This is a genomic window from Pseudoxanthomonas fibrivorans (assembly GCF_041464125.1).
In the GTDB taxonomy this organism is placed as follows: Bacteria; Pseudomonadota; Gammaproteobacteria; order Xanthomonadales; family Xanthomonadaceae; genus Pseudoxanthomonas.
The window spans coordinates 1,179,447-1,292,635 of the sequence record NZ_JBGNUG010000001.1; the positions used below are offsets into that span (position 1 = coordinate 1,179,447).

The 113,189-nt window shown below is 69.9% G+C and carries 101 protein-coding genes and 2 tRNA genes (2 of these 103 cut by a window edge); 41 read left to right on the forward strand and 62 right to left on the reverse strand.

Annotated elements, in window-relative coordinates:
- On the forward strand, positions 1–679 hold the 3' portion of the coding sequence (locus ACA089_RS05585; protein ID WP_372014280.1) for a YggN family protein. The gene continues 38 nt to the left of window position 1, outside the view; the window shows 679 of its 717 coding nt (coding positions 39–717); its start codon lies off the left edge, out of view; the stop codon is at positions 677–679.
- A gap of 151 nt (positions 680–830) precedes the next feature.
- Here the strand turns inward: ACA089_RS05585 and ACA089_RS05590 are convergent, their stop codons facing one another.
- Positions 831–2,213, reverse strand: coding sequence for a class II fumarate hydratase (locus ACA089_RS05590; protein WP_372014282.1), 1,383 nt, complete (start codon positions 2,211–2,213; stop codon positions 831–833).
- Between the two features lie 299 nt (positions 2,214–2,512).
- Between ACA089_RS05590 and purB the strand changes: the two genes are divergently transcribed.
- The 10 genes from purB to ACA089_RS05640 all read left to right on the forward strand — a co-directional run bounded on the left by purB (position 2,513) and on the right by ACA089_RS05640 (position 14,488).
- On the forward strand, positions 2,513–3,898 hold the full coding sequence (purB, locus tag ACA089_RS05595; RefSeq protein ID WP_372014284.1) for an adenylosuccinate lyase: 1,386 nt from the start codon (positions 2,513–2,515) through the stop codon (positions 3,896–3,898).
- A gap of 52 nt (positions 3,899–3,950) precedes the next feature.
- Positions 3,951–4,856, forward strand: coding sequence for a subclass B3 metallo-beta-lactamase (bla, locus tag ACA089_RS05600; RefSeq protein WP_372014287.1), 906 nt, complete (start codon positions 3,951–3,953; stop codon positions 4,854–4,856).
- A gap of 24 nt (positions 4,857–4,880) precedes the next feature.
- Positions 4,881–5,279, forward strand: coding sequence for a VOC family protein (locus ACA089_RS05605; RefSeq protein WP_372014290.1), 399 nt, complete (start codon positions 4,881–4,883; stop codon positions 5,277–5,279).
- On the forward strand, positions 5,276–6,559 hold the full coding sequence (locus ACA089_RS05610) for a JmjC domain-containing protein (RefSeq protein WP_372014294.1): 1,284 nt from the start codon (positions 5,276–5,278) through the stop codon (positions 6,557–6,559). Before ACA089_RS05605 ends, ACA089_RS05610 begins: the two co-directional genes overlap by 4 nt.
- Complete coding sequence (locus tag ACA089_RS05615; protein ID WP_372014297.1) at positions 6,556–7,455, forward strand: GNAT family N-acetyltransferase; 900 nt, start codon at positions 6,556–6,558, stop codon at positions 7,453–7,455. Before ACA089_RS05610 ends, ACA089_RS05615 begins: the two co-directional genes overlap by 4 nt.
- A gap of 239 nt (positions 7,456–7,694) precedes the next feature.
- Positions 7,695–10,526 carry a 2-oxoglutarate dehydrogenase E1 component gene (locus ACA089_RS05620; RefSeq protein ID WP_372014300.1) on the forward strand — a complete coding sequence of 944 codons (2,832 nt, stop codon included), beginning with the start codon at positions 7,695–7,697 and terminating at the stop codon, positions 10,524–10,526.
- Positions 10,527–10,581: 55 nt separating this feature from the next.
- Complete coding sequence (sucB, locus tag ACA089_RS05625; protein WP_372014303.1) at positions 10,582–11,805, forward strand: dihydrolipoyllysine-residue succinyltransferase; 1,224 nt, start codon at positions 10,582–10,584, stop codon at positions 11,803–11,805.
- 144 nt (positions 11,806–11,949) lie between these two features.
- A complete protein-coding gene (lpdA, locus tag ACA089_RS05630; RefSeq protein ID WP_372014305.1) occupies positions 11,950–13,389 on the forward strand; it encodes a dihydrolipoyl dehydrogenase in 1,440 nt (479 codons plus the stop codon).
- Positions 13,390–13,713: 324 nt separating this feature from the next.
- Positions 13,714–13,872 (forward strand): MFS transporter, encoded by a 159-nt coding sequence (locus tag ACA089_RS05635; protein WP_372014308.1) that lies wholly within the window; start codon positions 13,714–13,716, stop codon positions 13,870–13,872.
- 22 nt (positions 13,873–13,894) lie between these two features.
- Complete coding sequence (locus tag ACA089_RS05640; protein ID WP_372014310.1) at positions 13,895–14,488, forward strand: LOG family protein; 594 nt, start codon at positions 13,895–13,897, stop codon at positions 14,486–14,488.
- Positions 14,489–14,594: 106 nt separating this feature from the next.
- On the opposite strand, the gene ACA089_RS05645 is transcribed toward ACA089_RS05640, so the two are convergent.
- The 9 genes from ACA089_RS05645 to ACA089_RS05685 all read right to left on the reverse strand — a co-directional run bounded on the left by ACA089_RS05645 (position 14,595) and on the right by ACA089_RS05685 (position 21,321).
- The gene (locus ACA089_RS05645; protein WP_372014312.1) at positions 14,595–15,164 is read right to left on the reverse strand and encodes a hypothetical protein; all 570 of its coding nucleotides are present in this window, start codon (positions 15,162–15,164) and stop codon (positions 14,595–14,597) included.
- Between the two features lie 109 nt (positions 15,165–15,273).
- Positions 15,274–15,942 carry a hypothetical protein gene (locus ACA089_RS05650; RefSeq protein ID WP_372014315.1) on the reverse strand — a complete coding sequence of 223 codons (669 nt, stop codon included), beginning with the start codon at positions 15,940–15,942 and terminating at the stop codon, positions 15,274–15,276.
- Positions 15,929–16,348, reverse strand: coding sequence for a hypothetical protein (locus tag ACA089_RS05655; RefSeq protein ID WP_372014318.1), 420 nt, complete (start codon positions 16,346–16,348; stop codon positions 15,929–15,931). The genes ACA089_RS05650 and ACA089_RS05655 overlap by 14 nt, the downstream gene beginning before the upstream one ends.
- Positions 16,349–16,413: 65 nt before the next feature.
- Entirely contained in the window at positions 16,414–17,394 is a 981-nt protein-coding gene (locus tag ACA089_RS05660; RefSeq protein WP_372014320.1) for a DUF3644 domain-containing protein, read from the reverse strand.
- Positions 17,395–17,455: 61 nt separating this feature from the next.
- Positions 17,456–17,977, reverse strand: coding sequence for a hypothetical protein (locus ACA089_RS05665; RefSeq protein ID WP_372014323.1), 522 nt, complete (start codon positions 17,975–17,977; stop codon positions 17,456–17,458).
- Positions 17,978–18,046: 69 nt separating this feature from the next.
- On the reverse strand, positions 18,047–18,724 hold the full coding sequence (locus ACA089_RS05670) for a hypothetical protein (protein ID WP_372014326.1): 678 nt from the start codon (positions 18,722–18,724) through the stop codon (positions 18,047–18,049).
- A 1,380-nt stretch (positions 18,725–20,104) separates the two neighbouring features.
- Positions 20,105–20,293 carry a hypothetical protein gene (locus ACA089_RS05675; RefSeq protein ID WP_372014329.1) on the reverse strand — a complete coding sequence of 63 codons (189 nt, stop codon included), beginning with the start codon at positions 20,291–20,293 and terminating at the stop codon, positions 20,105–20,107.
- Between the two features lie 435 nt (positions 20,294–20,728).
- Complete coding sequence (locus ACA089_RS05680; RefSeq protein WP_372014332.1) at positions 20,729–21,040, reverse strand: DUF5076 domain-containing protein; 312 nt, start codon at positions 21,038–21,040, stop codon at positions 20,729–20,731.
- 59 nt (positions 21,041–21,099) lie between these two features.
- A complete protein-coding gene (locus ACA089_RS05685) occupies positions 21,100–21,321 on the reverse strand; it encodes a hypothetical protein (RefSeq protein WP_372014335.1) in 222 nt (73 codons plus the stop codon).
- 720 nt (positions 21,322–22,041) lie between these two features.
- Here ACA089_RS05685 and ACA089_RS05690 point away from each other — a divergent pair.
- From ACA089_RS05690 to ACA089_RS05730, 9 genes are all read left to right on the forward strand, one after another.
- Positions 22,042–23,043, forward strand: a complete 1,002-nt coding sequence (locus ACA089_RS05690; RefSeq protein ID WP_372014338.1) for a YhdH/YhfP family quinone oxidoreductase — start codon at positions 22,042–22,044, stop codon at positions 23,041–23,043.
- A gap of 772 nt (positions 23,044–23,815) precedes the next feature.
- Positions 23,816–24,145 carry an ArsR/SmtB family transcription factor gene (locus ACA089_RS05695; RefSeq protein WP_372014340.1) on the forward strand — a complete coding sequence of 110 codons (330 nt, stop codon included), beginning with the start codon at positions 23,816–23,818 and terminating at the stop codon, positions 24,143–24,145.
- A gap of 5 nt (positions 24,146–24,150) precedes the next feature.
- Positions 24,151–24,663 (forward strand): ArsI/CadI family heavy metal resistance metalloenzyme, encoded by a 513-nt coding sequence (locus ACA089_RS05700; RefSeq protein WP_372014343.1) that lies wholly within the window; start codon positions 24,151–24,153, stop codon positions 24,661–24,663.
- 9 nt (positions 24,664–24,672) lie between these two features.
- Positions 24,673–25,218, forward strand: coding sequence for an arsenate reductase ArsC (locus tag ACA089_RS05705; RefSeq protein ID WP_372014345.1), 546 nt, complete (start codon positions 24,673–24,675; stop codon positions 25,216–25,218).
- Between the two features lie 22 nt (positions 25,219–25,240).
- Positions 25,241–26,287, forward strand: a complete 1,047-nt coding sequence (gene arsB / locus ACA089_RS05710; protein WP_372017677.1) for an ACR3 family arsenite efflux transporter — start codon at positions 25,241–25,243, stop codon at positions 26,285–26,287.
- Between the two features lie 73 nt (positions 26,288–26,360).
- Complete coding sequence (locus ACA089_RS05715; RefSeq protein ID WP_372014348.1) at positions 26,361–26,759, forward strand: hypothetical protein; 399 nt, start codon at positions 26,361–26,363, stop codon at positions 26,757–26,759.
- Positions 26,760–26,813: 54 nt separating this feature from the next.
- Positions 26,814–28,112 (forward strand): TolC family protein, encoded by a 1,299-nt coding sequence (locus tag ACA089_RS05720; RefSeq protein WP_372014350.1) that lies wholly within the window; start codon positions 26,814–26,816, stop codon positions 28,110–28,112.
- Positions 28,109–29,161 carry an efflux RND transporter periplasmic adaptor subunit gene (locus ACA089_RS05725; protein WP_372014353.1) on the forward strand — a complete coding sequence of 351 codons (1,053 nt, stop codon included), beginning with the start codon at positions 28,109–28,111 and terminating at the stop codon, positions 29,159–29,161. The genes ACA089_RS05720 and ACA089_RS05725 overlap by 4 nt, the downstream gene beginning before the upstream one ends.
- On the forward strand, positions 29,151–32,384 hold the full coding sequence (locus ACA089_RS05730) for an efflux RND transporter permease subunit (protein ID WP_372014354.1): 3,234 nt from the start codon (positions 29,151–29,153) through the stop codon (positions 32,382–32,384). The genes ACA089_RS05725 and ACA089_RS05730 overlap by 11 nt, the downstream gene beginning before the upstream one ends.
- A 69-nt stretch (positions 32,385–32,453) precedes the next feature.
- Here the strand turns inward: ACA089_RS05730 and ACA089_RS05735 are convergent, their stop codons facing one another.
- Positions 32,454–33,257, reverse strand: coding sequence for a glycoside hydrolase family 16 protein (locus tag ACA089_RS05735; RefSeq protein WP_372014357.1), 804 nt, complete (start codon positions 33,255–33,257; stop codon positions 32,454–32,456).
- A 171-nt stretch (positions 33,258–33,428) separates the two neighbouring features.
- Here ACA089_RS05735 and ACA089_RS05740 point away from each other — a divergent pair, with 171 nt between their 5' ends.
- A complete protein-coding gene (locus ACA089_RS05740; protein WP_372014360.1) occupies positions 33,429–34,250 on the forward strand; it encodes a ThuA domain-containing protein in 822 nt (273 codons plus the stop codon).
- Positions 34,251–34,372: 122 nt separating this feature from the next.
- The gene (pilH, locus tag ACA089_RS05745) at positions 34,373–34,762 is read left to right on the forward strand and encodes a twitching motility response regulator PilH (protein ID WP_372014362.1); all 390 of its coding nucleotides are present in this window, start codon (positions 34,373–34,375) and stop codon (positions 34,760–34,762) included.
- A gap of 6 nt (positions 34,763–34,768) precedes the next feature.
- Here the strand turns inward: pilH and ACA089_RS05750 are convergent, their stop codons facing one another.
- Both ACA089_RS05750 and ACA089_RS05755 read right to left on the reverse strand, forming a co-directional pair.
- Entirely contained in the window at positions 34,769–35,659 is an 891-nt protein-coding gene (locus ACA089_RS05750) for a DnaJ C-terminal domain-containing protein (RefSeq protein ID WP_372017679.1), read from the reverse strand.
- A 162-nt stretch (positions 35,660–35,821) separates the two neighbouring features.
- Complete coding sequence (locus ACA089_RS05755) at positions 35,822–36,259, reverse strand: Hsp20/alpha crystallin family protein (RefSeq protein ID WP_372014365.1); 438 nt, start codon at positions 36,257–36,259, stop codon at positions 35,822–35,824.
- Between the two features lie 169 nt (positions 36,260–36,428).
- Here ACA089_RS05755 and ACA089_RS05760 point away from each other — a divergent pair, with 169 nt between their 5' ends.
- On the forward strand, positions 36,429–36,908 hold the full coding sequence (locus ACA089_RS05760) for a peroxiredoxin (RefSeq protein ID WP_372014368.1): 480 nt from the start codon (positions 36,429–36,431) through the stop codon (positions 36,906–36,908).
- Between the two features lie 839 nt (positions 36,909–37,747).
- On the opposite strand, the gene ACA089_RS05765 is transcribed toward ACA089_RS05760, so the two are convergent.
- The 3 genes from ACA089_RS05765 to ACA089_RS05775 all read right to left on the reverse strand — a co-directional run bounded on the left by ACA089_RS05765 (position 37,748) and on the right by ACA089_RS05775 (position 43,058).
- Positions 37,748–38,776 carry a cysteine synthase A gene (locus tag ACA089_RS05765; RefSeq protein ID WP_372014370.1) on the reverse strand — a complete coding sequence of 343 codons (1,029 nt, stop codon included), beginning with the start codon at positions 38,774–38,776 and terminating at the stop codon, positions 37,748–37,750.
- 88 nt (positions 38,777–38,864) lie between these two features.
- Complete coding sequence (gene pbpC, locus ACA089_RS05770) at positions 38,865–41,300, reverse strand: penicillin-binding protein 1C (protein ID WP_372014373.1); 2,436 nt, start codon at positions 41,298–41,300, stop codon at positions 38,865–38,867.
- Positions 41,301–41,909: 609 nt separating this feature from the next.
- Positions 41,910–43,058: an acyl-CoA dehydrogenase family protein gene (locus ACA089_RS05775; RefSeq protein WP_372014376.1), complete on the reverse strand. Its 1,149-nt coding sequence runs from the start codon at positions 43,056–43,058 to the stop codon at positions 41,910–41,912.
- A gap of 135 nt (positions 43,059–43,193) precedes the next feature.
- On the opposite strand from ACA089_RS05775, the gene ACA089_RS05780 reads away from it, so the two are divergent.
- The 5 genes from ACA089_RS05780 (at position 43,194) to yeiP (ending at position 49,472) form a co-directional block, all read left to right on the forward strand.
- Positions 43,194–44,123 carry an ArsR/SmtB family transcription factor gene (locus ACA089_RS05780; protein WP_372014378.1) on the forward strand — a complete coding sequence of 310 codons (930 nt, stop codon included), beginning with the start codon at positions 43,194–43,196 and terminating at the stop codon, positions 44,121–44,123.
- 7 nt (positions 44,124–44,130) lie between these two features.
- Positions 44,131–45,243: a homocysteine S-methyltransferase family protein gene (locus ACA089_RS05785; RefSeq protein WP_372014381.1), complete on the forward strand. Its 1,113-nt coding sequence runs from the start codon at positions 44,131–44,133 to the stop codon at positions 45,241–45,243.
- A complete protein-coding gene (metH, locus tag ACA089_RS05790; protein ID WP_459077390.1) occupies positions 45,240–47,930 on the forward strand; it encodes a methionine synthase in 2,691 nt (896 codons plus the stop codon). Before ACA089_RS05785 ends, metH begins: the two co-directional genes overlap by 4 nt.
- A 143-nt stretch (positions 47,931–48,073) precedes the next feature.
- A complete protein-coding gene (locus ACA089_RS05795; protein ID WP_372014384.1) occupies positions 48,074–48,844 on the forward strand; it encodes an SDR family oxidoreductase in 771 nt (256 codons plus the stop codon).
- 61 nt (positions 48,845–48,905) lie between these two features.
- The gene (gene yeiP / locus ACA089_RS05800) at positions 48,906–49,472 is read left to right on the forward strand and encodes an elongation factor P-like protein YeiP (protein ID WP_372014387.1); all 567 of its coding nucleotides are present in this window, start codon (positions 48,906–48,908) and stop codon (positions 49,470–49,472) included.
- Positions 49,473–49,560: 88 nt separating this feature from the next.
- Here the strand turns inward: yeiP and ACA089_RS05805 are convergent, their stop codons facing one another.
- The 3 genes from ACA089_RS05805 to ACA089_RS05815 form a co-directional block, all read right to left on the reverse strand.
- Positions 49,561–51,384: a DUF7844 domain-containing protein gene (locus tag ACA089_RS05805; protein WP_372014389.1), complete on the reverse strand. Its 1,824-nt coding sequence runs from the start codon at positions 51,382–51,384 to the stop codon at positions 49,561–49,563.
- A gap of 36 nt (positions 51,385–51,420) precedes the next feature.
- Positions 51,421–51,732: a DUF2388 domain-containing protein gene (locus ACA089_RS05810; RefSeq protein WP_372017682.1), complete on the reverse strand. Its 312-nt coding sequence runs from the start codon at positions 51,730–51,732 to the stop codon at positions 51,421–51,423.
- A 102-nt stretch (positions 51,733–51,834) separates the two neighbouring features.
- Positions 51,835–53,223, reverse strand: a complete 1,389-nt coding sequence (locus ACA089_RS05815) for an FAD-binding oxidoreductase (protein WP_372014392.1) — start codon at positions 53,221–53,223, stop codon at positions 51,835–51,837.
- A gap of 257 nt (positions 53,224–53,480) precedes the next feature.
- On the opposite strand from ACA089_RS05815, the gene serA reads away from it, so the two are divergent.
- Complete coding sequence (gene serA, locus ACA089_RS05820) at positions 53,481–54,722, forward strand: phosphoglycerate dehydrogenase (protein ID WP_372014394.1); 1,242 nt, start codon at positions 53,481–53,483, stop codon at positions 54,720–54,722.
- Between the two features lie 100 nt (positions 54,723–54,822).
- Here serA and ACA089_RS05825 read toward each other — a convergent pair whose 3' ends face one another.
- Positions 54,823–55,365 (reverse strand): NUDIX hydrolase, encoded by a 543-nt coding sequence (locus ACA089_RS05825; RefSeq protein ID WP_372014397.1) that lies wholly within the window; start codon positions 55,363–55,365, stop codon positions 54,823–54,825.
- Positions 55,366–55,557: 192 nt separating this feature from the next.
- On the opposite strand from ACA089_RS05825, the gene ACA089_RS05830 reads away from it, so the two are divergent.
- The 6 genes from ACA089_RS05830 (at position 55,558) to yddG (ending at position 61,374) form a co-directional block, all read left to right on the forward strand.
- Complete coding sequence (locus tag ACA089_RS05830; protein WP_372014400.1) at positions 55,558–57,030, forward strand: amino acid permease; 1,473 nt, start codon at positions 55,558–55,560, stop codon at positions 57,028–57,030.
- Positions 57,031–57,104: 74 nt separating this feature from the next.
- Positions 57,105–58,406, forward strand: a complete 1,302-nt coding sequence (locus ACA089_RS05835; RefSeq protein ID WP_372014403.1) for an amino acid permease — start codon at positions 57,105–57,107, stop codon at positions 58,404–58,406.
- A gap of 9 nt (positions 58,407–58,415) precedes the next feature.
- A complete protein-coding gene (locus ACA089_RS05840; RefSeq protein WP_372014406.1) occupies positions 58,416–59,060 on the forward strand; it encodes a methylthioribulose 1-phosphate dehydratase in 645 nt (214 codons plus the stop codon).
- A 113-nt stretch (positions 59,061–59,173) separates the two neighbouring features.
- On the forward strand, positions 59,174–59,728 hold the full coding sequence (locus ACA089_RS05845; protein ID WP_372014409.1) for a 1,2-dihydroxy-3-keto-5-methylthiopentene dioxygenase: 555 nt from the start codon (positions 59,174–59,176) through the stop codon (positions 59,726–59,728).
- A gap of 60 nt (positions 59,729–59,788) precedes the next feature.
- Complete coding sequence (mtnC, locus tag ACA089_RS05850) at positions 59,789–60,487, forward strand: acireductone synthase (protein ID WP_372014412.1); 699 nt, start codon at positions 59,789–59,791, stop codon at positions 60,485–60,487.
- A 5-nt stretch (positions 60,488–60,492) separates the two neighbouring features.
- A complete protein-coding gene (yddG, locus tag ACA089_RS05855) occupies positions 60,493–61,374 on the forward strand; it encodes an aromatic amino acid exporter YddG (protein ID WP_372014415.1) in 882 nt (293 codons plus the stop codon).
- Between the two features lie 156 nt (positions 61,375–61,530).
- Here the strand turns inward: yddG and ACA089_RS05860 are convergent, their stop codons facing one another.
- The 10 genes from ACA089_RS05860 to ACA089_RS05905 all read right to left on the reverse strand — a co-directional run bounded on the left by ACA089_RS05860 (position 61,531) and on the right by ACA089_RS05905 (position 70,710).
- Positions 61,531–63,102, reverse strand: coding sequence for a calcineurin-like phosphoesterase C-terminal domain-containing protein (locus ACA089_RS05860; RefSeq protein ID WP_372014418.1), 1,572 nt, complete (start codon positions 63,100–63,102; stop codon positions 61,531–61,533).
- Positions 63,103–63,174: 72 nt separating this feature from the next.
- Positions 63,175–63,858: a bifunctional phosphoribosyl-AMP cyclohydrolase/phosphoribosyl-ATP diphosphatase HisIE gene (gene hisIE, locus ACA089_RS05865; RefSeq protein WP_372014421.1), complete on the reverse strand. Its 684-nt coding sequence runs from the start codon at positions 63,856–63,858 to the stop codon at positions 63,175–63,177.
- Complete coding sequence (gene hisF / locus ACA089_RS05870) at positions 63,851–64,624, reverse strand: imidazole glycerol phosphate synthase subunit HisF (RefSeq protein WP_372014423.1); 774 nt, start codon at positions 64,622–64,624, stop codon at positions 63,851–63,853. Before hisF ends, hisIE begins: the two co-directional genes overlap by 8 nt.
- Positions 64,618–65,367, reverse strand: coding sequence for a 1-(5-phosphoribosyl)-5-[(5-phosphoribosylamino)methylideneamino]imidazole-4-carboxamide isomerase (gene hisA / locus ACA089_RS05875; RefSeq protein WP_372014425.1), 750 nt, complete (start codon positions 65,365–65,367; stop codon positions 64,618–64,620). The genes hisF and hisA overlap by 7 nt, the downstream gene beginning before the upstream one ends.
- Positions 65,367–65,966 (reverse strand): imidazole glycerol phosphate synthase subunit HisH, encoded by a 600-nt coding sequence (gene hisH / locus ACA089_RS05880; RefSeq protein ID WP_372014427.1) that lies wholly within the window; start codon positions 65,964–65,966, stop codon positions 65,367–65,369. The genes hisA and hisH overlap by 1 nt, the downstream gene beginning before the upstream one ends.
- Complete coding sequence (gene hisB / locus ACA089_RS05885) at positions 65,963–67,036, reverse strand: bifunctional histidinol-phosphatase/imidazoleglycerol-phosphate dehydratase HisB (RefSeq protein WP_372014429.1); 1,074 nt, start codon at positions 67,034–67,036, stop codon at positions 65,963–65,965. The genes hisH and hisB overlap by 4 nt, the downstream gene beginning before the upstream one ends.
- The gene (gene hisC / locus ACA089_RS05890; protein ID WP_372014431.1) at positions 67,033–68,133 is read right to left on the reverse strand and encodes a histidinol-phosphate transaminase; all 1,101 of its coding nucleotides are present in this window, start codon (positions 68,131–68,133) and stop codon (positions 67,033–67,035) included. The genes hisB and hisC overlap by 4 nt, the downstream gene beginning before the upstream one ends.
- Entirely contained in the window at positions 68,130–69,464 is a 1,335-nt protein-coding gene (gene hisD, locus ACA089_RS05895; RefSeq protein ID WP_372014432.1) for a histidinol dehydrogenase, read from the reverse strand. The genes hisC and hisD overlap by 4 nt, the downstream gene beginning before the upstream one ends.
- Positions 69,461–70,387, reverse strand: coding sequence for an ATP phosphoribosyltransferase (gene hisG, locus ACA089_RS05900; protein ID WP_372014434.1), 927 nt, complete (start codon positions 70,385–70,387; stop codon positions 69,461–69,463). Before hisG ends, hisD begins: the two co-directional genes overlap by 4 nt.
- Positions 70,384–70,710, reverse strand: coding sequence for a YerC/YecD family TrpR-related protein (locus ACA089_RS05905; protein ID WP_372014436.1), 327 nt, complete (start codon positions 70,708–70,710; stop codon positions 70,384–70,386). The genes hisG and ACA089_RS05905 overlap by 4 nt, the downstream gene beginning before the upstream one ends.
- Before the next feature lie 122 nt (positions 70,711–70,832).
- Between ACA089_RS05905 and ACA089_RS05910 the strand changes: the two genes are divergently transcribed.
- Positions 70,833–72,680: a sensor domain-containing diguanylate cyclase gene (locus ACA089_RS05910; protein ID WP_372014439.1), complete on the forward strand. Its 1,848-nt coding sequence runs from the start codon at positions 70,833–70,835 to the stop codon at positions 72,678–72,680.
- Positions 72,681–72,697: 17 nt separating this feature from the next.
- Here ACA089_RS05910 and ACA089_RS05915 read toward each other — a convergent pair whose 3' ends face one another.
- From ACA089_RS05915 to hisS, 3 genes are all read right to left on the reverse strand, one after another.
- A complete protein-coding gene (locus ACA089_RS05915) occupies positions 72,698–73,780 on the reverse strand; it encodes a methyl-accepting chemotaxis protein (protein WP_372014441.1) in 1,083 nt (360 codons plus the stop codon).
- A gap of 196 nt (positions 73,781–73,976) precedes the next feature.
- Positions 73,977–75,869 carry an HAL/PAL/TAL family ammonia-lyase gene (locus ACA089_RS05920; RefSeq protein ID WP_372014445.1) on the reverse strand — a complete coding sequence of 631 codons (1,893 nt, stop codon included), beginning with the start codon at positions 75,867–75,869 and terminating at the stop codon, positions 73,977–73,979.
- Between the two features lie 34 nt (positions 75,870–75,903).
- Entirely contained in the window at positions 75,904–77,328 is a 1,425-nt protein-coding gene (gene hisS, locus ACA089_RS05925) for a histidine--tRNA ligase (RefSeq protein ID WP_372014448.1), read from the reverse strand.
- Between the two features lie 113 nt (positions 77,329–77,441).
- Here hisS and ACA089_RS05930 point away from each other — a divergent pair, with 113 nt between their 5' ends.
- The gene (locus ACA089_RS05930; protein ID WP_372014449.1) at positions 77,442–78,185 is read left to right on the forward strand and encodes a Crp/Fnr family transcriptional regulator; all 744 of its coding nucleotides are present in this window, start codon (positions 77,442–77,444) and stop codon (positions 78,183–78,185) included.
- A gap of 175 nt (positions 78,186–78,360) precedes the next feature.
- On the opposite strand, the gene pnp is transcribed toward ACA089_RS05930, so the two are convergent.
- The 28 genes from pnp to accD all read right to left on the reverse strand — a co-directional run bounded on the left by pnp (position 78,361) and on the right by accD (position 108,241).
- Positions 78,361–80,466, reverse strand: coding sequence for a polyribonucleotide nucleotidyltransferase (gene pnp, locus ACA089_RS05935; protein WP_372014452.1), 2,106 nt, complete (start codon positions 80,464–80,466; stop codon positions 78,361–78,363).
- 183 nt (positions 80,467–80,649) lie between these two features.
- Positions 80,650–80,910 (reverse strand): 30S ribosomal protein S15, encoded by a 261-nt coding sequence (gene rpsO, locus ACA089_RS05940; RefSeq protein WP_162405599.1) that lies wholly within the window; start codon positions 80,908–80,910, stop codon positions 80,650–80,652.
- Positions 80,911–81,094: 184 nt separating this feature from the next.
- Positions 81,095–82,024 carry a tRNA pseudouridine(55) synthase TruB gene (gene truB, locus ACA089_RS05945; RefSeq protein WP_372014455.1) on the reverse strand — a complete coding sequence of 310 codons (930 nt, stop codon included), beginning with the start codon at positions 82,022–82,024 and terminating at the stop codon, positions 81,095–81,097.
- A 69-nt stretch (positions 82,025–82,093) separates the two neighbouring features.
- A complete protein-coding gene (gene rbfA / locus ACA089_RS05950) occupies positions 82,094–82,459 on the reverse strand; it encodes a 30S ribosome-binding factor RbfA (protein ID WP_372014458.1) in 366 nt (121 codons plus the stop codon).
- A 147-nt stretch (positions 82,460–82,606) separates the two neighbouring features.
- Entirely contained in the window at positions 82,607–85,243 is a 2,637-nt protein-coding gene (gene infB / locus ACA089_RS05955; RefSeq protein ID WP_372014460.1) for a translation initiation factor IF-2, read from the reverse strand.
- A gap of 174 nt (positions 85,244–85,417) precedes the next feature.
- Complete coding sequence (gene nusA, locus ACA089_RS05960; protein WP_372014463.1) at positions 85,418–86,929, reverse strand: transcription termination factor NusA; 1,512 nt, start codon at positions 86,927–86,929, stop codon at positions 85,418–85,420.
- A gap of 6 nt (positions 86,930–86,935) precedes the next feature.
- Positions 86,936–87,538, reverse strand: a complete 603-nt coding sequence (locus ACA089_RS05965; protein WP_372014465.1) for a ribosome maturation factor RimP — start codon at positions 87,536–87,538, stop codon at positions 86,936–86,938.
- 220 nt (positions 87,539–87,758) lie between these two features.
- Positions 87,759–87,835, reverse strand: a tRNA-Met gene (locus ACA089_RS05970).
- Positions 87,836–88,095: 260 nt separating this feature from the next.
- Positions 88,096–89,544, reverse strand: a complete 1,449-nt coding sequence (nuoN, locus tag ACA089_RS05975; RefSeq protein WP_372014468.1) for an NADH-quinone oxidoreductase subunit NuoN — start codon at positions 89,542–89,544, stop codon at positions 88,096–88,098.
- A 13-nt stretch (positions 89,545–89,557) separates the two neighbouring features.
- Positions 89,558–91,069: an NADH-quinone oxidoreductase subunit M gene (locus ACA089_RS05980; protein WP_372014470.1), complete on the reverse strand. Its 1,512-nt coding sequence runs from the start codon at positions 91,067–91,069 to the stop codon at positions 89,558–89,560.
- Positions 91,070–91,088: 19 nt separating this feature from the next.
- A complete protein-coding gene (gene nuoL / locus ACA089_RS05985; RefSeq protein WP_372014473.1) occupies positions 91,089–93,221 on the reverse strand; it encodes an NADH-quinone oxidoreductase subunit L in 2,133 nt (710 codons plus the stop codon).
- Between the two features lie 253 nt (positions 93,222–93,474).
- Positions 93,475–93,792 (reverse strand): NADH-quinone oxidoreductase subunit NuoK, encoded by a 318-nt coding sequence (nuoK, locus tag ACA089_RS05990; protein ID WP_372014476.1) that lies wholly within the window; start codon positions 93,790–93,792, stop codon positions 93,475–93,477.
- The gene (locus ACA089_RS05995) at positions 93,789–94,433 is read right to left on the reverse strand and encodes an NADH-quinone oxidoreductase subunit J (RefSeq protein ID WP_372014478.1); all 645 of its coding nucleotides are present in this window, start codon (positions 94,431–94,433) and stop codon (positions 93,789–93,791) included. The genes nuoK and ACA089_RS05995 overlap by 4 nt, the downstream gene beginning before the upstream one ends.
- A gap of 7 nt (positions 94,434–94,440) precedes the next feature.
- A complete protein-coding gene (nuoI, locus tag ACA089_RS06000; RefSeq protein ID WP_372014480.1) occupies positions 94,441–94,929 on the reverse strand; it encodes an NADH-quinone oxidoreductase subunit NuoI in 489 nt (162 codons plus the stop codon).
- A 3-nt stretch (positions 94,930–94,932) separates the two neighbouring features.
- Positions 94,933–96,024 carry an NADH-quinone oxidoreductase subunit NuoH gene (gene nuoH, locus ACA089_RS06005; protein ID WP_372014482.1) on the reverse strand — a complete coding sequence of 364 codons (1,092 nt, stop codon included), beginning with the start codon at positions 96,022–96,024 and terminating at the stop codon, positions 94,933–94,935.
- Positions 96,021–98,270: an NADH-quinone oxidoreductase subunit NuoG gene (nuoG, locus tag ACA089_RS06010; RefSeq protein ID WP_372014484.1), complete on the reverse strand. Its 2,250-nt coding sequence runs from the start codon at positions 98,268–98,270 to the stop codon at positions 96,021–96,023. Before nuoG ends, nuoH begins: the two co-directional genes overlap by 4 nt.
- Positions 98,267–99,637 (reverse strand): NADH-quinone oxidoreductase subunit NuoF, encoded by a 1,371-nt coding sequence (gene nuoF / locus ACA089_RS06015; protein WP_372014487.1) that lies wholly within the window; start codon positions 99,635–99,637, stop codon positions 98,267–98,269. Before nuoF ends, nuoG begins: the two co-directional genes overlap by 4 nt.
- 11 nt (positions 99,638–99,648) lie before the next feature.
- Positions 99,649–100,176 (reverse strand): NADH-quinone oxidoreductase subunit NuoE, encoded by a 528-nt coding sequence (nuoE, locus tag ACA089_RS06020; RefSeq protein ID WP_372014490.1) that lies wholly within the window; start codon positions 100,174–100,176, stop codon positions 99,649–99,651.
- Positions 100,173–101,483, reverse strand: a complete 1,311-nt coding sequence (locus ACA089_RS06025; protein WP_372017684.1) for an NADH-quinone oxidoreductase subunit D — start codon at positions 101,481–101,483, stop codon at positions 100,173–100,175. The genes nuoE and ACA089_RS06025 overlap by 4 nt, the downstream gene beginning before the upstream one ends.
- Before the next feature lie 8 nt (positions 101,484–101,491).
- Complete coding sequence (locus tag ACA089_RS06030) at positions 101,492–102,244, reverse strand: NADH-quinone oxidoreductase subunit C (RefSeq protein ID WP_372014493.1); 753 nt, start codon at positions 102,242–102,244, stop codon at positions 101,492–101,494.
- Between the two features lie 32 nt (positions 102,245–102,276).
- Entirely contained in the window at positions 102,277–102,849 is a 573-nt protein-coding gene (locus ACA089_RS06035; protein ID WP_372014496.1) for a NuoB/complex I 20 kDa subunit family protein, read from the reverse strand.
- The gene (locus ACA089_RS06040; protein ID WP_372014499.1) at positions 102,840–103,196 is read right to left on the reverse strand and encodes an NADH-quinone oxidoreductase subunit A; all 357 of its coding nucleotides are present in this window, start codon (positions 103,194–103,196) and stop codon (positions 102,840–102,842) included. Before ACA089_RS06040 ends, ACA089_RS06035 begins: the two co-directional genes overlap by 10 nt.
- 303 nt (positions 103,197–103,499) lie before the next feature.
- A tRNA-Leu gene (locus ACA089_RS06045) sits at positions 103,500–103,584 on the reverse strand.
- Between the two features lie 42 nt (positions 103,585–103,626).
- Positions 103,627–104,079, reverse strand: a complete 453-nt coding sequence (gene secG / locus ACA089_RS06050; RefSeq protein ID WP_372014501.1) for a preprotein translocase subunit SecG — start codon at positions 104,077–104,079, stop codon at positions 103,627–103,629.
- Positions 104,080–104,116: 37 nt separating this feature from the next.
- The gene (tpiA, locus tag ACA089_RS06055) at positions 104,117–104,875 is read right to left on the reverse strand and encodes a triose-phosphate isomerase (protein WP_372014503.1); all 759 of its coding nucleotides are present in this window, start codon (positions 104,873–104,875) and stop codon (positions 104,117–104,119) included.
- A 103-nt stretch (positions 104,876–104,978) separates the two neighbouring features.
- Positions 104,979–105,932, reverse strand: a complete 954-nt coding sequence (locus ACA089_RS06060; protein ID WP_372014506.1) for an isopenicillin N synthase family dioxygenase — start codon at positions 105,930–105,932, stop codon at positions 104,979–104,981.
- Positions 105,933–105,992: 60 nt separating this feature from the next.
- Positions 105,993–107,351 (reverse strand): phosphoglucosamine mutase, encoded by a 1,359-nt coding sequence (glmM, locus tag ACA089_RS06065; RefSeq protein WP_372014509.1) that lies wholly within the window; start codon positions 107,349–107,351, stop codon positions 105,993–105,995.
- The gene (accD, locus tag ACA089_RS06070) at positions 107,348–108,241 is read right to left on the reverse strand and encodes an acetyl-CoA carboxylase, carboxyltransferase subunit beta (protein ID WP_372014512.1); all 894 of its coding nucleotides are present in this window, start codon (positions 108,239–108,241) and stop codon (positions 107,348–107,350) included. The genes glmM and accD overlap by 4 nt, the downstream gene beginning before the upstream one ends.
- 147 nt (positions 108,242–108,388) lie before the next feature.
- Between accD and ACA089_RS06075 the strand changes: the two genes are divergently transcribed.
- Positions 108,389–108,868 (forward strand): DUF4442 domain-containing protein, encoded by a 480-nt coding sequence (locus tag ACA089_RS06075; protein WP_372014515.1) that lies wholly within the window; start codon positions 108,389–108,391, stop codon positions 108,866–108,868.
- Here the strand turns inward: ACA089_RS06075 and ACA089_RS06080 are convergent.
- Positions 108,844–110,226 (reverse strand): hypothetical protein, encoded by a 1,383-nt coding sequence (locus ACA089_RS06080; RefSeq protein ID WP_372014518.1) that lies wholly within the window; start codon positions 110,224–110,226, stop codon positions 108,844–108,846. The two genes, ACA089_RS06075 and ACA089_RS06080, sit on opposite strands and share 25 nt — an antisense overlap.
- A gap of 69 nt (positions 110,227–110,295) precedes the next feature.
- Between ACA089_RS06080 and ACA089_RS06085 the strand changes: the two genes are divergently transcribed.
- The 3 genes from ACA089_RS06085 to ACA089_RS06095 form a co-directional block, all read left to right on the forward strand.
- Positions 110,296–110,973 carry a DUF502 domain-containing protein gene (locus ACA089_RS06085; protein WP_372014520.1) on the forward strand — a complete coding sequence of 226 codons (678 nt, stop codon included), beginning with the start codon at positions 110,296–110,298 and terminating at the stop codon, positions 110,971–110,973.
- Positions 110,970–111,749: a queuosine precursor transporter gene (locus ACA089_RS06090; RefSeq protein ID WP_372014523.1), complete on the forward strand. Its 780-nt coding sequence runs from the start codon at positions 110,970–110,972 to the stop codon at positions 111,747–111,749. Before ACA089_RS06085 ends, ACA089_RS06090 begins: the two co-directional genes overlap by 4 nt.
- A gap of 72 nt (positions 111,750–111,821) precedes the next feature.
- Positions 111,822–113,189, forward strand: the 5' portion of a protein-coding gene (locus ACA089_RS06095) for a DUF885 domain-containing protein (protein ID WP_372014526.1). Its footprint extends 507 nt past the window's final position; only the first 1,368 of its 1,875 coding nucleotides appear in the window; its start codon is at positions 111,822–111,824; its stop codon lies beyond the right edge, outside the window.

A 113,189-nucleotide genomic window follows, 5' to 3' on the forward strand; every position in this document is an offset into this window, starting at 1 on the left:
GCCCCTGGCCGCCTGCGGCAACAACGACCCCGCGCCCTCCGGCGGCGATGCCGCCACCGCGCCGCCGGCCAACACCGCCCTCGGCCGCAAGATCCAGTCGGCGATGGCCGAGGCCAGCCGCAAGCTGGCCACGGAGAACATCCGGGTCGGCGACGAGTCGGCCAATCCCAGGGCCGAGATCAGCCCCGCGGGCGACCTGCTGGTGGACGGCAGGCCGGTGGCGATCGACGAGGCCCAGCGCAAGCTGCTGCTCGCCCATCGCGCCAACCTGGTGGCCATCGCCCAGGCCGGCATCGCGGTCGGCATGCAGGGCGCGGACCTCGGCATCGAGGCGGCGACCGGCGCGCTGAAAAGCGTGTTCGCGGGCGACACCGGCGAGTTCGAGAAGAGGATGGAGGCGCGCGGCAAGGAGATCGAAGTCGAAGCGCAGAAGATCTGCGCACGCCTGCCGGCCCTGCTCGAATCGCAGCAGGCCCTCGCCGCCGCGCTGCCGGCCTTCGGCCCCTACGCGACGATGGATCAATCGGACATCGAGGATTGCGGCAAGGACGGCAACTACAACGTCGACATCGGCGGCACCCATGCCTCCGCCCAGCTCGACTCCGGCGACGACGCCGACACCGAGCACATGGACGCGGCGGCCGAGGCCGACGCCGCCGCGGCCCGCCCCGGCAACTGAGCCGGCGCACCCCTGGCCGGCGCACCCCTGGCCGGCGCGGCGCCTGTCGCCGCGGCCGGCATCCCGGGGCTTGGCGTGCCCCGGTCCCGCGCAACACGGCCGCGATGGCGGTGCCCGACGACCGCAGCGGCCGTCGGCGCCCACCGCGCGCTCAGCCGCCGCCACCGCCGGGCTTGCCGTGGATCCCGCCGCGGGCCAGCACGGCCGGGTCGAGCAGCGGCGCCAGCGTCTTCGCCGGCAGTCCGGTGACCTCGATCGCGACTTCCAGCACCGGCCGGCCCTCCTTGTACGCCTGCTTGGCGATCGCCGCCCCCTGCTCGTAGCCGATCACCGGATTGAGCGCGGTGACCAGGATCGGATTGCGGTCCAGCGCCTCCTTGACCCGCTCCGGGCGCGCCTTCAGCCCGGCGATGGCCGAATCGGCCAGCAGCCGCGACACGCTGGACAGCAGCTGGATCGACTCGAGCAGGTTGGCCGCGATCAGCGGCAGGGTCACGTTGAGCTGGAAATTGCCGGTCTGGCCGGCGACCGTAATGGCGGTGTGGTGGCCGATCACCTGCGCGGCGGCCATGACCGTTGCCTCCGGGATCACCGGATTGACCTTGCCCGGCATGATCGAGCTGCCCGGCTGCAGCGCCGGCAGTTCGATCTCGCCCAGCCCGGCCAGCGGCCCGGCATTCATCCAGCGCAGGTCGTTGGCGATCTTGATCAGGGCCACCGCCAGCGCGTTGAACTGGCCCGACAGCTCGACCGCGTCGTCCTGCGCGGCCAGGCCCTCGAACTTGTCGTCCGCGCTCTCGAACTTCGTGCCGGCCAGCGCGGAGAGGGCCCTGGCCGCACGCGCGCCGAAGCGCGGGTCGGCGTTGATGCCGCTGCCGATCGCGGTGCCGCCCAGCGGCAGCCGGCGCAGGCGCTTGAGGCTGTCCCCGATCCGGCCCTCGGCCGACTTCAGCTGCGAGGCCCAGGCGCCGAACTCCTGCTCGAAGGTCAGCGGCATCGCGTCCATCAGGTGGGTGCGGCCGGTCTTGACCACCCGGCGCAGCTCGCGGCCGCGACGTTCGATCGTCTTGCGCAGGTGCCGGATCGCCGGCAGCAGGTCGTCCACCACGCCCAGTTGCGCCGACACGCGGATCGCGGTCGGGATGACGTCGTTGGAGCTCTGGCCGAGGTTGACGTGGTCGTTCGGGTGGACCTTGCCCTTGCCGGCCTTGCCCGAGCCATTGGCCAGCGCGGCGATCACCTCGTTGGCGTTCATGTTCGAGGAGGTGCCCGAGCCGGTCTGGTAGATGTCGACCGGGAAGTGCGCGTCCCAGGTGCCGGCGGCGACCTCCAGCGCGGCGGTGCGCACCGCCCCGGCCACGTTCTTCGGCAGCAGGCCCAGGCCGGCGTTGACCTCGGCCGCGGCGGCCTTGACCAGGCCCAGCGCGCGGATGAAGCCGCGCGGCATCGGCCGGCCGGAGACCGGGAAGTTCTGCACCGCGCGCTGGGTCTGGGCGCCCCACAGCGCGTCGGCCGGGACCTGCAGCTCGCCCATGCTGTCGTGTTCGATACGGGTGCGACCGGGGTCGGCGGCGGGCCTGGAGGCGGAACCGCGGCGCGGTGCTTTCGGCGACGCCGGCGCCCTGGCGCGGCTCGGTGATGCTTGGCTCATGACCGTCTCCAGCGGGGATGGACCACGGCGGGCGACCGGCGCAGGGCCGATGGCTGGCGGGCGGCCAGCATACGCCAGGCCGCATGCCGGGCCCTGGATCGGCATGCTGCGAACCGGACCGCGCCCGGGCGCCGTGGCGGCCGCGGTAAACTGTTGCGCTCCCCTCGCCGCCCACGCCCTCCATGTCGGATTCCGCCCTGCTCGCCCTGTCCCCGCTCGACGGCCGCTACGCCTCCAAGGTCGACGCGCTGCGCCCGATCTTCTCCGAGTACGGCCTGATCCGGGCCCGGGTGAAGGTCGAAGTCGAGTGGCTGCTGGCCCTGGCCGCCGAGCCGGGGATCGTCGAGCTGGCGCCGTTCTCCCCCGCCGCCACGGCGCGCCTGCGCGCGCTGGCCGGCGACCTCTCCGTGGCCGACGCGGCGCGGGTCAAGGAGATCGAACGCACCACCAACCACGACGTCAAGGCGGTCGAGTACCTGATCAAGGAGCGGCTGAAGGACGACGCCGGCGAGCTTGCCGAAGAGCTGGGGCCGGCACTGGAATTCGTCCACTTCGCCTGCACCAGCGAGGACATCAACAACCTGTCCTATGCGCTGATGCTGCGCGAGGCGCGCGACACCGTGCTGCTGCCGGCGCTCGACGGCATCACCGCGAAGCTGCGTGCGCTGGCCCACGACCAGGCCGGGCAGCCGATGCTCTCGCGCACCCACGGCCAGACCGCCTCGCCAACCACCCTGGGCAAGGAGGTGGCGAACGTCGTGGCCCGGCTGGAGCGCCAGCGCCGGCAGATCGCCGCGGTCGAGCTGACCGGCAAGATGAACGGCGCGGTCGGCAACTACAACGCCCACGTCGCCAGCTACCCGGACGTGGACTGGCCGGCGTTCGCGCAGACGTTCGTCGAGGGCCTGGGCCTGCCGTTCAACCCCTACACCACCCAGATCGAGCCGCACGACAACGTCGCCGAGCTGGGCGACGCGATCCGCCGCGCCAACACCGTGCTGGTCGACCTGGCGCGCGACGTGTGGGGCTACATCTCGCTGGGCTACTTCAAGCAGAAGCTCAGGGAAGGCGAAGTCGGTTCCTCGACCATGCCGCACAAGGTCAACCCGATCGACTTCGAGAACGCCGAGGGCAACTTCGGCATCGCCAACGCCCTGTTCGAGCACTTCTCGGCCAAGCTGCCCATCAGCCGCTGGCAGCGCGACCTCACCGACTCCACCGTGCTGCGCGCGCTGGGCACCGCCTTCGGCCACACCCAGGTCGCGCTGGATTCGCTGGGCAAGGGCCTGGGCAAGCTGCAGGTGAACCCGCAGCGCCTGGACGCCGACCTCGATGCGGCCTGGGAAGTGCTGGCCGAGGCCGTGCAGACGGTGATGCGCCGCCACGGCCTGCCCAACCCGTACGAACAGCTCAAGGCGCTGACCCGCGGCCAGGACGGCATCGACGCCGACGCGATGCGCCGGTTCGTCGCCTCGCTCGACCTGCCGGAAGACGCGCGCGCGCGCCTGGCCGCGCTGACCCCGGCCGGCTACACCGGCCTGGCCGAGCGCCTGGCCCGCGGCATCTGATCGTTCCGCATCCCGCGCCGGCCTGCGCCGGCGCCCCGCACAAGGACCGCGCATGACCCGCTTCCCCCTGGCCCTCTTCGCAGCGGTGCTGGCCGGCGCCACGTTGCCGGTCGGCGCGGCCACCCCCGCCCCGGCGGCCTCCGCTGACGTGCCCTGCGCCGCCGACGCCGGCTGGGACGATCCCTCGCCGCCGCGCCACGTGCATGGCGACACCTGGTACGTGGGCACCTGCGGCATCAGCGCCCTGCTGGTGACCTCGCCGCAGGGCCACGTGCTGGTGGACGGCGTCACCGTGCGCTCGGCCGGCAAGGTGCTCGACAACATCCGCGCCGCCGGCTTCGACCCGGCCGACGTGCGCGCCATCGTGTTCTCGCACGAGCACATGGACCACGCCGGCGGCCTGGCCGAACTGCAGCGCGCCACCGGCGCACCGGTCTACGCGCGGGCACCGGCGGTGCAGGCGCTGCGCACCGGCCACAGCGACCGCAGCGACCCGCAGCAGCTGGTGCTCGAACCGTTCCCGCCGGTGGCCGAGGTGCGCCTGCTGGCCGATGACGGCGTGGTCGAAGTCGGCCCGCTGCGGCTGCAGGCGGTGGCCACGCCCGGCCATACCCCCGGCGGCACCAGCTGGACCTGGCGCTCCTGCCAGGACGGCGCCTGCCTGCAGGTGGTGTACGCCGACAGCCTCACCGCCATTTCCGACGACGTCTGGCGCTACGGCGACGCGGCCAATGCCGGCTACCTGGCTGCGTTCCGCTTGACCTTGCGCAAGGTCGCCGCGCTGCCCTGCGATATCCTGATCACGCCGCATCCCTCGGCCAGCGACCTGTGGTCGCGGCTGGGCCCGGGCGCCACCGCGCCGCTGGCCGCGCCCGGCGCCTGCCGCGCCTACGCCGACCGCGGCCGGGCCCGGCTCGAGCAGCGGCTGGCGGACGAGGCCAAGGCCTCGCCCCGCTGATCCACCGCCCCCGACGTCGACGCCATGCACCTGCTGATCAACATCGACGTCGACGACCTGGCCCGCGCCGAAGCCTTCTACCGCGACGCCTTCGGCCTGTCCGCGGGACGCCGCTTCGGCGACGGCATGCTGGAGATGCTCGGCGCGCAGGCGCCGCTGTACCTGCTGCGCAAGCCGGCCGGCAGCGAAGGCGCGCCCGGATCGGCGCGCGGCTACCACCGCCACTGGACGCCCCTCCACCTGGACGTCGTGGTCGATGACCTGGACGCGGCCCTGGCCCGCGCGCTTGCCGCCGGCGCCCGCGCCGAAGGCGAGGTGCGCGAGGCGGCGTGGGGCCGCATCGTGCCGCTGGCCGACCCGTTCGGGCACGGCTGGTGCCTGCTCCAGTTCCTCGGCCGCGGCTACGACGAGATCTCCCGATGACTTCCAAGAAACCCGCCCCGCCTGCGTCCCGCAAGCCCGCCCGCGCGCCCGATCCGCAGTCCCTGCCGTTCGAGGTCGACGCCGCCGGCAACACCCCGCTGGGCATGGATCCGGCCGCGTTCCTGCGCGACTACTGGCACAAGCGTCCGCTGCTGGTGCGCAACGCCTTCCCCGGCTTCCGGGCGCCGCTGATGCCCGAGGACCTGGCCGGCCTGGCCTGCGAGGAAGGCGTGCTCGCGCGCCTGATCAGCCTGGACCGCGCCAGCGGCCGCTGGGACGTGCGCACTGGCCCGTTCCAGGAAGAGGACTTCCCCGGCCTGCCCGACCACGACTGGACCCTGCTGGTGCAGGACGTGGACCGCTGGGATCCGGACGTGGCCGCGCTGCTGGAGCAGTTCCGCTTCCTGCCGCGCTGGCGCATCGACGACGTCATGATCAGCTTCGCCGCCACCGGCGGCTCGGTCGGCGCGCACGTGGACCACTACGACGTGTTCCTGCTGCAGGGCCATGGCCACCGCCGCTGGCAGATCGACGCCAGCGTCGCCCTGGGCCGGCCGCAACCGGACCTGTCCTTCCAGGACGACGTGGCGATCAAGCTGCTGCGCCGGTTCCATCCGACCCACGACTGGGTGCTCGGCCCGGGCGACATGCTCTACCTGCCGCCGCTGGTCCCGCACCACGGCGTGGCCGAGGATCCGTGCCTGACCTTCTCGGTCGGCATGCGCGCGCCCTCGTCCTCCGAGCTGATCGGCGACTGGCTGGACGAGGTGCTGGTCGATGCCGACGAGGCGATCCGCTACCACGACGAGGACCTGGCCGTGCCGGCCGATCCGCACGAGATCGACACCGCGGCGATGAACCGCGTGGTCGAGGCGCTCAACGCCATCCGCATGAACGACCCGGACCGGCTCGGCGACTGGTTCGGCCGCTTCATCACCACCTACCGCGCCGCCGGCGAGGTGATGCCGCGCGGCGACGAGCGCCCGCGGATCGAGCTGGACTGGGACCTGGCCCACGGCGCCGCGCTGCAGCGCCACCCGTGGGCGCGGATGGCCTGGCGCCGCAACCACGGCGCCGGCCACGCCAGCCTGTTCTGCAGCGGACGCACCCTGCACCTGCCGCTGGACGACGCGCGCCGGCTGGCCGACATGCCGCTGATCGACGGCCGCGCCTGGGAGGCGCTGTCGCCGGCCGCGCGCGACGCGGTCCACGCGCTCCACCAGGGCGGCTTCTATGCCCTGCTCTCCGACGATCCGGACGCGGACGACGACGACGCATGAGCGCCGGCTACACCGTCGCCGCCGCCGACTACGCCCGCGACCACGCGCGGCTGCATGCCGTGCGCAGCACGGTGTTCATCGACGAACAGCAGGTGCCGGCCGAGCTCGAGCGCGATGCGCTGGACCCGCTCAGCTTCCACGTCCTGGCCACCGGCGAGGACGGCGTGCCGCTGGGCACCGCGCGCCTGACCCCGGAGCGACGGATCGGCCGCATGGCGGTGCTCGCCGGCCACCGCGGCCGCGGCATCGGCGAGGCGCTGCTGGACGCGCTGGTCGCAGAAGCCCGCCGCCGCGGCTGGCCGCAGGTCTCCCTGCACGCCCAGCTGCACGCCCTGCCGTTCTACGCCCGCGCCGGCTTCGTCCCGTCCGGGCCCGCCTTCGTCGAAGCCGGGATCGGCCACCGCGAGATGCACCGCCGCCTGCCCGGTTCCAGCGCGGTCGAGGACGTCGAGGGCGCCGCCGCGGTGCTGGTCGCCCTGGCCGGGCACGCCCGGCGCGAACTGGGCCTCTACAGCCGGGCCATGGATCCGGGCCTGCTCGACCGCCGCGACGTGCTCGACGCCCTGCGCCGCTTCGCCGTGCGCCCGGGCGAGCGCAGGATCCGGATCCTGCTGCAGGACGCGGCGACCCCGCAACGCGCGGGCGCGCCGCTGCTGCCGCTGGCCCAGCGCCTGCCCAGCGTGTTCGCCTTCCGCGAGGTCCGCGACCCGGTCGACGCGCGCTATCCCTCCGCGTACGCCTTCAACGACACCGGCGGCGCCTGCTTCCGCCCGCTGGGCCACCGCTACGACGGCGAAGGCGGGATCGACGATGCGCCGGTGGCGCGGCGGCTGCAGCTGGACTTCGACCGGGTCTGGGAGCGCTCGCGCACCTGCACCGAGTACCGCACGCTGTAGCCGCGCGGGCATCGCCGCGCTGTCCCCGGGACTGTTCCGGGACAGGCGCCGCCCGGGTCCGCGCGGCGTTCCCGCAGGAGTGTGAACAGGCGCACCACGCGGGCCGCGGCGGGGGCGGCCCGGCCGTTCGTCTAGGTCCCTGAACGGGCGATGGGGGTTATACTTTTGCGGCTTTAGATGCCCGCTCCGCCGGGCCTGGGCCGGATGCGGCCCATCCCCCACCCATACGCGACCCCATCGTGGACAATCTACTCAAGCAGTTTGCGCAGTCGTCCCAGCTCGGCAGCAATGCCGCCTTCATCGAAGACCTGTACGAGCAGTACCTGGTCTCCCCCGACAGCGTAGACCCGAAGTGGAAAGCCTACTTCGACGGGTTCAAGGGCCGCGAGGCCGGTGACGTCCCCCACTCGGCGGTCATCGCCCACGTCGCCGGCGCCGCCCGCCAGGCCGCCAACAACGGCCATGCCACCGCCCCGGCCGCCGGCGACGAGCGCGAGCGCAACGTCGGCCGCCTGATCACCGCCTACCGCTCCCGCGGCCACCTCGGCGCCAAGGTCGACCCGCTCGCCCTGACCCCGCCGATGAACCCGCCGGACCTGGGCCTGGCCTTCCACGACCTGTCCGACCGCGACCTGGACAGCGACTTCAGCACCGGCGGCCTGGCCGGCCAGCCGCGGATGAAGCTGCGCGACCTGCTCGCGCGCCTGAAGGCGACCTACACCGGCCCGATCGGTGCCGAGTTCATGCACATCCCCGAGGTCGAGCAGCGCCAGTGGCTGTACCAGCGCCTGGAGCTGGCCGGCGGCGACTACAACCTCAGCACCGAGACCCGCCAGCGCGTGCTGGAGCGGCTGACCGCCGCCGAGGGCCTGGAGCGCTACCTGCACACCAAGTACGTCGGCCAGAAGCGCTTCTCGCTGGAAGGCGGCGACTCGCTGATCCCGCTGCTGGACACCGTGATCCGCCAGTCCGGCGTGGACAAGGTCAAGGACATCGTGGTCGGCATGGCCCACCGCGGCCGCCTCAACGTGCTGATCAACACCCTGGGCAAGAACCCGCGCAAGCTGTTCGACGAGTTCGAGGGCAAGTTCGAGCACGACGAACGCGCCCACGCCGGCGACGTGAAGTACCACATGGGCTTCTCCGCCGACATCGCCACCCCCGGCGCGCCGGTGCACCTGGCGCTGGCGTTCAATCCCTCGCACCTGGAGATCGTCGACCCGGTGGTCGCCGGCTCGGTGCGTTCGCGCCAGGAACGCCGCGGCGACAACGAGCGCACCCAGGTGCTGCCGATCCTGATCCACGGCGACGCGGCCTTCGCCGGCCAGGGCGTGGTGATGGAGCTGTTCCAGATGTCGCAGGCGCGCGGCTTCGCCGTCGGCGGCACCCTGCACGTGGTGGTCAACAACCAGGTCGGCTTCACCACCAGCAACAAGGAAGACTCGCGCTCGACCCTGTACTGCACCGACGTGGCCAAGATGGTCGGCGCCCCGGTGTTCCACGTGAACGGCGACGATCCGGAAGCGGTGGTGTTCGTGGCCAAGCTGGCCTACGAGTTCCGCCAGCAGTTCAAGAAGGACGTGGTCATCGACCTGGTCTGCTACCGCCGCCACGGCCACAACGAGGCCGACGAGCCGGCGGCGACCCAGCCGCTGATGTACCAGACCATCCGCAAGCACCCGACCACCCGCGAGATGTACGCCGCGCAGCTGGAGAAGGCCGGCGTGGTCGCCGCCGACGGCGGCAAGGCGCTGGTGGACGAGTACCGCAACAAGCTCGACGCCGGCGAGGTCACCACCGAGCTGGCCTCCTCCAAGCCGGAGGACTACGAGCTGACCATCGACTGGTCCAAGTACCTGTCCGGCACGGTGGCCGACGCGGTCGACACCCGGGTCAAGAAGGGCACGCTGACCCAGCTGGCGAAGATCATCAACACGATCCCGCAGGGCGTGTCGCTGCACCCGCGCGTGGCCAAGATCTACGAGGACCGCCTGAAGATGACCGCCGGCGAGATCGGCGGCGACTGGGGCTTCGCCGAGAACCTGGCCTACGCCACCCTGCTGTCGGAAGGCTACGGCCTGCGCCTGGTCGGCCAGGACGCCGGCCGCGGCACCTTCTTCCACCGCCACGCGGTGCTGCACGACCAGAAGACCGACAGCTACTACCTGCCGCTGCGCCAGCTGGTGGAGACCCCCGAGCAGGCCACCATCATCGACTCGCTGCTCAGCGAGGAGGCGGTGATGGCGTTCGAGTACGGCTTCTCCACTACCGACCCCAACACCCTGGACATCTGGGAAGGCCAGTTCGGCGACTTCGCCAACGGCGCCCAGGTGGTGATCGACCAGTTCATCGCCTCCGGCGAGGCCAAGTGGGGCCGCATCTCCGGCCTGACCCTGCTGCTGCCGCACGGCTACGAAGGCCAGGGCCCCGAGCACAGCTCGGCGCGCCTGGAGCGCTTCCTGCAGCTGTGCGCGCTGGAGAACATGCTGGTCTGCGTGCCGACCACCCCGGCCCAGTGCTTCCACATGCTGCGCCGGCAGATGAAGATGAGCACGCGCAAGCCGCTGATCGTGATGTCGCCCAAGTCGCTGCTGCGCCACAAGCTGGCCGTGTCGACCCTGGACGAGCTGGCCGACGGCGAGTTCCAGCACCTGATCCCGGACACCGCCGCCGACCCGAAGAAGGTCAAGCGCGTGGTCGCCTGCTCGGGCAAGGTCTACTACGACCTGCTGGAAGACCAGCAGAAGCGCGGCCAGGACAACGTCGCCATCGTCCGCGTCGAGCAGCTGTACCCGTTCCCGCGCGAAGCCCTGTCGACCGTGCTGCAGACCTACGCCAAGGCCACCGAGGTGGTCTGGTGCCAGGAAGAGCCGCAGAACCAGGGCGCGTGGTACCAGATCAAGCACCACCTGCAGGCCTGCCTGGCCAAGGGCCAGGCGCTGAGCTACGCCGGGCGCACGCGCTCGCCGTCGCCGGCCGTGGGCCACTTCGCCGACCACGTCGAGGAGCAGCTGCAGCTGGTCGCCGACGCCCTGGTCAACGCGCCCGGCAACCAGATCGTCGCCGAATAAGCCCGGCTCCCGCCCCGCCTTTCCTGCCCCACGCACAACGAATCAAGGACGCCCCATGGCCACCGAAGTCAAAGTTCCGGTCCTTCCCGAATCCGTCTCCGACGCCACCATCGCCAGCTGGCACAAGAAGGCCGGCGACGCGGTCAAGCGCGACGAGAACCTGGTGGACCTGGAGACCGACAAGGTCGTCCTGGAAGTCCCCTCGCCGGTCGACGGCGTGCTGAAGGAGATCAAGTTCCAGGAAGGCGACACCGTCACCAGCTCGCAGGTCCTGGCGATCATCGAGGAAGGCGCCACCGCGGCCGCTCCCGCTGCCGCCGCCAAGGACGACAAGCCGGCCGCCGGCGCCGAGGAAGTGCAGGCCAAGCCGGCCGCCGCCAAGGCCGAAGCCGCCGCGCCGGCGTCGACCAAGCCGGCGCCCGTCGCCGGGGGCGACCTGCCGCCGGGCGCGCGCTTCACCGCCAGCAAGGAAGGCATCGACCCGTCGCAGGTCGAAGGCACCGGCCGCCGCGGCGCGGTGACCAAGGAAGACATCGTCAACTACGCCAAGTCCGGCGGCGCCGGCAAGGCCGGTGGCGCGCGTCCGGAAGAGCGCGTGCCGATGACCCGCATCCGCAAGCGCATCGCCGAGCGCCTGATGCAGTCCAAGGACTCCATCGCGATGCTGACCTCGTTCAACGAGGTCAACCTGGCCAAGGTGTCGGCCGCGCGCAAGGAGCTGGGCGAGGACTTCCAGAAGGCCCACGGCATCAAGCTGGGCTTCATGAGCTTCTTCGTGAAGGCCGCCGCCAACGCGCTGCAGCGCTTCCCGGTGGTCAACGCCTCGGTCGACGGCGACGACATCATCTACCACGGCTATGCCGACATCTCGATCGCCGTGTCCACCGACAAGGGCCTGGTCACCCCGGTGCTGCGCAATGTCGAGCGCCTGGGCTTCGCCGAGATCGAGCAGGGCATCGCCGACTACGCCAAGAAGGCGCGCGACGGCAAGCTCGGCCTGGACGACCTGCAGGGCGGCACGTTCACCATCACCAACGGCGGCACCTTCGGCTCGCTGATGTCGACCCCGATCGTCAACCCGCCGCAGAGCGCGATCCTGGGCATGCACACCATCAAGGAGCGCCCGATCGCCGAGAACGGCCAGGTCGTGATCGCGCCGATGATGTACATCGCGCTGTCCTACGACCACCGCATCATCGACGGCAAGGACGCGGTGCAGTTCCTGGTGGACATCAAGAACCAGCTCGAGAACCCGAACCGGATCCTGTTCGGGCTGTAAGACCCCCGCGCCGCCCTTCCCCGGAAGGGCGGCGCCGTTTTCGCCAGGGCCGGCGGAAGCCAAGCGCGATCCAGCTCGCCGCCCTGCACTCTTCCGCCCCCGGGCCACGGCCCGCGACGGGCAGCAAAGGCAAAGGAACTGGAAATGGCTGAACAATTCGACGTCGTCGTCATCGGTGCCGGCCCGGCCGGCTACCACGCCGCGATCCGCGCCGCGCAGCTGGGCCTGAAGACCGCCTGTATTGACTCTGCGCTGGGCAAGGACGGCAAGCCGGCGCTGGGTGGCACCTGCCTGCGCGTGGGCTGCATCCCGTCCAAGGCGCTGCTCGATTCCTCGCACCAGTACGAGAACATGCTGCACAAGTTCGAGCAGCACGGCATCGGCTTCAAGGATGCGTCGATCGACGTGGAGAAGATGGTCGCCCGCAAGGACGGCATCGTGAAGCAGTTCACCGGCGGCATCGCCCAGCTGTTCAAGGCCAACAAGGTCACCGCGTACTACGGCTTCGGGCAGCTCCAGCCGGGCAACGTCGTCAAGGTCAAGCAGCACGACGGCACCGAGGTCGAGCTCAAGGGCACCAACGTCATCATCGCCGCCGGCTCGGACTCGATCGAGCTGCCGTTCGCGAAGTTCGACGGCGAGGCCATCGTCGACAACGTCGGCGCGCTGGACTTCACCGAGACCCCCAAGCGCCTGGCCGTGATCGGCGCCGGCGTGATCGGCCTGGAGCTGGGCAGCGTGTGGAAGCGCCTGGGCGCCGAGGTCACCATCCTCGAGGCGATGCCCGACTTCCTGGCCGCCGCCGACGCCGAGGTGGCCAAGCTGGCCGCGCGCGAGTTCAAGAAGCAGGGGCTGGACATCCGCCTGGGCGCCAAGGTTTCCAAGGCCGAGGTCAAGGCCAAGGGCAAGAAGAAGGAAGTCGCCGTCACCTACACCGACGACAAGGGCGCCGAGCAGTCCCTGGTCGTGGACAAGCTGCTGGTGGCCGTCGGCCGTCGCGCCGCGACCAAGGGCCTGCTGGCCGAGGGCACCGGCGTGCAGGTCAACGAGCGCGGCCAGGTCGTGGTCGACGAGCACTGCCACACCGGCGTCGACGGCGTCTGGGCGGTCGGCGACTGCGTGCGCGGACCGATGCTGGCGCACAAGGGCTTCGAGGAAGGCATTGCCGTGGCCGAGCTGATCGCCGGCCTGCCGGGCCACGTCAACTTCGACACCATCCCGTGGGTCATCTACACCGGCCCGGAAATCGCCTGGGTCGGCAAGACCGAGCAGCAGCTCAAGGCCGAGGGCGTGCCGTACAAGACCGGCACCTTCCCGTTCGCCGCCGTCGGCCGCGCCGTGGCCATGGCCGAGCCGGTCGGCTTCGCCAAGGTGATCGCCCACGCCGAGACCGACCGCGTGCTCGGCCTGCACCTGGTCGGCCCGAACGTGTCCGAGCTGGTCCACGAGGGCGTGCTGACCATGGAGTTCAGCGGCTCGGCCGACGACCTGGCGCGGATCTGCCACGCCCACCCGTCGCTGTCCGAGGCGATCCACGACGCGGCGATGGCGGTGGACAAGCGCGCCATCCACAAGGCCAACTGAAAGTTGGCCTTGTGGATGGAGGACATTCGCCGGCGAATGTCCTCCATGCGTGCGGCCATCCCCACCATTCCGCGCCTCTGGCGCGGACCGCCCCCGACTCGGGGGCTATGGTCAAACCCCCGGGAAGTTGGCTTTATGGATGGCCGGGTTTGCTGCGCAAACACCGGCATCCGCGTGCAGCCATCCCCGCCCTACGCGCCGCTTGGCGCGGACCGCCCCCGGCTCGGGGGCTGCGGCACCGAAGCCGGGCAATGCCCGGCTTCGCGCTTTCAGGAACCAGGCACCCGATCTCCCGCGAGGTAGAAGCGCATGGCATCGAACGGATTGTCCCCACGCCTCGCCGCCGGCCTGTACATCGCCGCCGGGGTGATGTTCATCGCCGGCGCCGTGGCCAGCCAGCGGATCGCCTTCAGCGGCGTCGGCGTGGCCTTCATCGCGCTGGGCATCGCCATGCTCGTGCGCCAGCGCAAATCCCGCGACTGACACCGCACCACAGGACCCCGTCATGAAATCGATCTGCGTCTATTGCGGCTCCAACGCCGGCAGCAAGCCGGCCTACACCGAACGCGCCATCGCCCTGGGCGACCGCCTGGCCCGCGACGGCATCCGCCTGGTCTACGGCGGCGGCAACGTCGGGCTGATGGGCATCGTCGCCAACGCCGTGCTCGAGGCCGGCGGCGAGGTCACCGGCGTGATCCCGCAGCAGCTGGCCGACTGGGAGGTCGCGCACCGCGGCCTGACCGAACTGCAGGTCGTCGGCTCCATGCACGAGCGCAAGATGCGCATGTTCGACCTGTCCGACGGCTTCGTCGCCCTGCCCGGCGGCTTCGGCACCCTGGACGAGATGTTCGAGATGCTGACCTGGCGCCAGCTCGGCATCGGCGACAAGCCCTGCGCCTTCCTCGACGTCGACGGCTTCTACGCGCCCCTGATCGGCATGATCGACCGCATGGTCGAGGAGCGCTTCCTGCACCCGGACCAGCGCGCCGACCTGTGGCACGGCAGCGACATCGACGCGATGCTGGAATGGATGAACGCGTACGAGCCGGCGCAGGCGAGCAAGTGGATGGATGAGAAGCGGCGGAAGTCGCTGCGGTAGGGGCGACGTCGGGAGGACCCCTGGCCGTGCTTCCTAGAAGCACGGCGTCGCCGCCTACGATCTGAGTTAAGCCGTGCCGCGAAACGGCATCGGCTTGGACGAATTGCTAGGCAGCATGCTCGATTTCCACACGTACGACCTCCAGAGATGCCGGAAGCAGCGAAAACGGCAATGGGTTGGCTGCATACACATTCTCGTAGATCACTATCTTGGCGCCGGCGGTTGTGCGGCGGAGATGGCCGACACCACTGAACGAAGTATTGAAGCCTTCCCGAAGAGTTGAGTTGCGGCCGTGAAAGGCGGGGGTTCTCTGCAGACTCTGACGATGAATACGCACAGTGAGCTCGCCGTACATGGCACTCAGAAAGTCATGTTGTTCGGTTCCGAACAGCTGGAGCGGATCGACCGTGTTGTGAACCAACAGGATAGCCGGCATGCCCGCTTTCGCCGCTTCCCGGATCTGCGGCCGGGCATCTGCGATCTTTTGGCGGATGTGCGAGCCAACAGTTCTTGAGCTCACACCGCCCGGATTGAAGCCCCGAGTGCTTTCAATCTGCTCAATTTCGACCGCGACGCTAATTTCGCCTACGGTTAAGTGATAGTCCGGAGTCTTCGACGCGCCCTCGGGAACGCGACACCAGTTCAAGGAATAACGCGTGGCGAATTCCTCAAACAAGCGCTCAGATGCTGTCTCCATGATCTCGCTCGCTGAGCCATTGGACTTGCTGCCTAACTCATGAATTAAGCCGCGCCGCGAAGCGGTGTCGACTTGAATTGTTAGCACCCTATACAAATGGCGAGGCTGCACCAGATCTTACTCGGGCCAAGCGAATATCATAGCTGTAGGCAATAGATATTCTGAAGTTGCGGCTCGGGTACGCGCTGACGATGGCCTGCGAATTCCCTGTGAGGTGTCCAATAGTGATTAGGGTTGGAGGGAGATGTTGCGTAGCGCCAGCTTTTAGGAACTCTGGCTTGATCTCGTGAACAATCCCAACGAACTGTGCGAGCAGCATCGGATAGACGACCAGCTTTTTTGTCTCTGCGAACGTGATGAGATCGGAGTTTTCGACGCGAATCCAAGCGACCGCCGGCTTTGAATATGGGACGGAACTATTCTTTGTGATACCAACATCTACGCAATAGATTCCGTCATCATGGGCTCCATTGACCATCAAATTCATTCTGATCTCGAACTTCTCACCCGCTAGTTCGCAAGCGAAGTACGAAAAATTCCAAGGGTAGCCTCTTGTGGATGTCTTTACGACGAAGCCACGTTTGCCCTTGGGGTTCACGGCATTGACCGACGCTCCTAGAGAACGATAGTGCTCTGCAATGCCCGTGACTGAAGCAAGCTCGAGAAGTTGTGTTTGGCTAGAAGCAATTAGTCGAAAGCCACCAGAGTGCTTTGAAATTACTCGTTTTACGGCATCTCTTACATTAGCGAAGTTCATTCGCTACCGCCTTAGCCATTTCACTGAAGCTGAGCTGCACTACGCTCAGAATTTGTGACTCCCTCAGTGCGTTCTCCAGATCAGTAAGCAAGGCTTGAAGCTGTTGATGTGGCTCTGACCCGCGTGAGAATGACCGCCCGGCAATAGTTATGGCGGGTGAGTCAGATCGCGCAAGTAGCGTTGCTGAATTGTCCAGAGACCAATAGGAGGAAGAGACGATGGAAAAGAGCTTTCTCACCCCTGCGAAGAAGGTGATGTGATCTTCAAATGCTCTGGTGAGTTCAATGCCTTGATCTTTGGCTATGGCTGGCGCTGCCATTTTTACGCTCTCCGCATAGCCTAGAACCTGTTCCCTCAGCGACGGAGGGAGCTTCTCTGTCATTTCAATGAGAAGAGCGATGCTCATAGGGCGCTAACGCCAGAATTAAGCCGCGCCGCGAAGCGGCGTCGGTTTGAATGAATTGTTAGACATCACTTCTTGACCGCGTAGTGCTTATCAAACTCTGCCACGATGTTCGGATTGTAGAAGTCCTTCCTGGTCCCATTGGGATTACCAGGGTCAAGTAGTCGTGGCTTGCAAAAACGCTCATCCGTCTGGAGAGGCTTGCGCAACTTGTGGAAGTGATTGTTTGCGAGGAAGTCCGAATACCGCGTGCGTAGGTGTTTGCAAAGTCGGTCGTAGTCCCATGGGTACTTCTCGCGAATGTCTTCCTCGCTCAGCGTGACTTTGAGCGCATCTTGGTCCTTTGATATTTGAACTTTAGTGCTAGATGTAGAGGATCGTTCCATCTTGAGACTAAGGCGAAGCGCTACGGCGAAGTCGGTTGGTTGCTTTACTTCAGCGGATACGAGAGCGGAAAGGTGTTTAATTATTCTGCTCTCGTCAGGAGAGACAACGATCGCCTCACTGACACCTCCAGCCGCAAAAGATAGTGGCAGTACTAGGCTAAGTGAAGTCGTGAGATCACGAGAGAACCACTCTTTGGCAATGAGCAGGAAGTTATGTACGCATCCGCTGGCAATCTCTTGAATCTGAGAGGCAAGAACCGAACTAGGGGTTACATAGTGAACGGAGTTGTCGCGAATGGCTACGAGCGCGAGGAGATTCGTCTTGATTTCCGGCGCGATTTTACTCTTGCCAGAGCTGAGCTCATTCAGACAGACCCCCAGGCTAATGGTCTGATAGTTGCCCGTCCGATTTTTCTTCAAGTAGAGTTTTTTTGATGGGCGACCAGATTTCAGCTTCTTTGGTTCGTAAACACGAATGCTGCGTATGTCGTTGTTGTTGGCTTTCAGAACGGCAGCTTTGAGAAGCAATTCCCATGCGTTAAGCGCAAGGATTGAGAAAACTTCCTCTCGGTACGGGAAGCAAGGCTTGTTGTAGATCTCGACTGCCGCAACCATCGCTGCCTCGGCTTTGTCGACGAAACGCTGGTGAGTTGCCGGTCGCATAAGTGATGTCTAACGCCTGAATTAAGCCGAGCCGCGAAGCGGCATCGGCTTGAATGAATTGTTAGACCGCATGGTAGTAAGCCGTCCAGACCCTTGAGCCCACTAGAAGAAGAAAGCCAAGAACAACTAGGCGGTTCCGCGAGGCGTAAGTGGCCTCTGCTCGGCGACCAGCGGACTCCATTTGCTTGTTGATGCTAGGTAGTGCCTGCTCAATTGCTGCAATCTCGGCTTGGGCGTGCTGCAGTGAGTAGATTTGTCCTGTTGCCGAATTCAAGAAGGTCGAGCCACTTGAGATCTGCTGAGTTAGCAGCCCGCGCTGCTCGTTAGCTCTCAAGTATTTATGATTGAGCCGTGTAAGAAGGATTGTCGACTCGACGCGAAAGAAGCCGCAGAGCGCTGAGCCGAATAGCGCGGCCAATGCGACAAGTTCCAAGGTTTTTGGATTTGCCCCAATGACTTCCGCCTCAAAGCCATTCGCAATGTAGGCACAGAGGGCGCCAAGAATGCCAAGTACGAAGTAGTCGAACTTCTCTGCAGAAGTTCGCCAGGTGTCATAAAGGCGGTCGCTGCGTTCTATGGACATGCGGTCTAACACCAGAACTAAGCCGTGCCGTGAAGCGGCATCGGCTTGAATGATTTGTTAGCCCCTGGCTCAGAAGACAGGAGAAGAGTAAAGGTCAGACCTTCTTACCGTGCATTTTAAGCCGTATCTGCCCGCTACGTTTGAAACCAGCTCCATGAGCCAAGCCGGTGACGTAGGGCTGACGTGCACTGTATCAATAAGCGAATCGAGCGATACTTCAACGTTACGGCCTGAAGTGTCGTTCGGCCTTCCCACTGCAATTTGATTGTTCTCGACAGGCAAGTCTTGGATCACTGCACGCACCTCGCGTTCATGCTCGAACGAACTGCGCTTGTGAACAAAGGGATAGAAGGTGTTGCCTTCCGGGAGCCACTCCGTCTGGTAGTCAATGTAGCGGACCACACCTAGGTAAGCATCCCCCGATAGCGCTGCGGCCAACTTTTCATATGTCGTTTCGATCGCGACTGCTTCGTCGGTTTTCGCGTAGAGGTCCCACATGGCCGCAGATTCGAACTGGTTGGCGTGCCAGCAACTTATGTACGTCCATTCCCGGATCCATTTGGCGAAGCGTTCTTGTTGTTCGAGCATGCGCTCGCGTTGCTCTTGGGGAAGGTCCTTATAGATCTGAGGACGCAACGCCACGTTGGCTTTCGAGTAGGAACCCTCGAATGGATCACGGAATAAGTCTGCTCTGCAGAAGAACAGACTGGAATGGTCTAAGAGGGCCACAAACTTCGTGAAGTCCATGTACTTCCACAGCCTAATAGACTGAGTATCTGGCTGTGGAAAGCAGGGGTGTTGGGTGTCAGCGGGCATCAGATGGTCCGGAAAGGCCTAACGCTCAAGTTAAGCCGAATTGCAGCGCGTAGCCGGCCACATGGCAAGCTCTTTATGCCATGTGGCCGGCATAGTGATGCAGTTTCGGCTTGAACGCACTGTTAGGCCGCCGCCTCCCTAGCGGTGGATATCGAACCCCAACTTTTTTGCGATTTTCTCAAGCATGGTCGCGGTGTCGTAGTAATCCATCGTGCCAACGACGGTGCCACATGAGGTGCACTGAATAAAGTAGATCTTGAAGCGAGAGCCGCGCGGCTCGTTAATCTTGATCTCAAAGGAGCTAGAGCTGCATTTGGGACAAGCTGAGGTAGCCATAGGTGAGCCTTTACCGGTTGAGTGCCAAAAACGTACAGCCAAACGGTCTCATGAAGCGAGACCACGCAGCGGCCTAACGCTTGAGTTAAGCCGACTTGCGAAGCAAGTTCGGCTTGAATGAATTGTTAGGCGGCATAGCCTAGCGCTCCGACGTTGGTGGATAACCAAAACCGCTACTCCAAGATGCCCGAGTAGTTGGGTCTGACCGCATTATGCCCAGGAAGTATTGGCAGGCTTCCGCCTCAGTGTCGAACGAAACTTTCCCTGTCTCAAGGCCACGCTCGCTATAGAACACGTGCCATGAATTTCCCTCTTGGCGCAGGCATCGCGCCTCATCCGCATAGCCGTCAGTCAACGAGTACGCGCGCCCGTTAAAGCCTTCGTCGACCAGAATCTTGCGTAGCTCGCTTTTATTCATCAGCTACGAAGCTCCGACATGCCGCCTAACGCCTGAATTAAGCCGAGCCGCGAAGCGACTTCGGCTTGAATGAATTGTTAGGCATCTGCCGAAAGAGCTTGCCAGAATTACGCCATAGTGCGCGATCAATGATCTCAGCGAAATCGCGGCGCGGTAAGACATGAGGCCGTCCTAGCGCGGAGTACTCGGCATAGAAGTCCTGACAGATCTCCTGAACTAGGGCCCAGCCGCCCGTGCGCGCCATGATCCGCTCGGAATCGAGAGGGGCGTCGCGCGGGGCAACAAAGATGTTATCTCCATCGTGACGACTGATGGTAAACGCAAGACGGCAGTTGTCATTCTCAAAGACATCGCAACCGAACTCCGGCCCTTCTGAGCGTGAGATCCGGACAAAGCCCATCTCACCCAGTAGCGGGCCATGCTCTAGCTCGGGAAGGGATTGTGCTGACCTGTCCATAGAGGCCTAACGCCTGAGTTAAGCCGACTGGCGAAGCCAGTTCGGCTTGAATGAATTGTTAGGCCCTGGTCGCAGCTGCCCGATTGCGAAGACCCGCACGCTAGTTCCCCTCCCGAATGCGGGCTGCCTTGGCGAAGTGCCGATTGACGAAGCGCGCAAACAGCCGAAGGCACAGTAAGTAAGCGACCGCGACCAAGACGAACCAGATGCCGCCTCCAAAGAATGCCTTGAGCTGATAGTAGAAAGCACTGAATAGAAGAACACCAGCAAGGTAGATGGCGAATTGCATGCTCTCTCTCGTGGCCTAACGTCCGAGATAAGCCGACTGGCGAAGCCAGTTCGGCTTGATTGAGTTGTTAGAGGGCTCACTTTGTACAGTAAGCAACTGCAATGCTGTCGTCCCCAGGAGTGCACACCATCTTGCCCGGCTGTGAATTGCTGTCACACAGCATGCCAGACCAGCGCTTGTGACTCTCACACGAATCAAGATCCTTAAATCTTGCAGACACAAAGCAACTGCCGCCACCGGCACTGCATATTACGTAGCGAATAGGGGTCTCCCCCTTTGCCGTCTCCGGCTTATCGTCGTGATTTTGATCGGGAGCGCAAGCTGCAACCCAAAGCAAGAGAGCCGTCGCTAGGAGGTGACCTTTCATGAGCCCTCTAACGCCTGAGTTAAGCCGATCCGCGAAGCGGGTTCGGCTTGAATGAATTGTTAGACCTGCTACCCATGACCATGATGGAACCCGCCTTTGACGGTTGAAGTCGGCCCACTAAGCTCGTCGTGTAGCGACTCAAGGATAGCTGCGATGGAATCGGGAGTTGGCTGCCCATACCGCTCTTGAAGCGCGTTGGCGATGTGCCTGATCGTATCCGCGAGGAAGATTCCCCACGCGGGTGCTTCTTCGCGGCCGTTGTCCTGCCATAGGCCGACGTTGATCGTGCAGTGCTGTCCTTTCTCAGCGATCCAGGCACTGAGCATCTGGATGGCCTTCTCGTCTCGCTGCGCTTCTGGTGGGATGACTAGTGGCTTCATAGCAGGTCTAACGCCTGAGATAAGCCGACTGGCGAAGCCAGTTCGGCTTGATTGACTTGTTAGGCGCTCGCATCGCCTGCTCCTGAAGTGAGATAGCGCGCAAGCGCCCCGGGCTGGCCATTGAGGCCTTGCACATGGTCATGGATAGCCTCGAGCGCCAAGAAACCGCCATGCCCATAAATGAACTTAGACTCTTCAATTGTGAGTTGGCGACCGAGCATGTCGGTGCAAAGTTCTCCGATCTTGCTTTGCCAGTCCGCCACAAGCTGCTCGTTGTCCATAGCGCCTAACGCCGGAGTTAAGGCGTGCCGCGAAGCGGCATCGCCTTGAACGAGTGGTTAGGCCGGCGACCCATCAGGCAAGAAGCCTGGATAGCCGAAGCGCCAGCCTGGTGATTGTGCGAGACGCGCGCCGACCGAACGCCTTCCCCGCGCCCGACCCGCTGCGATGCCGCACGCCAACGATCCATTGCGATTCCCCTACCGAAGTCCGACGACCCGCCCCAAAACACGAACGCCACAACCCGCCTAACTACCAGTAGACCCCCAGCAGGGGCGTAGCACGGAGTCTGGCGGCGGCCTGAGATGGCGTCAACGAAGAAACTCCTTGGCGATCAAGGAGGTGGGCGGTTACTGCACGCGAACTGCTAGCCGCCGGGGGAATTAGGCGGTCAGGCCACCGCGATATCCGATAGCAGAGCGGCGAACACCTACTATTTCTCTACCGACGACCGCTCTCGAAGACCTCATGCACGTGAGTGCGGACGCGACCCCGTCGCACTCGACTGGGGAGCCGCCAGTCCCACGCCGGCCTATCCGGCGTGCTGGACACATGTCTTCGGGGGGGAATAGAGGGCGACGGCCCTCCCCTCGCCGCCCTCCAAAAATGCGGGCAGGCGCGCTCTCCCTGCCGCCTCGGCATCGACCAAGCTTTGCATCTCCCGCCCCAGCCGCAAGAATCACGACATGCAACCCGGCCCCCGCCGGGACGGAGCCCGGACCATGGCCAGCGTGCCCGCCACCTTCCCCGCCTTCCGCATCCACAGCGATGACGCCGGTTACCGCAGCGGCATCGAGCCGGTGTCGCTCGACGACCTCGCTCCCGGCGAGGTGGTGGTCAAGGCCGCCTGGTCCTCGGTCAACTACAAGGACGCGCTGGCCGGGACCGGCAAGGGCAAGATCCTGCGCCGCTTCCCGCTGGTCGGCGGGATCGACGTCGCCGGGCACGTGGTCGCCTCCACCGATCCGAAGTTCCGCGAAGGCGACCCGGTGCTGGTCACCGGCTGCGGCCTGAGCGAGACCCGCGATGGCGGCTACGCGGCCTATGCACGGCTGCCGGCCGAGTGGGTGGTCGCGCTGCCGCGCGGGCTGGACCTGCGCCAGGCGATGGTCCTGGGCACCGCCGGCTTCACCGCCGCGCTCGCCCTGTACCGCATGCGCGAGAACCGGCAGCGCCCGGAGCTGGGGCCGCTGGCGGTCACCGGCGCCACCGGCGGCGTGGGCTCGCTGGCGGTGGCGATCTTCAGCCGCGCCGGCTACGAGGTGCACGCGGTCAGCGGCAAGGCCGACCAGGCCGCGTACCTGAAGTCGCTGGGCGCGCGCGAAGTGCTCGGCCGCGACGCGCTGCAGGCCAGCCGCCCGCTCGAGTCGATCCGCTTCGGCGGCGGCCTGGATAACGTCGGCGGGCCGATGCTGGTCAGCCTGCTCGCGCAGACCGCGCCCTACGGCAACGTCGCCGCCGCCGGCCTGGCCGCCACGCCCGCGCTCGACGCGCTGACGGTGATGCCCTTCATCCTGCGCGGGGTGTCGCTGCTGGGCATTGGCTCGGCCGGCACCGCGCGCGACATCCGCGACGACATCTGGGCGCTGCTGGCGGACGAATGGAAGCCGGCGCAGCTGGACGCGATCTGCACCCGCGAGGCGACCCTGGCCGAGCTGCCGGACGTGTTCGCCACGATGCTCGCCGGCGGCTCGCTGGGGCGCACGGTGGTGCGGCTGGACTGAGTCCACGACGCGGCGCGGCGGCATCGCCCCGCGACGGCCGGGTCCGGCCCTGGCGGGCACGGCGCGGCTCGGGCCGCGCGCCGGTGTACGGCGCGCGGGCGCCAGGTTCCAGGGCCTGCGATCGCCGCCCGGCTCCTCGCGGACGATGCCTTCCGGCTTGCGCGCAAGGCTCCCAGGCCTGCGCGCAAGGCAGAAAGCACCAGCCGCAAGGCTCCCCGGCTTGCACGCAAGGCTCCAGGGCTTGCGCGCAAGGCTCCGAGCCCTGCGCGCAAGGCAAAAAGCCCCGGCCGCGAGGCTCCCGGCCTTGCGCGCAAGCCTCCAGGCCCGTGCGCAAGCCTCAAAGCCTTGCGATCGCAAGGCAAAAAGCATCGCGCGCAAGGCTCGATGGCTTGCGCGCAAGGCAAAAAGCCTTGCGATCGCCGCTGAGGCGTTGCGCGCAAGGCTCCGGGCATTGCGACCGCAAGGCTCCACGGTTTGCGCGCAAGGGCGCGAGCCTTGCGAACGGGGCTTTCCGGCTTGCGTGCAAGGCTCCAGGCCTTGCGCGCAACGCTTCCGGGCTTGCGTGCAAGCTTCCGGACCTTGCGCGCGGTGCTCCGGGCCTTGCGCGCGCACCCATCCGTTGCCCGTCCGCAGCCCGGAACCGCACCGCGGGCCGGCAGCGCCGTGGACCGGACGCCCCGGGCGCGGCCCGCCGGCCTTGCAGAACCCGGGCCGGACGGTGGACATGGACCTCCCCCATTGACGGGCGCGATATTTCGACTATTCTGGAATTATGGAAACCAACCTCACCCTGAAAGCCCTCGCCGCCCTCAGCCACGAAACCCGGCTGGCCGCCTACCGCTTCCTGGTCCAGGCCGGCCCCGACGGCCTGCCGGTCGGCGAGCTGCGCGAGCGGCTGGCCGTCCCCGCCGCCACCCTCACCGCCCACCTCAACACCCTGCGCGCCGCCGACCTGGTCCACGACCGGCGCGACGGCCGGGTGATCCGGGTGCGGGCGAATTACGCGCGGATGAACGGGCTGGTCAACTACCTCACCGAGAACTGCTGCGGCGGCGCCACCGCCTGCGACCCGACCCCCTGCTGCACCCCCGACCAGGAGTGATCCGCATGAACCGCTTCCACGTGCACCTCAACGTCACCGACCTCGACGCCAGCCTGCGCTTCTACACCGCGCTGTTCGCCGCGCCGCCGAGCGTGCTCAAGCCCGACTACGCCAAGTGGCTGCTGGACGACCCGAGGGTCAACTTCGCCATCTCCCACACTGGCCAGGCCGCCGGCCGCGAGCCCGGCATCGCCCACCTCGGCATCCAGGCCGGCGACGCCGACGCGCTGGCCGACCTGGGCCGGCGCCTGGACGCCGCCGGCGGCAGCGTGCTGCCGGAACAGGCGGCCACCTGCTGCTACGCGCGCTCGGACAAGTTCTGGACCGAGGACCCGCAGGGCACTCGCTGGGAGACCTTCCACACCTTCGGCGACGCGACCACCTACCACGCCGGCGGTGATGCCAGCTGCGCGACCGGCGGGACCGACTGCGCGCCGCAGGCGCCGGTGGCCGGCCATGCCGTCGCCGCGCCGGCGAAGGCCGCCGGCTGCTGCACGCCGGCCTCCGGCTGCTGCTGAGGGCTCGCGATGACGCCGCATCGTCACCGCGTGCTGTTCCTGTGCACCGGCAACTCCGCGCGCAGCGTCCTGGCCGAAGCCACGCTGCGCGCGTGGGCTGGCGGACGCTTCGAGGTCTTCAGTGCCGGCAGCCAGCCGGCCGGACGGGTCAACCCGTTCGCGCTGGCGCAGCTGGAGGCCGAAGGCATCCCGACCACCGGCCTGCGCAGCAAGTCGTGGGACGAGTTCGCCACGGCGGACGCGGCGCCGATGGACCTGGTCGTCACCGTCTGCGATGCCGCGGCGACGGAAACCTGCCCGGTGGTGTTCGGCGATTTCCTGCGCGCGCACTGGGGCCTGCCGGACCCGGCCGCGGTCGAAGGCAGCGACGCCGACAGGCGCGAGGCGTTCGCCCAGGCGCACCGCATCGTCAAGGCGCGGCTGCTGGCCCTGCTCGCGCTGCCGGCGCAGACGTGGAACGACCGCGCCGCGCTCAAGGAAGCGCTGGACCGGATCGGCTTCGTCCAGCCCGCGGACGAGGACGGCGACGGCGACGGAGCGACCGCGCATGGATGAGGCCGCCGCGCCCGCGCGGCGCATGCCGGTGTTCGAGCGCTGGCTGACGCTGTGGGTCGCGCTGTGCATCGTGCTGGGGACCGCGCTCGGCCACCAGTTCCCCGCCGCGTTCGCGCGGCTGGGCGCGGTGGAGGTCGCGAAGATCAACCTGCCGGTGGCGCTGCTGATCTGGCTGATGGTCGTGCCGATGCTGCTGAAGGTCGACTTCGGCGCGATGCGCGGGCTGCGCCGGCACTGGCGCGGCATCGGCGTGACCGTGTTCGTGAACTGGGCGGTCAAGCCGTTCTCGATGGCGCTGCTGGGCTGGCTGTTCCTGCGCCATGTGTTCGCCGGCTGGCTGCCCGCCGACCAGCTCGATTCGTACATGGCCGGGCTGATCCTGCTCGCCGCCGCGCCGTGCACGGCGATGGTGTTCGTGTGGAGCCACCTGTGCCGCGGCGACGCCAACTTCACCCTCAGCCAGGTCGCGCTCAACGACGCGATCATGGTGGTCGCGTTCGCACCGCTGGTCGCGCTGCTGCTGGGCCTGTCCTCGATCGTGGTGCCGTGGGACACGCTGCTGCTGTCGGTGGCGCTGTACATCCTGGTACCGGTGGCCGTCGCGGTGCTGCTGCGGCGCTGGCTCCTGGCCCGCGGTGGCCAGGCGCGGCTGGACGCGGTGCTGGCGCGGCTGTCGCCGTTCTCGCTCGGCGCGCTGCTGGCGATGCTGGTGCTGCTGTTCGGCTTCCAGGGCCGGCAGATCATCGAACAGCCGCTGGTCATCGCGATCCTGGCCGTGCCGATCCTGGTCCAGGTCTACTTCAACGCCGGCCTGGCCTACCTGCTCAACCGGCGCCTGCGCGTGGCCCATGAAGTGGCCGGGCCGTCGGCGCTGATCGGCGCCAGCAACTTCTTCGAACTGGCGGTGGCCACCGCCGTGGGCCTGTTCGGCATCCAGTCCGGCGCCGCGCTGGCGACGGTGGTGGGCGTTCTGGTCGAGGTGCCGGTGATGCTGTCGGTGGTGGCGATCGTCAACGCGACCCGGCCGTGGTATCTGCGCGGGGCACGGCGCGCGCTCGCCGCCGAATGAGCGGACACGGGCGCTTGCGTGCATCGCGCCCGCGAAATTGTGTAACCGCGGCGGGCCCGCCTATCCTGCGCCCGTGCCCGTTTCCATCCGCCGCCGCTGGATCTCCGGACTGCGCGCCAGCCTGCTGCTGGTGTTCGCGCTGGGCCTGTTCTGGCAGTCGCTGCTGGGTCCACTGGGCGACCTGCACGAGATGATGGCGCACGGCGGCGGCGAGACGGCCCATCCGGCCGGGCTGGATATCCACGCCGAATCGGCGCCCGCCGAAACGACTGGCGCGACGACCGGCGAGGCCGGCATCCCGCATGTGCTGCTGCACTACGCCCACTGCTGCGGCCACGTAGTGGGTATGCCCTCGGTCGCGTTCGACTACAGGCTGCCCGCACCGGCCGCTTCGAAGCTGATGCTGCCGGACACGGCGCGCATTCCGGCCGCCCACCTTTCCGGTCCGTTCCGTCCTCCGATCCAGGCCTGACGCCCGGCTGGCCTTTGGCCAGCGATCCGTCACCGTCCCCATCGGAGCCTCCACATGCCTGTGCGATTCGCGGCCGCTGCCGCGTGGATCGTCGCGTGCGCCGTCGCCTGTCCGGCGCTGGCCGCCGATCCCGATCCCGTTCCCGCGCCACCCCTCACCCTCGACGACGCCTTCTCGCGCGTGTCGCAGGCCCACCCCGACCTGCGCCTGTTTGGCGCGCGGACCGACCTCCTGCTCGCCGAACGCGACCAGGCGGTGCTGAAGCCCGCGCTGCGGGCCGGACTCGACATCGAGAACGCACTCGGCAGCGGCGACACCCGCGGCTTCGATGCCGCCGAGGTCACGCTGAGCCTGGCCGGGGTGTTGGAACGCGGCGGCAAGCTGGATGCACGCCGTGCACTGGCCCAGGGCCGGATCGACGCCCTCGCGATCCAGCGCGAAGCGCAGCGCCTGGACCTGCTGGCCGAGACCGCGCGGCGCTACCTGGCCGTGGCCTTCGCGCGCGACCAGGGCGACATCGCCCGGACCGACGTGGAGCAGCGCCGGCGCACCGTCGCCGCCGCGCGCCACCGCCACCAGGCCGGCGCCTCGCCCGAGTCGATCGTGCTCACCGCCGAGGCGGCGCTGGCCCGTGCGGAAATGAACGTCGACCGCGCCGCCCAGCAGGAACAGGCCGCGCGCCAGCACCTGGCCGCGCTGTGGGGCGAGCGCGATCCGGAGTTCCGGATCGCCGCGGTCGATCCACTGGCACTCCCGGCGCTGGCGGACCTGCCCGAACTCGCCGACTGGCTCGAACGCACGCCCGAGCTGGCCCGGTTCGTCGACGAACAGCGCATCGGCGAAGCGCGCCTGCAACTGGCGCGTGCGGCGGCGACGCCGGACCTGGACTGGCAGCTGGGCGTGCGGCGGTTGCAGGAAAGCGACGACACCGCGCTGGTCGGCCGTGTCTCGCTGCCGCTCGGCGGCGCCCGCCGCGCGCAGCCGCAGGTCCGCATCGCCGAAGCCGAACTGGCCGCGCTGGGCCTGGAGCGCGCGTCGCGCGGCATCTCGCTGTACTCGACCCTGGTCGAGGCGCACGGGCGCTATCGCGTCGCGCAGCGGGAAGTGCAGCGCACCGCGCAGGACGTGCTGCCGCGCCTGGCCGGCGCCGAACGCGCCGCCGAGCGCGCGTATCGCGCCGGCGCCACCAGTTACCTGGAATGGGCCCAGCTGCAGTCCGAGCGCACCGCCGCGCAGCGGCAGCAACTGGATGCCGCGCGGGAAGCCCAGGCCGCCCTCATCGAGATCCAGCGCCTGACCGGCCAGCCCTTCGTGGCCGCCGCCGGCGCCCCCGCACAAGGAACCGCCCCATGAACCGTTCGCTCACCCTCGCGCTGCTGCTGGTTGCGCTGCTCTCCGCCTGTGGCCGCGACCCGGCCGGCGGCGGAGATGCCCACGACCCCGGCAGGGAAGACGCCGGCCACGGCCATGACGGAGGCGCGCCGACGGATGCCGGCCACGGCGAGCCCGGCCACGAAGACGAAGGCCATGGCGGTGAAGAAGCCGGCCATGCGCACGGCAAAGGCGAAGCAGGCGAAGCGCATGCCGATGCCACCACGATCGACCCGGACATCGCGCACGCGGCCGGCATCCGGGTCGCCGAGGCGGCGCCGGGCACCATCGCCGACGAGCACGAAGTGCAGGGCCTGCTGACGCCCGTCGAAAGCCGGCTCGCCCAGGTGGCCGCGCGCTACCCCGGTCCGATCCGCCGCCTGGCGGTAAACGTCGGCGACCGCGTCCGCGCCGGCCAGGTGCTGGCCACCATCGAGAGCAACCTCAGCCTGTCCAGCTACAACGTGACCTCGCCGATCCCCGGCGTCGTGCTGGCGCGCAACGCCAGCGTCGGCGGCATCGCCGCCGAAGGCGCGCCGTTGTTCGAGGTCGCCGACCTGTCGCAGCTGTGGGTGGACCTGCACATCTTCGGTTCCGACGCCGGCCACATCGTGCCCGGCGCGCCGGTCGCGGTGACCCGCCTCAGCGACGGCGTCACCGCGCAGACCACGCTCGAACGCGTGCTGCCGGGCACCGCCACCGCCAGCCAGAGCACGGTCGCACGCGCGGTCCTGGCCAACGACGATGGCCTGTGGCGCCCGGGTTCGGCGGTCAGGGCGCGGATCACCGTCGAGCGGCAGCCGGCCGCGCTGGTCGTACCGCTCACCGCGCTGCAGGCGCTGGAGCAGCGTGACGTCGTGTTCGTGCGCGAGGGCGACCGCTATACCGCGCACCCGGTAAAGCTCGGCAAGCGCGATGCGCGCCAGGTCGAGGTACTCGATGGCCTGGAGGCTGGCGACGATGTCGTGGTCGAGCAGAGCTACCTGATCAAGGCCGACATCGAGAAGGCGGGGGCCGCGCATGAGCACTGACCCCGCGCTCCCCACCAGCACGCTCCCCACCAGCACGCTCACCCCACCGGCCGGCGCGCTCGAACGCATCATCGGCTTCGCCATCGCCCATCGCTGGCTGATGCTGGCGCTGACGCTGGCGCTGGTCGCGGTCGGCGCATGGAGTTTCCGCCAGCTGCCGATCGACGTCACCCCCGACATCACCAACGTGCAGGTCCAGGTCAACACCGCCGCGCCCGGCTATTCGCCGCTGGAAGCCGAGCAGCGGGTGACCTTCCCGCTGGAAACCGCGCTGGCCGGGCTGCCCGGGCTGGATTACACCCGCTCGCTGTCGCGCTACGGGCTGTCGCAGGTGACCGTGGTGTTCAAGGACGGCACCGACCTGTATTTCGCCCGCCAGCAGGTGGCCGAGCGCATCGCCCAGGCCAGGTCGCAGCTGCCCGGGGGCCTGGATCCGGAAATGGGTCCGATCGCCACCGGCATGGGCGAGATCTTCATGTACATCGTGCAGGCCGATGCGCAGGCGCGCAAAGCCGACGGCACGCCATGGACGGCCACCGACCTGCGCACGCTGCAGGACTGGGTGATCCGCCCGCAGCTGCGCAACGTGCCCGGCGTGACCGAGGTCAACACCCAGGGCGGCTTCGCCCGGCAGGTCCACATCACCCCCGATCCGGCCCGCATGGTCGCGCTGGGCTTCACCTTCGATGATGTCGTCCAGGCGGTGGCGGCCAACAACCGAAACGTCGGCGCCGGCTACATCGAGCGCAACGGCCAGGAATTCCTGGTCCGCGCGCCGGGGCAGGTCTCCGACCTGGATGGCATCCGCGACATCGTCCTCGACCGCCGCGACGGCGTGCCGATCCGGGTACGCGACGTGGCCGACGTCGGCGAAGGCCGGGAGCTGCGCACCGGCGCGGCCACGCTGGACGGCGACGAAGTGGTGCTCGGCACGGTGTTCATGCTGGTCGGATCCAACAGCCGCGACGTGTCGCAGGCCGCGGCCGCACGCCTGCGGGAAGCCAACCGCAGCCTGCCGGCCGGGGTGTCGGCAGTGCCGGTCTACGACCGCACCTCGCTGGTGGACCGCACCATCCGCACCGTGGCCAGGAACCTGGTCGAAGGCGCGCTGCTGGTGGTGGTCGTGCTGTTCCTGCTGCTGGGCAACTTCCGCGCGGCGCTGATCACCGCGGCGGTGATCCCGCTGGCGATGCTGTTCACCCTCACCGGCATGGTCCGCGGCGGCGTCTCCGGCAACCTGATGAGCCTGGGCGCGCTGGACTTCGGCCTGATCGTCGACGGCGCGGTGATCATCATCGAGAACTGCCTGCGTCGCTTCGGCGAACTGCAGCACCGGCTGGGCCGGCTGCTGTCGGAAGGAGAGCGCCTGGCGACCACCGCATCGGCCACCGCCGAGGTGATCCGCCCCAGCCTGTTCGGACTGGGCATCATCACCGCGGTGTACCTGCCGATCTTCGTCCTTACCGGCGTGGAAGGAAAAATGTTCCACCCGATGGCCATGACCGTGGTGCTCGCGTTGACCGGCGCGATGCTGCTGTCGCTGACCTTCGTGCCCGCGGCCATCGCCCTGTTCCTGCGCGGCACGGTCGAGGAGCAGGACACCCGGCTGATGCAGTGGGCGCGCAGGGCCTACCAGCCAGTGCTGGGTTGGGCGTTGCGCCGACGCGCGCTCGTGTTCGCCGGCGCGGCCGTGCTGCTGGTGGCCTGCGGCCTGGTGGCGACACGGCTGGGGTCGGAGTTCGTGCCGAGCCTGGACGAGGGCGACATCACCGTCCATGCGATGCGCATTCCCGGCACCAGCCTCAGCCAGGCGGTCGCGATGCAGGCCAGCCTGGAGCAGACCTTCGCCGCCTTCCCGGAAGTGGAGCGGGTGTTCAGCAAGATCGGCACCGGCGAGGTGGCCAGCGATCCGATGCCACCCTCGGTGACCGACACCTTCATCATGCTCAAGCCGCGCCAGGCCTGGCCCGACCCGCGCAAGCCCAAGGCCACCCTGCTGGAGGAACTGGAGACCGCCGCGCGCCGCCTGCCCGGCAACAACTACGAGTTCACCCAGCCGATCCAGATGCGCATGAACGAGCTGATCTCCGGCGTGCGCGCGGACGTGGCGGTCAAGGTGTACGGCGACGACCTGGACACGCTGGTCGAGGTCGGCCGCCGGATCGAAGCGGTGGCCGCGACCATCGACGGCGCGGCCGACGTGCGCATGGAGCAGGCCGAAGGGCTGCCGATGCTGACCGTGACGCCCGATCGTGCCGCGCTGATCCGTTACGGGCTCAATCCCGGCGACGTGCAGGACACGGTGGCGATGGCGGTCGGCGGCGAAGTGGCCGGCCAGCTGTTCGAGGGCGACCGTCGCTTCGACATCGTGGTGCGCCTGCCCGAGCCGCTGCGCCAGGATCCGGCAGCGCTGGCGGACCTGCCGATCCCGCTGGGCGCGGGCGGCAACGACGACGAATCACGCAGCGTCGCGCGCTGGGCCGCCGGCGAACCACGCACGGTCCCCCTGCGCGAAGTGGCGAAGATCGAGACCGTGCTCGGCCCCAACCAGGTCAACCGCGAGGATGGCAAGCGCCGCGTGGTGGTCACCGCCAACGTGCGCGGACGCGACCTGGGCGGTTTCGTCGCCGAACTGCAGGATGCGATCGGTGCACGGGTCGAGTTGCCCACCGGTTACTGGATCGACTACGGCGGCACGTTCGAACAGCTGATCTCGGCCGGCCAGCGGCTGGCCATCGTGGTGCCGCTCACCCTGCTGGTCATCCTGGCGCTGCTGTACTGGGCATTCGGCTCGATGAAGGACGCGGCGATCGTCTTCACCGGCGTGCCCCTGGCGCTGACCGGCGGCGTGGCGGCGCTGGCGCTGCGCGGCATCCCGCTGTCGATCTCGGCCGGCGTGGGCTTCATCGCGCTGTCGGGCGTGGCCGTGCTCAACGGCCTGGTGATGATCAGCTTCATCCGCAAGCTGCGCGAACAGGGCGACCCGCTCGACCGGGCCGTGTCCGACGGCGCGCTCGGCCGCCTGCGGCCGGTGCTGATGACCGCGCTCGTGGCCTCGCTGGGCTTCCTGCCGATGGCACTGAACGTGGGGCCCGGCTCGGAGGTGCAACGGCCACTGGCGACCGTGGTGATCGGCGGCATCGTCTCCTCGACGCTGCTGACCCTGGTGGTGCTGCCCGCGCTGTACCACTGGCTGCATGGCCGCGCGCGGCGGGAGGACTGAACCGGGCGGGGAAGCCGGCCTGCTCGCCGCGCGCCGGCCTTCCGGAAGGCGCGGCGGGCGGGCGCCGCGCTACGGCTGCAGCAGCGGATACACCCGCACGTAGTCGACCTCCATCCACGCCGGGAACGCGTCCGGGTCCACGCCCTGCGCGCCGCCCCAGTCGCCGCCGACGGCGAGGTTCATCAGCAGGTGGAACGGCCGGTCGAAGGGCCAGGCGTCCGGGCCGGTGCCCTCGTTGGCGAACTCGAACACCGGGGCGTCGTCGATGTAGCCGCGGATCCAGTCGGGGGTCCAGTCCACGCGGTACCGGTGGAACTTCGTGGCGTGGTCGTCGACGCGCGCCTGCTTGCCGCGCTGGGTCCTGATCGTGTGGTTGTAGGCCTGGGTGTGCACGGTCACGTGGACCTGGCCGGGGTCGTACCCGACGTGTTCCATGATGTCGATCTCGCCCGAACGCGGCCAGCGCCCATAGTGCTGCTCCGTCGGCAGCATCCACAGCGCGCCCCAGGTGCCGCGGCCGACCGGCAGGCGCGCGCGGAATTCGATCCGCCCGTAGAGGAAGTCGCCCTTGCCGCGCGAGACCAGCCGCGCGGAGGTGTAGGTGGTCTGGCCGGCGCGCTTGAAGCGGCGCGCCACGATCGCCAGCACGCCGGCTTCGACGAAGGCGTTGCCGAGCTGGTCGGTGTAGTGCTGCAGCTCGTGGTTGCCCCAGCCGGTGCCGCCGAGGTCGTAGCCCCAGCGCGCCGGGTCGGGCGCGCCCTGGTAGTCGAACTCGTCCTGCCACACCGGCGTGTCGCCGAAGCGCCATTCGCGCGCGGGCGCGGCAGTGCCCGGTGCCTGCGCCATCGCCGCCTGCATCGCAACCAACGCCATCGCCGCAACCACCACCCCGGCGGCGAACGCCCGGCGCCCCGCCCCATTCCAGCGCATCCGCATGCTGCTCCCCTGCCCCGTGACCGCGATGCAGGCGATTCTAGTGCGCGACAGCGCCGCGGCGTTGCGACGCAGCGGGCGCCGGCATGGCGATGCCGCTACGCTGGGCGCATGACCTTCGATCACCGGCGACATCGCGTCGCACGCATGGGCGCGGTGCGGCGGGTGGCCTGCCTGGCACTGGCCATCCCCCTCGCGCTCGCCGCTCCCGCCACCGTCCATGCCGCCGACCATGCCGCCGCCCGCGCCGCGGACGGGGCCACGCAGGCGCCGCGGCCGGCGCTGCTGGTGTTCACCCGCACCGCCGGCTGGCGCCACGACTCGATCCCGCAGGCGGTGGACGCGCTGCGCGACCTGGCCGCGCAGGCCGGGCTGGAGGTCGTGCACAGCGAGGACCCGGCGATGTTCGACGAGGCGCGGCTGCGGCGCTTCCGCGCGGTGGTGTTCGCCAACACCACCGGCGAGGTGCTCGATGCCGCGCAGCAGGCCGCGTTCGAGCGCTACATCGCCGGCGGCGGCGCCTTCATGGGCGTGCACGCGGCGGCCGACACCCACAAGCGCTGGCCCTGGTACGGCGACCTGGTCGGCGCCTGGTTCAAGGGCCATCCGCCCGGGTTGCAGCGCAGCGGCGTGCGCTTCGAGTCCGGCCGCGGGCCCGACGGCCGCACCCACTGGCAGGTCACCGACGAGCTGTACAACTACCGGCGCAACCCGCGCCCGTCCGTGGACGTGATCGCCACGGTGGACGAATCGGCCTACGCGGGCGGCACGATGGGCGCGGACCATCCGATCGCCTGGTGCCACGCCGGCGCCGGCGGCCGCGCCTGGTACACCGGGCTGGGCCACGCCCAGGCCCTGTATGCCGACCCGGTGTTCCGCGCCCACCTGCTGCGCGGCCTGCGCTACGCCACCGGCCAGTCCGACGCCTGCTAGCGCCGCGCACTGTGCGGCCGGTCAACGTTCCGGGCCCGCCGGGGCCGCGCGGCGGGCGGAGGCTTCCGGCGGCTTCACGCAGGCACTACACTCCGGCGCAGGGGAAATACCGGGGACGCACCATGGCACGCATCCTGATCGTGGACGATTCGCCTTCCCAGCTCATGGGGATCCAGCGCATCGTCGAGAAGCTGGGACACGAGACTCTCACCGCCGAAGACGGCGCCGCTGGCGTGGAAGTGGCCAAGGCCGAGCTTCCCGACCTCATCCTGATGGACGTGGTCATGCCCAACCTCAACGGGTTCCAGGCCACGCGCACGCTCAGCCGCGAGAGCACCACGCGCGACATCCCGGTGGTGCTGGTCACCACCAAGGACCAGGACACCGACCGCATGTGGGGCATGCGCCAGGGCGCGCGCGCCTACCTGACCAAGCCGTTCTCCGAGGCGGACCTGTCGGAGGTCATCGGCCGCCTGCTCGGCGGCGAGGCGCTGCAGACCGGCGAGGCCTGACCGGCCTCAGTCGCCGAAGGCCTCGGCCAGGTCGCGGTAGGCCTGCCGCTGCGCGTCGGTCGCCGGCGCCGGCGCCTGCACTTCCAGCTCCACGATCTGGTCGCCCGGCTGCTCGCCGGGCAGGCCGCGGCCGCGCAGGCGCAGCTTGCGGCCGGCGTCCGAACCGGCCGGGATCTTCAGTTCGACCGGACCGCCCAGGGTCGGCACGCTGACCGTGGTGCCCAGCGCCGCCTGCCACGCCGGCAGCGGCAGCGTGTGCAGGACGTTGCGGCCGTCGACCTCGAACTGCGGGTGGGCCAGGTACTCGATCTCCAGCAGCAGGTTGCCGCCGCCGTTGCCCTGCCCGCCCAGCCGGATCGACTGGCCGGCGCGGATGCCCTTGGGCACCTTCACTTCCAGCTGGCGGCCGTTGAGCGTGATCCGCACGCTGTCGCCGCGGTAGACCGCCTCCAGCGGCACCGCCAGCTTGGCGCGGGTGTCGCCGCGCGGCTGCGGGCCGGCGCCGGGCCGCGGACCGCCGGCGCCACGCTGGCGCGCGAACAGGCTCTCGAAGAAGTCGCTGAAGCCGCCGCCGCCGGGCGCGCCGCCGCGGCCGCCCATGTCGCCGAAGATCTCGTCGAAGTCGAAACCGGCGCCGTCGAAGCCGCCCGGCGGCGGATGGAACTCCTGGCCGGGACGGTAGCCGCGCGCGCGCAGCTGGTCGTAGGCGGCGCGCTTCTGCGGGTCGCGCAGCGCCTCGTAGGCCTCGCCGATCGCCTTGAACCGGTCCTCGGCGTCGGCTTCCTTGCTCACGTCCGGATGGTACTTGCGCGCCAAGCGGCGGTAGGCCGACTTGATCTCCGCCTCGCCGGCGCTGGGTTCGACCCCGAGGATCGCGTAGTAGTCCTTGAATTCCATCATTCACCACGACTGGCTGGGTGCCGCGCGTGCGCCGCACGGCACCGGAAACAGGAAGGCCCGCGGCGCGGGCGCCACGGGCCTGATTCTAGGCGGTCGCCCGGCGCCGGCGCGAACCGGCGGCGGGCCGCGGTGCCCCGCGAGGGAGCACCGGGCGTGGCATCACTGCACTTCGATGCGGCGCGGGGTGGCCTGCGGGCGCTTGGGGATGTCGATGCGCAGCACGCCGTGGCGGCCGCTGGCGGTGATCCCGTCGGCGTCGGCGCTGTCGGGCAGCGCGAAGCGGCGGTGGAACGCGCCCCACGCGCGCTCGCGGCGCGAATAGCCCTGGCCTTCGCCCTCCTCGCCGGCGCGCTCGCCCTTGAGGGTGAGGATGCCCTTGTCCATCTGCACCTCGATCTCCTTCGGGTCCACCCCGGGGATGTCGGCGAAGATCACGAAGCGGTCGGCTTCCTCGCGGATGTCCACCCGCGGGGCCCACTGGCTGGTCACCACGTCGGAGGGATCGGCGCCGGCGTCGCCGAAGAAGCGCTCGAACACCTGGCGGAACTCATCCTGCAGGTGGCGGCCGGAAACGGGGTTGTAGCGGACGATGGCCATGGAGGTCTCCTTGCTCGGGGAAGCCGCGGCGGAACGCGCGGCGATGCCCGGGAGATAGGCGCGGCCGGCCGCCTTTCAAGCGCCGCCACGCGGCGGCAACGCACCGGCGGCTAGACTGTGTTCAGCCTCCGGGCACGGCCCGGTTCCCCTTCCCTGCAGGAGTACCCCGATGACCATCCAGACCGGCGACCGCATCCCCGAGGTCGTGCTCAAGCGCATCCGCAACGGCGTGGAGAACGTGGACACCCCGACCCTGTTCGACGGCCGCAAGGTCGTGCTGTTCGCGGTGCCGGGCGCGTTCACCCCGACCTGCTCGGAGAAGCACCTGCCCGGCTTCATCGAGCGCTTCGAGGATTTCCGCAGCCGCGGCATCGACGTGATCTGCATGGCGGTCAACGACCCGTTCGTGATGCAGGCCTGGGGCAAGTCGCTGGACGCGCCGGACGGGCTGCAGCTGGTGTCCGACGGCAACGCCGACCTGGCCAAGGCCCTGGGCCTGGAGATGGACGCCAGCGGCTACGGCATGGGCATCCGCGCCCGCCGCTTCGCGCTGTACGCCGAGGACGGCGTGGTGCGCCAGCTGTTCGTCGAGGCGCCGGGCGAGTTCGGGGTCTCCTCGGCCGACCACATGCTCGAGCAGCTCGGCTGACGCGCTCCGGCGGGGCAAACAGCTGCCGTTGATCCTCGCCGTTGGTCTTGGCCATTGGTCTTGGCCATTGGTCTTGGCCATTGGTCTTGGCCGTTGGTCTTGGCCGTTGGTCTTGGCCGTTGGTCTTGGCCGTTGGTCTTGGCCATTGGTCTTGGCCGTTGGTCTTGGCCGTTGGTCTTGGCCGTTGGTCTTGGCCGTTGATCTCGCCGTTGATATTGCCCTTGCCCTACCCCTGCCGGTAAAGCGAGCCGAGCATCGCAGCGGCGGCGGGGGCGAAGAGGCCCACATGTCTGAGCGAAGCGAGTTGTGGGCCGTCCCCCGCCGACGCGAGAAGCGCAGGGTACCGGCCGCGTAGCGGACGGATCGCGTCCCCGGCTGTGCTTTCTTTTTGGTTACTTTTTCTTTGCATAAGCAAAGAAAAAGTGACTCGCTCGACGCGAAGCGGCGAGTGAAAGCCTTGCTGTTGATCTCTATCCAGGGAGAGTTCGACATCAGCTTCTGAGGTCAGAAGTACAAAGCTTCCGCGCCATGCGCGGGTCACTTTTCTTTGCTTGTGCAAAGAAAAGTAACCAAAAGAAAGCACAGCCGGGGACGCGATCCGGCCGCTAACGCGGCCGGTGCCCTGCGCTTCTCGGAGGACGGGGCACGCTGCCCAAACTCGCTTCGCTCAGACAAGGGCAGCTCTTCGGCCCCGTCCTCCTGCGATGCTCGGCTCGCTTTACCGGCAGGACAGGCCAACAGCGAAGACACGGACAAAGGCAAAGGCCACACCAGCGGCCAAGGCTGAAGACGCGCGCGGCGACGTGACGGCATGCCACACAACGGAAATCCGATGATGCCTATCCCGGAAACGCCGCATCCAGCCACGCCGGCACCGGCAGGTCCTTGCCGCGCAGGAACGCCGGATTGAACAGCTTGGCCTGGTAGCGCGTGCCGGCATCGGCCAGCACGGTGACGATCGTATGACCCGGGCCCAGCTGGCGCGCGAGGCGCACCGCGCCGGCGACATTGACGCCGCTGGAGCCGCCCGCGTTGAGGCCTTCCCCGTGCATCAGCGCGTGCACCCACGGGACAGACTCGGTATCCGGAATCGACCAGGCCAGGTCGACCGGCGCACCGTCGAAGTTGGCGGTGACCCGGCTCGAGCCGATGCCCTCGCTGATCGAGCCGCCTTCGGCCTTCAGTTCGCCGGTGTTGATCCAGCTGGCCAGCGCCGAACCGGCAGGATCGGCGAGCGCGATCGCCACGGCCGGGTTGCGCGCCTTCAGCGCGCGGCCGACGCCGGCCAGCGTGCCGCCGGTGCCGGTGGCGCAGACGAAGCCGTCGACGCGGCCACCGGTCTGCTCCCAGATCTCCACCCCGGTGGTGGCTTGGTGGAAATCGCGGTTGGCGGTGTTGTCGAACTGGTTGGCGAACCAGGCGCTGCCGGGATCGTCCGCGTTCATCGCTTCGGCCAGCCGCCGCGCCTGGTGGGCGTAGTGCTCCGGGTTGGCGTACGGCACCGCCGGCACCAGCCGCACCTCGGCGCCGGTCACGCGCAGCGCCTCGATCTTCTCGCGGCTCTGGGTCTGCGGCATGGTGATGATGGTGCGGTAGCCGCGGCTGGCACCCAGCAGCGCCAGGCCGATGCCGGTATTGCCGGCGGTGCCTTCGACGATCGTGCCGCCGGGGCGCAGCAGGCCGCGCGCCTCGGCATCGAGCAGCAGGCCCAGCGCGGTGCGGTCCTTGATCGAACCGCCGGGATTGAGCGACTCGGCCTTGGCCAGGATCTCGCAGCCGGTCAGCGCCGAGGCGCCGCGCAGGCGCAGCAGCGGCGTGTGGCCGATCGCGGCGGCCAGGTCGGCGGCGATCGCCGGGCGTGGGGTCATCGCATGCGCTCGCGGGAAACGGGGCGCCAGGATAGCGGCACGCGGCATGGTCACGGGGGCACGGGGCCACGATCCCGCGGCGCACCGCTCAGGGGCCGGCGCCCGTCGCGGGGCCCGGCGCCGCGCCCTGCATGTCCAGCACCCGGAACCGCACCTGCGCCCAGGCGCCGCTGTCGGCCAGCGCGGTGAGGACGTGCTCGCCGCGCCCGGCGCCGGCGTAGTCGTGCTCGAACGTGCGCGCGCCCTCGGTCCGCGCGATCGCACGGCCGTCGAGCAGCCATTGCACCGGTGCGGCGCTGCCGAGCGCGCGCACCTGCAGGCGCAGGCCACGGGTGCTGCCGGGCGGTGGCGCCAGCGTGGCCCGGTCGGCGATGCCGTCGATGCGCAGCGCCTCGACCGCATCGCGTCCGTCGGGCACGCAGTCCGGCGCCAGCGGCGGCAGGCGCGAGGCGCGGCGCGCTTCCGCCGGCAGCCAGGGGGACAGCAGCGCCGGCCAGCGCGCGACCACGCGCGGCTCGGGTTCGTGCGCCCGCGCGCACTCGGCCGACAGGCGCAGGCCGCTGGCCGCATCGACCTGGAAGCGCTCGACCCCGGCGCTCCACAGGCGCGCATCGCGCTCGGGGAACGTCGGCGGCACCGCGCCGTCCAGCTGCCAGGCCTGCAGGCGTCGCTGGCACAACGCCGCAGGTGTCTCCTCCGCCGCGCGGCCCAGCGGCCAGCACACGTCCACCGCCTCGACCGAGGCCGGGCGCGGGTGCGCATCGGCGTCACCCGGCTGCCGCGGCAGGCTGTCCACGGTCTCCAGCAGCAGCGGCAATGCGGTCAACGCGCCGTACTGGCCGGGCAGCGGCGTGCCATCCGGGCGCCCGACCCACACGCCCACGGTATGCCGCCGGGTGCCGCCGACCGCCCACGCGTCGCGGAAGCCGTAGCTGGTGCCGGTCTTCCACGCCACCGGCGGACGCGTGCCGGTGGCGAACGCGCCGGCGGCCTGGCCGGGCCGCGGTGCCGACTGCAGGACCTCGCGCACGATCCAGGCCGCGCCCGGCGACAGCACGCGCCGCTCCACCAGCGGCTGCCCGGGCTGGTACCGCACCTGCGCGGCCACGCCATCGCGCTGGAACGCGGCGAACGCACCGACCAGGTCCTCCAGCCGCACGCCGGTGCCGCCGAGGATCAGGGCCAGGCTCGGCCGCGCGCCGCGCGGGAAGCGCAGCGGCAGCCCGGCGTGGTCCAGACGCGCGGCGAAGCGCGCCGGGCCGACCCGGTCGAGCAGGTCCACCGCCGGCACGTTGAGCGAGAGCCGCAACGCGGTGGCCGCGCCGACCGGGCCGTTGAAGGCTTCGCCGAAATTGCCCGGCCGGTAGCCGCCGAAATCCTGCGGCGCATCCACCAGCAGGCTCTCCGAGTGGACCAGGCCGTCGTCAAGGGCCATGCCGTACAGGAACGGCTTGAGCGTGGAGCCGGGCGAACGCCACGCGCGGACCATGTCGACGTGGCCGAGCCGCTCGCGGTCGCCGAACGCCACCGAGCCGACGTAGGCGCGCGCCTCCATGCTCGCGTTGTCGACCACTAGCAGGGCGGCCGAGGTGCGCGGCGGCAGCGCGGCGAAGTAGGCGGCCACGCGTTCCTCCAGCGCCCGCTGCAGGTCGGCGTCGAGCGTGGAGGCGATCGTCGGCTGCCGCGGATGCGCCTGGCGCAGGCGCTGCGCCAGCAGCGCCGCGTGCACCGGTACCCGCAGCGAACGCGCCACCACCGGTTCGATCCGGGCCTCGGCCACCTCGTCCGCCGACCAGGTGCCCAGCGCCTGCATCCGCGCCAGCACCTTGTCGCGCGCCGCCTGCGCCGCGCGCGGATGGCGGTCGGGCCGCAGCCGGCTCGGCGCCTGCGGCAGCACCGCCAGCAGCGCCGCTTCGGCATGCGACAGGCGCGAAGCCGGCTTGCCGAGGTAGGCCCAGCTGGCCGCCTCCACGCCCTCGATCGTGCCGCCGAAGGGCGCCCGCTCCAGGTACAGCTGCAGGATCTGCCGCTTGGACAGGCGCGCTTCCAGCTGCACCGCGCGCGCCATCTGCCGCAGCTTGCCGCCGGCGCTGCGCGTGTCGTGGCCGTCGAGGATGCGCGCGACCTGCATGGTCAGGGTCGAGCCGCCGGAGACGATGCCGCCGCTGCGCAGCCACTGCCAGCCCGCGCGCACCAGCGCCAGCGGGTTGACCCCCGGATGGCGGTGGAACCAGCGGTCCTCGTAGCCCAGCAGCGCCTGCACGTAGAGCGGGGACACCGTGTCGGCCGAGGCCGGATAGCGCCACACGCCGCCCGGGTCGGCGAAGGCGCGCAGCGGCGTGCCGTCGGCGGCGGTCACCACGCCCGCGACCCCCTCGCCCGCCTGGGGCAGCGGCGGCGGGAACGCCAGGTCGAGCACGAGCACGGCCAGCAGCCCGGCCACGGTGCCCCATCGCAGCCAGGGCCACGTGCGGGCCAGCGCCCGTCGCGCGGGTCCGGACCTTGTCGTCCCTTCCGGCACCACTGCCCTCGTTCGGTGACTGCGACCGGTCCATTTGAAGCGATTGCGCGCCCGAGCAAAAGCACCGCATCGCGGGACGTTGGACTAGCGATCGCCTGGGTCGGCCGTGCGCCTGGATATCAGGAGCAGGAGCATCGGCTTCGGTGGGGGCCGCCGGGCCATGGGGCTATGGCTTACCGCTCGGGCGGACGTCCTGTGCTCACTCGCGGCCGTGGCACTTCCATGTGCCACTTGCGCCATAGCCCCATGGCCCGGCGTCCTCGGGCAGCGGCAAGGTCGTGGCTTCGATCATGCAGAAGCAGGCGGACTCCGGTCGCGACCATCCGCGTTCTGCGTCGTGCAGGACACGGAACGAAGCCGCGACCTCAAGCCTCCAGAAGACGTGGCAGGCCGGGGGCATCACGGCAGCGGACAGGGAGGTCCGCGTCGGCGCGTCGGCACAGGGATGTGCCGTCGCGCCGACCGCGATACCCCCGGCCTGCTGCGGCTCCGCCCGGAGGAGACCACCCCGATGGCTTGTGCGGTCGCGGTTGCGGTCCAGCACCGCACATGCGTGCAAAAAGGAAACGGGGCCTTGCGGCCCCGTCTCCAGACACGATGTCGCACCGCGCCTCAGCGCAGGCCGGTCTCGCTGCGGGCGATGACCAGACGCTGGATCTCGGAGGTGCCCTCGTAGATCTCGGTGATCTTGGCGTCGCGGAAATAGCGCTCCAGCGGCATCTCCTTGGAGTAGCCCATGCCGCCGTGGATCTGCACGGCCTGGTGGGTGATCCACATCGCCGCTTCGGACGCGGTCAGCTTGGCGATCGCCGCCTCGGCCGAGAACGACTTGCCCTGGCCCTTCAGCCAGGCCGCGCGCAGCGTCAGCAGCAGCGAGGCGTCCAGCTTGCACTTCATGTCCGCGATCTTGGCCTGGGTCATCTGGAAGGTGCCGATCGCCGCGCCGAACGCCTTGCGCTCCTTCACGTACTCCAGGGTCTTCTCGTAGGCGGCCCGGGCAATGCCGATCGCCTGCGAAGCGATGCCGATGCGACCCGAGTCCAGCACGCCCATCGCGATCTTGAAGCCCTCGCCTTCGGCGCCGAGCACGTCCGCCGGCTGGGCGAGGTAGTCGGCGAACTCGATCTCGCAGGTGGCCGAGGCGCGGATGCCGAGCTTGGGCTCGGTCTTGCCGCGATGGAAGCCGAAGCGCGCGGTGTCGACCAGGAAGGCGGTGATGCCGCGTGCACCCTTCTCGGGATCGGTCATCGCGAACAGCACGATGTACTTCGCGACCGGGCCGGAGGTGATCCAACTCTTCTTGCCGTTGATCACGAAGCTGCCGTCGGCCTGCTTCACCGCGCGGCAGCGCATGGCCGTGGCGTCCGAACCGGACTGCGGCTCGGTCAGGGCGAAGGCGCCGATCTCGCGGCCTTCGGCGATCGCGCGCACGTAGGTCTGCTTCTGCTCCTCGGTGCCGTGCTTGAGGATGCCGGCGCAGAACAGCGAGTTGTTGACCGACATGATCGTCGAATGCGCGGCGTCGCCGGCGGCGATCTCGATCATCGCCAGCGCGTAGCTGACCGGGTCCATGCCCGCGCCGCCGTACTGGTCGGGGACCTCGATACCCATCAGGCCGTTCTCGCCGAGCACCCTGATGTTGTCCAGCGGGAACTCGCCCGAGCGGTCGTAATGCTCGGCGCTGGGCGCGATCACGTCCTGGGCGATGCGGCGTGCCACGTCCTGCAGCATCAGTTGCTCTTCGGTGAAGCTGAAATCCACGGTCGACCCCTCCGGTCACGTTCAAGTCGGCGATTGTATCAAGTGCAACCGCTTCGCCATTCGCAGGCGTATGCAGCTTGACCGGTCCCGTCCGCGGCCGCCACAATATCTCTATATCGCGATGGGAAGATATTTATGGATCTGGAGGACTGGTCGACCCGGCTGAAGGTGTTCGCCGACGCCACCCGGGTGCGGCTGCTGGCCCTGCTAGAACTGGAGGAGTTGACCGTGGCCGAGCTGTCCTCGGTCACCCGCCTGGCCCAGCCGCGCGTGTCCACCCACCTGGCCAAGCTCAAGGAGGCCGGGCTGGTGCGCGACCGCCGCGCCGGCGTGTCGGCCTATTACCGGTTCGACGAAGGCGCGCTCGATCCGGCCCAGCGCGCATTGTGGCAGGCGCTGAGCACCGGCAGCGACGATCCGCTGCTGCGCCAGGACGCCGAGCGCCTGCCGTCGGTGCTGGCCGCCCGCGCCGCCGACCAGAACTGGGCCGACAGCGTGGCCGGCGACATGGAGCGCCACTACTCCCCCGGCCGCACCTGGGAGGCGCTGGCGCGCAGCGCGCTGCCGCTGCTGGAGACCGGCGACGTGCTCGACATCGCGTCCGGCGACGGCGTGCTGGCCGAACTGCTGGCGCCGCATTCGCATCGCTACGTCTGCATCGACACCAGCGCGCGGGTGGTCGCCGCGGCCAGCGAGCGCCTGCGCCGGCTGGAAAATGTCGAAGTCCGCGAGGGCGACATGCACGCGCTGCCGTTCCGCGACGGCAGCTTCGACCTGGTGGTGCTGATGCATGCGCTCACCTATTCGGCCAAGCCGGCGCAGGCCGTGGCCGAAGGCGCGCGGGTGCTGCGCAAGGGCGGGCGCCTGCTGCTGAGCAGCCTGGCCCGGCACGAACACAAGGCGGCGGTGGAGACCTACGGCCACGTCAACCTCGGCTTCCCGGCCAAGGAACTGCGCCGCTTCGCCGAGAAGGCCGGGCTGCAGGTCACCAGCCTGGAAACGGTGACCCGCGAGCGCCGCCCGCCGCACTTCGAGGTGATCTCGCTGATCGCCCACAAGCCCTGAGCCGACGATGACCCATTCCCTGCCCTGGCTGCACCCCGACCGCGTTGCCCTGCTCGAGCAGGCGCTGCGCGAACGCATCCTGGTGATCGACGGCGCGATGGGCACCATGATCCAGCGCCACGAGCTGCAGGAGGCCGACTACCGTGGCGATCGCTTCGCCGACGGCTACGACCACGCGCACCATCCCGACCACGACGGCCACGGCCCGCACTGCGGCCACGACCTGAAGGGCAACAACGACCTGCTGCTGCTGACGAAGCCGGAGGTCATCGCCGGCATCCACCGCGCCTACCTCGAGGCGGGCGCGGACCTGGTCGAGACCAACACCTTCAACGCGACCTCGGTCAGCCAGGCCGACTACCACCTCGAACACCTCGTCTACGAGCTCAACCGGGCCGGCGCCCGGGTCGCCCGCGAGGAATGCGACGCGGTGGAGGCCGAGGACCTCAGGAACGGCCGGCCCGGCCAGCCGCGCTTCGTGATCGGCGTGCTCGGCCCGACCAGCCGCACCGCCTCGATCAGCCCGGACGTCAACGACCCGGGCTTCCGCAACACCAGCTTCGACGAACTGCGCGCGACCTACCGCGAGGCGATCGACGGCCTGATCGACGGCGGCAGCGACACGCTGATGGTCGAGACCATCTTCGACACCCTCAACGCCAAGGCCGCGCTGTACGCGATCGAGGAGGTGTTCGACGCCCGCGGCGGGCGGCTGCCGGTGATGATCTCCGGCACGATCACCGACGCCTCCGGCCGCACCCTTTCCGGGCAGACCGCCGAGGCCTTCCACGCATCGCTCGCCCATGCGCGGCCGCTGTCGATCGGCCTGAACTGCGCGCTCGGCGCCAGCGACCTGCGCCCGCACGTGGAAGCGCTGTCGGACGTGTCGCCCTACTACGTCAGCGCCCACCCCAACGCCGGCCTGCCCAATGCCTTCGGCGGCTACGACGAGACCCCGGAGGACATGGCCACGGTGCTGCGCGAGTTCGCCGCCTCCGGCCTGCTCAACCTGGTCGGCGGCTGCTGCGGCACCTCGCCCGACCACATCCGCGCGATCGCCGAGGCGGTGCGCGGCCTGCCGCCGCGCCAGCCGCGCACCCTGCTGGAAGACGCCGCGTGAGCGCCCCCCTGCCCCGCCACACCCGCCTGTCCGGCCTCGAGCCGCTGGTCATCACCCCGGAACTGCTGTTCGTCAACGTCGGCGAACGCACCAACGTCACCGGCAGCGCGCAGTTCCGCAAGCTGATCAAGGAGGAACGCTACGCCGAGGCGGTGGACGTGGCGCGCCAGCAGGTCGACAGCGGCGCGCAGATCCTCGACGTCAACATGGACGAGGGCCTGATCGATTCCGAGAAGGCGATGGTCCGCTTCCTCAACCTGATCGCCTCCGAGCCGGACATCGCCAGGATCCCGGTGATGGTCGACTCCTCCAAGTGGGAGGTGATCGAGGCCGGGCTGAAGTGCCTGCAGGGCAAGGGCGTGGTCAACTCGATCTCGCTCAAGGAAGGCGAGGACGCCTTCGTCGAACACGCACGCAAGGTGCTGCGCTACGGTGCCGCCGCGGTGGTGATGGCGTTCGACGAGACCGGCCAGGCCGATACCTGCGCGCGCAAGGTCGAGATCTGCACCCGCGCCTACCGGATCCTGGTCGACCAGGTCGGCTTCCCGCCCGAAGACATCATCTTCGACCCGAACATCTTCGCCATCGCCACCGGCATCGAGGAGCACGACAACTACGCGGTCGACTTCATCGAGGCCACGCGGATCATCCGGCAGACCCTGCCGCACTGCCACGTGTCGGGCGGCGTGTCGAACGTGTCGTTCTCGTTCCGCGGCAACGAACCGGTGCGCGCGGCGATCCACTCGGTGTTCCTGTACCACGCGATCAGGGCCGGCATGGACATGGGCATCGTCAACGCCGGCGCGCTGCCGGTGTACGACGACCTGGATCCCGAGCTGCGCGAGCGGGTCGAGGACGTGGTCCTCAACCGCCGGGCCGACGGCACCGAACGGCTGCTGGAGATCGCCGAGCAGTACAAGGGGAAAAAGGGCGAGAAGAAGACCGAGGACCTGGCCTGGCGGCAGAAGCCGGTCCGCGAGCGCCTGGCCCATGCGCTGGTGCACGGCATCGACGCCTTCGTCGAGGAGGACACCGAGCAGGCGCGCCAGCAGGCCAGCCGGCCGCTGGACGTGATCGAAGGCCCGCTGATGGACGGCATGAACGTGGTCGGCGACCTGTTCGGCGCCGGCAAGATGTTCCTGCCGCAGGTGGTCAAGTCGGCGCGGGTGATGAAGAAGGCGGTGGCCTACCTGTTGCCCTACATCGAGGCCGAGAAGGCCCGCACCGGCGACGCCGGCAAGTCCAACGGCAGGATCGTGATGGCCACGGTCAAGGGCGACGTGCACGACATCGGCAAGAACATCGTCGGCGTGGTCCTGGCCTGCAACAACTTCGAGGTCGTCGACCTGGGCGTGATGGTGCCGGCGCAGAAGATCCTGGACACCGCGCGCGAGGTCAACGCCGACCTGGTCGGCCTGTCCGGGCTGATCACGCCCTCGCTGGAGGAGATGAGCCACGTCGCCCGCGAGATGCAGCGCCAGGGGTTCCAGACCCCGCTGATGATCGGCGGGGCGACCACCTCGCGCGCGCACACCGCGCTGAAGATCGATCCGCACTACAAGGCGCCGACGGTGTGGGTGAAGGACGCCTCGCGCGCGGTCGGCGTGGCCCAGTCGCTGATCAGCCCGGAACTGCGCGGGAGGTTCGTGGCCGCCAACGACGCCGACTATGCCGACATCCGCACCCGCCACCGCAACCGCGGCGACGCCAAGCGCCTGGTGTCGCTGGAGAAGGCGCGCGGGCAGCGGTTCGACGGCGGCTGGGACGCCTATGTGCCGCCCGCACCGGCCCGCCCGGGCGTGCACGCATTCGAGGACTGGCCGCTGCAGGACCTGCTGCCGGTGCTCGACTGGACCCCGTTCTTCCAGGCTTGGGAGCTGGCCGGCAAGTTCCCGGCGATCCTGACCGACGAGGTCGTCGGCACGCAGGCCAGCGAGCTGTACCGCGACGCACAGGCGATGCTGGAGAAGATCGTCGCCGGGAAGTGGCTGACCGCGCGCGCCGTCTACGGCATCTGGCCGGCGAACAGCCGCGGCGACGACGTCGTGCTGCAGCACGAAAGCGGCGAAGCCACCCTGCACTTCCTGCGCCAGCAGGTCGACAAGCCGGTCGAGCGCCCGGACTTCTGCCTGGCCGATTTCATCGCCCCGCAGGGCAGCGGCGTGCAGGACTGGATCGGCGCGTTCGCGGTCACCGCCGGCATCGGCATCGAGCCGCACGTGGCGCGCTTCGAGGCCGACCACGACGACTACAACGCGATCCTGCTCAAGGCCCTGGCCGACCGCCTGGCCGAGGCGCTGGCCGAACGGCTGCACCAGCGCGTGCGCACCGAGTTCTGGGGCTACGACGCGGCCGAGGCGCTGGACAACGAGGCGCTGATCGCCGAGCAGTACCGCGGCATCCGCCCCGCGCCGGGCTATCCGGCCTGCCCGGAGCACAGCGAGAAGGCGACCCTGTTCCGGCTGCTCGATGCCGGCGCCAATGCCGGGATGTCGCTGACCGAGAGCTTCGCGATGCTGCCGACCGCGGCGGTGTCGGGCTACTACTTCAGCCATCCGAAGAGCCAGTACTTCGTGGTCGGACGGCTGGGCAAGGACCAGGTCGCCGATTACGCCCGGCGCAAGGGCGTGGAGCTGGCCCAGGCCGAGCGCTGGCTGGCGTCGAACCTGGACTACGACCCCGAGTAGCCCCTGCGCAAGGCCGACGCGATGCACCGGCCCGCCCCCCCCGACGGTGGCGCTCCCGGCAGCGGCGGCCGGGTGCGGCCACCGTACGGGCCCGGTGGCCGGCTCCCCTACAATAGGCGCCTTCCCTTTCCCGGAGCCTGCGCATGCAGCCCGACACTGTCCGCGCCATCGTCACCGGTGGCGTTTCCGGCCTCGGCTTCGCCGTGGCCCAGCGCCTGGTCGCCGACGGCGGCAAGGTCGCCCTGCTCGACGTCAACGACGACAAGGGCGCCGAGGCCGTCGCCGCGCTCGGCGCCGGCAATGCCCGCTATTTCCGCACCGACGTCACCGACGAGGCCGGCGTGGCCGCCACGCTCGATGCCGCGCGCGACTTCCTGGGCGGCCTCAATGCCGCGGTCAACTGCGCCGGCATCCTCGGCTCGGGCCGCGTGCTCGGCAAGGACGGCCCGATGCCGCTGGACGGCTTCGCCCGCACGGTCATGGTCAACCTGGTCGGCAGCTTCAACGTGGCCAAGGCCGCGGCCGCGCTGATCCAGCACAACGCACCGGGCGAGGACGGCGAGCGCGGCGTCATCGTCAACACCGCCTCGGTCGCGGCCTACGAAGGCCAGATCGGCCAGGCCGCGTATTCGGCGTCCAAGGGCGGCGTGGTCGGCATGACCCTGCCGATGGCGCGCGAGCTGTCGCGCTTCGGGATCCGGGTGATGACCGTGGCCCCGGGCGTGTTCTGGACGCCGATGGTCGATGGCATGCCGCCGTCGGTGCAGGAGTCGCTGGCCGCGACCATCCCGTTCCCCTCGCGGCTGGGCCGGCCGGAAGAGTTCGCCGACACCGTCGCCTTCATCCTGCGCACCCGCTACCTCAACGGCGAGACCATCCGCCTGGACGGGGCCACGCGGCTGGCGCCGAAGTAAACCCGTTTTCCACCCCATCCACCCGCAGCACGCGGGCACCGCACTCCAACGAAGAACCGCCATGAGAGCCAGCGAAATCAAGAAGGGCAACGTCGTCGAATACAACAACGGCGTCTACCAGGTCCGCGACATCGAGCGCAGCTCGCCGCAGGGCCGCGGCGGCAACGTCCGCTTCCGCTTCATCATGTACAGCGTGCCCGGCGGCGCCAAGCTGGACGCCAGCTTCGACGCCGACGACAACCTGGTCGAAGTGGAACTGCTGCGCCGCCAGGCCACGTTCTCGTACAAGGACGGCGAGGCGTTCGTGTTCATGGACGACGAGGACTACACCCCGTACACGCTGGACCCGGACGCGATCGGCGACGCGGCCGGCTACATCACCGACGGCCTGACCGGCATCTACGTGCAGGTGATCGACGAGCAGCCGGTGGCGATCCAGCTGCCGCAGCACGTGACCCTGGAAGTGGTCGAAACCCCGCCGGAACTGAAGGGCGGCACCGCGACCAAGCGGCCGAAGCCGGCCACGCTCAACACCGGCCTCGAGATCATGGTCCCGGAGTACATCACCACCGGCGAGCGGATCCTGGTCAACACCACGACCGGCGAATTCGGCGGCCGCGCCGACTGACGCGCGCCACCGGGAGCGAAGTCCTGCCCCGCTCCTCGCGCGCGCCCCGCCTGGCTGGACCTGGCCGGCGGGGCGACCGGGACCCGCACTAGGAATCGGCCGCCAGCGCGCGCAGCCGTTCGCCGACCAGCACGACATTGGCGCCGGTGCCCTCCAGCGCCTTGCGCCGCGCCGGCGTCAGCAGCTGGCGGACCGCCGCTTCCAGCGTCTCGACCTGCGCCTGGCGCGCCGCCGCGTCGGCGCGGATACGTCCATCCAGCACCGCCCGCTCGCCCGCCTGCGGCAGTCCGTAGCCCGGCACGCCCTCGAGCCAGGACGCCGGCCGGCTGAAGGCGCCGCCGAGGCGCAGGAATTCCTGCAGTGGCGCGGCGACCTCCGCCGCCACCTCCACCGACCGCGCATCGCGCAGCCAGCGGCGCTTGAGTTCGTCGCGCGCCAGCACCTCCTGCTGGCGCAGGGCCGCCGACTCCAGTACCAGCAGCGCCGCGGCGCCCTTCAGGCCGGCGCGGCGCAAGGCCGGTTCGCGCGCCGACGGCGGCAACGCCAGCCAGGCCTGCGCATCGGCGGCCGGCAGTCCGAGTTCGTCGCGCGCGATCGCGTACATCGCGTCGAAGCGCGCGTTCGCCGGCTCGAACCAGTAGCCGAGCCGCGCCTGCCCGTCCGCGTCCATGGGCACGTCGCCCTCGGCGGTGACGCCCGCGTCGCGCAGGCGCCCGAGCAGGCCGTTCGGGCGGATGCTCGACAGCGGCAGCGCGGCCAGGCGCGGCACCGCGTCGTGCAGCAGCTTCCAGGTCTCCACCGCGCAGTTGTTGGAGACGAAGTAGTAGCGCCCGTCGTAGCTCCAGTGCAGCTGCGCCGCACGCGTGGCCACCGCTTCGACTTCCCCGCGCGACAGCGCCAGCGGCACCGAGCGCAGGCCGCGGAGCTCGACCCGGGTGTATTCGTCGACCACCTGTCCCAGCGGCAGCGCGAACAGCCGGGACGGGTACGACCCGGTCAGCCCGCGCCAGCTGGAAACCTGGACGTCGCCGACGAAGGCCCGGAACGACAGCACCAGGTGGTGCTGCAGGTCGAGGCGGCAGTCCGGGCCGCGCGGCCGTCCAGGCGCGCAGACCACCAGCCGCAGCATGCTGTGGCCCCATGCGCTCATCGCCCGCTCGTTGCCTTCGGCCAGCAGGTAGTCGATCCCGTAGATGCGCTCCGGGTCGAGCCGTCGCTGCGGATCGTCGCTGCGCACCTCGTCGCCGACGAACAGCAAGCCACCGGCGCAGGCCGAGCGCCGTGGCGGCGTCCACCCGAAGTGCGCATCGAGCAACGCGGCCAGCTGCGGTCGACGGCAGGCGTAGGCCGGGTCGAGCAGGTAGTGCTCGAGGTTGACGGCCAGGTACTCCTTCGGCGAATCCAGTTCGTACGGATCGGGCGACCGGTCGCGGAAATCGTTGTGCGCGCGGCGACCCGGACCCAGCGCCGCGACCTGCCAGCCGGCCAGGTCGAGGAAACGGGGGTCGCGGGAAAGTCCGCCGGCGCGCGTGCGGTCGTACAGGTGCGCCAGTTCGTGCAACAGGGCCGCCAGCGCGGCGCGGGTCGCGGGATCATCGACGCCGGCGCCGGCTGGACGCGCCATCCAGCCGGCGAGCAGCCGCCGGTCCAGCAGGATCGCGTCGCGCTTCGCCCGGCCATGGACGCCGGCGGGCAGGTCGTCACGCCAGGCGAAGGCGATCGGCCGGTGCAGCGCGGACGACCATGCCGGCGGCAGCGACTCCAGCCCCTGGGCGAGCAGTTCGATCGTGGCCGCGCGTTCGGCCGGCGCCAGCCCGCGGTCGTCCAGCGCCAGTCCGGGCGCCCGCGCGTCCGCCGGACCGCAGGCCATCCAGAACGCGGCGGCCGCGAAGGCGGCCCACAGGCGGGTCATGGCGCCGGCTGCGCGGAGACCCGCGGGGTCACCCGGTCAACGCCGGGCGAGGATCGCCCGGGCCAGCTCCAGGTCGCTGGCGTCGCGCGCGGTCGCATCGCGCTCGCGCATCACCCGCAGGGCGGCTTCCAGGCGTGCGCTGCGCACCTGGCCGTCGCTGGCGACGAAGCCGGCCGCGTCCTCGCGCGCCTCGCGCACCAACTTGTCGTCGCCGCCGGAGGTGCTGTTGGAGGAGGCCGAGCTGCCGGCGGACGAGGCGCCCGCGGACGACCCGGCGGAGGTCCCGGCGAAACTGCCCGCCAGCGCCACCGGGGCGAGTGCGCACAGCAGGACGAGCGAAGCGGAAATGGCGGTGGCTTTCATCGGCAGTGGATCGGCAGTGCCGCGACCGCGGCGGAAGCGGCAAGATTACCCCGCGGCGCGGCGGTCGCGGCGGCACTGCATCGCGGATCAGGCGTCGAACAGCTTGCCGGGGTTCAGGATCCCGTTCGGATCGAACACCTGCCGGACCCCGCGCATCAGCGCGACTTCCGCTTCGCTGCGCGTGCTGGACAGGTACGGCTTCTTGACCAGGCCTATGCCGTGCTCGGCCGAGATGCTGCCGCCATGTTCCTGCAGCGCCCGCGCCAGCAGTTTGGTCACCTGCTCGCACTGGGCCACGAACTCCGCGTCCGGGCTGTCGTCCGGCTTGAGCACGTTGATGTGCAGGTTGCCGTCGCCGATGTGTCCGAACCACACCACGTCGAAATGCGGGTAGGCCTCGCCCAGCAGCGCCTGGGTCTGGGCGAGGAACGCGGGCATCGCCGAGATCCGCACCGAGACGTCGTTCTTGTACGGCTTGTAGCGGGCGACCGCCTCGGTGATGCCCTCGCGCAGGCGCCAGATCTGCTGGGCCTGGGCCTCGCTGGCGCTGATCACGCCATCGGCGACCCAGCCCTGCTCCATGCAGTGCTCGAACGCGGCCAGCGCCGCGGCCTCGGTGGCCTCGTCGTCGCTGGCGAACTCGGTGACCACGTAGTACGGGTACTCGTCCTCCAGCGGCTTCTGCGCGCCATGCGCCAGCACGTGGCGCAGCGCGCGGTCGGTGAAGAACTCGAACGCCTCCAGGCGCAGGCGGCCGCGGAATTCGGCGAACACCTGCATCAGCACCTCGAACGAGGGCAGCGCCAGCAGCATCACGTTGGTCGGCGGCGGCGGGTCGGTCAGGCGCAGGATCGCCTCCACGACGATGCCCAGGGTGCCTTCCGAGCCGACGATCAGCTGGCGGAAGTCGTAGCCGCTGGAATTCTTGACCAGCGCGCGGTTGAGTTCGAGCAGCTCGCCGGCCCCGGTGACCACGGTCAGCCCGGCGATCCATTCACGGGTGTTGCCGTAGCGGATCACGCGGATGCCGCCGGCATTGGTGGCGATGTTGCCGCCGATCGAGCAGGACCCACGGGCGCCGAAATCCACCGGGTAGACCAGGCCGTGCTCGCGGGCGGCGTTGTGCACCGCTTCGAGCACCATGCCGGCCTGCACGGTCAGGGTGCGGTCGACGGCATTGAAATCGAGGACCTTGTTCATCCGCTCCAGGCTCAGCACCAGCTCGCCGTTGGCCGCCACCGCACCGCCGGACAGGCCGGTGCGACCGCCCGAGGGCACCACGGCCACGCCATGGCGGTTGGCCCAGCGCACCACCGCCTGCACCTCCTCGACCGACGCCGGCAGCGCGATGGCCAGCGGCGCCGGGGTCCAGCGCCGGGTCCAGTCGCGGCCGTAGTGCTCCAGGTCGGCGGCGTCGGTCTTCAGGCGCAGGTCGGGGACCGACTGCAGCAGTTCGGCGAGGCGGGAATCGGTCATGGAGCGGGCGCGGGGTCGTGCAGCGGAGCGCGCAAGCGTGCCAGCGAAGCCGCGGTGCGTCCAGCGCGGCGGCGCCCCCGGAAAACGCCGCCGCGCCGCGGTTTCAGGGGCAACCTTCGAGGCGCCGCCATTGCGACGGAACGCCGCACACGGTGTTCCGCGGGATCGGCGAAAACGGCCATGCCGCAGTGCGGCAAACCGTCGGCGCATCTGGCATAGTTTGCGGCTCCCCGCCACGATCGCCGGAAGCGTCGCGCATGTCGCCCAAGAAGACCTCCTACCCGAAGCAGGACATCCGCGTGCTGCTGCTCGAGGGCGTCAGCCAGACCGCGGTGGAGACCTTCCGCGCCGCCGGCTACAGCCAGATCGAGTTCCACGAGAAGTCGCTGCCGGAGGACGAGCTCAAGCGGCGGATCTCAGAGGCCCATATCGTCGGCATCCGCTCGCGCACCCACCTGACCGCGGACGTGCTGGCCGAGGCCAAGCGCCTGATCGCGGTCGGCTGCTTCTGCATCGGCACCAACCAGGTCGACCTCGATGCGGCCGAGCTGGCCGGCATCCCGGTGTTCAACGCCCCCTACTCCAACACCCGCTCGGTCGCCGAGCTGGTGGTCGCGCAGGCCGTTCTGCTGATGCGCGGCATCCCGCAGAAGAACGCCGAATGCCACCGCGGCGGCTGGTCCAAGTCGGCCTCCGGCAGCCACGAGGTGCGCGGCAAGACCCTGGGCATCATCGGCTATGGCCACATCGGCACCCAAGTCGGCGTGCTGGCCGAGGCGCTGGGCATGCAGGTGGTCTTCCACGACATCGAGACCAAGCTCTCGCTCGGCAACGCGCGCTCGGCCGGCGGCCTGGACGAGCTGCTCGCGCGCTCGGACGTGGTCACCCTGCACGTGCCGGAGACGCCTTCGACCAAGAACATGTTCGGCGCCGCGCAGATCGCGGCGATGAAGCGCGGCGCGCACCTGATCAACGCCTCGCGCGGCACCGTGGTCGACATCGACGCGCTGGCCGCGGCGCTGGAATCGGGCCACGTCGGCGGCGCGGCGGTGGACGTGTTCCCGGTCGAGCCCAAGGGCAACGCGGACGCGTTCGTCTCGCCGCTGACGAAGTTCGACAACGTGATCCTGACCCCCCACATCGGCGGCAGCACCCTGGAGGCGCAGGACAACATCGGCGTGGAAGTGGCGGCCAAGCTGGTGCGCTACAGCGACAACGGCAGCACGCTGTCGGCGGTGAACTTCCCGGAGGTCACCCTGCCCGAGCACGAGGACAGCCTGCGCCTGCTGCACATCCACCGCAACGTGCCCGGCGTGCTGTCGAAGATCAACGAGATCTTCAGCCGCCACGCGCTCAACATCGACGGCCAGTTCCTGCGCACCGACGCGAAGGTCGGCTACGTGGTGATCGACGTGGCCGCCGACGAGGCGCAGGGCGCGGCGCTGCGCGAGGAACTGGCGGCGATCCCGGGGACGCTGCGGACCCGCGTGCTGTACTGAGCGCCGGGGCGCGCGACGCTTCGCGCGACGGCGGTCCGGGCGTTGCCCGGCGCTACATGGCCTTCCGCTCTCCGCCGCGCCGCAGGGCCGGCGGCGGATGTCAGCCGGCCTGCCGCTGCAGCCACTTGCCGGCCATGCGCCGCATCGACTCGTCGCAGGCCGGATCCCCGAGCAGCGCGTCGATGCCGCGCCACGCCAGGTCGTGGGACTCCTCGCTGACGACGTAGCGCTCGTCTTCGCCGGCGCGGACCACGTAGCGCACGTCGTAGTGCCAGTGGCCGGGCACCCCGGCGCGCTCCGGGATCCAGTGGCGGTCCAGGTCGAAGATCGCGCCATCCTCCAGCCGCAACCCGGGCACGCCGGTTTCCTCTTCGGCCTCGCGCAGGGCGACCGCCGCCAGGTCAGCGTCGCCGTCGGCATGCCCCCCGGGCTGCAGCCAGCGGTCCAGCTTGCGGTGGTGGGTCAGCAACGCGCGCCGCCCGTCGGCGCTGACGACCCATGCCGATCCGGTGAAATGCCCGGCCAGGCGGCCGCGGACGAAGGGATCGAGCGGATCGCCCAGCAACGCCAGGAACGCATCCACGGTCGCCGCCTCTTCCGGCCGGTCCTGCCGGTATCGCTCCAACTTCCGGTAAAAGTCCACGTACTGCATCGATCCTGGCCCACTGTGGCCGGTCCGCGTTCCACGGACGCCGTCGCCCTTCTTCGCCGCGGCACAGCTTGTGATCGCCCCGGCCGTTTGGCAAGGTACGGCGCTTGGGCCGCGCGCCGGGGGGCGATGCGGCGACCACATCACAGGCACACGGACGGCCGCCTCCAGGGGATACCACACGCAATGTCCAAGGGTCTATTCATCGTCAAGCCGGTCGAGCCGGCCGGCCACGTCGACGCAGGCGAGCCGGTGGAGGGCAGCCTTCGCGGCGAAGCCACCCTCAAGCGCACCCTGACCGCCCGCCACCTGGTCCTGCTGGGCATCGGCGCGGTGATCGGCGCCGGCATCTTCGTGCTGACCGGCCAGGCCGCGGCCAACCACGCCGGCCCGGCGATCATGCTCAGCTTCGTCCTGGCCGGCATCGCCTGCGCCCTGGCCGGCCTGTGCTACGCCGAGTTCTCGGCGCTGCTGCCGGTCTCCGGCAGCGCCTACTCGTTCTCGTACGCCACCCTCGGCGAGTTCACCGCCTGGTTCATCGGCTGGTGCCTGATCCTGGAATACCTGTTCGCCTCGGCCACGGTGGCCGTGGGCTGGTCCAGCTACCTGGTCAGCTTCCTGACCAGCACCCTGCACCTGCCTTTCCCGGCCGAACTGGCGCAGGCCCCGATCAACTGGAACGGCAGCGAATTCGTCGGCACCGGCGCGCTGTTCAACCTGCCGGCCATCGCCATCGTCGCGGCCATCTCCGGCCTGTGCTACGTCGGCATCACCCAGTCGGCGATGGTCAATGCCGTGGTGGTGGCGATCAAGGTGCTGGTCATCGCGGCGTTCCTCGGCTTCGGCATGCAGTACGTGGACCCGGCCAACTGGACCCCATTCATCCCCGAGAACCAGGGTCCGGGCAAGTTCGGCTTCGAGGGCGTGACCCGCGCCGCGGCGATCGTGTTCTTCGCCTACATCGGCTTCGACGCGGTCTCCACCGCCGCCGGCGAGGCCAAGAACCCGCAGCGCGACATGCCGATCGGCATCCTCGGCTCGCTGGCGATCTGCACGGTCATCTACATCGCCGTATGCGCGGTCCTGACCGGCATGACCCACTACTCGCTGCTGGGCACGGCCAAGCCGGTGGTCACCGCGATCGAACCCTACCCGTCGCTGGCGTGGCTGAAGACCGCCACCGAGATCGGCGCGATCGCCGGCCTGTCCTCGGTGATCCTGGTCATGCTGATGGCGCAGCCGCGCATCTTCTATTCGATGTCGCAGGACGGCCTGCTGCCGGGCCTGTTCGGCAAGGTGCACCCCAAGTACCAGACCCCGTACATCGGCACGATCATCGTCGGCGTGGTGGCCTGCGTGCTGGCCGGGCTGATGCCGCTGAACGTGCTCGGCGAGCTGGTCTCGATGGGCACGCTGCTCGCGTTCGCCACGGTCTGCGCCGGGGTCCTGATCCTGCGCTACACCCGCCCCGAACTGCCGCGTCCGTTCCGGGTGCCGGCAGCGGTCGTGCTGTGCCCGCTGGGCGTGCTGTCCTGCCTGTACCTGTTCTGGCAGCCGTTCACCGAGCACTGGAAGATCTTCGTCGGCTGGACCGTGGTCGGCCTGCTGGTCTACTTCGGCTACGGCTACCGGCACAGCCGGCTGCGCAACGGCCGCTGAGCCTCCACCCACCGCGGCCGGCCCCAGCGCCGGCCGCTTCGTTTCGACCTTCGGACCAACCCGGGAACAGCGCAATGGGCGCAACCACCGCACGCAAGATCGGCCCGGTCCTGGCGACCTTCGTGGTCGCCAACAACATGATCGGCTCGGGCTTCTTCCTGCTGCCGGCCACCCTGGCCAAGTCCGGCGGCGTGACCGCGCTGAGCTGGCTGCTGTGCACGGTGCTGGCGATGATGCTCGGCGGCGCCTTCGCCCGGCTCGCGCGGCACCATCCGGACCTGGAATCGCCCGACGACTACGTGCGGCCCTCGCTCGGCCGCGACGTCAGCTTCCTGGCCACGACCATGTACTGGGTCTCCTCGTGGATCGGCAACAACGCCATTGCCGTGGCCGCGTTCGGCTACCTGGTGATCCTGCTGCCGATCGAGGACAGCCCCTGCGTGCGCCTGGGCGGGCAGATCGCGCTGATCTGGCTGATGTTCGCGCTCAACCTGCTCGGCCCGCGGCCGATCGCGCGCTTCCAGTCGATGTGCGTGGTGCTCGGCCTGCTGCCGGTGGCGCTGATCCTCACCGCCGGCTGGGCCTACTTCGACCCCGCGGTCTACCGCGCGGCGTGGAACGTCTCCGGCCAGTCCGACCTGTCGGTGGTGATGCACTCGCTGGCGCCGATCTTCTGGGCCTTCGTCGGCCTGGAGACGGGCGCGATGGTCGCCGGCGTGGTCGACGACCCGGACCGCAACGTGCCGCGCGCCACCCTCGGCGGCATCGCGATCGCCGGCGTGGTCTACCTGGTCTCCTCGGTGCTGATGATGGGCATCGTCCCGGCGGCGGAACTGGCCGAGTCCGGCGCGCCCTTCGCGCTGGTGGCCGGCAAGATGTTCGGTGCCTGGGCGGTGCCGGTGATCGCGGCGGCCGCGGCGCTCAAGGCCAGCGGGACGCTCGGCGGCTGGATGCTGGTGACCGGCGAGTCCGGGGCACGGGCGGCGCAGCGCGGGTTCCTGCCGAAGGTGTTCGGGCGGCTGCGTGCCAACGGATCGGCCGGCACCGGCCTGTTCATCATCGCGGTGCTGATGACCCTGCTGGCGGTGCTGACCCTGTCGCCGACGGTGTCCGGGCAGTTCGAGACGCTGATCGAGATGGTGGTGATCCTGGTGGTGATGGCCTATGCGGCCGCGGGCCTGAGCCTGCTGCTGGGCACCCCGGAACGGCCGGCGGCGCGGCGCGAGCGCGTGCTCGGCATGGGCGCGCTGGTCGCATGCGGGCTGCTGGTCTATTCGACCCCGGGCAAGACCCTGGTCGGCGGCCTGGTGATCGCGCTGCTGGCGTGGGCGGCCTACCGCGGCTTCGCGCGCAGGCCTCCTCCGCCGGCGCGGTAAACTGCGCCGATGAACACCCCCCTGCCCTACGACCCCGCCCTGCTGCGCACCCGCGCCGAATCGATCATCGCCAACGTGCGCGAGCTGGCGCAGCTGGGCTGGACCCCGGCCACCAGCAGCAACTTCTCGATGCGCCTGGACGACCGGCATGCGGCGATCACCGTGTCGGGCCGGGACAAGGGCCGGCTGGTCGAGGACGACATCATGGTCGTCGACTTCGACGGCAAGGCGGTCGGGCGGCCGCTGCGCCCCTCGGCCGAAACGCTGCTGCACACGCAGCTGTACCGTCGCTTCGCCGACGTGGGCTGCGTGCTGCACACCCATTCGCTGGTGCAGACGGTGGCGTCGCGGCTGTACGCCGGCGCCGGCCGCGTGCACCTGGAGGGCTACGAGCTGCTCAAGGCGTTCGAGGGCAACAGCACCCACGAGATGGCGGTGGACGTGCCGGTCTTCGCCAACACCCAGGACATGGCCGTGCTGGCCGCGCAGGTCGACGCCCTGCTCGACCGCCAGCCGCTGTGGGGCTACCTGATCGATGGGCACGGCCTGTACGCCTGGGGCCGGACCATGGCCGAGGCGCGCCGCCACCTGGAAGCGTTCGAGTTCCTGTTCGCCGCCGAACTGGAACTGCGCCGGCTCGGCGCGCGCGGCTGAGCGGTTCCCCCGGCGCGGCAGGCCGTTGCGCCGGCGTTGTCGGTCGCGCCGGCCGCAGCTGGTACGCTTTGCGTTTCCCGCGGCCCCCGCCCGCTTCCCGCAGGTGACACCCCATGAGCCGACTGCGCATCTTCGACGAGAACGACCCGGGCCAGCCCCTGTTCGCCAGCAGCGACGGGCCGGCCATCGCCGCCGAACTGGAGAAGATCGGCGTGACCTTCGAACGCTGGCAGGCCAGCCAGCCGATCGCTCCCGGGGCCACGCCCGAGCAGGTCATGGACGCCTACCGTGCCGACATCGACCGGCTGGTCGCCGAGCGCGGCTTCAAGACCGTGGACGTGGTCAGCATCGCCCCGGACAACCCGAACCGCGGCGAGATGCGCAGGAAGTTCCTGGACGAGCACTTCCACAAGGAAGACGAGGTCCGCTTCTTCGTCGCCGGCTCGGGCCTGTTCACCCTGCACGTGGACGGCAGGGTCTACGAGATCGAATGCGTGAAGGACGACCTGATCGCCGTGCCCGACAGCACGAAGCACTGGTTCGACATGGGCGAGGCGCCGAGCTTCGTGGCGATCCGCTTCTTCACCGAGCCGGACGGCTGGGTCGGCCATTTCACCGGCACCGACATCGCGCAGAAGTTCCCGCGCTACTCGCCCGAAGCGGCCTGATCCCCGCGCACGAGCCCACCGCGCCCCTCGCCGCCGAGGGGCGCTTCATTTAGAGCCGCCATGACCCTCGCCATCCTCACCGACATCGAAGGCACCACCAGCAGCATCTCGTTCGTCCGCGACGTGCTGTTCCCGTATGCGCGACGCGCGCTGCCGGGCTTCGTCCGCGAACACGGGCACGAACCGCAGGTGCGGCAGTGGCTTGACGCGGTGGCCACCGAAGCCGGCGGCCTGTGCCAGGACGACATGGTGGTGGAGACGCTGCAGGGCTGGATCGACCAGGACCGCAAGCACACCGCGCTCAAGGCGCTGCAGGGCATGGTCTGGGCGGCCGGCTATCGCAACGCCGACTTCACCGCGCCGATCTACCCGGATGCGGCCCAGACCCTGCAGCGCTGGCACGCGCTCGGGCTGCCGCTGTACGTCTACTCCTCCGGCTCGGTGCCGGCGCAGAAGCTGTTTTTCGGCCACAGCGACGCGGGCGACCTGACCGGGCTGTTCTCGGGATGGTTCGACACCGAGGTCGGAGGCAAGCGCGAGCCGGACAGCTACGCCGGCATCGCCACCCGGATCGGGGTGAAGGCCCACGACATCCTGTTCCTGTCCGACGTGGTCGAGGAGCTCGACGCGGCGCGCGCGTCCGGCATGCAGACCGTGCTGGTCGACCGCCTCGAGGACTACCCGCAGCCGCGCTCGGGCGATGCCGCCCACGGGCATACCCGCGTGGCCAGTTTCCTCGAGGTCGAGCTGCCGCTCTGACCGGCATGGACCCGACCCGCCGCGCCACCCTCGCCGGCCTGCTGGCGATCCTGCTGTGGTCGTCGCTGGCGCTGCTGACCGTCGCCACCGACGGCCTGCCCCCGTTCCAGGTGCTGGCCATCGCCTTCGCGGTCGCCGGCATGCTCGGGCTGGGGCGCGCGGCGTGGCGCGGACGCGATGGCTGGGCCGAACTGCGGCAGCCGGCCGCCGCGCTGGCGCTGTCGACCGCGGCCCTGTTCGGCTACCACGCGCTGTACTTCATCGCGCTCAAGCGCGCCCCGGCGGTGGAAGCCAACCTGCTCAACTACCTGTGGCCATTGCTGATCGTGGTCTTCGCCGGCTTCCTGCCGGGCGTGAGGATCCGCCCCCTGCAATGGATCGGGACCGTGCTGGGCCTGGCGGCGGCGGTGCTGCTGGTGACCGGCGGCCAGCGGCTGACGGTGAGCGCCAGCCACCTGCCGGGCTATCTGGCCGCGATCGCCGCGGCGGTCATCTGGGCCGCGTACTCGGTGCTCAACCGCCGCCACGCGCAGGTGCCGAGCGCCGCGATCACCGTGGCCTGCCTCGGCGTGGCGGGACTCGGCGCGATCGCGCACCTGGTCTCCGAGCGCAGCGTGGCCCCGAGCGCGCCGCAATGGGGCGCGCTGCTGCTGATGGGCCTCGGCCCGACCGGTGCGGCCTTCTGGCTGTGGGACACCGGCACCAAGCGCGGCGACATCGCCCTGCTCGGCAGCCTGTCCTATCTGGCGCCGCTGCTTTCGACCGTGCTGCTGGTCGCGTCGGGCCGGGCGCAGCCGCATCCGGTGCAGGCGGTAGCCATCGCCCTGCTGCTGGCCGGCGCCTGGTTGAGCACCCGCTCGCGCTCGCAGGCGCGCAGCGAGGGCTGAGAACGCTTCGCGTTTGAACGCGAGCCGCGGGCGGTGGCTAGACTGCGCGCCACGCAGCCGGCACGCATCGCGTGCCCGCCACGCCATCCGAGCCAGCCAGCCCTTCGCCAGCCAGCCGCGGACATGCCGGACGCCCCTTACGGGGCGTTCCGCGTTTCAGGGCCCGGCCTCCTGCAGCGAATAGGTGGTCGCCGCCACCGCCTCGCCCTGCCAGCGATCGAACGCGCGCACCTCCACCCGGTGCTCGCCCACGGCCAGGTCGGTCGGCAGCGCGCCGCGCCACAGGTGCGTCGGCGGCACCGCTTCGGGCGAACGGTCGAAGCCGCGCAAGGCGGTGGCGACATCGTCGGCGACGTTCTCGACCAGCAGGCGCGGGTCGGCGCGTTCCACCCGGCGCATCGGCAGCCAGTCGCCGCCATCGACCCGGTATTCGACGCGCGTGCCGGCATCCCCCATGAAGACATTGGCGAACACGCCCCAGGCCGGGTACGCGCCACGCCGCAGCACGCGCGGCGCATGCAGCGCCATCGCCGGGGTGAACGCCTGCGTGCCGGCCGCCAGGCGCGCGGGGTGGTAGGCGAGCGCGTAACCGCCACCGCTGCGCAGGGAGAGCACCGCATAGCCGTTGGGCGTGCCATCGGCCATGGTCGCGTCCGGGATGCCCTGCGCGTCCGGCGCCCCCGACCAGAACGCGCCGCACGCGGCGCCGACGTTGTACTCGTGCAGCGGCGCCGCGCCCTGCCAGCCATCCTTCGCCGCGTGCCAGTAGTGCTGCTGGACATGGCTGTGCCCGCTGAGCAGCAGCACCTTCGGCCGGTCCTTCAGCAGCGCGAACAGGCGCGCCCGGTCGGCACCGCGGAAAGTCTCGCGCCCCCCGGTATCGAACACCGGGATATGCATGCCCAGCACCAGCAGCCGCTCCCGCGGCAGCTGCGCGAGGTAGTTGCCGAGGAACCGGAACTGGTCCTCGCGCAGTCCGCCGACGTATCCCGTGCCCCCCGGCCGCACCACGACATCGTCAAGGAACACGAATGCCGCGTCGCCTTCCTCGACGGCATAGGTGTCCGGGCCATAGGTCGCGCCCCAGGTGGCGAGCGAGGCGGCATCGCCGGTCGAGCCGGGATCGACATCGTGGTTGCCGGGCACGTGGAACCATGGCACGCCCAGCCGCACCGTCACCGCGTTGAGCGCCGCGTACAGCTGCACCTGGTCGTCCACCAGGTCGCCGAGGGTGACGCCCAGCGCGGCCGGGTGGCGGCCGATGATCGGCTCGACGATGTCGCGCCGGTAGTAGTCGATGTCGCGCGCGCTCTTGACCTGGCTGTCGGTGAACAGCAGCACCTCCGGCGCGGACACCGCGGGCCGGTCCTCCGCGACCAGGGTGAAATCGATGGCCATCGCACCTGCCGTGCGGTCCGCAGGCACCGTGCGCCAGAACGCGGGCAGGCCGTCTGCGGCCTCAGCGAAGCGGTAGCCGGGTGGCTTCACCACGAAGACCGTCTGTCCCGCCCCGGCCGCCAGCCGGTAGCGACCCTGCGCATCGGTGCGGACGATGTCGATCCCGTTGGAGACCGCGATGCCGGGGATGCCCTCGCCGGAGGTGGTGGTGCCGGTGGCCCGCAGCACGCGACCGGACACGTCCTGGGGGGCGCGGTCGGGCGCGGCGGCGAGGGTGGCGGGCGCCAGGCAGGCAGCCAGCAGCAGGGCGACGCGCGGCAGGATCGGCATGGTGGCTTCCGGAGGGACCCCGCGATTGTAGGAGCGCGCTCGCGCCCGCCGCCACCGCGCGGTGGCGGTGAGTCAGCCGCGCCGGTGCCGCTGTTCCAGCACTTCGACCGCATCGGCCAGCGACAGCCCGCGCGCGTGCAGCAGCACGGTGAGGTGGTAGACCAGGTCGGCCGATTCACCCAGCAGCTGCTCGTCGTTCTGGGCCACGCCGGCCAGTGCCGTCTCCACGCCTTCCTCGCCGACCTTCTGCGCGATCCGTCGCACCCCGGCCTCGAACAGGCGCGTGGTGTAGCTGCCTTCGGGGCGCTCGCGCGCCCGCGTGGCGACCAGCGCATCGAGCTCGCCGAGGAACCCGACGTCGGCGGCCGGCGCGGGCACGGCCGGCACGATCGCCGGCGCGACCTCGAAGCAGCTCACCCGCTGCAGGTGGCAGGTCGGCCCGCGCGGCCGCGCCAGGACCAGCAGCGCGTCCGAGTCGCAGTCCGTGCCCACGTCGACCAGTTCCAGCACGTGGCCCGAGGTCTCGCCCTTGGTCCACAGCCGCTGCCGGCTGCGGCTGTAGAACGTGACCAGCCGGTTGACCAGGGTCGCGCGCAGCGCATTGCGGTCCATGTAGCCGAGCATCAGCACGCGCAGGCTGTCGGCGTCCTGCACCACCACCGGCAGCAGGCCGTCGCCCTTGTCCCAGTCCAGGGCCTCGGGCAGCAGCGCCGGGCTGCGCGGCGCGCGCGCGTCGGCGGTCGGGGATTCAGGCATCACGCACCTCGATCTGGCGCTGCCGCAGGAAGCGCTTGAGTCCGGGAATGGGAATGGCGCCGCTGTGGAACACGCTCGCCGCCAGTGCGCCGTCGACGTCGGCCTGCTCGAAGACCTCGGCGAAATGTTCCGGCGCGCCGGCGCCACCGGATGCGACCAGTGGCACGTGGCAGAGTTCGCGCGCCTGGCGCAGCTGGACCAGGTCGTAGCCGCGGCGGACGCCGTCGCTGTCCATGCAGTTCAGCACGATCTCGCCCGCGCCGAGCCGCTGCGCCTCGGCGACCCAGTCCAGGGTGCGCACGGCCAGCGCGCGGGTCTTGGCCGGGTCGCCGGTGTTGGTGCGCACCCGCCACTGGCCGTCGGCCTCGAGCACCGAATCGATGCCCACCACCACGCATTGCACCCCGAACGCGTCGGCCAGTTCGGAGATGAGCGGCGGGCGCTCCAGGGCCGGCGAATTGATCGAGACCTTGTCGGCGCCGGCGTGCAGCACCCGGCGCGCGGTGCCGACGTCGCGGATGCCCCCGGCCACGCAGAACGGGATGTCGATCAGCTTCGCCACCCGCTCCACCCAGGCGTAGTCCACCGAACGCCCTTCCGGGCTCGCGCCGATGTCGTAGAACACCAGTTCGTCGGCACCCTCGTCGCGGTAGCGCAGGGCGAGTTCGACGATGTCACCCATGTCCACGTGGTCGCGGAAGCGCACGCCCTTGACCACGCGCCCGTCGCGCACGTCCAGGCAGGGAATCAGGCGACGGCTCAGCATCGCGGCGTCTCCTCGGCGAGGGCATCGGCCAGCGCCAGCCGGCCTTCGAGCAGGGCGCGCCCGAGGACCGCGCCGGCACAGCCGGCCAGGCGCGCATTGCGCACGTCGCCGGCGTCGCGCACGCCGCCGGAGGCCTGCACCGCCACCCCGGGGGCGAGCGCGCGCAGGTGCTGGTAGAGGTCCAGGTTCGGCCCCGACAGCATGCCGTCGCGGGCGATGTCGGTGCACAGCAGGTGGCGCAGGCCGGCCCGCACGTAGCCCGGGAGCAGCGCGTCCAGGGTCTCGCCGGCGTCCTCGGTCCAGCCGTGCACCGGGAGACGCCAGGTGCCATCGGCGTGCTGCCGCGTGTCCAGCGCCACGGTGACGCGGTCGCCGCCGAACTCGCCCAGCCATGCCGCCACCGCCTCCGGGTCGCGCACGGCCAGCGAGCCGACGACCACGCGCGCGGCGCCGGCGTCCAGCAGCCGGGCCACGTCCGCGCGCGAACGCACCCCGCCGCCCGTCTGCACCTGCAGCCCGGTGTCGCGGGCGATGGCGGCCAGCAGCGGCAGCAGCGTGTAGCCGCCGGCCTTGGCCGCGTCCAGGTCGACCAGGTGCATCCAGCGCGCACCGGCCGCGGCGAAGGCCAACGCGCGCGGCAGCGGGTCATCGCCGTAGCGGGTCTCGCGCGCGTAGTCGCCCTGCGCGAGCCGCACCACGCGGCCCTCGCGGATGTCCAGCGCCGGGTAGACGGTGAAGCCCATCAGAAATCCATCTCGACGAAATTGCGGAGGATGCGCGCGCCGGTGGCGGCCGAACGCTCGGGGTGGAACTGCGCCCCGCACAGGCGGGCGCGCTGCACCACCGACGCGAACAGGCTGCCATGGTCGGTCGCGGCCACCGTGTCCGCGGTGATCGGCGCGGCATAGCTGTGCACGAAATAGGCACTGGCGCCATCGGCCAGGCCATCGAGCAACGAAGATTCGCGCATCGCCCGCAAGGCGTTCCAGCCCATGTGCGGCACGCGGATGCCGGGCGCCCGCGGCAGCTTGCGCACGATCCCGGGCAGCAGGCCGAGGCAGGCCACGTCGCCCTCCTCGGAACGTTCGTACAGCAGCTGCATGCCCACGCACACGCCCAGCAGCGGCGCCTGCAGCGCGCGCAGTACCTCGACCAGTTCCAGTTCGTGCAGGCGGCCCATCACCTGCGCCGCGGTGCTCACGCCCGGCAGCACCACCCGGTCGGCGGCGCGGATCGCATCCGCGTCGGTGGTGACCTCCGGCTCGATCCCGAGCCGGTTGAGCGCGTAGCGCACCGAGCCCAGGTTGGCGCCACCTGCATCGACCAGCGCCAGCCGCATCACAGTGCTCCCTTGGTCGAGGGCAGGTCCGCGCCCTCGCGCCGGATCGCCTGGCGAAGCGCCCGCGCCAGCGCCTTGAAGCTGGCCTCGATCTTGTGGTGGTCGTTGTCGCCCTCGACCGTGATGTGCAGGTTCATGCCGGAGGCGTCGCACAGCGAGCGGAAGAAGTGCGGCACCAGCTCGGTCGGCATGTCGCCGACCCGCTCGCGCTGGAACGTGCCCTCGTACACCAGGTACGGCCGGCCGCTGAAGTCGAGCGCGGCGCTGGCCCGGGTCTCGTCCATCGGCAACGTAAAGCCGTATCGTCCGATCCCGCGCTTGTCGCCCAGCGCCTCGCGCAGCGCCTGTCCCAGTGCCAGCGCGGTGTCCTCGATGGTGTGGTGCTCGTCGATGTGCAGGTCGCCGTCGGCGTGGATCCTCAGCTCGAAGCCGCCGTGCTTGCCGATCTGCTCGAGCATGTGGTCGTAGAACGGCAGGCCGGTGTGGACCTGCGGCTCGGCGGCGCGGTCCAGGTCGACCTCGACCCGGATCCTGGTTTCCTTCGTGTTCCGCTGCACCACCGCGCGCCGTGGCGCGTCGGCCAGTTCGTGGGCGATGCCGGTCCAGTCCCACTCGCCGCCGAACTGCGCCGTCTTCAGCTGGAAGGCGCGGATGCCGAGGTTCTCCGCGAACTGGTTGTCGGTCGGGCGGTCGCCGACCATCGCCGAGCGCTTCCAGTCGATGCTGCGGTCCTGGATGTAGGGCAGGACCAGGCCGATGCCCGGCTTGCGCGTGGGCCTGTTCTCGTGCGGCCAGCTCGGATCGATCAGCACGTCGCGGAAGCTGATGCCCTGGCTTTCGAACACCTGCAGCATCAGCTGGTGCGGGCCGTCGAAGTTCGCCTGCGGATAGTCCTCGCTGCCCAGGCCGTCCTGGTTGGAGACGATCACGAACTGCCAGCCGGCGTCGCGCAGCTTCAGCAGCGCCGGGATCACGCCACGGACGAAGCGCAGCTTCTCGTAGGCGTCGATCTGGAAGTCCGCGGGCTCCTCGATCAGGGTGCCGTCGCGGTCGATGAACAGGATGGGGGTCATGCGGCGGCTTCCCTGGCGTCCAGTGCGGCCAGCACGCGGTCGTTCTGGTCCGGCGTGCCGATGGTGATGCGAAGGGCGTCGCCGAGCTGCGCCACGGCGCGCTGGTCGCGCACGACGACGCCGGCCGCCAGCAGGCGGTCGAATGCGGCACCCGGGTCGCCGAAGCGGACCAGCAGGTAATTGCCATCGGAGGGGTACACGCGCACCACGCCGGGCAGGGTGGCCAGTGCCTGCCGCAGGCGCGCGCGTTCGCTGCGCACCTGGGCCACGCGCGCCGAGGTCCGCGCCAGCGCCTCGTCCGACAGCGCGGCCACCGCCAGCTCGACGCAGGGCGTGGGCACCGGATACGGCGCCTGGCAGGCGCGCAACACGCGCACCAGGGCCGGATCGGCCACCAGGCTGCCGATCCGCGCCGCCGCCAGCGCATGCGCCTTCGACAGCGTGCGCAGCACGGCGATGTTGGCGTGCCTGGCCATCAGCGTGATCGCCGAGGGCTGGTCGGAGAATTCGCCGTAGGCCTCGTCCACCACCACCAGCGCGCGTCCAGCCAGGCGCGAGGCCAGCGCGGCGACGTCGGCCAGCGGCACGCTGCCGCCGGTGGGGTTGGAGGGCGAGCACAGGAACACCAGCTTCGCCCCGCCCTGCTCCGCCGCGGCGGCGACGGCGCCGAGGTCCACGGCAAAGCCCGCATCGCCGTCGACCAGCGGGACCTCGAGCAGCGGCGCGCCCTGCAGGCGGGCACTGACCGCGTACATGCCGAACACCGGCGGCGTCACCAGCACCGCGTCGCGGCCGGGCACGCACAGCGCGCGCACCAGCAGGTCGATGGCCTCGTCGCTGCCGCGGCCGACCAGCAGCTGCCCGGGACGGCAGCCGTACAGCCGGGCCAGCGCCTCGCGCAGCGCCGGCGGCTGCGGGTCCGGATAGCGCCGGCTGGCGCCGCCGGCGTCGGCCGGGTTCGCCCACGGGCTCTCGTTGGCGTTGAGCCAGACCTCGCCCTTGAGGTCGTAGGTGCGGGCCGATGCGTAGCCTCCGAAACCGCGCAGGTCCTCGCGGACCAGGTCCAGCAGCGCGTCGCTGCCCGTGTCGCCGTTCATGCGCGCGCTGCCTGCAGCCGCAGGACGACCGCGTTGGCGTGCGCGTCGAGCCGTTCGGCGCGCGCCATCGTCACCGCGCAGTCGCCGATCGCGCGGATGCCCTCGCGGCTGGCCGCCTGCACGCTGACGAAGTTCTGGAAGCTGGCCACGCTCACCCCGCTCCAGGCGCGCGCGGCGCCGTTGGTCGGCAGCACGTGGTTGGTGCCGCTGCAGTAGTCGCCCAGCGCCTCGGGCGTCCAGTCGCCGAGGAACACCGAACCGGCGGCCTCGACCCGGTCCAGCCATGCGCGCGGTTCGCGCAGCGCCAGGATCAGGTGTTCGGGCGCGTAGGCGTTGCTGATCGCGAAGGCCTCCTCGAGCGAGTCGACCCGCACCAGCCGCGAAGCGGACAAGGCCCTGCGCGCGATGTCCGCCCGCGGCAGCGCGGCCAGCTGCACGGCGAGCTGCGCCTCGACCCGGTCGACCAGCGTGGCGCTGTCGGACAGCAGCAGCACCTGCGAATCGGGGCCGTGCTCGGCCTGCGACAGCAGGTCGGCGGCGACGAAGGCCGGATCGGCGCCCTCGTCGGCGATGACCAGGACTTCGGACGGGCCGGCGGGCATGTCGATCGCCGCCGCGCCGGACTGCGCGACCTGGCGCTTGGCCTCGTCCACGTAGCTGTTGCCGGGACCGAACACCTTGTCGACCCGCGGCACGCTGGCCGTGCCGAAGGCCAACGCGGCGACCGCCTGCGCGCCGCCGAGCTTGAACACCCGGTCCACGCCGACCAGCCGGGCGGCCACCAGCACCGCCGGGTCGGCGCTGCCGTCGGCGCGCGGCGGCGTGCACAGCACCACCTCGCGGCAGCCCGCCAGTTTCGCCGGCACGCACAGCATCAACGCGGTCGACGGCAGCGGCGCGCTGCCGGCCGGGACGTAGAGGCCGACGCGTGGCACCGGCCGGACCATCCGTTCGCAGCGCACGCCCGGGGCGGTGTCGACGGCGTAGCCGGTGGCCATGCCGGCGCGGTGGAACGCCTCGATCCGCGAAGCGGCATCGACCATGGCCTGGCGCAGGTCCGGAGCCACGGCCGCTTCGGCGACGGCGAACTCGGCGTCGGACACCTCGAAGCGCGCAAGCTCGACCTGGTCGAAGCGCGCGGTCAGTTCCCGCAGGGCGTCGTCGCCGCGTTCGCGCACGGCCGCCAGCACCGAGGCGACCGCATCGCGGGTGGCCTGGGCGACGACCTGCACCGGGCGGGTCAGCGCGCGCCCGCGGGCGGCCGGGTCCAGCGCAGACCATTCCAGCCGGGTCCAGGCGCGCGCGGCGACGTCGACCGAAGCCGTGCTCATGTCAGCGACCTCTCGACCGCCAGCACCATCAGCCCGCGTGCACCGGCGCGCTCCAGTTCCTCCAGCTGCTGCCAGCTGACCGCGCCCTCGCACATCGTCTGCAACGACAGCGCGCCGTTGGCGGCCGGTCCACCCTGGCCCGGCACGACCACGAGCGGACCGGCGTCCTGCAACAGCCGCTCCAGCGCCGGCAGCGCGTCGCGCTCGGCATTGAACATCAGCAGCTTGCGATCCTTCAGCTGGAGCACCCCGTCCACCCGGCGCAGCAGCATCTGCGCCAGGCCGGCGCGTGCGTCGTCGAAGGCACTCGCCGGACCGGCGAGCACCGCTTCGCTGTCGAGCAGGTTCTCCACCGGCTTGAGGTGGTTGGCGGCGAGCGTGGCCCCGCTGGAAACCAGGTCGCAGATCAGGTCGGCGGTGCCCAGTCGCGGCGCGATCTCGACCGAGCCGGACAACTCCACCACCTGCGCGTCGATCCCCCGCGCGTCGAGCCAGTTGGCCAGCACCGCCGGATAGCTGGTGGCGATGCGCATCCCCTGCAGCTGCGCTGGCCCGGTCCACTCCCAGTCCTCGGGGACGGCGAGCATCAGCCGGCACTGGCCGAACCCCAGGCCCCGCAGTGCGCGATAGGCCTCGGGCAGGCCGTTGCGCGCGCGCTCGCCGGCCTGTTCGTCCAGCTCGTTGCGACCGACGATGCCCAGGTCGCAGACGCCGTCGGCGATCAAACCGGGAATGTCGTCGTCGCGGACCAGCAGCAGGTCCACCGGCAACGATTCGCCGTAGCAGAACAGCTTGTCGCGGCTCTCGCGCCAGCTCAGGCCGCAGGCGGCCAGGAGCGAGCGTGCCGGTTCGGCGAGGCGGCCGCTCTTCTGGATCGCGATGCGCAGGCGATCGCGGGTGGCGGTGCCGAGGGGCGGGGTCATGGGCTGTCCTGGGTGCTGGCCGTGGCGCCGCGCGGCAGGGCCAGCGCGTAGCCGCCGGCGCCGCGCTCGAGCGTGCGCGCGACCCGGCCGATGGTGGTGACGCTGACCTGGGTCAGGTCGTGGATCTCGCGGTACGGCACGCCCTGCTGCAGCAGCGGGACCACCTTCCAGCGGTCGGTCATGGCTTCCAGTTCGGCCGGCGTGCACAGGTCCAGCAGGAACGCCTTCACCGCGTCCGGACCCTCGAGCGCGGACAGGGCCTGCGCCAGGGCGGCCAGCGGTCCATCGGTGTCGCCCTCGTTGTCCTGTCCCCGCCGCTTCATCGAATCGCATGCCAATGTATTAATACGCTAATACATTAAAACAGCACGCCTGCCGAGTCAACCCCGTCCCGCTACACTGGCCACCCCGCCGCCCAGGTGGCGGACGGACCTCCGGGGGACGCATGGAATTGCGGACATACGCGAAGCACCGTGGCTGGCGCTGGGGCTGGATCCTGCCGTGCCTGCTCGCCCTGGCCGGCGTCGCCCATGCCGCCCCCCAGGCACCGGTGCCGCTGGACGCGGCCACCCCGCAGCTGGCGCTCGCCCCCCACACCCGCTACCTCCATGACGGCGCCGGCACGATGGACGCGCCGCGCGCCTGGGCGGAGGTCGAGGCCGGCGCCTTTTCGGCCCTGCCCCACACCGGCGCCGCCTTCGGCTTCCAGCAGGGCGCCTACTGGTTCCACATCCCCCTCCAGAACCGCGACCGGACGCAACCGCACTGGCTGCTGGTGCAGGACTATCCGCTGAGCGACCGGCTCGACCTGTACGTGCGCTATGCCGACGGCCGCGTGGTCCATCGCAGCGGCGGCGACCACCTGCCGTTCGACGCGCGCAGCGTGGACTACCGCTATCCCAACTTCATGCTCGACCTGCCGGCCGACGAACGCGTCGACGTGCTGCTGCGGGTGCAGAGCCAGAGCTCGATGCAGGTCCCGCTGACGCTGCACACCCCGCAGGCGTTCATCGAACTGTCGCGCGACGCGCAGTTCGGCATCGGCCTGTACTACGGCATCCTGGTGGCGCTGTTCTTCTACAACCTGGTGCTGTGGCTGTCGCTGCGCGATGCCAGCTACTTCTGGTACCTGTTCCACCTGAGTGCGTTCGGCCTGGTGCTGATGACCCTGAACGGCCTGGGCTTCGAGTACCTGTGGCCGCGCTCGCCGTGGCTGGCGGACCTGTCGGTGCCGCTGTCCATATGCCTGGCCCAGATCGGCATGCAGCAGTTCGCGCGCGTGTTCCTGCGCCTGAGCGCGGTCTGGACCACGGGCAACGTCATCTCGCTCGGCGTGATCGCCTTCTACGTCGTGCTGGGCCTGGCCTCGTTCTGGCTGCCGTACCGGATCGCCACCCCGCTCGCGTCGGCGTCCGTGTTCCTGAGCATCGCCTGGATCCTCACGGTGACGCTGGTCGCCTACCGGCGCGGCGACCGCTCGGCGCTGCTGTTCCTGCTGGCGTGGGGCATGTTCCTGCTCGGTACCGGCATGTTCACCGCGCTGGCGTTCGGCCTGCTGCCCAAGTCGTTCCTCACCGTCTACGGCGTGCAGATCGGCTCGGCGCTCGAGATGCTGCTGCTGTCGATCGCGCTGAGCTACCGCTACGCGGCGCTGCGCAACGAGAACGAACGCATCGTGCGCCGGGCCAAGCTGCAGCTGGAATCGCAGGTCCTGGAGCGGACCAGCGAGTTGCGGACGGCGCTGGAGCAGCTCGAGACCGCCCACGCCCGGCTGCGCGAGGCCAGCCGCCACGACGCGCTGACCGGGCTGTACAACCGGGCCTGGTTCCGCGAGCGCTTCGAATCGCTGCTGGAAGCCGCGCGCACCCAGGGCCAGCCGCTGTCCCTGCTGATGGTCGACCTGGACCATTTCAAGCAGATCAACGACCGCCACGGGCACCTGGTCGGCGACGACTGCCTGCGCCGCTGCGCGCGGGTGATCGAGGGAATCCTGCGCGGCAACGGCGCGCTGGTGGCCCGCTACGGCGGCGAGGAGTTCATCGCCGCCCTGCCCGGGATCGACATCTTCCAGGCACGGGAGCTGGCGGAGGAAGTCTGCACGCGGCTGCGCGAGGAGCCGATCCGCACCCGCGGGCCCGCGGTGACGGTGACGGCGAGCATCGGCGTGCACGCGGTCGACACCGGCGCCGAGCACGAGGACGCCGCGACCGACCTGGCCCTGCAGGTGGTGGACAACGCCCTGTACGCGGCCAAGTCGGGCGGGCGCGACCAGGTCCGCGTCGCGGACCGCTGACCCGGCGACCGGCCCGGCTAGTCCGGGTCGGCCTGGGCGATGACGCAGTGCCAGCCGGTGCGGTAGGTCTCGTAGCCGGGCGAGGCCGCCTGCACCACGCAGTGGCTGCGGCCCTGCAGCTCGACCGACATCGCCCCGCGCGGCTGCGCGAACAGCGCGGCGAGGCCCGGGACATCGAGGCTGTCCCCCGCATCGCCGCGGGTGTCGGCCAGCACCCGGCCCTGCCCGTCGACGATGCAGACCCGGCTGCGCCGCCACTCGGCTTCCGACAGCGGCGTCTGTTCGACCACGGTCTGCGCCAGCGCATCCCAGCGGAACACGATTCCGAGCACGCCGAGCATCCGTCCGTCGACCCGGCCGCCTTCGCGCACCCCGCACGAATAGACCAGCACGCGCTCGCCACCGGCCAGGGCGCTGGCGTGCATCGACTGGAAGCCGAAGCACTCGCCGTTGCGCGTCGTGCGCGCCGCCTCGAACCACTCCTGCCCGGCCACCGACTGGCCGGCCGAGCGGTAGCGCTGCGGCCTGCCATTGGCGAGGACCCGGCCCTTGAGGTCCACCAGCACCAGGTCGAAGTAGACCGTGTACGAATCGAGGATCTGGCCCAGGCGCTGCGAGGCGTGCGCAAGCACGGCGGGCTGGGGATCGCAGGCCGCCGCCACCAGCGCCGCATCGGTCGCCCACCAGCGCACGTCGCAGCTGCGCTCGTAGAGGTTGCGGTCGACCAGGTCGATGTTGGCCAGCGCCAGGTCGGTCAGGCGCGTGCGGCGCACGTCGTCGCGCAGGCGATCCAGCCGGCCCCGCAACTCGCTGCTGGTGCGGCCGGCCATGCGGTCGATTTCCTGCGCGGTGTCGCTGACCCGCCGCGACAGCGTGTCCATCTCCTCGGCGATCACGCCGAAGCTGCGGCCCGCCACGCCGACCCGCACCGCCTCGATGCGGGCGTTCATCGAGATGATGCGGGTGATCCGGTTGATCTCGTCGATCCGCTGCAGCGACTGGCGCAGCTGCATGAGCAGGGATTCGGAGAGCCCGGACACGGACTGGATGTGGTCGTCGATGCCGGCATCGACGGCCGGGGCCGCTGCGCTCGCGTTCATGCGCCTCCTGGGGCTGGGGGGACCGCGGCGTCGCCGTTCCGGCCATGCGTCCGCGTATCGATCCCCGCGGCTATCGGCCGCATTTCCGGCGAGCTTTAACCGGCACCGCGGCGGTGCACGAATGCACCCAAGTGACCGCCCCAGGCACCAGAAAGCGGCACGCGAGCCCTCGCATGCGTCGCCCGGCCAGGCAGGATCACCCCGCTTGGCGTGCCTCCACCAGGCCGCCCGCTGCGACCAGCGCCACCATCGCGGCGACTTCGCCATCCATCGCACGATCGCGGTCGAGGAACGGAACCGTGGCACGGATGCGTGCGTGCGCCTGCGCCACCGCGGTGCCCGGATGGAACGCCGCGGCCTGGGCGAGCTGCGTGCGCAGCGCCTCCACTTCGGCGAGGAAGCCGGCATGCCCGGCGCCGTCCGGCGCCGGCCCGCCCTGCACCTTGCGCGCCAGCGCGGCGGCGTCGGCGCGGCGCGCCAGCGCGCGGGCGGCGTTGATCATGTCGCGGCGCAGGTCCAGCGCCTGCGCGGCGGTGTACAGCTCGAGCGCCAGCACCTTGCCCAGGTCCTCGACCATCGCCAGCACGTGGCGTGCCTCGTTGGCGCCCATCGACACGTGGTCCTCGGCATTGGCGCTGGTCGGCACCGAGAACACCGACGCCGGGTGGGCGCGGCTGGCCAGGTCGTTCACGATCGCCGCGGCGGTGTACTGCACGATCATGTGGCCCGACTCGGTGCCGTCCTCGTTGCCGATCAGGAACGCCGGCAGGCCGTCGCTGGTGGCCGGGTCGACCAGCTTGTTGAGCCGGCGCTCGGAGATCGAGGCCAGGGTCGGGATCGCGGCCTTGAGGTAGCTCAGCGCCAGCGCCAGCGGCATGCCGTGGAAGTGGCCGGCGGAGATCACCTGCTCTTCCACGTGCCCGGCGTCGGTCCTGTCCGGGAACACCAGCGGATTGTCGGTCACCGCGTTGAGTTCGATGTCGAGCACGCGCGCAGCCTGGGCGGCGGCGTCGCGCACCGCGCCGTGCACCTGCGGGATGCAGCGCAGCGAATAGCTGTCCTGCGGCTGGTGCTTCTTGCCGCCGCGGAACGGCAGGAAGCGCAGGTAGAACTTCTCGCGGCCGTGGCGCTGGTCGGCCGGCACCCAGTCCCAGCCGATGTCGAAGCGCAGCGAACGCGCGTCTTCGGTGTCCCAGCTGCCCGGCAGCCAGGGCCGGAACCGCGGCACCAGGTGGTAGGGGATGTCGGCCAGGGTCGAGCCTTCAAGCAGCCGCCGCAGGTTCGCGGCGACCTGCACCTGGCCCGGATGCGGACGCAGCGCGTGCACTTCTTCGGCGAACGCGCCAAGCCGCCCGGCGAACGCGTCGATGGTCATCGCCGCCGCCAGGTCGGCGGTGTCGAGCATCAGCTCCAGGCGGTCCAGCGCCAGCACGCCCATCGCCAGCATCTGCGCGGTGCCGTTGTTCAGCGCCAGGCCTTCCTTGTACGACAGCGATACCGGCTGCAGGCCGGCGCGGCGCAGCGCCTCGGCGCCGGCGACGCGCGCGCCCTCGAAGAACGCCTCGCCGCCCCCGAGCAGGACGATGGCCAGGTGCGACAGCGGCGCCAGGTCGCCGGAGGCGCCGACCGAGCCCAGCTGCGGCACCACCGGAACGATGCCCGCGTTGAGCATCGCGGCGAGCGCCTGCAGGGTCTCCACGCGGATGCCGGAGTGGCCCCTGAGCAGGGTGTTGATGCGGATGCACAGCAACGCCCTCACCACGTCGGCGGCCATCGGCTCGCCCACGCAGACGGCATGGGTGACGATCAGGTTGTGCTGCAGTTCCTCATGCAGCGAGCGCCCCGAGCGGGTGGCGCCCGGCAGGTCGTCGCGCAGCGGATGCGCGCCGAGCAGCTTGTCGGCGTTGCTGCCGAAGCCGGTGGACACGCCGTAGATCGGCTCCTCGCGGCGGACCTGCTCGGCCAGGAAGTCGGCCGCGCGCCGGACCGCGGCCAGCGCCGCCGGGTCGAGCTCGACCTTCGCGCCCCGCGCGACCGCGACCAGGCGGCCGCGGGTGAGGGATTGTCCGTCGAGACGGATCGTCTGCATGTTCGTGTTCCGTGTTGCTTGGGGCGAGGCGGGCTCAGCGCCCCGCAAGGGCGCGCGCCTGTTCCAGTTCGACCCGGAGCGTACCGGCCAGCTCGTCGCGGGGCACCTCGAACTGCTGCTCGCGGACCAGGTCCTTGACGGCGACCACGCCGCGGGCGAGCTCGTCGTCCCCGGCCAGGACGACGAAGCGGATCCCCGCGCGCGACGCGTACTGGAACTGCTTGCCGACCTTGCGCGCTTCCATCTGCACTTCGGTGTTGATGCCGCCCGCGCGCAGGTGGCGGGCGATGTCCAGCGCCTCGGGCAGCTGGCCCTCGTCCATCAGCGCGACCATCGCCTGCACGCTGCTCTCGGCGATGCCGTCGACCAGCCCGGCCTCGCGCAGCTGCCAGAACAGGCGGGTCAGGCCGATCGAGATGCCCACCCCGGGCAGCTTCGACTTCGTGTAATAGCTGGCCAGGTCCTCGTAGCGGCCGCCCGAGCAGATCGAGCCGATCCCCGGGTGGTCGACCAGCTGGGTCTCGTAGACCGTGCCGGTGTAGTAGTCCAGCCCGCGGGCGATGGAGAAGTTCAGGCAGTAGGCGGACTCGGGCACGCCCAGCGCCCTGACCAGGTCCAGCACCTCGCGGAGTTCGGCGGCGCCGGCGCGCAGCACGTCGCTGGCCGCCCCGCCGGCCTCGGCCATCACCGCGTCGATCCGCGCCAGCGCGTCGGCGTGCGACGAGGAGCGCACCTCGACGAAGGCCAGGATCCGCGCGACGGCCTCCGCCGGCAGGCCGAAGTCCGGACCGGTGAGCGTGTCGCGCACGTAGTCGGCGCCGCGCTTGTCGATCTTGTCGACCTCGCGCAGGACCAGGGCCTGCTGCTGCGGGTCGGTGACCCCCTGCGCCTCGAAGAAGCCGCGCATCAGCTTACGGTTGTTGAGCTGCACCCGGAACGCGCCGATCCCCAGTTCGGAGAACACCGCGTGGATCACCGCCAGCACCTCGGCGTCGTAGCGGATGTTCAGCGCGTCCTTGCCGATCACGTCGATGTCGCACTGGTAGAACTCGCGGAAGCGGCCGCGCTGGGCGCGCTCGCCGCGGTACACGCGCTGCATCTGGTAGCGCCGGAACGGGAAGCTCAGTTCGTGCTCGTGCTCGGCCACGTAGCGCGCCAGCGGCACGGTCAGGTCGAAGCGCAAGGCCAGTTCGGGCAGGCCGCCCTCGGCCTTGCCGGTTTCCGCATCTGCCGCGGCGTTGGCCAGCGCGCCGGTGGACTGGACGAAATACACCTGCCGCTCGGTCTCGCCGCCGGACTTGGTCAGCAGCACGTCGGAGAGCTCGAACACCGGGGTCTCCACCGGCAGGAAGCCGAAGCGCTCGTAGTTGCGGCGGATGACGTCGAGCATGCGCTGGAACGCGATCTGCTCGCGCGGCAGCAGCTCCATGACGCCGGGCGGGGTACGGGGCCTGATCAAGCGGAAAACTCCTGCGGACGCGCGGGGCGCCATTCTACCTTGGCCGGTGGGCTCCTCACGCTTCGCGGCCGCGCCACCGGTATCATGTGCGCACCGACACCGCGACGCGACGCATGTCCTGGCCCCCGTTCGACAATCCCTGCCTGACTCCCGCCACCGAAGACGCCGGTCCGATCGGTCCCTGCCTGCATTGCCAGGTCCGCCACCTGGCGGTCTGCTCGGTGCTGTCGCGCGAGGAGATGCACGCACTCGACGCGGCGGCCGGGCTGCAGGTGCTGCAGCCCGGCACCGTGCTCGTGCGCCAGGGCGAGCCCCGCCGCCACGTGTTCACCGTGACCCGCGGCGCGCTGCGGCTGGTGCGCCTGGCCGCCGACGGCCGCCGCCAGGTGGCCGGCTTCGCCCTGCCGGGCGACTTCGTCGGCCTCAGCGGCGCGTCCAGCTATCCCCATGACATCGAGGCGCTGGGCGAGACCGAACTGTGCCGGTTCGGCCTGGACGCCATGCAGCGGCTGGGCGAGCGCTTCCCGCACCTGCAGGGCAAGCTGCTGGAACGGGCCTGCATCGAACTGGATTCCGCCCACGAGCGGATGATGTCGCTGGCGCGGATGAACCCCACCGAGCGCATGGCCGACTTCCTGCTCACCCTCGCCGAACGCCAGGCCCGCGCCGGCGACCCGGGTCCGTCGCTGGTGTTGCCGATGCCGCGCGCCGACATCGCCGACCACCTCGGCCTGACCGTGGAAACCGTCAGCCGCTGCCTGACCGCCCTGCGCACCAAGGGGTTCATCGCGCTGCCGGCCACCTACCGGGTCGACATCCTCGACCGCAACGGCCTGGAAAGCCTCAAGGCGGCCTGAGTCCCCGCGTCGCGGGACCTCACGCGCACCGCCGCCCATGCGACGGGCCACGGCCGCCGGATGCGGCCGGTGGCGTGCCGGGACCGCGCCGACGGCGTTGCATCGTCATTCCCCGGCGCAAAAAAAAAGAGCGGGCCGAAGCCCGCTCCTTCCATCGTCAGGTGACGACGCGGCGTTATTCCGCCACGCCCTCGCCTTCCTCGACCGCCTTGATCGACAGGCGGATGCGGCCCTGCTTGTCGACTTCCAGCACCTTGACCTTGACCACGTCGCCTTCCTTCAGCGCATCGCTGACCTTCTCGACGCGATCGTTGGAGATCTGCGAGACGTGGACCAGGCCGTCCTTGCCCGGCAGGATGGTCACGAACGCGCCGAAGTCCATGATCTTGGCGACCTTGCCCTCGTAGATCCGGCCCGGCTCGACGTCCGAGGTGATCTGCTCGATGCGGGCCTTGGCGGCCTGGCCGGCGGCACCGTTCACCGAGGCGATGGTGATCGTGCCGTCGTCCTGGATGTCGATCTGGGTACCGGTTTCCTTGGTGATGGCCTGGATCACCGAACCGCCCTTGCCGATCACCTCGCGGATCTTGTCGGGGTGGATCTTGATGGTGATCAGGCGCGGCGCGAACTCGCTCAGCTCCTGGCGCGGCGAGGTCATCGCGCGGGCCATCTCGCCGAGGATGTGCAGGCGGCCGGCCTTCGCCTGCGACAGCGCCTGCTTCATGATCTCTTCGGTGATGCCTTCGATCTTGATGTCCATCTGCAGGGCGGAAACGCCCTCGGCGGTGCCGGCGACCTTGAAGTCCATGTCGCCCAGGTGGTCTTCGTCACCCAGGATGTCCGACAGCACGACGAACTCGTCGCCCTCCTTCACCAGGCCCATCGCGATGCCCGCCACCGGCGCCTTGATCGGCACGCCGGCATCCATCAGCGCCAGCGAGCTGCCGCAGACCGAGGCCATCGACGACGAACCGTTCGACTCGGTGATCTCCGAGACCACGCGGATGGTGTACGGGAAGGCTTCCATGGTCGGCATCACGGCGAGCACGCCGCGCTTGGCCAGGCGGCCGTGGCCGATCTCGCGGCGCTTCGGGCCCATCATGCGGCCGGCTTCGCCCACCGAGTACGGGGGGAAGTTGTAGTGGAACAGGAAGTGATCCTTGTACTCGCCCGACACCGCGTCGATGATCTGGCCATCGCGCGCGGTGCCCAGGGTGACGGCGACGATCGCCTGGGTCTCGCCGCGGGTGAACAGCGAGGAACCGTGCACGCGCGGCAGCACGCTGACCTGCGAGCTGATCGGACGCACCTGGTCCAGCGCACGGCCGTCGATGCGCACCTTGGTCTTGAGGACCGAGTTGCGCATGGTCTGGTATTCCTGCTCGCTGAACTCCTTGGACAGCTCGCCGGCGGTCCAGGCATTGGACTCGGCCTGCGGCGCCAGCGCGCCGAGGATGGCCTTCTTCAGGCTGGAGATGGTGTCGCGGCGCTCGAGCTTGTCGCGCACCTGGAAGGCGCCGGCCAGGCTGTCGCCCACGGCGTGGCGCAGCGCGGCGATCAGGCCTTCGTTCTTGGCGGGCGGCTGCCAGTCCCACTTCGGCTTGCCGGCTTCGGCGACCAGCTCGTTGATGACCGCGATGGCCTTCTGCATTTCGCGGTGGCCGAACATCACCGCGCCGAGCATCACTTCCTCGGACAGCTCGGCCGCCTCGGATTCCACCATCAGCACCGCGTTGGAGGTACCGGCGACGACCAGCTCGAGCTTGGAGTTCTTCAGCTCGCTGACGGTCGGGTTCAGCACGTACTCGCCGTTGATGTAGCCGACCTTGGCCGCGCCGATCGGGCCGTTGAACGGCGCGCCGGTCAGGGCGACGGCGGCGGAAGCGCCGATCAGCGCCGGGATGTCGCCGTCGATTTCCGGGTTCAGCGACATCACCGTGGCGATGACCTGCACTTCGTTGCGGAACTCTTCCGGGAACAGCGGACGCAGCGGGCGGTCGATCAGGCGGGAGATCAGCGTCTCCTTCTCCGTGGCACGGCCTTCACGCTTGAAGAAGCCACCCGGGATACGGCCGCCGGCGTAGAACTTCTCCTGGTAGTCGACCGTCAGCGGGAAGAAGTCCTGGCCTTCACGGGCCGACTTCGCCGCCACGGCGGAGACCAGCAGCACGGTGTCATCGAACTTGACGATGACGGCACCGCCGGCCTGGCGGGCGATCTCGCCGGTTTCCAGGGTGACCTGGTGCTTGCCGTACTGGAAGGTTTTGGTGATTTTTGCCACGTCGATTCCTTGGGGATTCTGCTTGCGATTGACCGGGGGCGGCCCTTGCCGCGACCGGGTGGCCGGAGAGCCCGGCCGCTGGCGGATGTTGCGTTCCGGCCGGAGCCGGACTGACTGCGGGATTCTTTGCGGAGCCTCAAATGCAAACCGCGGCGCATCTCTGCGCCGCGGCGGGGTCTTGCATCAGCGACGCAGGCCGAGCTTCTCGATCAGGCCCTTGTAGCGCTCGTTGTCCTTGCGCTTCAGGTAGTCGAGCAGGCTGCGGCGGCGGTTGACCAGCTGCAGCAGGCCACGACGGCTGTGGTGGTCCTTCTTGTGGGTCTTGAAGTGCTCGGTCAGCTGCTCGATGCGGGCGGTCAGCAGGGCGACCTGGACTTCCGGCGAACCGGTGTCGTTGGCGCCGCGCGCGTTGTCGGCGATGACTTTCTGGGTGTCGATGGACATGTGTTTTCTCTTGGATGCGAGGCCTGCAGGAACGCGTTCGCGCACCGCCTGACCCGCCGCTTGCGGAAGGCCGCCCCTCCCCGGTCGGGGTACGGATGGGACGGTTGGGATTTGCCCGGAAAAAGGCGCGCAAATTGTACCCGCGGGCGCCTTGCCGGACAAGGCGCGGGCAACGCGGGCCGGTTCAGGCCGCCCCGGCCGCGGCGCGGAACAGCCGGTGCGGCGACAACAGGCCGTCCGGGTCGACGCTGCCCAGCCCGAGCGGGACGCCGGCGGCCGTGAAGACACCGGCCGGGTCGGCAGGCGGCCACGGGCCGCGCAGGCGCTGGCCCTGGCCGAACCTGAGCGCTTCGGGCGGGTCCAGCTCGACCCGGGCGAAGCCCGCGAGCCCGGCCTCGAGCGGGAGCAGGCAGGCCTCGAGCGCCGGCTCGCCGCCCTCCCCGGCCAGCGCCTCGAGCGCCGCCAGCGTATGCATCCGCGGCTCCCTGAACGGATCGACCCACAGCCGGCGCAGGCCGGCGATATGGGCGCCGCAGCCCAGCGCCTCGCCCAGGTCGCGGGCCAGGCTGCGGATGTAGGTCCCCGAGCCGCAGGTCACGCGCAGGCGCACGCGGTCGCCCGCGGCTTCGAGCAGGTCGATCGCGTGGACCACCACCTCGCGCACCGGCGCCTCGATCGCCTCGCCGCGGCGGGCCCGCGCGTACAGCGGTTCGCCGCCCTGCTTGAGGGCCGAATAGACAGGGGCCCGCTGTTGCAGCACGCCCGTGAACGGCGCCAGCGCCGCCGCCAGCGCGGAGCGTTCCACGGCCGGGACCGGCCGGCGCTGCAGGACCTGGCCGTCGGCGTCGTCGGTATCGGTGGTGACGCCCAGGACGATGTCGGCCTCGTAGGCCTTGTCCGAGCCCAGCAGCAGCCCGGCCAGCTTGGTGGCTTCGCCGAAGCACAGCGGCAGCAGGCCGGTGGCGAGCGGGTCGAGGCTGCCGGTATGGCCGCCCTTCTCGGCGCGGAACAGCCGCCGGGCGACCTGCAGCGCGGCGTTGGAGCTCATGCCCCCCGGCTTGTCGAGCAGCAGGATCCCGTCCAGCGGGCGGAAGCGGTTGCGGGGGCGATTCATCGGGCGCGGAAGCTCACGCGGGCGATGCCGCGAAGAAACGGCTCGGCATGGCGACGGATCCGGCCTGGATTACTCGGCCGGATCGGCGCTGGGCGGGTTCTCGCGCAGCAGGGTCTCGATGCGCTCGCCGCGATCGACCGAATCGTCGTAGTGGAAATGCAGTTCCGGCACGTGGCGCAGCTTGACCCGGCGGGCCAGCTCCATGCGCAGCTCCCTGGCCAGCTCCTTGAGCGCCTTGACCGCCTCGGCCGAGCGGTCGGGCAGCAGCGCGGTGACGAACACCTTGGCGTGGGCCAAGTCGCGGGTGACTTCGACGTCGGAAACGCTGACGGACGGCAGCCCGTGCTCGCGCACGGCCTCGTGGACCAGCGTGCCCAGCTCGCGGCGCAGCTGCGCCGAGACCCGGTCGGTGCGATGGAAGGACTTGGTAGGCATGGTTCGACTCCTGGTCTGGCCGTTGCGGCCGTCGGGGAGCGGCATCCCGCGTACGGGCCTGCCGGGCACCCCCGGAAACAGCGGGACGGCCACGCGGGCCGTCCCTTCGTCCACCGGACCGGCGGGCATGCCCGCCGGCGGTCCGGCTTACAGCGTGCGCTGGACCTCGATGCGCTCGAAGCACTCGATCTGGTCGCCGGCCTTGACGTCGTTGTACTCCTTGACGCCGATGCCGCACTCGGTGCCGTTGCGCACTTCTTCCACGTTTTCCTTGAAGCGGCGCAGCGATTCCAGCTCGCCCTCGAAGATGACCGTGTTGTCGCGCAGCACGCGGATCGGCTTGTTCCGCTTGACCACGCCCTCGACGACCATGCAGCCGGCCACCGCGCCGAACTTGGAGCTGCGGAACACGTCGCGCACCTGGGCGATGCCGATGATCTCCTCGCGGATTTCCACGCCCAGCAGACCCGACGCGACCTGCTTCACCTGGTCGATGACGTCGTAGATGATCGAGAAGTAACGCAGGTCCACGCCGTTGGCTTCGATGACCTTGCGCGCCGACGCATCGGCACGGACGTTGAAGCCGATCATCGTGGCCTTGGCGGTCATCGCGACGCTGGCGTCGGACTCGGTGATGCCGCCCACGCCGGAACTGATCACGTTGATCCGGATCTGGTCGTTGGACAGCGCGGTCAGGGCCTGCTTCAGCGCCTCCACCGAACCCTGCACGTCGGCCTTCACCACCAGGTTGAGCACCTGCTGGCCCTCGCCCTTGCCCATCTGGGCCAGGATGTCCTCCATGCGGTTGCCGGCGGCCTGGACCAGGCGCGATTCGCGTCGCTTGGCATCGCGCTGCTGCGCCACGTCCTTGGCCAGACGCTCGTCCTTGACCACGACGAAGTCGTCGCCGGCGTCGGGCACGCCCGACAGGCCGAGCACCTGCACCGGGATCGACGGACCGGCCGAATCGGGCTGCCCGCCGGTCTCGTCGAACAGCGCGCGGACGCGGCCGTACTGGATGCCGCAGACCAGGTAGTCGCCCTTGCGCAGCTGGCCCTGCTGGACCAGCACGGTGGCGACCGGGCCGCGGCCCTTGTCCAGCGCCGACTCGATGACCACGCCGCTGGCGCGGCCGTCCGGCACGGCCTTCAGCTCGAGCACTTCGGCCTGCAGCGAGATCGCGTCGAGCAGGTCGTCCACGCCGGCGCCGGTCTTGGCCGAGAGCTCGACCATCTGGGTATCGCCGCCGAAGTCCTCGGCCACGACCTGCTCGGAGAGCAGCTCGTTCTTGACCCGCAGCGGGTCGGCGTCGGACTTGTCGATCTTGTTGATCGCCACGATCAGCGGCACGCCGGCCGCCTTCGCATGCTGGATCGCTTCCTTGGTCTGCGGCATGACGCCGTCGTCGGCCGCCACCACCAGCACCACGATGTCGGTCAGCTTGGCGCCGCGGGCGCGCATCGAGGTGAAGGCCGCGTGGCCGGGCGTGTCGAGGAAGCTGATGACGCCCTTCGGCGTCTCCACGTGGTAGGCGCCGATGTGCTGGGTGATGCCGCCCGCTTCGCCGGTGGCGACCTTGGTGCGGCGGATGTAGTCCAGCAGCGAGGTCTTGCCGTGGTCGACGTGGCCCATGATGGTGACCACGGGCGGACGCGGGGCCTGGTCGCCCTGCGCCTGGTCGACGTGCGCCAGCAGTTCGCTCTCGGCATCGTCGTTGCCGGCACGCACCACCTTGTGGCCGAGTTCCTCGACGACCAGCGCGGCGGTGTCGTGGTCGATGGTCTGGGTGATGGTCGCCATCACGCCCATCTTGAACATCGCCTTGACCACGTCGCCGCCCTTGAGCGCCAGCTTCTGCGCCAGGTCGGCCACGGTGATCGCGTCGCCGATCGCCACCTCGCGCACCACCGGGGCGGTCGGGCGCTCGAAGCCGCCGGCGCCGCCGGAGGACGAGCCGCCGCGCATTTCCTGGCGACGCGGCTTGGGCTTGCTGCCCGGACGGGTGCTGGTGCGGCGCGCACGGTCGGCGGCGGACAGGTGCAGCTGGCCGGCGAAACGGCTGGCGGCCGAGTCATCCTCGATGCCGGCGACCATCGCGTGCGAGCCGCGGGTCTTGTGCTTGTGGCCGCGGCCATCGTCGGCGCCGCGGTCGGGCGCGGCCGGACGGTGGACGGGCGCACCCGGACGGGCGGGACGCGCGGCGTCGGCGCCATCGGCCGGCGCACGCGTGGCGGCGGCGCCCTTCTGGCGCGCCTCCTCGGCCTTGCGGGCCTCTTCCTCGGCGCGACGCTGGGCTTCCTCTTCCTGGCGCTTGCGGTCCAGCTCCTCGGCGCGGACCCGGTCGACCTCGGCCAGGTGCTGCTGCTCGGCGAGGTTGCGCTGGCGCGATTCCTCCAGCTTGCGCAGGACCTCGGCGCGCTCGTCGTCCATCGGCACGGCCGGGCCGGCCGGGTCGGCCTGCCCGTCCTGGGCCTTCACGTAGGTGCGCTTCTGCCGGACTTCGACGTTGACCGTGGTCTTGCTGCGGCCACCGCCGACGGTCAGCTCCTGCACCTTGCGGCGGGCCAGGGTGATCTTCTTCGGCGCGACGGCTTCCTCGGCCGGAGTGTCGCCCTTGCCGTGCGCACGCTTGAGGAAGCCGAGCAGCTTGAGCTTCTCGGCGCTGGTCACGACCTGGTCGGGATCGCTGAAGGGCATGCCGGCCTCGGCCAGCTGTTCCAGCAGCTTCTCGACCGGGGTGCTGACCAGCTCGGCGAGCTTGCGAATGGTGGTTTGCTGCGACATTCGGATCCTATGCTCTTGGTGGCGCCCCCTCGCCGGAAGCAAGGGAAGCGCGGATTCTAAGCCCTGGACGATGCAGGGCGGCGTTCATCGCCGGCTCATTCGCCGTGCTCCGGCCGGGCTCCCCCGGCTAGGGCGGCGGCGCTCACGCGCCCCGCTCCTGGCGGGCCATGGCGCTCATGCGCCCCGCTCCAGGCGGGCGATTTCCTCGGCCCGGGCGGCCAGGATCAGCGCCGCGGCGCGGGCTTCGTCCAGGCCCTCGATGCCGAACTCGGCGACCTCGTCGGCGGCCAGGTCGGACAGGTCCTCGCTGGTGCGCACGCCGTGGCCGGCCAGGGCGAAGGCGGTTTCCTCGTCCATCCCCTCCAGCGCCAGCAGGTCTTCGGCCGGCTGGTGCTCGTCCAGCTCTTCCTCCACCGCCAGCGCCTCGTTGAGCAGGGCGTCGCGGGCGCGCGAACGCAGCTCCTCGACGATGTCCTCGTCGAAGCCTTCCACCGCCAGCAGTTCGCCGACCGGGACGTAGGCGATTTCCTCGACCGTGCTGAAGCCCTCGGCCACCAGGATGCCGGCGATCTCCTCGTCCACTTCCAGCTTGTCCTGGAACAGCTGGCGGGCGACCGCCTGCTCGGCCTCGGACTTGGCCGCGACCTGGTCCTGGGTCATGACGTTGAGCTGCCAGCCGGTCAGGCGGCTGGCCAGGCGCACGTTCTGTCCGCCCTTGCCGATCGCCTGGGCCAGCCGGTCCTCGGCCACGGCCAGGTCCATCGAATGCTTGTCCTCGTCGACGATGATCGACTGGACCTCGGCCGGCGCCATCGCGTTGATGACGAAGTTGGCCGGGTTCTCGTTCCACAGCACGATGTCCACGCGCTCGCCGTTGAGCTCGTTGGACACCGCCTGCACGCGCGAACCGCGCATGCCGATGCACGCGCCGATCGGATCGGTGCGGTTGTCGTGGGCGATCACCGCGATCTTGGCGCGGTCGCCCGGGTCGCGGGCGCAGGCCTTGATCTCGACCAGGCCCTGGCCGACTTCCGGCACCTCGAGCTTGAACAGCTCGATCATGAATTCAGGCGCGCCGCGGCTGATGAACAGCTGCGGCCCGCGCGGTTCGCTGCGGACCTCGAACAGGTAGCCGCGCACGCGGTCGCCGGTGCGCAGCACGTCGCGCGGGATGCCCTTGTCCTTCGGGATGAAGGCCTCGGCATTGCCGCCCAGGTCGACGTAGATGTTGCCGCGCTCGGCGCGCTTGACCACGCCGGTGACCAGCTCGCCCACGCGGTCCTTCCACGCGTCGACGACCTGCTGGCGCTCGGCCTCGCGCACGCGCTGCACGATCACCTGCTTGGCGGCCTGCGCGGCGATGCGGCCGAACTCGGGATTCTCGATCTGCTCTTCGATCCAGTCGCCGACCTCGACGCCATCGGCCTCGTCGACCGCGTCCATCAGGCGGATCTGCCGGTCCGGCGATTCCATGACCACGTCGTCGGCGACGACTTCCCAGCGGCGGAAGGTTTCGTAGCTGCCGTCCTTGCGGTCGATCGCCACGCGGGCGACCACGTCCTGGTCGACGTAGCGCTTCTTGGCCGCCGAGGCCAGCGCGGCCTCGAGCGCGTCGAAGATCACGTCGCGCGGCACGCCCTTCTCGTTGGCGACCGCGTCAACTACCAGAAGAAGTTCCTTGCTCATCTCGTTTTACTCCGCGTGCGGCTCGCCGGCCGCCGGCTTGGTGGAGGGTTGCTTGCCAGTGCTCGTGCCGTGGCCCTTGCCCGGCTTGCCTTTCGAAGGCGAATTCTTGGTGGGCGCCAGGCCCAGCGCGGCCCAGTCGGGGACCAGGCGCGCCTTGTCGATGTTGTCGGCGGCCACGGTGAATTCGGCGCCATCCAGGCCGAACACGATGGCGTCCTGCCCGACCCGCAGGATCGTGCCCTGCAGGCGGCGGCGGCCGTCCTGCGGCAGCTTCAGGCCGACCTTGGCCTGCTGCCCGAGGAACCGGCCGAAGTGGGCCGGCGTGAACAGCGGACGGTCCAGCCCCGGCGACGACACCTCCAGGGTGTAGTTGCCGGAGATCGGGTCGGCCACGTCCAGCTGCGCGGAGACCTCGCGGCTGACCGACTCGCAATCCTCGATGGTCACCGTGCGCTCCGGCTCGCCACCATCGGTGGCCGGTACGTCGATGTACAGGCGCAGGGTCGCGCCGCCGGGTGCCGGCAGGTACTCGATGCCCAGCAGCTCCAGGCCCAGCGACTCGACGGTCGGGCCCAGCAGCTCGGTGATTTCGCTGTGCTTCTCGCTCATTGCGGCAGTTTCTCGAACTCGGAAACGGAACGGCGACGACTTTCCGGACCCCGGAAACGACAAAGGGCCCATCCGGGCCCCGTGTCCGACAGGAGGCCCTCCCGGGCTTCCCATCCGATGATGCTGGAATCGGCGCAACGGCGGGAACATGCGCCGTTGCAAGCCCAGGCTTGAGAATCCGTGGCCCCGGAAAACCGCCGGGAAACGGACCCTCCAAACATGGTAGCGGGGGCAGGATTTGAACCTGCGACCTTCGGGTTATGAGCCCGACGAGCTGCCAGACTGCTCCACCCCGCAGCAGAGGCGGAATTATGGCGATCGGCCGGAACTATTGCAACCCCGGCGTAGCGGAAAACGCTGAACCGATGCCCCGGACGCGCCGCGGGGGTGGAACGGCGCGTCGGCGCGCCTCCCGCTCCGGCCCAACCGTCGCATCGATGCCCCGCCATCCACGCCGCCAGCGGCTCCCCCGGCGGCGATGCCGGGACGCGATCGCGCAGAACGCAGAAGCCCCGGCGAACCGGGGCTCCTTGGCACGACCGCCGTGGACCGGCCGGTCACATGAAAGCGCGCTGGCACCAGACCATGATCGGGTTCCAGGCCAGGCCCAGCGCCAGCAGGCCGAGCGAATTGACGCCCAGGACCACGCCGAGCACGCGGTCGTTGTGCGTCGGCAGGGGCGCGCCGACCGGCTCGTCGAAATACATCACCTTGATCACGCGCAGGTAGTAGAACGCGCCGATCACCGCGCAGACCACGCCGAGCAGAGCCAGCCACAGCATCCCGCCCTGCACCGCCGCGCCGAGCACGGCCAGCTTGGTCCAGAAGCCGAGGAACGGCGGCACGCCGGCCAGCGAGGCCATGATGCAGAGCACCAGTCCGGCCATCCACGGATTACGGGCGTTCAGGCCCTTGAAATCGTCGATGTTCTCGGCCTCGAAGCCCTGGCGCGACAGCGCGATGATCGCGCCGAACGCGGCGGTCGACATCAACGCGTAGGCGATCGCATAGAACAGCGCGGCCGCGTAGCCGCGCTCGTCGCCGCCGGCCAGGCCCATCAGCAGGAAGCCGATGTGCGAGACGGTCGAGTACGCCAGCATGCGCTTGAGGTTGGACTGGGCCACGGCCATCAGGTTGCCGATGACCAGCGAGGCGGCGGCGAGGCCGGCGAGCAGCCACTTCCACTCCTCCGCCAGCGGGCCCATGCCGGTTTCCAGCAGGCGCCAGGCCATGCCGAACGCGGCCAGCTTGGGCGCGGAGCTGACGAACAGCGCGATCGGCGCGGTGGCGCCCTGGTACACGTCCGGCAGCCACATGTGGAACGGCGCGGCGCCGAGCTTGAAGGCCACGCCGGCGACCATGAACACGGTGCCGGTCAGCAGCAGGGTCCGCTCGTCCGAGTTGGCGACGGCGGCGTTGATCGCATCCAGGTGCAGCGTTCCGGTCGCGCCGTACACCAGCGACATGCCGTACAGCAGCAGGCCCGAGGCCAGCGAACCGAGGACGATGTACTTCATCGCCGCCTCGGTGGCCTTGCCGTTGTCCCGGTCGGCGGCGACCAGCGCATACGAGCACAGCGCCAGCAGTTCCAGGCCGAGGTAGACCATCACCAGGCTGCCGGCCGACACCAGCATCATCATGCCCGCGGTGGCGAACAGCACCAGGACCGGCATCTCGCCCTGGTACAGCCTGCGCTCGCGCAGGTAGCTCCAGCCGTAAAGCAGGGTCAGCGCGCTCATCAGCACGATCGCCAGCTTCATCACGTCGGCGGCGGTGTCGCGAACGAACATGCCGTTGAACACCACGCCCTGCCCGCCGTGGCCGGTGGCCAGCATCGCCAGCACCACGACCAGCACCAGCACGGACAGGAAGTGGGTCCAGACCTTGTGCCGGGCGTCGATGAACAGGTCGAGGATCAGCAGGGCGAAGGCACCGCCGATCAGCACCAGTTCCGGCAGCAGCGGCAGCAGCTCGGCGGCGGACGGCATCGCGGGGGACGTGGTCATCTTCGGGGAATCCTTACAGCTTGCTGGTGGCGATCTGCATCGCCAGTTGCGCGATCGACGGTTCCATCAGGTCGGTCAGCGGCTTGGGCCACACGCCGAGCAGCAGGGTGCCGGCGGCGAACACGCCCAGCACCAGCACTTCGCGCGCGTTGACGTCCTTCATCTCGGCGACGTGGGCGTTGCCGACCTCGCCGAAGAACACCCGCTTGTAGAGCCACAGGGTGTAGGCCGCGGTGATCACCAGGGTGGTGGCCGCCAGGAAGGCGACCACCGGATGCTTCTGGAAGCTGGCCAGGATCACCATGAACTCGCCGACGAAGCCGCTCGTGCCCGGCAGGCCGGCATTGGCCATGAAGAACAGCATGGCGAAGGCGGCGAACCACGGCATCACGTTGGCCACGCCGCCGTAGTCGGCGATGCGCCGGGTGTGCATGCGGTCGTAGAGCACGCCGATGCAGGTGAACATCGCGCCGGACACGAACCCGTGCGAGACCATCTGCACCATCGCGCCCTGCAGGCCCAGCCGCGCGGCGTCGAGCGAACCGAAGTCGCGGACCAGGGTGAAGGCGATGAACGTGCCCAGGGTGACGAAGCCCATGTGCGCCACCGAGGAATAGGCGACCAGCTTCTTCATGTCGTCCTGGACCAGCGCGACCAGGCCGACGTAGATCACGGCGATCAGCGACAGGGTGATCACCAGCCAGGCCCACTCGTGGCCCGCGTCCGGCGTGATCGGCAGGTTGAAGCGCAGGAAGCCGTAGCCGCCGATCTTCAGCGCGATCGCGGCCAGGATCACCGAGCCGGCGGTCGGCGCCTCCACGTGCGCGTCAGGCAGCCAGGTGTGGACCGGGAACATCGGCACCTTCACCGCGAAGGCGATCATGAAGGCGAAGAAGATCCAGGTCTGCTCCCTGGCCGTGAGCGGCAGCGCGTACAGGTCGGCCAGCTGGAAGCTGCCGCCCTTCAGGTACAGGTAGACCAGCGCCACCAGCATCAGCACCGAGCCGAGGAAGGTGTAGAGGAAGAACTTCATCGCCGCGTAGATGCGCCGCGGACCGCCCCAGACGCCGATGATCAGGAACATCGGGATCAGCATGGCCTCGAAGAAGACGTAGAACAGGATCGCGTCGGTGGCGGCGAAGATGCCCACCGTCACGCCCTGCAGCATCAGGAACGAGGCCACGTACTGGTGGACGCGCTTGTTGACCACGCCCCAGGCGCCGACCAGGGCGAGTACCCCGACCAGCGTGGTCAGCAGGATCAGCGCCACCGCGATGCCGTCCACGCCCAGGTTGTAGTGGATGCCGTACGAGGGGATCCAGGCGTGCTGTTCGACGAACTGCATCCCCGGGTTGGCGTAGTCGAAGCCGGTCAGCAACCGCAGGCTGGCCAGGAAGGTGACCACGGCCACGGCCAGCGACGCCCAGCGCGCCGCCGACGCCCGGGCATTGCCGAGGGCGAGGATCAGCGCGCCGCCGATCACCGGCAGCCAGATCAGGACACTAAGCAGGTGCGTGTTCGCCACGTCTCGTTCTTCCGTACGGTCAGCGCCAGAACCGCATGAGCACGGCCAGCAGTGCAATCAGGCCGATGATCATCGCGAAGGCGTAGTGGTAGAGGTAACCGGATTGCGTGCGCCGCAGCAGGGTCGCCGCCAGGCCGACCACGCGCGCGCTGCCGTTGACGATGACGCCGTCGATCAGCGTGCTGTCGATCCAGCGCGAGACCCGGCCGAGCTTCACGCCGCCGCCTGCGAAGCCCTTGATCCAGAGGTGGTCGGCGAAGTACTTCTCCTCCAGCAGCCGCACCAGCGGGTGGAAGATGCGGCGCGCGCGGCCCGCCAGGTCGGGCTTCCACAGGTAGAACAGCGCCGCCAGCAGGAAGCCGGCCACGGTCAGCCAGAACGCCGGCATCCGCATGCCGTGGGTCGCATAGGCGACCGGGCCGTGCCAGAACTCCTCGCCGACCGCGGCGATGGTGTCGCGCGAGGGATCGATGAAGTCGATCGCGCCGGTGAAGTAGGTCACGAGTTGGCCGGGAATCGCGGCCGCGTGGTGCGCGCCCTTCCAGTCGGTGCCGAACAGCATCGGGCCGGCGGTGAAGAAACCGATGAGCACCGACGGGATGGCCAGCAGGATCAGCGGCACCGTCACCACCCAGGGCGACTCGTGCGGCTCGTGCGTGCCATGGTGGCCATGGTCGTCGTGGGCATGATCGCCGTGGGCGTGGTCACCCTGGACGTGGTCGGCGGCGTGGTCGCCGTGGCCGTGTCCATGGCCGTCGTGCGCGTCGCGGAAGCGCTCCGGTCCGTGGAAGGTCATGAACAGCAGGCGGAAGCTGTAGAAGCTGGTCACGATCACGCCGCCCAGCACCGCCCAGTAGGCGTACGTGGCGATCCAGTGGTGGGTCTGGTGCGCGTGGTGCGCCGCCGCCTCGATGATGGTGTCCTTCGAGTAGAAGCCGGAGAAGAACGGCGTCCCGACCAGGGCCAGGGTGCCGATCACGCTGGTCCAGTAGGTGACGGGCATGTACTTGCGCAGGCCGCCCATCCGGCGCATGTCCTGCTCGTGGTGCATGCCGATGATGACCGAGCCGGCGGCCAGGAACAGCAGCGCCTTGAAGAAGGCGTGCGTCATCAGGTGGTAAACCGCCCCGGAGTACGCCGACACGCCGAGCGCCACGGTCATGTAGCCCAGCTGCGAAAGCGTCGAGTACGCGACCACGCGCTTGATGTCGTTCTGCACGATGCCGATCAGGCCCATGAAGAAGGCGGTGGTCGCGCCGATGAACAGGATGAAGTGCAGCGCGGTGTCCGACAGCTCGAACAGCGGCGACATGCGCGCGACCATGAAGATGCCCGCGGTGACCATCGTCGCCGCGTGGATCAGCGCGGAGATCGGCGTGGGGCCTTCCATCGAGTCGGGCAGCCACACGTGCAGGGGAACCTGCGCCGACTTGCCCATCGCGCCGATGAACAGGCAGATGCAGATGATGGTCGCCACGCTCCACTGGTGGCCCTCGAAGATCTGCACGTGGCCGTACTGCAGGGCCGGGGCGCGGGCGAACACGGTGGCGTAGTCGAGGGTACCGAACCACAGCAGCACGCCGGCGATGCCGAGCAGGAAGCCGAAGTCGCCGACGCGGTTGACGAGGAACGCCTTCATGTTGGCGAAGACCGCGCTCGGCCGCTTGAACCAGAAGCCGATCAGCAGGTACGACACCAGGCCCACCGCCTCCCAGCCGAAGAACAGCTGCAGGAAGTTGTTGCTCATCACCAGCATGAGCATGCTGAAGGTGAACAGCGAGATGTAGCTGAAGAACCGCTGGTAGCCCGGGTCCTCGGCCATGTAGCCGATGGTGTAGATGTGGACCAGCAGCGACACGAAGGTCACCACCACCATCATCATCGCGGTCAGCCGGTCGACCATGAAGCCGACGTGGGCGGCGTAGTTGCCGACCTCGAAGAAGGTGTACACGTTCTGGTTGAACGGCGAGGCACCGCCGGCAACCAGCTGGTACAGCACCCAGCACGACAGCGCGCAGCTGGCGGCCACGCCGAGGATGGTCGCGAACTGGGCGCCCTTGCGGCCGACCTGGCGGCCGAACAGGCCCGCGATGATGCTGCCCAGCAACGGGGCCAGCACGATCAGCAGCAGATGGGTTTTGGAGATCATCATGGTGTGCCGTCTAATCCAGTACGTGCCTGTCGATGCGGGCGCGGACCGGACCGGTCCTCCGCCTGCGCATGCCGCAACTTCCTCACTCGTGCCGGCGGAGCCTTGCCGGCGTCGCGGCCACGGCCCCGGGGGCCGCAGCGCGCGCAATCATCGGTTTCCCCGCCGTCCATGGCGGTACCGCGCGGACCCCGGGGGGCCCTGCCCGGCCATCCTGGCCGGGCGCCGAACCGGTCGAACACGTCGTCCGACCAGGTCAGCCCTTCAGCGAATCCACCTCGCCGACGTTGATCGTGCCGCGGGTGCGGAACAGCGCCACCAGGATGGCCAGGCCGATCGCCGCCTCGGCGGCGGCCACCGTCAGGATGAAGAAGACGAACAGCTGGCCGGCCGCGTCGCCCAGCTCCCGCGAGAAGGCGATGAAGTTGATGTTGACCGCGAGCAGCATCAGCTCGATCGACATCAGCAGGACGATGACGTTCTTCCGGTTGAGGAAGATGCCGGCCATGCTGATGCAGAACAGCACCGCGCCCAGCGAGAGCATGTGGCCCAGGGTGATGCCGGAGGTGATCATGCCTGGCCCTCCCCTTCGGCCGGAGCGGCAGCCGGCGCCGGCTTCTCCACCGGCATCGACACGATGCGCAGGCGGTCGGCGGCCTTGACCCGCGACTGCGCGGACGGATTCTGGGTCTTGATCCCGGTGCGCTTGCGCAGGGTGATCATCACCGCCGCGATCACCGCCACGGTCAGGATCACCGCGGCGAACTCGAACGGCAGGATGAACTCGGTGAACAGCCGTTCGGCCAGCCACTTGGTGTTGGACGCATCGGCCGCGGCCGATGCGGCGTTGTCCGGGAACGGCGCCGCCGAGCGCGCCCTCACCCCGATCAGGGCGAGGATCTGGACCAGCATGGCGACCGCCACGACCAGGCCCACCGGCAGGAACCGCACCCAGCCCTCGCGCAGCGCGGCCACGTCGATGTCCAGCATCATCACCACGAACAGGAACAGCACCATCACCGCGCCGACGTAGACCAGGATCAGGGCCACGCCGAGGAACTCGGCGCCGACCAGAAGCCAGGTGCAGGCGACCGAGAAGAAGGTCAGGATCAGGCACAGCACCGCATTGACCGGGTTGCGCACGCTGATCACGGCGCCGGCCGAGACGACGGCGGTGGCGGCGAAGGCGTAGAAGGCGATCTTGGTCCAGTCCATCGTGGCCTCAGCGGTAGGCGGCGTCGGCGGCGCGGCGCTCGGCGATCTCCGCCTCGAGGCGGTCGCCGATGGCCAGCAGCTGCGGCTTGGTGACGATGTTCTCGCCGCGCTTCTCGAAGTGGTACTCCAGCACGTGCGTCTCCACGATCGAATCCACCGGGCAGCTTTCCTCGCAGAAGCCGCAGTAGATGCACTTGAACAGGTCGATGTCGTAGCGCGTGGTGCGGCGGGTGCCGTCCTCGCGCCGGGTCGAGTCGATGGTGATCGCCAGCGCCGGGCACACCGCCTCGCACAGCTTGCAGGCGATGCAGCGTTCCTCGCCGTTCGGGTAGCGGCGCAGCGCGTGCAGGCCGCGGAAGCGCGGCGACTGCGGGAACTTCTCCATCGGGTACATCAGCGTGTACTTAGGACGGAACAGGTACCGGAACGTAAGGCCCAGGCCCTGGACCAGCTCCAGCAGCATCAGGCTCTTGAAGTAGTGGACGACTTTGCTCATCGGTCAGGCGCCCTTCTCGAACACGCCATAGAACACCAGCACCGCAGTGACCGCGATCCAGGCGATCGTGATCGGGATGAAGACCTTCCAGCCCAGCCGCATGATCTGGTCGTAGCGGTAGCGCGGGAAGCTGGCGCGGAACCAGATGTAGGCGCTGGCGAAGAAGAACACCTTGGCCAGCAGCCAGGGCCAGCCGCCCTTCCAGATCCAGTCCACCCAAGGGGAGACGTCCGCGCTCACCCAGCCCTGGATCGGGCTCAGCCAGCCGCCGAGGAAGAAGATCGAGATCAGGAAGCTGACCAGGATCATGTTGGCGTACTCGGCCAGGAAGAACAGCGCGAACGCCGACCCGGAGTACTCCACCATGTGGCCGGCGACGATCTCCGACTCGCCTTCGACCACGTCGAACGGCGCGCGGTTGGTTTCGGCCACACCGGACACCCAGTACACGATGAACAGCGGCAGCAGCGGCAGCCAGAACCACTCGAGGAAGCCGGAGTTGCCGGCCTGGGCCATCACGATGTCGGTGAGGTTCAGGCTGCCGGCGGCGATCAGCACGCCGACCAGCGCGAAGCCCATCGCGATCTCGTAGCTGACCACCTGCGCGGCCGAGCGCATCGCGCCCAGGAACGCGTACTTCGAGTTCGACGCCCAGCCGGCGATGATCACGCCGTACACGCCCAGCGAGGTCATGGCCAGCAGGTACAGCAGGCCCGCGTTGGCGTTGGACAGGACCAGCTTGTAGTCGAACGGCACCACCGCCCAGGCGGCGAACGCCGGCGCCAGGACGATCAGCGGCGCCAGGATGTACATCACCTTGTGCGCGCTGGCCGGCTGGATGACTTCCTTGAACAGCAGCTTGAAGACGTCGGCGAACGCCTGGAAGATGCCCATGCCCACGTACATGGGCCCGTGGCGCACGTGCATCCAGCCGATCAGCTTGCGTTCCCAGACCACGTAGAACGCCACCGAGATGATCACCGGCATGGCGATCGCCAGGATCTTCAACACGATCCAGACCGCCGGGCCAAGTTCGCCCAGCGAGTAGAACCACTCGCGCAGCGGACCGACGGCGTTGATCAGAAGCTCGTTCATGCCTTCACCACCTCGACCCGGCCCGCGCCCAGCGGCGCGGTGGCGCCATGGCCGCCTTCGATCCATGCGGCGCCCGCGGCGACGCGGTCATCCACCGCCACCGGCAGGGTCGCGGTGCCGCTCCCGGCGCGGACCTTGGCGACGGTGCCATCGGCCAGGCCGGCGGCAGCGGCATCGGCCGGATTCAGCACGATCCTGGCCTCGACGCTCAGGGGATGGGCCTGCAGCGCGGCGGCACGGCGCACCACCGCGTCGGTGCGGTAGATCGCGGGGACCAGCGCCAGCTCGAGGGTGCCGGTGCCGGCATCGGCCGCGCGACCGGGCTTCAGCGCGACCTTGCGGCCGCCCTCCAGCATCGCCCGCGCACCAGCCAGGTCGGTGAACTCGAAGCCCGGCAGGCCCAGTTCGCCGCCCAGCGCGCGCAGGACGCGCCAGCCTTCGCGGGCCTGCCCCGGCAGCCTTCCGCCGGCCTGCGCCGACTGTTCGACGCCATCCAGGTTGGTCAGCGTCGCCTCGATCTCCGGCAGCGCACCGATCGGCAGGATCACGTCGGCCACGGAACGGGTCGACTCGCAGGCGAAGTGGCTGAACGCCACGACCTGCGCCGCGTTCAGCGCCTTCAGCGCGGCGGCGGTGTCGGCGAAGTCCAGGCCCGGCTCGATTCCGTACAGCACGTACCCGCCGCGCGGCGCGGCGAACATGCCGGCCACGTCCAGCGCGGACGGCAGCACCCCCGCCCGGGCCAGGCCCACGGCGTTCGCACCCTGCGGGATGCGGCACAGCGAGGCGCCGGTGGCGGCGGCGAAATCGCGCGCGGCGGCACGGATCGCGGCGGCCTGGGGATGGTTCTCCGCGATCGCGCCGACGATCACCACCGCGCGCGTCGCGCCCTTGGCGGCATCGCGCAGCGTGGCGTCGGCCAGCGCCTCGGCGAAGCGCGACGGCGGCACGATCTGCTTGCCGGCCAGGGCGAAGGTGAAGTCGAAGTCGACCGGATTGATCACGTGGATGCGGGCGTTGCGCTTGACCTGGGCCTGGCGCAGCCGCGCGTGCAGCAGCGGCAGCTCGTGGCGCAGGTGGCTGCCGACCAGCACGACCACGTCGGCCTGGCCCACTTCCGCCAGCGGCAGGGCGAACGGCTCGGCCACGGCGGCGTCGGAGAAGTCGCGGTTGCCGATGCGGTGGTCGAGGTTGCCGCTGCCCAGTTCACCGGCCAGCAGCGCCAGCAGCCCGCCCTCCTCGTTCGAGGTCGACGGATGCGCCAGCACGCCGAGGGCATCGCCCCTGTTCGCGCGCAGGATATCGGCCGCCGCGGCCAGGCCTTCGGCCCAGCTGACCTCGCGCCACTGCCCGTCCACCTTGCGCAGCGGCGCGGTGGCACGGTCGGCGGCCTGCAGGCCCTGGTGCGAGTAGCGGTCGCGGTCGGACAGCCAGCACTCGTTGACCGCCTCGTTGTCGCGCGGCACGGTGCGCAGCACTTCGCCGCGGCGCACGTGCAGGTGCAGGTTGGAGCCCATCGGGTCGTGGTAGCCCAGCGACTCGCGGGCGACCAGCTCCCACGGGCGGGCGCGGAACTGGAACACCTTGTTGGTCAGCGCGCCGACCGGGCACACGTCGATGACGTTGCCCGATAGCTCGGTCGCCAGCGGCTTGCCGTCGTAGGTGCCGATCTGCAGGTTCTCGCCGCGGTACATGCCACCCAGCTCGTAGGTGCCCGCGATCTCGCCGGTGAAACGGACGCAGCGGGTGCACTGGATGCAGCGCGTCATCTCGGTGGCGACCAGCGGGCCGATGTCCTCGTCGGCGACCACGCGCTTGCGCTCGACGTAGCGGCTGACCGAGCGGCCGTAGCCCAGCGACAGGTCCTGCAGTTCGCACTCGCCACCCTGGTCGCAGACCGGGCAGTCGAGCGGATGGTTGATCAGCAGGAACTCCATCACGTTGCGCTGGGCCTTCAGCGCCTTGTCGTTGCGGGTGAAGACCTTGAGGCCGTCCATCACCGGCGTGGCGCAGGCCGGCGACGGCTTCGGCGCCGAGCGCCCGCCCACCTCGGTGTCGACCAGGCACATGCGGCAGTTGGCCGCCACCGCCAGCTTGTCGTGGTAGCAGAAACGCGGGATCGGGATGCCGGCCTTGTCCGCCGCCTGGATGATCATCGAGCCCTTCGGCGCGGCCATCTCGACGCCGTCGATGAAGACGGTGACGTGGTCGGGCGGCAGGTTCGGGTTGACGGGCTGCGCACTCACGCGGCCACCTCCAGGTTGGAACGGACCACCGTGCCATCGCGCTCGTCGTCGACGAGGAAGCGCTTGTTGACGATGGCGTATTCGAACTCATGCCAGAAGTGGCGCAGCATGCCCTGCACCGGCCACGCGGCGGCTTCGCCGAACGCGCAGATGGTATGGCCTTCGATCTGGCCGGCGGCCGCGCGCAGGGTCTGCAGGTCTTCCAGCGTGGCCTTGTGCTCGGCCACCCGGGTCAGCATGCGGTACATCCAGCCGGTGCCTTCGCGGCACGGCGTGCACTGACCGCAGCTTTCCTTGTAGTAGAACCGGGCGATGCGCTGGCAGGCGCGGACCATGCAGGTGGTGTCGTCCATCACCACGACCGCGCCCGAACCCAGGCCCGAACCGGCCTTCTGGATCGCGTCGTAGTCCATGGTCAGGCCCATCATGGTCTCGCCCGGCAGCACCGGCATCGAGGAACCGCCCGGGATCACCGCCTTGATCTTCCGCCCCTCGCGCATGCCGCCGCAAAGCTCCAGCAGCTCGGAGAACGGCGTGCCCAGGCGGATCTCGTGGTTGCCGGGCCGCGCGACGTGGCCGGACACCGAGAAGATCTTGCAACCGCCGTTGTTCGGCTTGCCCAGGTCCATGAACCACTGCGCGCCGTTGCGCACGATCGCCGGCACGGAGGCGTAGGTCTCGGTGTTGTTGATCGTGGTCGGCTTGCCATACAGGCCGAAGTTGGCCGGGAACGGCGGCTTGAACCGCGGCTGGCCCTTCTTGCCTTCCAGCGACTCCATCAGCGCGGTTTCTTCGCCGCAGATGTAGGCGCCCGCGCCCAGCGCATTGTACAGGTCGATGTCGACGCCCGAGCCGAGGATGTCCTTGCCCAGCCAGCCGTTGGCGTACGCCTCGGCGGTGGCCTCCTCCAGGTGCTCGAACGGCTCGTGGTGGAATTCGCCGCGCAGGTAGTTGTAGCCCACGGTCGAGCCGGTGGCGTAGCAGGCGATCGCCATGCCTTCGATCACCGCGTGCGGGTTGTAGCGCAGGATGTCTCGGTCCTTGGCGGTGCCCGGCTCGGACTCGTCCGAGTTGCAGAGGATGTACTTCTGCATGTCGCCCTTGGGCATGAAGCTCCACTTCAGCCCGGTCGGGAAGCCCGCGCCGCCGCGCCCGCGCAGGCCCGACTGCTTGACCATCTCGACCACGTCGGCCGGCGGGATCTTCTCGGTGAGGATCCTGCGCAGCGCCTGGTAGCCGCCGGTCTTGAGGTAGTTCTCGTACGACCAGGGCTTGTCGAAGTGCAGCGTCGTGTAGACCGCCTGGTGCTCCTTCGGGGCCGGGCCGACCGGGCCGTAGCCCTCGGAAATCTTGGTGTGGTGCGCCATCTGCGGTGGCCTCACTTCAGTCCGTCGAGCAGCTCGTCCACCTTCGCGGCGGTGAGCTTCTCGTGGTAATGGCCGTTGATCACCACCACCGGGGCGCCGCAGCACGCGGCCACGCACTCTTCCTCGCGCTTGAGGTAGACGCGGCCGTCGGCGGTCGACTCGCCCAGCTTGCAGCCGAGCTTCTGCTCGGCGTGCGCCACCAGCTGCTCGGCGCCGTTGAGCCAGCAGCTGATGTTGGTGCAGAAGGCCACGTTGTTGCGGCCGACCTTCTGGGTCTCGAACATCGAGTAGAAGGTGGCGACCTCGTAGGCCCATACCGGCGGCAGGTCCAGGTACCTGGCGACCGCGGCGATCAGCTCGTCGGTCAGCCAGCCCTGGTTCTGTTCCTGGGCCGCGTGCAGCCCCTGCAGCACCGCGGACCGCTTGCGGTCCGGCGGGAACTTGGTCAACCAGTGGTCGATGTGCGCGCGCGTGTCGTCGCTCAGGACGACCATCGGGTCGACGTTGCGCGCGTGCTCGAAATTACCGGTGGCCTTCATCGATCCACCTCACCAAACACGAGATCATAGGTACCGATCATGGCCACGACGTCGGCCAGCATGTGGCCGCGCACGATCTCGTCCATCGAGGACAGGTGCGCGAAGCCCGGCGCGCGCAGGTGCACGCGGAACGGCTTGTTGGCGCCGTCGGACACCAGGTAGCAGCCGAACTCGCCCTTGGGCGCCTCGACCGCGGCGTAGGTCTCGCCTGCCGGCACGCAATAGCCTTCGGAGAACAGCTTGAAGTGGTGGATCAGCGCTTCCATGTCGTCCTTCATCTCCTCGCGCTTGGGAGGGGCGACCTTGAAGTTCTGGACCATGACCGGGCCGGGGTTGGCCTTCAGCCACTTCACGCACTGGGTGATGATCCGGTTGGACTGGCGCAGCTCGGCGACGCGGACCAGGTAGCGGTCGTAGCAGTCGCCCTCCTTGCCCACCGGGATGTCGAAGTCGACCGCGTCATACTTCGCGTAGGGCTGCTTCTTGCGCAGGTCCCATTCGATGCCCGACCCGCGCAGCATCGGCCCGCTCATCGACCAGGCCAGGGCCTGCTCGGGCGTGACCACGCCGATGCCGACGGTGCGCTGCTTCCAGATGCGGTTGTCGGTCAGCAGCGTCTCGTATTCGTCGATGCGCTTGGGGAACTCGCGGGTGAAGTGCTCGATGTAGTCGAGCAGCGAGCCCTCGCGCGCCTCGTTGAAGCGCTTCAGCTTGGCGCCCTTGTGCCAGGGGGATTCCTTGTACTTGGGCATGTGGTCCGGCAGGTCGCGATAGACGCCGCCGGGCCGGTAGTAGGTCGCGTGCATGCGCGCGCCGCTGACCGCCTCGTAGACGTCCATCAGCTCTTCGCGCTCGCGGAACGCGTACAGGAACACCGCCATCGCGCCCAGGTCGAGCGCATTGGAACCCAGCCACATCAGGTGGTTCAGGATCCGGGTGATCTCGTCGAACATGGTGCGGATGTACTGCGCGCGCTCGGGCGCCTCGATCCCCAGCAGGGTCTCGATCGCGCGCACGTAGGCGTGCTCGTTGCACATCATGGACACGTAGTCCAGCCGGTCCATGTAGCCGATCGACTGGTTGAACGGCTTGGACTCGGCCAGCTTCTCGGTGCCGCGATGGAGCAGGCCCACGTGCGGATCGGCGCGGACGATGGTCTCGCCGTCCATCTCCAGGATCAGGCGCAGCACGCCATGCGCGGCCGGGTGCTGCGGGCCGAAGTTCATGGTGTAGTTGCGGATCTCCTGCTTCGCCTCGGCGGCGTTGCCGGATGCGGCGGCAGGATGGAACGTCGTATCGGGATTCATCTGTGCGCTCACTTGGCCGCCTCCCGCTGCGCGGCTTCGCCGGCCGCGGTCTCGTAGCGGGCGTCGTCGCGGATCACGCGCGGCACGCCCACGCGCGGCTCGACCGAGGTCACCGGCTCGTAGACGACGCGCTTGCGCTCCTCGTCGTAGCGCACCTCGACGTTGCCGATGAGCGGGAAGTCCTTGCGGAACGGATGGCCGACGAAGCCGTAGTCGGTCAGGATCCGGCGCAGGTCCGGGTGGCCCTCGAAGACGATGCCGTACAGGTCGAACGCCTCGCGCTCGAACCAGTTGGCGCCGGGCCACAGGGCCGTCACCGACGGCACCACCGGCAGCGCGTCGTCCGGCGCGAAGCAGCGCACGCGCAGGCGGACGTTGCCGGCATAGGACATCAGGTGCAGGACCGCGGCGAAGCGGCGCCGCGGGACCTCGATCGGCACGACCCGGTCGGCGCCCTGCTGGCTGGGCTGCTCGCCCCATCCGAAGCGGCCGGTGCCCTTGCCTTCCACGCCGCGGCTGAAGCCGCCGGAGGACACGCCTTCGGTGTCCCACTCGTCGCTGCCGTAGCCCAGGTAGTCGATGCCGCTGACCGCGGTCAGCTGCTCGAAGGCGAACTCGTCGCGCAGCGCCTGGCAGGTCGCCAGCCAGTCCTGCGCGGATGCTTCGAGGGTGATCTCGCCACGGGGTTCGGCCACGGTCACCGCCGCGGCCGGGAAGCGGTCGCGGAGGCGCTGGGCGAAGGAGGCAGCTGGCTCGGCCATGGGGCTTGGCGTATTCCGGAAAGGACGTGGGTTCAGCGGTCGATCGTGTTCTTCCTGGCCACGGTCTGCGTGCGCCAGATCTTCTTCTGCAGCTGCAGGATGCCGTAGACCAGCGCCTCGGCCGTGGGCGGGCAGCCGGGCACGTAGACGTCGACCGGGACGACGCGGTCGCAGCCGCGCACCACCGAGTACGAGTAGTGGTAGTAGCCGCCGCCGTTGGCGCAGCTGCCCATCGAGATGACCCACTTCGGGTCGGGCATCTGGTCGTAGACCTTGCGCAGCGCCGGGGCCATCTTGTTGACCAGGGTGCCGGCCACGATCATCACGTCGGACTGGCGCGGCGACGGGCGGAACACGACGCCGTAGCGGTCCAGGTCCAGGCGCGCGGCGCCGGCGTGCATCATCTCGACCGCGCAGCAGGCCAGGCCGAAGGTCATCGGCCACATCGAGCCGGTGCGCGCCCAGTTCACCAGCGCGTCGACGCTGGTGGTGATGTAGCCCTTCTCGAGCAGCGGGTTGTCGCCTTCGGGGCGCAGGATGTCGTCGACCCGCCCTTCCGGGATCGGGTTGGTCATCAGGCGATCGAGGGTTTGGATCACTCCCATTCGAGCGCTCCCTTCTTCCAGACGTAGACGAAGCCGAGGAACAGCATCCCGACGAACAGGCCCATGGTGACCAGCGCGCGCGGCCCCAGTTCCTGGAACACGAGGGTCCACGGCACGATGAAGATGATTTCCAGGTCGAAGACGATGAACTGGATCGCGATGAGGTAGTAGCGCACGTCGAACTTCATGCGCGCGTCCTCGAACGCCTCGAAGCCGCACTCGTAGGGCGACAGCTTCTGCAGGTCCGGGCGGCGCGGCCCGAGCACCCGGCCGACGATGATCAGCGCGACGCCGATGCCGGTGGCCACGATCAGGAACAACAGGGTCGGCAGGTATTGGGCCAGCACGTGCGGTTCTCTCTTGCCTCTGCCCGGCAGGCCGGGCTTGGGTCCGTTTCCGCGAGGGCCGCGGAGCGCCTGTTGCGTCCTCGCCGCCGCGCCTCCCGCTCTGGAAGACCCGGCGATGCCGCGGACAGTCACATGTGCCGCTGTCCGCTGCGATTGTGCACAGCAGCGGAATTGTAGCGGCTGGCCGGCGCGGTAGTAAACGCTTGCAAGCGTGCCGCATCGCCACAAACCGCAAGAAAAAAGCCCGCTCGCGCGGGCCTTCGTCCTTTGCTGCCATCCGGCGCTGGCGCGCCGGCTTTCACATGGTGCCCAAGAGGGGACTCGAACCCCTACGACTTGCGTCGCTACCACCTCAAGGTAGTGCGTCTACCAATTCCGCCACCTGGGCATGAAACCGTGCGCCGGCTCGCGGCGCGGCGCATTGTACGCGTTACTGCGCCGGGGGAGCAGCCTCCGGCTGTTCCTGCGCCGGCGGCGGCGCGGGAACCTGCTCGACTTCCGGCGCGCTGGCCGCCGGCGCCGCGGCGGGCACCTCGGTCGAGGCCGGGGCGGCCGGCGGGGCCGGCATCTCGCCCGGCGCGAGGGCGCCCTGGGCCGGCGCGGCCGGCTCGGCCATCAGGCCAAGGCTCTGCTGGACCACCGGGCGGGCGCTGTGGCTGGCGTACCAGGCCATGAACAGGCTGATGCCGAAGAACACCACGGCCAGCCACTTGGTGCTCTTGGATAGGAAGTTGGACGCGCCCCGGGCACCGAACACGGTGCCCGACGCCCCGGCGCCGAACCCGGACCCGGCGGCGGCACCGGCGCCGCGCTGCAGCAGGATCAGCGCGATCATCGCAATCGCCACCAGCACGTACACCACGTTGAGGATCAGCATCAGCATGTCGTGTTGCCTTGTCGTCTCGACTCTTGCTTCGTGCCTAGGCGGCGGTCGGGGCCGCCCGGGCGATGGCCAGGAAGTCCGCGGCCACCAGCGAGGCGCCACCGATCAGCCCGCCGTCCACGTCGGGCTGCGCGAAGAGCGCGCCGGCGTTGTCGGGCTTCACGCTGCCGCCGTACAGGATCGGCAGGGAATCGGCGATTCTAGCATCGTGGGCGGCGATCTGGCGACGGATGAATGCGTGCATGGCCTGGGCCTGTTCCGGCGAGGCGGTGCGCCCGGTCCCGATCGCCCAGACCGGCTCGTAGGCCACCACCGCGTCGGCGAACCCGGCCACCCCGACCAGGTCGAGGACCGGCTGCAGCTGCCCGGCGATGACCTCCTCGGCCTGGCCCGCATCGCGCTGTTCCAGCCGCTCGCCCATGCACAGGACCGGGCGCAGGCCGGCATTGAGCGCCGCCCGGAACTTGCGGGCGACCAGGTCGCTGCTTTCCTGGTGGTACTGACGCCGCTCCGAGTGCCCGCACAGGCCGTAGCGGGCGCCGACGTCCACCAGCATCGTGGCCGAGACCTCGCCGGTGTAGGCGCCTTTCTCGTTGCTGCTGACGTCCTGGGCGCCGAAGGCGAGCGGCGTGCCCTCGAAGTCCTCGATCAGGTCGCCCAGGTAGGGGAGCGGCGGCATCACCACCAGCTCGACCCCGGGGACCGGGGCGCCGGCGGCGATCTGGCCGACCAGCTCGGTGGCGAAGGCACGGGTGCCGTGCAGTTTCCAGTTGCCCGCGACGATCCTGCGACGCATGCACGACTCCGGATAGCTCGTATTGCGCGGAAGGATACCGCGCAGTACGGATGTCCTGCTCGCTGACAACGCAGGACATCGCCCGGACAGGCGCGGGGACGGCCTACTTGAGCTTGATCTCGCGCAGCCGTTCCTCGAGGTAGCCCTGCGCCGTGATCGGCTCCGGGTAGCGGCTCGGGTTGTCCGCGGTGACCGTGGACGGCAGCACGTCGATCAGGAAGTCGGGGTTCGGATGCAGGAAGAACGGCACCGAGTAGCGCGGCTTGCGCGCCTCGGCGGCCGGCGGATTGACCACGCGGTGGGTGGTCGACGGGTACACGTGGTTGGTCAGCCGCTGCAGCATGTCGCCGATGTTGACCACGATGGTGTCCGCGTCGGCGGTGAACGGCACCCACTCGCCCCCGCGCGACAGCACTTCCAGCCCCGAGGCGCTGGCGCCGACCAGCAGCGTGATGAGGTTGATGTCCTCGTGCGCGCCGGCGCGCACGTTGGGGATGTCGTCCGCGGTGATCGGCGGGTAGTGGATCGGGCGCAGGATCGAGTTGCCCGAATCGGTCTTGTCGGCGAACCAGGTCTCCGGCAGCCCGATGTGCAGGGCCAGGGCCGACAGCACGCGCGAACCGAGCTGGTCCAGCGCCTGGTACAGGCCGTAGCCGTGCTCGCGGAAGCCGGGCACCTCGGCCGGCCACAGGTTGGGTGGCATCACCGGGCGGTACTTCGAATCGTCCGGGATTTCGCGGCCGATGTGCCAGAACTCCTTGAGGTCGAAGTGCCGGGCGCCCTTGGCGGTCTCGACCCCGAACGGCGTATAGCCGCGCGCGCCGCCGCCACCGGGGACGTGGTACTGCTTCTTCACCTCGTCCGGGAGCGCGAAGAACTGCTTGAACACGCCGTACGCGGCGTCGATGTCGGCCTGCGGGATGCCGTGGTTGCGGATGCCCGCGAAGCCCCATTCGCGGTAGGCGGCGCCCAGCTCGGCCACGAAGGCCTCGCGATCGGCGCTGCTGGCCGGCGCGGTGAAACGCGTGATGTCGAGGGTCGGAATGCGTGCAGCCATGTCGTGCTCCGGAGATCGGTCGCGGCGGTTCAACCGCGCGTCAGGGGTTCTTGGCCGCGATCAGGTCGCGGCGGCCTGGCGGACCGCGGCGGCCAGCCGGTCCAGGGTGTCCTGCATCAGCGCGGCGTCATCGGCCTCGACCGTCACCCGCACGACCGGCTCGGTGCCCGAGGGCCGCAGGAACGCGCGCCCCCTGCCCTGCACCGCCGCCTGCGCGCCCTGCAGCGCGCCGCGTACGCCGTCGGCTTCGACGATGGCCTTGGCCGAGGCTCCCTCGAGGCGCACGTTGACCGTCTTCTGCGGCATCGCGGACAGGCCTTCGAGCGCCTGGCGCAGGCCGGCCCCGGACCCGCGCAGCACGTCCAGCACCTGCAGCGCGCTGACGATCGCGTCGCCGGTGGTCGCCCGGTCCAGGCACAGCAGGTGGCCGGAGGCTTCGCCCCCGAGGACGCCACCGCCCTCCACCAGCGCCTGGTGGACGTAGCGGTCGCCGACCTTCGCCCGCTGGAAGGGAATGCCGGCCTCGGCCAGCGCCTTCTCCAGCCCGTAGTTGGTCATCAGCGTGCCCACCACCGGCCCGTGCAGGCGGCCGCTGGCCTGCCAGGCGCGGGCCAGCACGTACAGCAGGCCATCGCCATCGACCGGGTTGCCCTGGTCGTCGGCCATCAGCACGCGGTCGCCGTCGCCGTCGAAGGCGATGCCCAGGTCCGAACCGGTCTCGCGCACCTTGGCGGCGAGGCTGTCGATGTGCATCGAGCCCACGCCGGCATTGATGTTCAGCCCGTCCGGGGCCGCGCCGATGGCGACCACCTCCGCGCCCAGCTCGCGGAACAGCAGCGGGGCGATGTGGTAGGTGGCGCCGTGGGCGCAGTCCAGCACGAGCCTGAGCCCGCGCAGGTCGAAACCGCGCGGCACCGACGCCTTGCAGAATTCGATGTAGCGGCCGACCGCGTCGCGCGCGCGCACCGCCTTGCCCAGCTTCTCCGACTCGACCGTGGCGAAGGCGCCGTCGAGCGCCGTTTCGATCGCCAGCTCGGTGGCGTCGTCGAGCTTCTCGCCCTCGGCGGAGAAGAACTTGATGCCGTTGTCGTAGTGCGGGTTGTGGGAAGCGCTGATGACGATGCCGGCATCGGCGCCGAGGGTGCGGGTCAGGAAGGCGACCGCCGGGGTCGGCATCGGGCCCAGCAGCTGCACGTCCACGCCCGCGGCGACCAGTCCCGCCTCGAGCGCGGCCTCGAACATGTAACCGGAGATGCGCGTGTCCTTGCCGATCACGACCGTGCGACGGCCTGGGCGACCATCGGCCAGGACCCGTCCCAGCGCGTTGCCGAGGCGCAGCACGAAGTCGGCGGAGATCGCGCCCTCGCCGACCCGGCCGCGGATGCCGTCGGTGCCGAAATAACGGCGCGCGCTGCTCATGCCGCGTCCAGGGTGTCGCTGTCTTCCGGACGCGGCTGGCGGCCCATCATCGCCAGCAGGCCGGCGAGGCGGTCGCGCAGCTCGCGGCGGTCGCAGATCTGGTCGATGGCGCCGTGCTCGAGCAGGAACTCCGAGCGCTGGAAGCCTTCCGGCAGCTTCTCGCGCACGGTCTGCTCGATCACGCGCGGGCCGGCGAAGCCGATCAGCGCCTCGGGCTCGGCGATGTTCAGGTCGCCCAGCATCGCGAACGAAGCCGACACGCCACCGGTGGTCGGGTGGGTCAGCACCGAGATGTACGGCAGCCCGGCCGCGCGCAGCCGCCCCAGCGCCGCGGAGGTCTTGGCCATCTGCATCAGCGAGAACAGGCTCTCCTGCATGCGCGCGCCGCCGCTGGCGGAGAAGTTCACGAACGGGGCGCCGATCTCCAGCGCCTTCTCGGCGGCCAGGGTGAACTTCTCGCCGACCACCGAACCCATCGAGCCACCCATGTAGGCGAAGTCGAACGAGCTGGCCACCAGCGGCCGGCCCTTGAGCAGGCCCTGCATCGCGACCAGCGCGTCGTATTCGCCGGTGGCCTTCTGGGTCGACTTGATCCGCTCGGCGTAGCGCTTGGAATCCTTGAACTTGAGCACGTCGGTCGGCGCCAGGGTGGCGGCGATCTCGCTGGTGCTGCCCGGGTCGAACAGCGAGGCCAGCCGGGCGCGGGCCCGGATCGCCATGTGGAAGTCGCACTTGGGGCAGACCTCCAGGTTCTCCTCGAGCTCGGGGCGGTACAGCACCGCGCCGCAGCGGTCGCATTTCTCCCACAGGCCCTCGGGCACGGAGCGCTTGCGGTTGGCGGCGTTGTCGGTGCGGATGCCGGAGGGCATCAGTTTGCTGAGCCAGCTCATTCGAAAGGGTGTGTTCCGTTCAGGGGCCGTCGCCGGCCGGAAAAGGGCGACAGTCTAGCTCACGTGCCCCGCGCGGGTGCCCAGCGGACGGGCGATCCGTACGTGATCGTATGGTAGGCTCCGCCTTCCCCGCCCCTCCGCTTTCCCATGAAGCCTTCCGTCTTCCGCCACGGCATCAACCTGTGGCCGCCGTTCCTGTTCACCGGCATCCACGTCGCGGACGTATCGCCGGACTGGCGGCATGCCCGGGTCGAGCTGCGGATGCGGCCCTGGAACCGCAACTACGTGGGCACCCACTTCGGCGGAAGCCTGTTCGCGATGACCGACCCGTTCTGGATGCTGCTGCTGATGCGGCTGCTCGGGCGCGACTATTACGTCTGGGACCAGTCCGGCAGCATCGATTTCGTCAAGCCCGGCCGCGGGACTGTCACCGCCCGCTTCGACATCGACGATGCGGTGCTGGAGGAGATCCGCCAGGCCACCGCCGGCGGCGCCAAGTACCTGCACTGGTTCGAGAACGAGATCGTGAACGCCGACGGCGAGGTGGTCGCCCGGGTCCGCAAGCAGGTCTACGTGCGGCGCAAGCCGGACCGCCGCCCGGCTCAGGGCGACGCGCCGGCCGCCTGAAGCCGGCTGGCCGGCAGGGGCACGGACCAGGTGCCGTCGTGGCCGCGCGGCTCCGGTCGCGGACTCTCGTACAGGTCGACGCCGAGCGTGCCCGCGGTCGCGTCCAGCCGGAGCGGCCGCACCGCGCTGCGCATCGGCGCCGGCAGCCGCGCCACCGCGGCCTCGTCGATCACGCCGTCCTGGCGGCGCAGCCAGAGCAGCGCCGCCAGGGTACGCAGGCGCGCGTCGGCATCCTGCAGGCGCACGCCATAGTCGCGATAGGCCGGCTGGGCGACGTCGGCCAGCACGCAGCCGATCGGGTTGGAGGCGCAGGCGAGCGACCAGCGTGACGGCGGCGGAGCCGGATCAAGCAGCGGCCGGTCGGCTGCGATGAGTTCGCGTGCCTGCGCGCTGCAGTACCAGGCGAACTTGGGCGCCCCACGGGCGGCGGTACGCTCCGGATCGAACAGCGCGCCGGACGCCCACGCCGGAACGTCCCTGCCCATGCTTGCACCCAGCGCCACCGCCGTGGCCTGGCCCTGGATGCCCGCCGACACCCAGCGTCCCTCCGACAGCATGGTCCGGCAGATCCCCGCCTCAAGATCCAGCGGCAGCCCCAGCGCGGCCTCGCAGGCAGGTGGCAACGGGTGGCCGCGCGGCAGCTCGGCCAGCATCTCGGCCAGCAGCGTGGCGTTGCCCTGCACCAGGGCCGCGCCGACCATGCTGCCGACCAGGCTGTCGCCCCCGACGATCAGGGTGCGTCCCTGCGCCACGCCGGCACAGGCGCCCGCCAGCGCCGCGTCGGCGTCGCCCTGGGCGAACCGCCACGCGTCCCGCGTGTGCGCCCGGGCCAGCCACTGGAACTCCGGGAATGGCGCATCGAGCCGCGGCGGGAGCGGGCTGCGGAAGCGGTCGTAGGCTGACAGCGCGTCTGTTCGCTCGAGCAGGCGTCCATGGTGGGCGAGCAGTCCGGCGTAGGCGGCCGGCGCGGCCCGGATGCGTTCGATGCAACCGGCCTCGCGCGGCGCGCACCAGTCCGGATCACCCTGGCGGGGTTCGCCCAGTCGCGGCCAATCCTCGCGGGCGCTGCGCCAGGCGGGCCCGTCCCTGCGCGAAGGGTCCCACGGCGCCAGCGCGCCCAGGCTGCGGACGTCTTCCGCGAGCACCCGGCCCTGCTCGGCGGCGGGGATGTCGTAGCCGAGCGTCCACAACGCCGCGAAGCCATCTCGACCGCCATCCGGCGGCGGGGCCTGCACCAGCGCCAGCGCCTCGCGCTCGGCCCTCGTCGGCCCCATCGCCCGCGATACCACGTGCACTGCCAGCGCCAGCAGCACCACGGCGATGGCGCCGCCGACCAGGCACTTCAGGATCCGTAGCATGCATTTCCCCCGCCGGCATTCCCCATGCCGGGGCATCAGCATAACCGCCGCCGGCGCTACAATCCGGCCATGTCCCCCGACTCCCACGCGCCGCAGCGCGCCTCGCTGCAACGCCTGTTCCTCACCGGCCTGCTGACCCTGCTGCCGATCTGGCTGACCTGGGTCGTCATCAAGTTCGTGTTCGTGCTGCTGTCCAGCATCAGCGCGCCCTGGGTGGTGCCGATCTCCGAGAACATCGCCGACTCCTTCCCCACCTACATGGGCTGGGGCAAGGCGCTGTGGGTGCAGAACACCATCGCCATGGTGGCGACCCTGCTGGTGATCCTGGGCGTGGGGGTGCTGGCGCGGCGGGTGATCGGCCAGCGCCTGCTCGGCTGGTTCGAAGCGTTCATGGCCCGGGTGCCGCTGGCCAACCTGGTCTACACCAGCGTGCGCAAGCTGCTGGACATCCTGCAGACCAAGCCTGGCAGCACCCAGCGCGTGGTCCTGATCGACTTCCCGCACCGCGAGATGAAGGCCATCGGCCTGGTCACGCGGGTGCTGAAGGAGGAAGGCACCGGCCGCGAACTGGCCGCGGTGTACGTGCCGACCACCCCCAACCCCACCTCGGGCTACCTGGAAGTGGTGCCCGTGGAGCTGCTGACGCCGACCGACTGGACCGTCGACCAGGCCATGGGCTTCATCATCTCCGGCGGCGCCGTGGCCCCCGAAACCATGCCCTTCACCCGCGCGGGCGAGCGGCAGTGAGCGTACAGGCCGCGCGCCTGTTCGAGGATCGCGCGGTCCGCCTGTTCATCGGCCTCGCCGCGTTCTTCTGCGTCAACGCCGCGCTGGCCGAGTTCATCGGGGTCAAGATCTTCGCCCTGGAGGACACGCTCGGCGTGGCCCCGTTCGAATGGAACCTGTTCGGCCAGACCGGGTCGCTGAACTTCACCGCCGGCACGCTGCTGTGGCCGGTGGTGTTCATCATGACCGACACGATCAACGAGTTCTTCGGCCGCCGCGGCGTGCGCTTCATCTCGTGGCTGGCGGTCGGCCTGATCCTGTACGGCTTCGTGTTCGCCTTCGCCGCGATCGAGCTCGCGCCGGCCGCCTGGTGGCGCGGCGCCGCCCAGGCGCAGGGCGTGCCCGACTACCAGTCCGCGTTCGCCGCGGTGTTCGGCCAGGGCCTGTGGACCATCGCCGGCTCGCTGGTCGCCTTCCTGGTCGGGCAGATGATCGACGTGGCCGTGTTCCACCGCATCCGCCGCGCCACCGGCGAGCGCCGGGTCTGGCTGCGCGCCACCGGCTCGACCGCGGTCTCGCAGCTGGTCGACAGCTTCGTGGTGATCTGGATCGCCTTCGTGCTCGGCCCGCAGAAGTGGCCGACCTCGCTGTTCCTGGCGGTGAGCACCCTCAACTACGCGTGGAAGATGCTGGCGGCGATCGCGCTGATCCCGCTGCTCTACGTGATGCGGCGCGCGATCACCGCCTACCTGGGCGCCGCGCGCGCCCGCGAGCTGCGCGAGCAGGCGGCCCGCTGACGCGCCGATGGCGCCCCCGGCTGGCCTGCGCCGGCCGGATGCGGCACTCTCCGGGGTTCACGTCTATCCGGAGTGCCCATGTCCCCGAACCGGCTGCGCTGGCTCGCCCTTCCCGTCGCCCTGGTCCTGCTCGCGCCCGCGCCGGCGGACGCCGCGAAGAAAAAGGCCAAGCGGCCCGCCGCTTCGGCGCCCGCCAAGGCCAAGCCGGCGAAGAAGGCCGAGACCCGGCCCGAGCAGCTGCAGCGCCTCTACGCCGAATACTGGGACGCCTCGCTCAAGCTCAATCCCCTCCAGGCGACCTTCCAGGGCGACCCGCGCTGGAACGACCAGCTGCCCAACTACCTGTCGGCCGATTTCCGCAAGCAGAGCCACGACTTCACCGCGCAATGGCTGGCCAAGGTCGAAGCGGTCGGCGAGGAGGGCCTGCAGGGCCAGGACCTGCTGAGCTACCGGATCTTCGTGCGCAATGCCCGCGACGCGCTGGAAGGCGAGCGCTTCCCGGGCTGGATGCAGCCGGTCAACCAGTTCAACAACCCGGCCACGCTGGTGGCCATGCTGGGCTCGGGCAGCAGCGCGCAGCCGTTCCGCACGGTCAAGGACTACGACAACTGGCTCAAGCGCGGCGCCCAGGTGCCGGCCCTGTTCGAACAGGCGATCGCCAACATGGAACAGGGCATGGCCGCCGGCGTCGTCCAGCCGCGGCCGCTGATGGAGAAGGTGCTGCCGCAGCTGGACGCGCTGATCAAGCCGACCGCCGAGGAGACCCTGTTCTGGAACCCGATCCGGACCATGCCGGCGGAGTTCCCCGAAGCCGAGCGCGCGCGCCTGGCCGCCGAGTACAAGCAGCTGATCGAGCAGCGGCTGATGCCCTCCTACCGGCGCCTGCGCGGCTTCATCGCCACCCGCTACCTGCCGGCCACGCGCAGCAGCGCCGGCCTGGCCGCGCTGCCCGACGGCGCGGCCTGGTATGCCTACAACGCCCGCCAGAGCACTACTACGGACCTGGCGCCCGAGCGCATCCACCAGATCGGCCTGGACGAGGTCGAGCGGATCCACGGCGAGATCCGCAAGGTGATGAAGCAGGTGAAGTTCCGCGGCAACATGCAGAAGTTCTTCCGTTTCATGCAGCAGGACAAGCGATTCCAGTTCGCCGACGAGGAGGCCCTGCTGGCCTATTACCGCGGCCTGGAGTCGAAGGTGATGGCCAGGGTGCCGCAGCAGTTCTCCCTGCTGCCCCGGGCCGGCTTCGAGATCCGCCCGGTGGAGCCGTACCGCGCCCAGTCCGCCGCCGGCGGTTCCTACATGCGGCCGAGCGAGGACGGCAGCCGCCCCGGCGTGTTCTACGTGAACACCTACGACCTGCCCTCGCGCAAGACCTGGGACGCCGAGGACCTGTTCCTGCACGAGGCCATCCCCGGCCATCACTTCCAGCTGGCGCTG

Excerpts from the sequence above, each read along its gene's own strand:
- ACA089_RS05830 (WP_372014400.1), top strand. The coding sequence starts at position 55,558 with ATGTCCAAGGGTCTATTCATCGTCAAGCCGGTCGAGCCGGCCGGCCAC.
- ACA089_RS05665 (WP_372014323.1), bottom strand. The coding sequence starts at position 17,977 with ATGTCCATAGAACGCAGCGACCGCCTTTATGACACCTGGCGAACTTCT.
- ACA089_RS05840 (WP_372014406.1), top strand. The coding sequence starts at position 58,416 with ATGAACACCCCCCTGCCCTACGACCCCGCCCTGCTGCGCACCCGCGCC.
- ACA089_RS05695 (WP_372014340.1), top strand. The coding sequence starts at position 23,816 with ATGGAAACCAACCTCACCCTGAAAGCCCTCGCCGCCCTCAGCCACGAA.
- accD (WP_372014512.1), bottom strand. The coding sequence starts at position 108,241 with ATGAGCTGGCTCAGCAAACTGATGCCCTCCGGCATCCGCACCGACAAC.
- secG (WP_372014501.1), bottom strand. The coding sequence starts at position 104,079 with ATGCTGATGCTGATCCTCAACGTGGTGTACGTGCTGGTGGCGATTGCG.
- ACA089_RS05755 (WP_372014365.1), bottom strand. The coding sequence starts at position 36,259 with ATGGCCATCGTCCGCTACAACCCCGTTTCCGGCCGCCACCTGCAGGAT.
- ACA089_RS06080 (WP_372014518.1), bottom strand. The coding sequence starts at position 110,226 with ATGCTACGGATCCTGAAGTGCCTGGTCGGCGGCGCCATCGCCGTGGTG.
- ACA089_RS05805 (WP_372014389.1), bottom strand. The coding sequence starts at position 51,384 with ATGACCCGCCTGTGGGCCGCCTTCGCGGCCGCCGCGTTCTGGATGGCC.
- ACA089_RS05910 (WP_372014439.1), top strand. The coding sequence starts at position 70,833 with ATGGAATTGCGGACATACGCGAAGCACCGTGGCTGGCGCTGGGGCTGG.
- ACA089_RS05760 (WP_372014368.1), top strand. The coding sequence starts at position 36,429 with ATGACCATCCAGACCGGCGACCGCATCCCCGAGGTCGTGCTCAAGCGC.
- ACA089_RS05920 (WP_372014445.1), bottom strand. The coding sequence starts at position 75,869 with ATGCAGACGATCCGTCTCGACGGACAATCCCTCACCCGCGGCCGCCTG.
- mtnC (WP_372014412.1), top strand. The coding sequence starts at position 59,789 with ATGACCCTCGCCATCCTCACCGACATCGAAGGCACCACCAGCAGCATC.
- nuoE (WP_372014490.1), bottom strand. The coding sequence starts at position 100,176 with ATGAAGGCCACCGGTAATTTCGAGCACGCGCGCAACGTCGACCCGATG.
- ACA089_RS05615 (WP_372014297.1), top strand. The coding sequence starts at position 6,556 with ATGAGCGCCGGCTACACCGTCGCCGCCGCCGACTACGCCCGCGACCAC.
- hisB (WP_372014429.1), bottom strand. The coding sequence starts at position 67,036 with ATGACCCCCATCCTGTTCATCGACCGCGACGGCACCCTGATCGAGGAG.
- ACA089_RS05930 (WP_372014449.1), top strand. The coding sequence starts at position 77,442 with ATGTCCTGGCCCCCGTTCGACAATCCCTGCCTGACTCCCGCCACCGAA.
- ACA089_RS05740 (WP_372014360.1), top strand. The coding sequence starts at position 33,429 with ATGACCTTCGATCACCGGCGACATCGCGTCGCACGCATGGGCGCGGTG.
- ACA089_RS05610 (WP_372014294.1), top strand. The coding sequence starts at position 5,276 with ATGACTTCCAAGAAACCCGCCCCGCCTGCGTCCCGCAAGCCCGCCCGC.
- ACA089_RS05690 (WP_372014338.1), top strand. The coding sequence starts at position 22,042 with ATGGCCAGCGTGCCCGCCACCTTCCCCGCCTTCCGCATCCACAGCGAT.
- lpdA (WP_372014305.1), top strand. The coding sequence starts at position 11,950 with ATGGCTGAACAATTCGACGTCGTCGTCATCGGTGCCGGCCCGGCCGGC.
- nuoK (WP_372014476.1), bottom strand. The coding sequence starts at position 93,792 with ATGATCACCTCCGGCATCACCCTGGGCCACATGCTCTCGCTGGGCGCG.
- yddG (WP_372014415.1), top strand. The coding sequence starts at position 60,493 with ATGGACCCGACCCGCCGCGCCACCCTCGCCGGCCTGCTGGCGATCCTG.
- serA (WP_372014394.1), top strand. The coding sequence starts at position 53,481 with ATGTCGCCCAAGAAGACCTCCTACCCGAAGCAGGACATCCGCGTGCTG.
- tpiA (WP_372014503.1), bottom strand. The coding sequence starts at position 104,875 with ATGCGTCGCAGGATCGTCGCGGGCAACTGGAAACTGCACGGCACCCGT.
- purB (WP_372014284.1), top strand. The coding sequence starts at position 2,513 with ATGTCGGATTCCGCCCTGCTCGCCCTGTCCCCGCTCGACGGCCGCTAC.
- yeiP (WP_372014387.1), top strand. The coding sequence starts at position 48,906 with ATGAGAGCCAGCGAAATCAAGAAGGGCAACGTCGTCGAATACAACAAC.
- nuoL (WP_372014473.1), bottom strand. The coding sequence starts at position 93,221 with ATGATGATCTCCAAAACCCATCTGCTGCTGATCGTGCTGGCCCCGTTG.
- ACA089_RS06030 (WP_372014493.1), bottom strand. The coding sequence starts at position 102,244 with ATGGCCGAGCCAGCTGCCTCCTTCGCCCAGCGCCTCCGCGACCGCTTC.
- hisIE (WP_372014421.1), bottom strand. The coding sequence starts at position 63,858 with ATGCCTGAATCCCCGACCGCCGACGCGCGCGCGCCGCGCAGCCCGGCG.
- nuoI (WP_372014480.1), bottom strand. The coding sequence starts at position 94,929 with ATGAGCAAAGTCGTCCACTACTTCAAGAGCCTGATGCTGCTGGAGCTG.
- hisG (WP_372014434.1), bottom strand. The coding sequence starts at position 70,387 with ATGACCCCGCCCCTCGGCACCGCCACCCGCGATCGCCTGCGCATCGCG.
- nuoN (WP_372014468.1), bottom strand. The coding sequence starts at position 89,544 with ATGACCACGTCCCCCGCGATGCCGTCCGCCGCCGAGCTGCTGCCGCTG.
- ACA089_RS05660 (WP_372014320.1), bottom strand. The coding sequence starts at position 17,394 with ATGCGACCGGCAACTCACCAGCGTTTCGTCGACAAAGCCGAGGCAGCG.
- truB (WP_372014455.1), bottom strand. The coding sequence starts at position 82,024 with ATGAATCGCCCCCGCAACCGCTTCCGCCCGCTGGACGGGATCCTGCTG.
- ACA089_RS05720 (WP_372014350.1), top strand. The coding sequence starts at position 26,814 with ATGCCTGTGCGATTCGCGGCCGCTGCCGCGTGGATCGTCGCGTGCGCC.
- ACA089_RS05795 (WP_372014384.1), top strand. The coding sequence starts at position 48,074 with ATGCAGCCCGACACTGTCCGCGCCATCGTCACCGGTGGCGTTTCCGGC.
- ACA089_RS05965 (WP_372014465.1), bottom strand. The coding sequence starts at position 87,538 with ATGAGCGAGAAGCACAGCGAAATCACCGAGCTGCTGGGCCCGACCGTC.
- ACA089_RS05590 (WP_372014282.1), bottom strand. The coding sequence starts at position 2,213 with ATGGGCGAGCTGCAGGTCCCGGCCGACGCGCTGTGGGGCGCCCAGACC.
- ACA089_RS05860 (WP_372014418.1), bottom strand. The coding sequence starts at position 63,102 with ATGCCGATCCTGCCGCGCGTCGCCCTGCTGCTGGCTGCCTGCCTGGCG.
- ACA089_RS05785 (WP_372014381.1), top strand. The coding sequence starts at position 44,131 with ATGACCCATTCCCTGCCCTGGCTGCACCCCGACCGCGTTGCCCTGCTC.
- ACA089_RS05705 (WP_372014345.1), top strand. The coding sequence starts at position 24,673 with ATGACGCCGCATCGTCACCGCGTGCTGTTCCTGTGCACCGGCAACTCC.
- infB (WP_372014460.1), bottom strand. The coding sequence starts at position 85,243 with ATGTCGCAGCAAACCACCATTCGCAAGCTCGCCGAGCTGGTCAGCACC.
- ACA089_RS05685 (WP_372014335.1), bottom strand. The coding sequence starts at position 21,321 with ATGGACAACGAGCAGCTTGTGGCGGACTGGCAAAGCAAGATCGGAGAA.
- ACA089_RS05640 (WP_372014310.1), top strand. The coding sequence starts at position 13,895 with ATGAAATCGATCTGCGTCTATTGCGGCTCCAACGCCGGCAGCAAGCCG.
- rpsO (WP_162405599.1), bottom strand. The coding sequence starts at position 80,910 with ATGTCCATCGACACCCAGAAAGTCATCGCCGACAACGCGCGCGGCGCC.
- hisA (WP_372014425.1), bottom strand. The coding sequence starts at position 65,367 with ATGGGCTTCACCGTCTACCCGGCGCTGGACATCCGCGAGGGCCGCGTG.
- ACA089_RS05675 (WP_372014329.1), bottom strand. The coding sequence starts at position 20,293 with ATGCAATTCGCCATCTACCTTGCTGGTGTTCTTCTATTCAGTGCTTTC.
- nuoH (WP_372014482.1), bottom strand. The coding sequence starts at position 96,024 with ATGAACGAGCTTCTGATCAACGCCGTCGGTCCGCTGCGCGAGTGGTTC.
- hisC (WP_372014431.1), bottom strand. The coding sequence starts at position 68,133 with ATGAACGGCGACACGGGCAGCGACGCGCTGCTGGACCTGGTCCGCGAG.
- ACA089_RS05905 (WP_372014436.1), bottom strand. The coding sequence starts at position 70,710 with ATGAAGCGGCGGGGACAGGACAACGAGGGCGACACCGATGGACCGCTG.
- sucB (WP_372014303.1), top strand. The coding sequence starts at position 10,582 with ATGGCCACCGAAGTCAAAGTTCCGGTCCTTCCCGAATCCGTCTCCGAC.
- ACA089_RS05650 (WP_372014315.1), bottom strand. The coding sequence starts at position 15,942 with ATGAACTTCGCTAATGTAAGAGATGCCGTAAAACGAGTAATTTCAAAG.
- ACA089_RS06060 (WP_372014506.1), bottom strand. The coding sequence starts at position 105,932 with ATGGCTGCACGCATTCCGACCCTCGACATCACGCGTTTCACCGCGCCG.
- ACA089_RS05700 (WP_372014343.1), top strand. The coding sequence starts at position 24,151 with ATGAACCGCTTCCACGTGCACCTCAACGTCACCGACCTCGACGCCAGC.
- ACA089_RS05730 (WP_372014354.1), top strand. The coding sequence starts at position 29,151 with ATGAGCACTGACCCCGCGCTCCCCACCAGCACGCTCCCCACCAGCACG.
- ACA089_RS06075 (WP_372014515.1), top strand. The coding sequence starts at position 108,389 with ATGAAGCCTTCCGTCTTCCGCCACGGCATCAACCTGTGGCCGCCGTTC.
- ACA089_RS05995 (WP_372014478.1), bottom strand. The coding sequence starts at position 94,433 with ATGGACTGGACCAAGATCGCCTTCTACGCCTTCGCCGCCACCGCCGTC.
- ACA089_RS05605 (WP_372014290.1), top strand. The coding sequence starts at position 4,881 with ATGCACCTGCTGATCAACATCGACGTCGACGACCTGGCCCGCGCCGAA.
- rbfA (WP_372014458.1), bottom strand. The coding sequence starts at position 82,459 with ATGCCTACCAAGTCCTTCCATCGCACCGACCGGGTCTCGGCGCAGCTG.
- ACA089_RS06035 (WP_372014496.1), bottom strand. The coding sequence starts at position 102,849 with ATGGGAGTGATCCAAACCCTCGATCGCCTGATGACCAACCCGATCCCG.
- ACA089_RS05735 (WP_372014357.1), bottom strand. The coding sequence starts at position 33,257 with ATGGCGTTGGTTGCGATGCAGGCGGCGATGGCGCAGGCACCGGGCACT.
- ACA089_RS05680 (WP_372014332.1), bottom strand. The coding sequence starts at position 21,040 with ATGAAGCCACTAGTCATCCCACCAGAAGCGCAGCGAGACGAGAAGGCC.
- bla (WP_372014287.1), top strand. The coding sequence starts at position 3,951 with ATGACCCGCTTCCCCCTGGCCCTCTTCGCAGCGGTGCTGGCCGGCGCC.
- hisF (WP_372014423.1), bottom strand. The coding sequence starts at position 64,624 with ATGCTGAGCCGTCGCCTGATTCCCTGCCTGGACGTGCGCGACGGGCGC.
- ACA089_RS05915 (WP_372014441.1), bottom strand. The coding sequence starts at position 73,780 with ATGAACGCGAGCGCAGCGGCCCCGGCCGTCGATGCCGGCATCGACGAC.
- nusA (WP_372014463.1), bottom strand. The coding sequence starts at position 86,929 with ATGAGCAAGGAACTTCTTCTGGTAGTTGACGCGGTCGCCAACGAGAAG.
- ACA089_RS05655 (WP_372014318.1), bottom strand. The coding sequence starts at position 16,348 with ATGAGCATCGCTCTTCTCATTGAAATGACAGAGAAGCTCCCTCCGTCG.
- pilH (WP_372014362.1), top strand. The coding sequence starts at position 34,373 with ATGGCACGCATCCTGATCGTGGACGATTCGCCTTCCCAGCTCATGGGG.
- ACA089_RS05815 (WP_372014392.1), bottom strand. The coding sequence starts at position 53,223 with ATGACCGATTCCCGCCTCGCCGAACTGCTGCAGTCGGTCCCCGACCTG.
- ACA089_RS05780 (WP_372014378.1), top strand. The coding sequence starts at position 43,194 with ATGGATCTGGAGGACTGGTCGACCCGGCTGAAGGTGTTCGCCGACGCC.
- ACA089_RS05765 (WP_372014370.1), bottom strand. The coding sequence starts at position 38,776 with ATGACCCCACGCCCGGCGATCGCCGCCGACCTGGCCGCCGCGATCGGC.
- ACA089_RS05725 (WP_372014353.1), top strand. The coding sequence starts at position 28,109 with ATGAACCGTTCGCTCACCCTCGCGCTGCTGCTGGTTGCGCTGCTCTCC.
- nuoF (WP_372014487.1), bottom strand. The coding sequence starts at position 99,637 with ATGGCGCACCACACCAAGATTTCCGAGGGCTACGGCCCGGTCGGCCCG.
- arsB (WP_372017677.1), top strand. The coding sequence starts at position 25,241 with ATGCCGGTGTTCGAGCGCTGGCTGACGCTGTGGGTCGCGCTGTGCATC.
- ACA089_RS05835 (WP_372014403.1), top strand. The coding sequence starts at position 57,105 with ATGGGCGCAACCACCGCACGCAAGATCGGCCCGGTCCTGGCGACCTTC.
- ACA089_RS06085 (WP_372014520.1), top strand. The coding sequence starts at position 110,296 with ATGTCCCCCGACTCCCACGCGCCGCAGCGCGCCTCGCTGCAACGCCTG.
- hisD (WP_372014432.1), bottom strand. The coding sequence starts at position 69,464 with ATGAGCACGGCTTCGGTCGACGTCGCCGCGCGCGCCTGGACCCGGCTG.
- ACA089_RS05750 (WP_372017679.1), bottom strand. The coding sequence starts at position 35,659 with ATGGAATTCAAGGACTACTACGCGATCCTCGGGGTCGAACCCAGCGCC.
- ACA089_RS06025 (WP_372017684.1), bottom strand. The coding sequence starts at position 101,483 with ATGAATCCCGATACGACGTTCCATCCTGCCGCCGCATCCGGCAACGCC.
- glmM (WP_372014509.1), bottom strand. The coding sequence starts at position 107,351 with ATGAGCAGCGCGCGCCGTTATTTCGGCACCGACGGCATCCGCGGCCGG.
- ACA089_RS05845 (WP_372014409.1), top strand. The coding sequence starts at position 59,174 with ATGAGCCGACTGCGCATCTTCGACGAGAACGACCCGGGCCAGCCCCTG.
- ACA089_RS05670 (WP_372014326.1), bottom strand. The coding sequence starts at position 18,724 with ATGGACTTCACGAAGTTTGTGGCCCTCTTAGACCATTCCAGTCTGTTC.